General features: G+C 72.5%; 94 protein-coding genes, 1 other RNA gene, 14 pseudogenes and 1 riboswitch (1 of these 110 cut by a window edge). Of the genes and pseudogenes, 53 read left to right on the top strand and 56 right to left on the bottom strand.

The window, feature by feature from the left end:
• From ACIQAK_RS02635 to ACIQAK_RS02615, 5 genes and pseudogenes are all read left to right on the top strand, one after another.
• Positions 1-122 (top strand): annotated as a pseudogene (locus ACIQAK_RS02635) (GNAT family N-acetyltransferase) (its annotated part extends 28 nt beyond the left edge of the window); the annotation flags it as partial.
• 122 nt (positions 123-244) lie between these two features.
• Positions 245-463: a hypothetical protein gene (locus ACIQAK_RS02630; RefSeq protein ID WP_366388127.1), complete on the top strand. Its 219-nt coding sequence runs from the start codon at positions 245-247 to the stop codon at positions 461-463.
• Between the two features lie 265 nt (positions 464-728).
• Positions 729-1,166, top strand: a complete 438-nt coding sequence (locus ACIQAK_RS02625) for a hypothetical protein (protein ID WP_366388128.1) — start codon at positions 729-731, stop codon at positions 1,164-1,166.
• A 1-nt stretch (position 1,167) separates the two neighbouring features.
• Positions 1,168-2,541 (top strand): DUF1254 domain-containing protein, encoded by a 1,374-nt coding sequence (locus ACIQAK_RS02620; protein WP_366388129.1) that lies wholly within the window; start codon positions 1,168-1,170, stop codon positions 2,539-2,541.
• Positions 2,542-2,586: 45 nt separating this feature from the next.
• On the top strand, positions 2,587-2,823 hold the full coding sequence (locus ACIQAK_RS02615) for a DUF2277 domain-containing protein (RefSeq protein WP_366388130.1): 237 nt from the start codon (positions 2,587-2,589) through the stop codon (positions 2,821-2,823).
• Positions 2,824-2,884: 61 nt separating this feature from the next.
• Here the strand turns inward: ACIQAK_RS02615 and ACIQAK_RS02610 are convergent, their stop codons facing one another.
• The gene (locus ACIQAK_RS02610) at positions 2,885-3,709 is read right to left on the bottom strand and encodes a VTT domain-containing protein (protein ID WP_366388131.1); all 825 of its coding nucleotides are present in this window, start codon (positions 3,707-3,709) and stop codon (positions 2,885-2,887) included.
• 309 nt (positions 3,710-4,018) lie between these two features.
• Here ACIQAK_RS02610 and ACIQAK_RS02605 point away from each other — a divergent pair, with 309 nt between their 5' ends.
• A complete protein-coding gene (locus ACIQAK_RS02605) occupies positions 4,019-4,705 on the top strand; it encodes a superoxide dismutase family protein (protein WP_366388132.1) in 687 nt (228 codons plus the stop codon).
• Between the two features lie 193 nt (positions 4,706-4,898).
• On the opposite strand, the gene ACIQAK_RS02600 is transcribed toward ACIQAK_RS02605, so the two are convergent.
• The 3 genes from ACIQAK_RS02600 to ACIQAK_RS02590 form a co-directional block, all read right to left on the bottom strand.
• The gene (locus ACIQAK_RS02600; RefSeq protein ID WP_366388133.1) at positions 4,899-5,345 is read right to left on the bottom strand and encodes a DoxX family protein; all 447 of its coding nucleotides are present in this window, start codon (positions 5,343-5,345) and stop codon (positions 4,899-4,901) included.
• Between the two features lie 113 nt (positions 5,346-5,458).
• A complete protein-coding gene (locus tag ACIQAK_RS02595) occupies positions 5,459-7,147 on the bottom strand; it encodes an alkaline phosphatase D family protein (RefSeq protein ID WP_366388134.1) in 1,689 nt (562 codons plus the stop codon).
• Positions 7,148-7,247: 100 nt separating this feature from the next.
• Positions 7,248-7,892 carry an HNH endonuclease family protein gene (locus ACIQAK_RS02590; RefSeq protein WP_366388135.1) on the bottom strand — a complete coding sequence of 215 codons (645 nt, stop codon included), beginning with the start codon at positions 7,890-7,892 and terminating at the stop codon, positions 7,248-7,250.
• A gap of 391 nt (positions 7,893-8,283) precedes the next feature.
• Here ACIQAK_RS02590 and ACIQAK_RS02585 point away from each other — a divergent pair, with 391 nt between their 5' ends.
• A complete protein-coding gene (locus ACIQAK_RS02585) occupies positions 8,284-9,018 on the top strand; it encodes an ABC transporter permease (protein WP_366388136.1) in 735 nt (244 codons plus the stop codon).
• 24 nt (positions 9,019-9,042) lie between these two features.
• Here ACIQAK_RS02585 and ACIQAK_RS02580 read toward each other — a convergent pair whose 3' ends face one another.
• Entirely contained in the window at positions 9,043-9,705 is a 663-nt protein-coding gene (locus ACIQAK_RS02580) for an HAD-IA family hydrolase (RefSeq protein ID WP_366388137.1), read from the bottom strand.
• 163 nt (positions 9,706-9,868) lie between these two features.
• A complete protein-coding gene (locus ACIQAK_RS02575; RefSeq protein ID WP_366388138.1) occupies positions 9,869-10,810 on the bottom strand; it encodes a peptidoglycan-binding domain-containing protein in 942 nt (313 codons plus the stop codon).
• Positions 10,811-11,270: 460 nt separating this feature from the next.
• Between ACIQAK_RS02575 and ACIQAK_RS02570 the strand changes: the two genes are divergently transcribed.
• Together ACIQAK_RS02570 and ACIQAK_RS02565 are read left to right on the top strand one after the other, a co-directional pair.
• Entirely contained in the window at positions 11,271-13,403 is a 2,133-nt protein-coding gene (locus ACIQAK_RS02570) for an MDR family MFS transporter (RefSeq protein ID WP_366388139.1), read from the top strand.
• A 206-nt stretch (positions 13,404-13,609) separates the two neighbouring features.
• The gene (locus tag ACIQAK_RS02565) at positions 13,610-15,682 is read left to right on the top strand and encodes a bifunctional glycosyltransferase 87/phosphatase PAP2 family protein (RefSeq protein WP_366388140.1); all 2,073 of its coding nucleotides are present in this window, start codon (positions 13,610-13,612) and stop codon (positions 15,680-15,682) included.
• Here ACIQAK_RS02565 and ACIQAK_RS02560 read toward each other — a convergent pair.
• On the bottom strand, positions 15,655-16,908 hold the full coding sequence (locus ACIQAK_RS02560; protein ID WP_366388141.1) for a cytochrome P450: 1,254 nt from the start codon (positions 16,906-16,908) through the stop codon (positions 15,655-15,657). The two genes, ACIQAK_RS02565 and ACIQAK_RS02560, sit on opposite strands and share 28 nt — an antisense overlap.
• Before the next feature lie 317 nt (positions 16,909-17,225).
• On the opposite strand from ACIQAK_RS02560, the gene ACIQAK_RS02555 reads away from it, so the two are divergent.
• Positions 17,226-18,404 (top strand): steroid 3-ketoacyl-CoA thiolase, encoded by a 1,179-nt coding sequence (locus tag ACIQAK_RS02555; protein ID WP_366388142.1) that lies wholly within the window; start codon positions 17,226-17,228, stop codon positions 18,402-18,404.
• A gap of 34 nt (positions 18,405-18,438) precedes the next feature.
• Here ACIQAK_RS02555 and ACIQAK_RS02550 read toward each other — a convergent pair whose 3' ends face one another.
• The 6 genes and pseudogenes from ACIQAK_RS02550 to ACIQAK_RS02525 all read right to left on the bottom strand — a co-directional run bounded on the left by ACIQAK_RS02550 (position 18,439) and on the right by ACIQAK_RS02525 (position 25,828).
• Positions 18,439-19,323 carry an ECF transporter S component gene (locus tag ACIQAK_RS02550; RefSeq protein WP_366388603.1) on the bottom strand — a complete coding sequence of 295 codons (885 nt, stop codon included), beginning with the start codon at positions 19,321-19,323 and terminating at the stop codon, positions 18,439-18,441.
• A gap of 14 nt (positions 19,324-19,337) precedes the next feature.
• Entirely contained in the window at positions 19,338-21,050 is a 1,713-nt protein-coding gene (locus ACIQAK_RS02545; RefSeq protein ID WP_366388143.1) for an ATP-binding cassette domain-containing protein, read from the bottom strand.
• Positions 21,047-22,225 (bottom strand): energy-coupling factor transporter transmembrane protein EcfT, encoded by a 1,179-nt coding sequence (locus tag ACIQAK_RS02540; RefSeq protein ID WP_366388144.1) that lies wholly within the window; start codon positions 22,223-22,225, stop codon positions 21,047-21,049. The genes ACIQAK_RS02545 and ACIQAK_RS02540 overlap by 4 nt, the downstream gene beginning before the upstream one ends.
• Entirely contained in the window at positions 22,222-22,992 is a 771-nt protein-coding gene (locus ACIQAK_RS02535; RefSeq protein ID WP_366388145.1) for an SCO2322 family protein, read from the bottom strand. Before ACIQAK_RS02535 ends, ACIQAK_RS02540 begins: the two co-directional genes overlap by 4 nt.
• On the bottom strand, positions 22,989-24,254 hold the full coding sequence (locus ACIQAK_RS02530) for a prenyltransferase/squalene oxidase repeat-containing protein (RefSeq protein ID WP_366388146.1): 1,266 nt from the start codon (positions 24,252-24,254) through the stop codon (positions 22,989-22,991). The genes ACIQAK_RS02535 and ACIQAK_RS02530 overlap by 4 nt, the downstream gene beginning before the upstream one ends.
• A gap of 157 nt (positions 24,255-24,411) precedes the next feature.
• Positions 24,412-24,547: riboswitch (cobalamin riboswitch) on the bottom strand.
• A gap of 234 nt (positions 24,548-24,781) precedes the next feature.
• A pseudogene (locus ACIQAK_RS02525) lies at positions 24,782-25,828 on the bottom strand (MBL fold metallo-hydrolase).
• Between the two features lie 192 nt (positions 25,829-26,020).
• On the opposite strand from ACIQAK_RS02525, the gene ACIQAK_RS02520 reads away from it, so the two are divergent.
• Positions 26,021-27,481 carry an aldehyde dehydrogenase gene (locus ACIQAK_RS02520; RefSeq protein WP_366388147.1) on the top strand — a complete coding sequence of 487 codons (1,461 nt, stop codon included), beginning with the start codon at positions 26,021-26,023 and terminating at the stop codon, positions 27,479-27,481.
• Positions 27,481-27,714: a ferredoxin gene (locus tag ACIQAK_RS02515; protein WP_366388148.1), complete on the top strand. Its 234-nt coding sequence runs from the start codon at positions 27,481-27,483 to the stop codon at positions 27,712-27,714. The genes ACIQAK_RS02520 and ACIQAK_RS02515 overlap by 1 nt, the downstream gene beginning before the upstream one ends.
• Before the next feature lie 97 nt (positions 27,715-27,811).
• On the opposite strand, the gene ACIQAK_RS02510 is transcribed toward ACIQAK_RS02515, so the two are convergent.
• From ACIQAK_RS02510 to ACIQAK_RS02485, 6 genes are all read right to left on the bottom strand, one after another.
• On the bottom strand, positions 27,812-28,240 hold the full coding sequence (locus ACIQAK_RS02510) for a hypothetical protein (RefSeq protein WP_366388149.1): 429 nt from the start codon (positions 28,238-28,240) through the stop codon (positions 27,812-27,814).
• Between the two features lie 5 nt (positions 28,241-28,245).
• On the bottom strand, positions 28,246-33,000 hold the full coding sequence (locus ACIQAK_RS02505) for a putative T7SS-secreted protein (protein WP_366388150.1): 4,755 nt from the start codon (positions 32,998-33,000) through the stop codon (positions 28,246-28,248).
• On the bottom strand, positions 33,000-33,635 hold the full coding sequence (locus ACIQAK_RS02500; protein WP_366388151.1) for a hypothetical protein: 636 nt from the start codon (positions 33,633-33,635) through the stop codon (positions 33,000-33,002). The genes ACIQAK_RS02505 and ACIQAK_RS02500 overlap by 1 nt, the downstream gene beginning before the upstream one ends.
• Positions 33,632-34,135 carry an SseB family protein gene (locus tag ACIQAK_RS02495; protein WP_366388152.1) on the bottom strand — a complete coding sequence of 168 codons (504 nt, stop codon included), beginning with the start codon at positions 34,133-34,135 and terminating at the stop codon, positions 33,632-33,634. The genes ACIQAK_RS02500 and ACIQAK_RS02495 overlap by 4 nt, the downstream gene beginning before the upstream one ends.
• Positions 34,136-34,324: 189 nt before the next feature.
• Complete coding sequence (locus ACIQAK_RS02490) at positions 34,325-34,528, bottom strand: DUF397 domain-containing protein (RefSeq protein WP_366388153.1); 204 nt, start codon at positions 34,526-34,528, stop codon at positions 34,325-34,327.
• The gene (locus tag ACIQAK_RS02485) at positions 34,525-35,397 is read right to left on the bottom strand and encodes a helix-turn-helix transcriptional regulator (RefSeq protein ID WP_366388154.1); all 873 of its coding nucleotides are present in this window, start codon (positions 35,395-35,397) and stop codon (positions 34,525-34,527) included. Before ACIQAK_RS02485 ends, ACIQAK_RS02490 begins: the two co-directional genes overlap by 4 nt.
• A gap of 187 nt (positions 35,398-35,584) precedes the next feature.
• On the opposite strand from ACIQAK_RS02485, the gene ACIQAK_RS02480 reads away from it, so the two are divergent.
• Both ACIQAK_RS02480 and ACIQAK_RS02475 read left to right on the top strand, forming a co-directional pair.
• The gene (locus tag ACIQAK_RS02480) at positions 35,585-36,265 is read left to right on the top strand and encodes an ATP-binding protein (RefSeq protein ID WP_366388155.1); all 681 of its coding nucleotides are present in this window, start codon (positions 35,585-35,587) and stop codon (positions 36,263-36,265) included.
• A gap of 265 nt (positions 36,266-36,530) precedes the next feature.
• Positions 36,531-36,905: a type II toxin-antitoxin system VapC family toxin gene (locus ACIQAK_RS02475; protein ID WP_366388156.1), complete on the top strand. Its 375-nt coding sequence runs from the start codon at positions 36,531-36,533 to the stop codon at positions 36,903-36,905.
• A 32-nt stretch (positions 36,906-36,937) separates the two neighbouring features.
• Here the strand turns inward: ACIQAK_RS02475 and ACIQAK_RS02470 are convergent, their stop codons facing one another.
• Positions 36,938-37,573 (bottom strand): TetR family transcriptional regulator, encoded by a 636-nt coding sequence (locus tag ACIQAK_RS02470; RefSeq protein ID WP_366388157.1) that lies wholly within the window; start codon positions 37,571-37,573, stop codon positions 36,938-36,940.
• A 263-nt stretch (positions 37,574-37,836) separates the two neighbouring features.
• Between ACIQAK_RS02470 and ACIQAK_RS02465 the strand changes: the two genes are divergently transcribed.
• From ACIQAK_RS02465 to ACIQAK_RS02455, 3 genes are all read left to right on the top strand, one after another.
• Entirely contained in the window at positions 37,837-39,153 is a 1,317-nt protein-coding gene (locus tag ACIQAK_RS02465; RefSeq protein ID WP_366388158.1) for a glycosyltransferase family 4 protein, read from the top strand.
• 95 nt (positions 39,154-39,248) lie between these two features.
• On the top strand, positions 39,249-39,980 hold the full coding sequence (locus tag ACIQAK_RS02460) for a class I SAM-dependent methyltransferase (protein WP_366388159.1): 732 nt from the start codon (positions 39,249-39,251) through the stop codon (positions 39,978-39,980).
• Positions 39,977-41,050: a prenyltransferase gene (locus ACIQAK_RS02455; protein ID WP_366388160.1), complete on the top strand. Its 1,074-nt coding sequence runs from the start codon at positions 39,977-39,979 to the stop codon at positions 41,048-41,050. The genes ACIQAK_RS02460 and ACIQAK_RS02455 overlap by 4 nt, the downstream gene beginning before the upstream one ends.
• A gap of 43 nt (positions 41,051-41,093) precedes the next feature.
• On the opposite strand, the gene ACIQAK_RS02450 is transcribed toward ACIQAK_RS02455, so the two are convergent.
• Positions 41,094-41,384, bottom strand: a complete 291-nt coding sequence (locus ACIQAK_RS02450) for a hypothetical protein (RefSeq protein ID WP_366388161.1) — start codon at positions 41,382-41,384, stop codon at positions 41,094-41,096.
• A 237-nt stretch (positions 41,385-41,621) separates the two neighbouring features.
• Between ACIQAK_RS02450 and ACIQAK_RS02445 the strand changes: the two are divergent.
• Positions 41,622-42,274, top strand: a pseudogene (locus ACIQAK_RS02445) (maleylpyruvate isomerase family mycothiol-dependent enzyme).
• Positions 42,275-42,303: 29 nt separating this feature from the next.
• Here ACIQAK_RS02445 and ACIQAK_RS02440 read toward each other — a convergent pair.
• The 4 genes and pseudogenes from ACIQAK_RS02440 to ACIQAK_RS02425 form a co-directional block, all read right to left on the bottom strand.
• A pseudogene (locus ACIQAK_RS02440) lies at positions 42,304-43,146 on the bottom strand (LLM class flavin-dependent oxidoreductase); the annotation flags it as partial.
• Complete coding sequence (locus ACIQAK_RS02435; protein WP_366388162.1) at positions 43,131-43,994, bottom strand: hypothetical protein; 864 nt, start codon at positions 43,992-43,994, stop codon at positions 43,131-43,133. The gene ACIQAK_RS02435 and the pseudogene ACIQAK_RS02440, both read right to left, overlap by 16 nt.
• 176 nt (positions 43,995-44,170) lie before the next feature.
• Positions 44,171-45,040 (bottom strand): N-acetylmuramoyl-L-alanine amidase, encoded by an 870-nt coding sequence (locus tag ACIQAK_RS02430; protein ID WP_366388163.1) that lies wholly within the window; start codon positions 45,038-45,040, stop codon positions 44,171-44,173.
• A gap of 91 nt (positions 45,041-45,131) precedes the next feature.
• Complete coding sequence (locus tag ACIQAK_RS02425; RefSeq protein WP_401847768.1) at positions 45,132-45,719, bottom strand: class I SAM-dependent methyltransferase; 588 nt, start codon at positions 45,717-45,719, stop codon at positions 45,132-45,134.
• 319 nt (positions 45,720-46,038) lie between these two features.
• Here ACIQAK_RS02425 and ACIQAK_RS02420 point away from each other — a divergent pair, with 319 nt between their 5' ends.
• From ACIQAK_RS02420 to ACIQAK_RS02380, 9 genes and pseudogenes are all read left to right on the top strand, one after another.
• Positions 46,039-47,418, top strand: a complete 1,380-nt coding sequence (locus ACIQAK_RS02420; RefSeq protein WP_366388165.1) for a nitrate/nitrite transporter — start codon at positions 46,039-46,041, stop codon at positions 47,416-47,418.
• On the top strand, positions 47,408-49,513 hold the full coding sequence (locus ACIQAK_RS02415; protein ID WP_366388166.1) for a molybdopterin-dependent oxidoreductase: 2,106 nt from the start codon (positions 47,408-47,410) through the stop codon (positions 49,511-49,513). The genes ACIQAK_RS02420 and ACIQAK_RS02415 overlap by 11 nt, the downstream gene beginning before the upstream one ends.
• On the top strand, positions 49,510-50,958 hold the full coding sequence (locus tag ACIQAK_RS02410; RefSeq protein WP_366388167.1) for an FAD-dependent oxidoreductase: 1,449 nt from the start codon (positions 49,510-49,512) through the stop codon (positions 50,956-50,958). Before ACIQAK_RS02415 ends, ACIQAK_RS02410 begins: the two co-directional genes overlap by 4 nt.
• Positions 50,955-52,190 carry an FAD-dependent oxidoreductase gene (locus ACIQAK_RS02405; protein ID WP_366388168.1) on the top strand — a complete coding sequence of 412 codons (1,236 nt, stop codon included), beginning with the start codon at positions 50,955-50,957 and terminating at the stop codon, positions 52,188-52,190. The genes ACIQAK_RS02410 and ACIQAK_RS02405 overlap by 4 nt, the downstream gene beginning before the upstream one ends.
• A 163-nt stretch (positions 52,191-52,353) precedes the next feature.
• Positions 52,354-53,283 (top strand): annotated as a pseudogene (locus ACIQAK_RS02400) (thiolase C-terminal domain-containing protein).
• 88 nt (positions 53,284-53,371) lie between these two features.
• Entirely contained in the window at positions 53,372-54,853 is a 1,482-nt protein-coding gene (locus ACIQAK_RS02395; RefSeq protein WP_366388169.1) for a DHA2 family efflux MFS transporter permease subunit, read from the top strand.
• Positions 54,854-55,064: 211 nt separating this feature from the next.
• Positions 55,065-55,919, top strand: coding sequence for a MaoC/PaaZ C-terminal domain-containing protein (locus ACIQAK_RS02390; RefSeq protein ID WP_366388170.1), 855 nt, complete (start codon positions 55,065-55,067; stop codon positions 55,917-55,919).
• Between the two features lie 48 nt (positions 55,920-55,967).
• The gene (locus tag ACIQAK_RS02385) at positions 55,968-57,044 is read left to right on the top strand and encodes a Zn-dependent alcohol dehydrogenase (protein WP_366388171.1); all 1,077 of its coding nucleotides are present in this window, start codon (positions 55,968-55,970) and stop codon (positions 57,042-57,044) included.
• 34 nt (positions 57,045-57,078) lie between these two features.
• Entirely contained in the window at positions 57,079-57,612 is a 534-nt protein-coding gene (locus tag ACIQAK_RS02380) for an SDR family NAD(P)-dependent oxidoreductase (protein ID WP_366388172.1), read from the top strand.
• Between the two features lie 366 nt (positions 57,613-57,978).
• Here ACIQAK_RS02380 and ACIQAK_RS02375 read toward each other — a convergent pair whose 3' ends face one another.
• Positions 57,979-59,244 carry a hypothetical protein gene (locus ACIQAK_RS02375; protein ID WP_366388173.1) on the bottom strand — a complete coding sequence of 422 codons (1,266 nt, stop codon included), beginning with the start codon at positions 59,242-59,244 and terminating at the stop codon, positions 57,979-57,981.
• A gap of 188 nt (positions 59,245-59,432) precedes the next feature.
• Between ACIQAK_RS02375 and ACIQAK_RS02370 the strand changes: the two genes are divergently transcribed.
• The 4 genes from ACIQAK_RS02370 to ACIQAK_RS02355 are packed head-to-tail and all read left to right on the top strand — an operon-like array spanning position 59,433 to position 63,110.
• On the top strand, positions 59,433-60,269 hold the full coding sequence (locus ACIQAK_RS02370; RefSeq protein ID WP_366388174.1) for a Nif3-like dinuclear metal center hexameric protein: 837 nt from the start codon (positions 59,433-59,435) through the stop codon (positions 60,267-60,269).
• Positions 60,266-61,009, top strand: coding sequence for a C4-type zinc ribbon domain-containing protein (locus ACIQAK_RS02365; RefSeq protein ID WP_366388604.1), 744 nt, complete (start codon positions 60,266-60,268; stop codon positions 61,007-61,009). The genes ACIQAK_RS02370 and ACIQAK_RS02365 overlap by 4 nt, the downstream gene beginning before the upstream one ends.
• Complete coding sequence (locus tag ACIQAK_RS02360) at positions 61,009-62,313, top strand: bifunctional RNase H/acid phosphatase (RefSeq protein WP_366388175.1); 1,305 nt, start codon at positions 61,009-61,011, stop codon at positions 62,311-62,313. Before ACIQAK_RS02365 ends, ACIQAK_RS02360 begins: the two co-directional genes overlap by 1 nt.
• Before the next feature lie 17 nt (positions 62,314-62,330).
• Positions 62,331-63,110, top strand: coding sequence for a sulfite exporter TauE/SafE family protein (locus ACIQAK_RS02355; protein ID WP_366388176.1), 780 nt, complete (start codon positions 62,331-62,333; stop codon positions 63,108-63,110).
• A gap of 11 nt (positions 63,111-63,121) precedes the next feature.
• Here ACIQAK_RS02355 and eda read toward each other — a convergent pair whose 3' ends face one another.
• The 3 genes from eda to ACIQAK_RS02340 all read right to left on the bottom strand — a co-directional run bounded on the left by eda (position 63,122) and on the right by ACIQAK_RS02340 (position 65,197).
• Positions 63,122-63,772, bottom strand: coding sequence for a bifunctional 4-hydroxy-2-oxoglutarate aldolase/2-dehydro-3-deoxy-phosphogluconate aldolase (gene eda, locus ACIQAK_RS02350; RefSeq protein WP_366388177.1), 651 nt, complete (start codon positions 63,770-63,772; stop codon positions 63,122-63,124).
• Between the two features lie 93 nt (positions 63,773-63,865).
• Positions 63,866-64,666 carry a peroxide stress protein YaaA gene (gene yaaA / locus ACIQAK_RS02345; RefSeq protein ID WP_366388178.1) on the bottom strand — a complete coding sequence of 267 codons (801 nt, stop codon included), beginning with the start codon at positions 64,664-64,666 and terminating at the stop codon, positions 63,866-63,868.
• Between the two features lie 282 nt (positions 64,667-64,948).
• Positions 64,949-65,197 (bottom strand): hypothetical protein, encoded by a 249-nt coding sequence (locus ACIQAK_RS02340; RefSeq protein WP_366388622.1) that lies wholly within the window; start codon positions 65,195-65,197, stop codon positions 64,949-64,951.
• Between ACIQAK_RS02340 and ACIQAK_RS02335 the strand changes: the two are divergent.
• Both ACIQAK_RS02335 and rnpB read left to right on the top strand, forming a co-directional pair.
• Positions 65,177-65,275, top strand: a pseudogene (locus ACIQAK_RS02335) (Uma2 family endonuclease); the annotation flags it as partial. The gene ACIQAK_RS02340 and the pseudogene ACIQAK_RS02335 overlap by 21 nt on opposite strands.
• Positions 65,276-65,314: 39 nt before the next feature.
• Positions 65,315-65,722, top strand: an RNA gene (rnpB, locus tag ACIQAK_RS02330) — RNase P RNA component class A.
• Between the two features lie 59 nt (positions 65,723-65,781).
• Here the strand turns inward: rnpB and ACIQAK_RS02325 are convergent.
• The 4 genes and pseudogenes from ACIQAK_RS02325 to ACIQAK_RS02310 all read right to left on the bottom strand — a co-directional run.
• A pseudogene (locus ACIQAK_RS02325) lies at positions 65,782-65,919 on the bottom strand (LD-carboxypeptidase); the annotation flags it as partial.
• A 60-nt stretch (positions 65,920-65,979) separates the two neighbouring features.
• A complete protein-coding gene (locus tag ACIQAK_RS02320) occupies positions 65,980-66,882 on the bottom strand; it encodes a glycosyltransferase (RefSeq protein WP_366388179.1) in 903 nt (300 codons plus the stop codon).
• Positions 66,883-66,958: 76 nt separating this feature from the next.
• Positions 66,959-67,510, bottom strand: a complete 552-nt coding sequence (locus tag ACIQAK_RS02315; protein ID WP_401847767.1) for a GNAT family N-acetyltransferase — start codon at positions 67,508-67,510, stop codon at positions 66,959-66,961.
• A pseudogene (locus ACIQAK_RS02310) lies at positions 67,405-67,983 on the bottom strand (MFS transporter); the annotation flags it as partial. The pseudogene ACIQAK_RS02310 and the gene ACIQAK_RS02315, both read right to left, overlap by 106 nt.
• Between ACIQAK_RS02310 and ACIQAK_RS02305 the strand changes: the two are divergent.
• Positions 67,979-68,320 (top strand): annotated as a pseudogene (locus ACIQAK_RS02305) (TetR-like C-terminal domain-containing protein); the annotation flags it as partial. The pseudogenes ACIQAK_RS02310 and ACIQAK_RS02305 sit on opposite strands and share 5 nt — an antisense overlap.
• 66 nt (positions 68,321-68,386) lie before the next feature.
• Complete coding sequence (locus tag ACIQAK_RS02300; RefSeq protein WP_366388181.1) at positions 68,387-69,412, top strand: hypothetical protein; 1,026 nt, start codon at positions 68,387-68,389, stop codon at positions 69,410-69,412.
• A 39-nt stretch (positions 69,413-69,451) separates the two neighbouring features.
• Here the strand turns inward: ACIQAK_RS02300 and ACIQAK_RS02295 are convergent, their stop codons facing one another.
• Complete coding sequence (locus ACIQAK_RS02295) at positions 69,452-69,931, bottom strand: lamin tail domain-containing protein (RefSeq protein ID WP_366388182.1); 480 nt, start codon at positions 69,929-69,931, stop codon at positions 69,452-69,454.
• Positions 69,932-70,087: 156 nt separating this feature from the next.
• Positions 70,088-70,843 (bottom strand): SDR family oxidoreductase, encoded by a 756-nt coding sequence (locus ACIQAK_RS02290; RefSeq protein WP_366388183.1) that lies wholly within the window; start codon positions 70,841-70,843, stop codon positions 70,088-70,090.
• Positions 70,844-71,018: 175 nt separating this feature from the next.
• Here ACIQAK_RS02290 and ACIQAK_RS02285 point away from each other — a divergent pair, with 175 nt between their 5' ends.
• The gene (locus tag ACIQAK_RS02285; protein WP_401847766.1) at positions 71,019-72,722 is read left to right on the top strand and encodes an alkaline phosphatase D family protein; all 1,704 of its coding nucleotides are present in this window, start codon (positions 71,019-71,021) and stop codon (positions 72,720-72,722) included.
• A gap of 17 nt (positions 72,723-72,739) precedes the next feature.
• Here the strand turns inward: ACIQAK_RS02285 and ACIQAK_RS02280 are convergent, their stop codons facing one another.
• A complete protein-coding gene (locus ACIQAK_RS02280) occupies positions 72,740-73,735 on the bottom strand; it encodes a Gfo/Idh/MocA family oxidoreductase (RefSeq protein ID WP_366388605.1) in 996 nt (331 codons plus the stop codon).
• A 90-nt stretch (positions 73,736-73,825) separates the two neighbouring features.
• On the opposite strand from ACIQAK_RS02280, the gene ACIQAK_RS02275 reads away from it, so the two are divergent.
• Entirely contained in the window at positions 73,826-75,292 is a 1,467-nt protein-coding gene (locus ACIQAK_RS02275) for a multidrug effflux MFS transporter (RefSeq protein ID WP_366388185.1), read from the top strand.
• 13 nt (positions 75,293-75,305) lie between these two features.
• On the opposite strand, the gene ACIQAK_RS02270 is transcribed toward ACIQAK_RS02275, so the two are convergent.
• Entirely contained in the window at positions 75,306-76,631 is a 1,326-nt protein-coding gene (locus ACIQAK_RS02270; protein WP_366388186.1) for a hypothetical protein, read from the bottom strand.
• Between the two features lie 239 nt (positions 76,632-76,870).
• On the opposite strand from ACIQAK_RS02270, the gene ACIQAK_RS02265 reads away from it, so the two are divergent.
• A complete protein-coding gene (locus tag ACIQAK_RS02265) occupies positions 76,871-77,866 on the top strand; it encodes a small ribosomal subunit Rsm22 family protein (protein WP_366388187.1) in 996 nt (331 codons plus the stop codon).
• Positions 77,867-77,872: 6 nt separating this feature from the next.
• Here ACIQAK_RS02265 and ddaH read toward each other — a convergent pair whose 3' ends face one another.
• Positions 77,873-78,688, bottom strand: coding sequence for a dimethylargininase (gene ddaH / locus ACIQAK_RS02260; RefSeq protein WP_366388188.1), 816 nt, complete (start codon positions 78,686-78,688; stop codon positions 77,873-77,875).
• A gap of 231 nt (positions 78,689-78,919) precedes the next feature.
• Here ddaH and ACIQAK_RS02255 point away from each other — a divergent pair, with 231 nt between their 5' ends.
• Positions 78,920-79,549, top strand: coding sequence for a TetR/AcrR family transcriptional regulator (locus ACIQAK_RS02255; protein WP_366388189.1), 630 nt, complete (start codon positions 78,920-78,922; stop codon positions 79,547-79,549).
• 152 nt (positions 79,550-79,701) lie between these two features.
• A complete protein-coding gene (locus ACIQAK_RS02250) occupies positions 79,702-80,448 on the top strand; it encodes a bifunctional DNA primase/polymerase (RefSeq protein WP_366388190.1) in 747 nt (248 codons plus the stop codon).
• A 74-nt stretch (positions 80,449-80,522) separates the two neighbouring features.
• Here ACIQAK_RS02250 and ACIQAK_RS02245 read toward each other — a convergent pair whose 3' ends face one another.
• From ACIQAK_RS02245 to ACIQAK_RS02235, 3 genes and pseudogenes are all read right to left on the bottom strand, one after another.
• Positions 80,523-81,518, bottom strand: a complete 996-nt coding sequence (locus ACIQAK_RS02245) for a hypothetical protein (protein WP_366388191.1) — start codon at positions 81,516-81,518, stop codon at positions 80,523-80,525.
• A 135-nt stretch (positions 81,519-81,653) separates the two neighbouring features.
• Positions 81,654-82,265, bottom strand: a pseudogene (locus ACIQAK_RS02240) (ATP-binding cassette domain-containing protein); the annotation flags it as partial.
• A gap of 4 nt (positions 82,266-82,269) precedes the next feature.
• Positions 82,270-82,383: pseudogene (locus ACIQAK_RS02235) on the bottom strand (ABC transporter substrate-binding protein); the annotation flags it as partial.
• On the opposite strand from ACIQAK_RS02235, the pseudogene ACIQAK_RS02230 reads away from it, so the two are divergent.
• The 3 genes and pseudogenes from ACIQAK_RS02230 to ACIQAK_RS02220 all read left to right on the top strand — a co-directional run.
• Positions 82,372-83,029 (top strand): annotated as a pseudogene (locus ACIQAK_RS02230) (HtaA domain-containing protein); the annotation flags it as partial. The pseudogenes ACIQAK_RS02235 and ACIQAK_RS02230 overlap by 12 nt on opposite strands.
• Positions 83,030-83,098: 69 nt before the next feature.
• Positions 83,099-84,814, top strand: a complete 1,716-nt coding sequence (locus ACIQAK_RS02225; RefSeq protein ID WP_366388192.1) for an HtaA domain-containing protein — start codon at positions 83,099-83,101, stop codon at positions 84,812-84,814.
• A 79-nt stretch (positions 84,815-84,893) separates the two neighbouring features.
• On the top strand, positions 84,894-85,565 hold the full coding sequence (locus ACIQAK_RS02220) for a PhzF family phenazine biosynthesis protein (RefSeq protein ID WP_366388193.1): 672 nt from the start codon (positions 84,894-84,896) through the stop codon (positions 85,563-85,565).
• A 32-nt stretch (positions 85,566-85,597) separates the two neighbouring features.
• Here ACIQAK_RS02220 and ACIQAK_RS02215 read toward each other — a convergent pair whose 3' ends face one another.
• Both ACIQAK_RS02215 and map read right to left on the bottom strand, forming a co-directional pair.
• Positions 85,598-86,263: a biliverdin-producing heme oxygenase gene (locus ACIQAK_RS02215; protein ID WP_366388194.1), complete on the bottom strand. Its 666-nt coding sequence runs from the start codon at positions 86,261-86,263 to the stop codon at positions 85,598-85,600.
• Between the two features lie 228 nt (positions 86,264-86,491).
• Positions 86,492-87,349, bottom strand: coding sequence for a type I methionyl aminopeptidase (gene map, locus ACIQAK_RS02210; protein WP_366388195.1), 858 nt, complete (start codon positions 87,347-87,349; stop codon positions 86,492-86,494).
• A 59-nt stretch (positions 87,350-87,408) separates the two neighbouring features.
• Here map and ACIQAK_RS02205 point away from each other — a divergent pair, with 59 nt between their 5' ends.
• Complete coding sequence (locus ACIQAK_RS02205; RefSeq protein WP_366388196.1) at positions 87,409-87,648, top strand: hypothetical protein; 240 nt, start codon at positions 87,409-87,411, stop codon at positions 87,646-87,648.
• Between the two features lie 104 nt (positions 87,649-87,752).
• Here ACIQAK_RS02205 and ACIQAK_RS02200 read toward each other — a convergent pair whose 3' ends face one another.
• On the bottom strand, positions 87,753-89,060 hold the full coding sequence (locus ACIQAK_RS02200) for an MFS transporter (protein WP_366388197.1): 1,308 nt from the start codon (positions 89,058-89,060) through the stop codon (positions 87,753-87,755).
• A 140-nt stretch (positions 89,061-89,200) separates the two neighbouring features.
• On the bottom strand, positions 89,201-89,803 hold the full coding sequence (locus ACIQAK_RS02195; protein WP_366388198.1) for a hypothetical protein: 603 nt from the start codon (positions 89,801-89,803) through the stop codon (positions 89,201-89,203).
• Positions 89,804-89,954: 151 nt separating this feature from the next.
• Here ACIQAK_RS02195 and npdG point away from each other — a divergent pair, with 151 nt between their 5' ends.
• Entirely contained in the window at positions 89,955-90,665 is a 711-nt protein-coding gene (gene npdG / locus ACIQAK_RS02190) for an NADPH-dependent F420 reductase (RefSeq protein WP_366388199.1), read from the top strand.
• Positions 90,666-90,784: 119 nt separating this feature from the next.
• Positions 90,785-90,967 carry a hypothetical protein gene (locus ACIQAK_RS02185; protein WP_366388200.1) on the top strand — a complete coding sequence of 61 codons (183 nt, stop codon included), beginning with the start codon at positions 90,785-90,787 and terminating at the stop codon, positions 90,965-90,967.
• Positions 90,968-90,989: 22 nt separating this feature from the next.
• On the opposite strand, the gene ACIQAK_RS02180 is transcribed toward ACIQAK_RS02185, so the two are convergent.
• The gene (locus tag ACIQAK_RS02180; RefSeq protein ID WP_366388201.1) at positions 90,990-91,796 is read right to left on the bottom strand and encodes a site-2 protease family protein; all 807 of its coding nucleotides are present in this window, start codon (positions 91,794-91,796) and stop codon (positions 90,990-90,992) included.
• Positions 91,797-92,033: 237 nt separating this feature from the next.
• Here ACIQAK_RS02180 and ACIQAK_RS02175 point away from each other — a divergent pair, with 237 nt between their 5' ends.
• Positions 92,034-95,480 (top strand): BTAD domain-containing putative transcriptional regulator, encoded by a 3,447-nt coding sequence (locus ACIQAK_RS02175; protein WP_366388202.1) that lies wholly within the window; start codon positions 92,034-92,036, stop codon positions 95,478-95,480.
• 27 nt (positions 95,481-95,507) lie between these two features.
• On the opposite strand, the gene ACIQAK_RS02170 is transcribed toward ACIQAK_RS02175, so the two are convergent.
• From ACIQAK_RS02170 to panB, 3 genes are all read right to left on the bottom strand, one after another.
• Positions 95,508-96,371, bottom strand: coding sequence for an ABC transporter permease (locus ACIQAK_RS02170; protein WP_366388203.1), 864 nt, complete (start codon positions 96,369-96,371; stop codon positions 95,508-95,510).
• Positions 96,368-97,390: an ATP-binding cassette domain-containing protein gene (locus tag ACIQAK_RS02165; protein ID WP_366388204.1), complete on the bottom strand. Its 1,023-nt coding sequence runs from the start codon at positions 97,388-97,390 to the stop codon at positions 96,368-96,370. Before ACIQAK_RS02165 ends, ACIQAK_RS02170 begins: the two co-directional genes overlap by 4 nt.
• Positions 97,391-97,543: 153 nt before the next feature.
• Entirely contained in the window at positions 97,544-98,425 is an 882-nt protein-coding gene (gene panB, locus ACIQAK_RS02160; RefSeq protein WP_366388205.1) for a 3-methyl-2-oxobutanoate hydroxymethyltransferase, read from the bottom strand.
• A 262-nt stretch (positions 98,426-98,687) separates the two neighbouring features.
• Between panB and ACIQAK_RS02155 the strand changes: the two genes are divergently transcribed.
• The 4 genes and pseudogenes from ACIQAK_RS02155 to ACIQAK_RS02140 all read left to right on the top strand — a co-directional run.
• Positions 98,688-100,301 (top strand): MFS transporter, encoded by a 1,614-nt coding sequence (locus ACIQAK_RS02155; RefSeq protein WP_366388206.1) that lies wholly within the window; start codon positions 98,688-98,690, stop codon positions 100,299-100,301.
• Between the two features lie 230 nt (positions 100,302-100,531).
• The gene (locus tag ACIQAK_RS02150) at positions 100,532-101,206 is read left to right on the top strand and encodes a TetR/AcrR family transcriptional regulator (RefSeq protein ID WP_366388207.1); all 675 of its coding nucleotides are present in this window, start codon (positions 100,532-100,534) and stop codon (positions 101,204-101,206) included.
• Positions 101,207-101,399: 193 nt separating this feature from the next.
• On the top strand, positions 101,400-102,425 hold the full coding sequence (locus tag ACIQAK_RS02145) for an endonuclease/exonuclease/phosphatase family protein (RefSeq protein WP_366388208.1): 1,026 nt from the start codon (positions 101,400-101,402) through the stop codon (positions 102,423-102,425).
• Positions 102,426-102,592: 167 nt separating this feature from the next.
• Positions 102,593-103,190 (top strand): annotated as a pseudogene (locus tag ACIQAK_RS02140) (MFS transporter); the annotation flags it as partial.
• Here ACIQAK_RS02140 and ACIQAK_RS02135 read toward each other — a convergent pair.
• From ACIQAK_RS02135 to ACIQAK_RS02110, 6 genes and pseudogenes are all read right to left on the bottom strand, one after another.
• The gene (locus ACIQAK_RS02135) at positions 103,162-104,916 is read right to left on the bottom strand and encodes an NAD+ synthase (RefSeq protein WP_366388209.1); all 1,755 of its coding nucleotides are present in this window, start codon (positions 104,914-104,916) and stop codon (positions 103,162-103,164) included. The pseudogene ACIQAK_RS02140 and the gene ACIQAK_RS02135 sit on opposite strands and share 29 nt — an antisense overlap.
• Before the next feature lie 89 nt (positions 104,917-105,005).
• Complete coding sequence (locus ACIQAK_RS02130) at positions 105,006-106,622, bottom strand: multicopper oxidase family protein (protein ID WP_366388210.1); 1,617 nt, start codon at positions 106,620-106,622, stop codon at positions 105,006-105,008.
• Positions 106,623-106,688: 66 nt separating this feature from the next.
• Positions 106,689-107,161 (bottom strand): annotated as a pseudogene (locus tag ACIQAK_RS02125) (hypothetical protein).
• Positions 107,162-107,251: 90 nt separating this feature from the next.
• Positions 107,252-107,677, bottom strand: coding sequence for a CBS domain-containing protein (locus tag ACIQAK_RS02120; RefSeq protein ID WP_366388211.1), 426 nt, complete (start codon positions 107,675-107,677; stop codon positions 107,252-107,254).
• Positions 107,678-107,913: 236 nt separating this feature from the next.
• The gene (locus ACIQAK_RS02115; RefSeq protein ID WP_401362300.1) at positions 107,914-108,564 is read right to left on the bottom strand and encodes a DUF305 domain-containing protein; all 651 of its coding nucleotides are present in this window, start codon (positions 108,562-108,564) and stop codon (positions 107,914-107,916) included.
• 53 nt (positions 108,565-108,617) lie between these two features.
• Positions 108,618-109,310 carry a DUF3105 domain-containing protein gene (locus ACIQAK_RS02110; RefSeq protein ID WP_366388213.1) on the bottom strand — a complete coding sequence of 231 codons (693 nt, stop codon included), beginning with the start codon at positions 109,308-109,310 and terminating at the stop codon, positions 108,618-108,620.
• Between the two features lie 241 nt (positions 109,311-109,551).
• On the opposite strand from ACIQAK_RS02110, the gene glnA reads away from it, so the two are divergent.
• Entirely contained in the window at positions 109,552-110,913 is a 1,362-nt protein-coding gene (glnA, locus tag ACIQAK_RS02105; protein WP_003969536.1) for a type I glutamate--ammonia ligase, read from the top strand.
• Positions 110,914-111,067: 154 nt separating this feature from the next.
• On the top strand, positions 111,068-111,664 hold the full coding sequence (locus ACIQAK_RS02100) for an MBL fold metallo-hydrolase (RefSeq protein WP_366388214.1): 597 nt from the start codon (positions 111,068-111,070) through the stop codon (positions 111,662-111,664).
• A 108-nt stretch (positions 111,665-111,772) separates the two neighbouring features.
• On the opposite strand, the gene ACIQAK_RS02095 is transcribed toward ACIQAK_RS02100, so the two are convergent.
• On the bottom strand, positions 111,773-112,069 hold the full coding sequence (locus ACIQAK_RS02095; protein ID WP_366388215.1) for a hypothetical protein: 297 nt from the start codon (positions 112,067-112,069) through the stop codon (positions 111,773-111,775).
• Positions 112,070-112,248: the final 179 nt, after the last annotated feature.

The raw sequence follows: 112,248 nt of genomic DNA, 5'->3' as shown, positions 1-112,248 counted from the left end.
TCGAGCTCGACGAGGACGCCCGTCACCGGGGCCTCGGGCGGGCCCTGGCCACGGCCGCGCGCCACCTGGTGCCCGAGGGCGAACCGCTCTGGTCGCAGCAGGCCGCGGGCAACGCGCGCAGCAACACCTCCGACTCCGGTTCGGTCCCAAGGGCGAGTAGGTCCCGGCGCAGCGTGAAGCGCCGCGCGGTACCGGTGGCTCCTCCCGGGATGCGCTCCCTCGGCCTCCGGGGCACCGTGGAGACATGGCCGCACATCCCCCGGTGATCGTCTATCCGCCCTCCGCGACCGGAGGGCGGCGGGTCACCGTGCACGGGCAGATCGTGGGGCTGGCGCACGGGCGGGGTGAGGTGGCCGCGTTGTTGCGGGCGGCCGGGTTCGCGCCGGGACCGGACAAGGCCGTCGAGCTGGACCGGCCAGGACTGATCGAATGGCGCGGCGGCGACCTCGACACCTGGGAGTGAGCCCGCGCGTAGGAGTGAGCTCGCCGCGTGGGCGTGAGCTCGCGAGGAGTCGTCGTACGGACCCGGAGAGCCGTCCGTCGAGCCGCCGCCCGGTGGACGTACCTGCCACACCGTCACGGTCAGCACTCCGTGTGGCGTCACCCGAACGGGTGCGTCCAGGTGGCTGGCCGGACAGGTCGCAGGGAACGTCGGAGCTGATCTGCACGCACCATCAGCGCAGGTCAGCACGGCAGGCGCCCGCGCCTGTCCCGGTAAAGGAGTCCCCATGTCCCAGCCCACCGCCCCGACGCCCGGCCCCGCCCGCCCCGCCGCCTCCGACGCCGGCAACCCGTGGGCCGGCGGCGGAACGCTGTTCGCCGGTTTCCTGCTCCTCGTCGACGGTGTCCTCGGAGTGATCAAGGGCATCGCGGGGATCGTCAGCAACGACGTGTACGCGGCGGTCAACGATTACGTCTTCAAGTTCAACACCACCGCCTGGGGCTGGATCCACCTCGTCCTCGGCGTGCTCCTGATCTTCGTCGGCTGGGGCGTCCTCAAGGGCGCGACCTGGGCCCGCGCCGTGGGCATCGCCCTCGTCTCCCTGAACCTGATCGCCACCTTCATGTGGCTCCCGTACACGCCGATCTGGGCCGTCATCACCATCGCCATCGACGTCTTCATCATCTGGGCCCTGTGCACCGACCGCTCCGAGCCGGCGCTCTGACGTGGCCGACAGCACCGGGACGGACCTCGTGGACCTCGCCGCCGAGGCGTACGTCTACGGGTATCCGCTGGTCTACGACCTCGCCATGGTCGGGACCTCGCTACGCGAAGGGTTCGGTACGTCGGCTGCGGCACCCTTCAACCGGTTCGCCCACTCCGGGCACCTCGCCGACCACCGGACGGAGTTCGTCTCCGTCAACAACGACACCGTCTACTCGATCGCCCAGCTCGACCTGTCCGGTGGGCCGCTGCGCCTCCACGTCCCCGATTCCGGCGGCGCGTACTACGTCCTCCAGTTCGTCGACGCCTGGACGAACAACTTCGCGTACCTCGGCCGCCGCGCCACCGGCACCGGCGAGGGCGAGTGGCTGATCGTGCCGCCCGGCTGGTCGGGGAGCGTGCCCGACGGCGTACGCGGGGTCGTCGACGCGCCCACCTCCGTGGTGACCTTCGCCGGGCGCTACGCCTGCGACGGCTCCGATGATCTGCCGCGCGTCCGTGCGCTCCAGGAGCTGCTCACCCTCACCCCGCTGGACGGCAGGCCCCACCGCACCGGGCTGCCCGCGCCCGAGCCCGGTGTACCTGAGGAGCTGCGCTTCTTCGAGGAGTTGCGGGTGTGGATGGCCGACTTCCCGCCGTCCTCGGCCGACCAGGCGTACCAGGACCGGTTCCAGCCGTTGGGGCTGTTGGAGGAGGGGCCCTCGCCGTACGCCGACGCCGCCCCGGCTCTGGTCGACGCGCTGGCGAAGGGGTCGGAGCGAGGGCGGGCCCGGGTCGAGGGGGTCAGTCGCGCCGGGACGGGCGGCGGGGGCGGCAGGTCGGGGAGCTGGAACACGAACCCGCACCTCTTCGACTACAACCTGGACCATTTCGGCGTGGGCACGGTCGACTCGCCGGAATGGCGGATCGCCGACCGGGAGGCTTCCTACCTCTCCCGTGCGGTGGCGGCCCGGATCGGGCTCTGGGGGAACCACGGGTACGAGGCGGTGTACGCCCAGACCTTCCAGGACAGCGAGGGCCGGCAGCTGAACGGGGCGCACTCCTACGTCCTGCGCTTCCCGGAGCCGCCGCCCGTGGAGTCGTTCTGGTCGGTGACCATGTACAGCACCCCGGACTACTACCTGGTCGAGAACCCGGCCGGTCGGTACTCGGTCGGGGACCGTACCCCCGGCCTCGTGCCCGCGGACGACGGCTCGCTGACCCTGTACCTGTCCCATCACCGGCCCGCCGACCCGGTGCGGGCGGCGAACTGGCTTCCCGCGCCCGCCGGGGACTTCCGGCCGATGCTGCGGCTGTACACGCCGGGGGCCGCGGTGCTCGACGGGAGTTACGAGATCCCCGCCATCGAGCGGGAGTGCGGTGAGCGCCGGCCGTGAAGGCCGTGCCGGGCCGTTGTCAGTGGTGCGGTCCACACTGGAGTCATGTGCCGCAGCATCAAGACCCTTCGACCGCCCGCCCTCCCCGAAGAGGCCTCCGAGGAGGACATGCGGGCCGCAGCCCTTCAGTACGTACGCAAGGTGTCCGGCTTCCGGGCGCCCGCCGCGCACAACCGGGAGGTGTTCGACCGTGCCGTCGACGAGATCACCGAGGCCACGATGAAGCTGCTGGACGGCCTGGAGATACGCGGCAGTGCCACCCGGAGCGCCGTCGAGGCCTGAGGCCCGCAGCGAAGGACGTGGACGTGGACGGGGATGTGGACGGGAACGGGGACGTGGATGTTCAGGGGGAGACCGGCGCCGGTGACGTGACCGGGGCGGGGCCGTTCGCCTGGCCGGGCACGGTGCCGTAGAAGGGCTCCGGGACAGCCGGGGAGGCGCTGGCAGGGAAGGCGGATGCGTCTGCCGGTACGGGGGAGTCCTGGCGCGCCTGCGCCAATGCGCCCCGCGTTTCCGCCGACGTGTCCCGCGCCTCTGCCGACGCTCCCCGTTCGGCGGCAGGGCGCTTCACGACGAACGCGGCCAATGCGCCCGCGATGAATAGGGCCAGCACCGAGACGGCCGTCCCGAACCAGGTCGAGCCGAGCCACCGGCCGCCGAAGTAGCCGAGCCCCACGCTGTAGCCGGCCCAGGTCAGGCCCGCCAGGGCCGACCACGGCAGGAAGTCCCGCACCCTGCGGTGGGCGGCGCCCGCCCCGAGGGAGACCATCGAGCGGCCTGCGGGTGCGAACCGGGCGATGACGACGAGCGCCCCGCCGCCCCGGCTCAGCGCCGCGCCGAGACGTTCCTGCGCCGTGGTGAGACGCCGTGAGCGGGCGATCGCCCGGTCCAAGCGGTCGCCACCGCGCCAGGCGAGGCGGTACGCGACGAGGTCGCCCAGCACCGAGGCGGTGGCCGCGCAGAGGATGAGGACGACGAGGGAGGGCACCTGACCGGTCGCCTCACCGGCACCGCTGACCCCGGTGGAGCCCGCGGCGGCCGCGGTGGCGGCGGTGATCACGAGGACACCGCTGGGCAGCAGGGGGAGAAAGACGTCCAGGAGCACCGAGACGGCGACCACCACGTAGATCCATGGGCTGCTGGTCAGTGCGACCACGCTCTCGAGCACCCGTCTACTCCCCGATCATGTCAACGCCGCGACGTCGCAGGGGAGCGGCATGGGCGGCAGGTTCAGCTGCACAGCGTACGCGTGAGGGTTGCGCACATATCGCTCAGGGTCGGGTGATGTTGGGCCGCTCACGTACACCTCATGAACGGTACGCGCGTTAGGGAGGCGACAGCGACCCCCACGAGCGAGGAGCAGCAGCACATGACGGCACAGATGGATCGGACAGCGGCAGCGGCAGGGGCGTCAGGGGCGTCAGGGGCGTCAGGAGCGGAGCAGACGTCGAGGGTGCCGGGGACGGTACGGAGGCGGGTGCTGGTCGCGGCGGTTGCCCTGGTGGTGCTCGCCGGCGGCGTCTCCATCGCCCACGGCGCGGCGGACGGCACGCCCGCTCCGGACGACGGAGGACACACGGCGCACAGCACCGGAGAGGCGAGCGGCACCGGAGAGGCGAGCGGCACCGGAGAGGCGAGCAGCACCGGGAAGCCGGACGGCACCGGGAAGGCGAGCGGCACCGGGGAAGCGGGGCTGGTCGGTGGTGCCTCGCGGAGCGGCGGGTTCTGGATGCGGGTGGACGGGGTCTTCTCCCCGCCCGGCTCCTACGTCCCGTCCGATGCCCTGACCTACAACACCGGACTCGTGCCGGCCGCCGCGCGGATCGAGGTCACGCAGTACGCCGACCGGACCACCACCCGCGTCGGCACCCGGCTGCGGGGCCTCGTCCCGAACCGCGCGTACGGGATGCACGTGCACACCTCGCCCTGCGCCGCCGACCCAGCGTCGGCGGGGCCGCACTACCAGCACCGCACCTCAGCCACCGCGGACCCGGTCAACGAGGTGTGGCTGGACTTCCGCACCGACCGGAAGGGTGAGGGCGAGGCGGAGGCCCGGCACGACTGGGGCTTCCGGGACGGCGGCGCCCGGTCGGTGATCATTCACGACGCGCAGGGCGGCGCGGGGAAGCGCGTGGCCTGCTTCACGGTGCCGTTCTCGTCCTGAGGGGACCCGACTCCTCCCCCGGACAGCGGGGGGAGGAGTCGGGACGGTGCCCCGCCCCTGCGCGAACACCGCGCGGGGAGCGGGGCACCGTCCCGTCCGGAGTTCCGGAGTTCCGGAGTTCCGGAGTTCCGGAGTACGGGAAACCCGGAGCACCGGCGTACCGGGAAACCCGGAGCACCGGCGTACCGGTGGGTCAGACCGAGACGGCCGTGGCCTGCTCGCGCCGGGGGCCGTCGGCGGGCTCGCGCGTGGTGCGCGCCCCGAAGAGCCGGTCCAGGGCCCCGGCGCCGGGGCCGGTGAAGACCAGCAGCAGGAACGCCCAGCAGAACAGGGCCGACGCCTCGCCCCCGTTGCCCACCGGGGTGAGCGCCTCGGGCTGGTGGACCACGAAGTACGCGTAGGCCATCGAGCCGGAGGCGAGGAAGGCGGCGGCCCGGGTGCCGAGGCCGAGGGCGACCAGGGTGCCGCAGACCAGCTGGATCAGGGCGGCGTACCAGCCCGGCCAGGCTCCGGCCTCCGCCTCACGGCCGCCGAACAGGCCGAAGAGGGAGGAGGCGCCGTGGATGGCGAAGATCAGGCCGATGGCGAAGCGGTAGAGGCCGAGCGCATAGGGCTGGGCCCCGTTCAAGCGGAGGGACATGGGGGTGGGCTCCTTCGGTCTGGGTGGGGACGTGAACCGACTGAGCGCCTCAGGTTAGGGAAACCTCACTAGTACTTGCAAGTTCAACATTCCGGCGTGTGGCTGAAAATCGGTTACTGCTCCTCGGTAAGTGAACGCTCAAGGACGCTCACCAGCTGGTTCCCTTCAGGGGTCGACTTGGCCTGGACCAATGTCAGCGCGGAGTTCCGGCCACGCAGGGTCAGTGTCATCAGCTGGTTGCCGAACCAGGGGCCGCCCGCCCGGTTCCAGGTCACCGGGGAGGGTTCCGTACGGCCGTGCCGGGTCAGCAGCCGCCCGAGGCGCCGGCCCACCCCACTCCAGCCGAAGCGAAACCCCAGGCGGATCGACCGGGGGACGGAGTTGTGCACGGGCGAGCACGTCAGCTGGAGGACGCGGGCCTCCGGAGCGCCGCCGGGGGTGCCGGCGGGCCAGTGCGGCTCGGCGATGTAGGCGTGGTGCACGTCCCCGGACAGCACGCATACCGTCGCCGGAGCGTCCGGCCCGCTTCCCACCCGGCGGAGCAGTTCGGTGAACCGGCCGAAGGAATCGGGGAACGCGGCCCAGTGCTCCAGGTCGGCCGCCCGGCGCAGTTTCTCCCCGAGGCGGGCCCATCGACCGCCGCGGGAGCCCGCGCACAGGGCCGCGTTCCAGGTCTCGGCGTCGTGGACGAGCGGGGGCAGCAGCCACGGCAGCGAGCTGCCGATCAGAAGGTGGTCGTACGCGCCGGGGTCCTCCAGCGCCCTCTCCAGCAGCCAGCGGGCCTCGCCGTCGTCCAGCATCGCCCGCCGGTCCTCGTCCAGGACGCGGGCCGCGCGGGTGTCCACCATCAGCACGTGTACTCGTCCGAAAACGCGCTGGTAGCTCCAGCGGGTCAGGGCCGGATCCGCGTCGGTCTCCGCGGCGAAGCGGCGCAGCGTCTCGGTGCCGTCGCGGGAGGTCGTGACGGCGGCGTAGAGGGGGTCGGCGGCCAGTTCGGCGGGGGAGAGGTTGCCCAGGTGCTGGTAGACCCAGTACGACATCAGCCCGCTGACGATCCGCTCGTGCCACCAGGGCGTGCCGCGGATGTCCTTCTGCCAGGCGGCGCTGGTGTTCCAGTCGTCGATGACGTCGTGATCGTCGAAGATCATGCAGCTCGGCACGGTGGAGAGCAGCCAGCGCACCTCGGGGTCGCGCCACGATTCGTCGTACAGGCAGGTGTACTCCTCGTAGTCCGCGACCTCCGCGCCCGGCGGCTCGCGCAGATCGCGGCGGGCCGCCAGCCGGCGCCGCGTCGCCTCGGACGTCTCGTCCGCGTACACCTGGTCGCCGAGCAGGAGGAGGACGTCGGGGCGTTCGGCGGCCGGGTCGCCCGCGAGGTGGGCGGCCAGGGTGACCAGCGCGTCCGGGCCCACGGGGTCCTGCCCGTCGCCGGGGGACGCGGCCCAGCGGCACGAGCCGAACGAGATCCGGACGTCGTGCCCGTCCGTCACGGCCGACGCTCCGTCCGCCACCGGGGGCGTGGTGATGGTGCTGGGCGGAAGGCGGGAGCCCTCGGGCGGCCAGACGCGCAGGTCCCCGAGCAGCACCTCGTACGCGGTCGTGGTGCCGGGCGTCAGCCCCTCCACGACCACCAGGGCGTAGTGGTGCCCGGCCACCACGAAGGTCGGGGACGAACCCGAGGCGCCGTCCGCGCACCGCACCTCCACGGTGCACGGGCGGCTCGCCTCGACCCAGACGGTCGCGGTGGACCCGGACTCCCAGTCGACATACCGCAGCAGTGGTCCCAGACTCAGTTCGGCCATGTGTTGCCTCCTCGCACGGACGTCGCGGACCGGCTCCGTAACGTACAGAACGATCGAGGAGGGTGCACGCGTTCCGGGGGTCGGTGGCCGATCGGGCCTGTCAGCAGCCGTTCAGGGCCGTCTGCAGGGCGCTCTTCTCGGCCGCGTCCACGCTCAGGTCGTACTGGTGCTTCACGTGGACCCAGGCGCGGACGTAGGTGCACGTGTACGCCGTGCGCGACGGCATCCACTCGGCCGGGTCCTTGTCGCCCTTCGCCTGGTTCACGTTGTCGGTGACCGCGATGAGCTGGGGGCGGGCCAGGTCGTTGGCGAAGGACTGGCGCTGGGCGGTGGTCCAGCTGCTCGCGCCGGAGCGCCAGGCCTCGGCGAGCGGGACCATGTGGTCGATGTCGACGTCGGAGGCGGCGCTCCAGGTGGCGCCGTCGTACGGCGAGTACCAACTGCCGCTGACCGCGGCGCAGGAGGCGTCCTGCTGGACGTTCGTCCCGTCGCGCTTGAGGACCACCTCGCGGGTGTTGCAGGCGCCGGACTGGGTGGTCCAGTGCGGGAACTTGTCGCGGCTGTACCCGCTGGACGAGCCCTCGGCGCCGACGGCGAGCTGGCCGAGGTAGGCCCGGGCGGTCGCCGCGCTGACCGGGGTGGGGAGGGCGGCCTGCGCGGTGGGGGCGGTGAGCAGTACGGAGGTGGCGGCGAGGGTGGCGGTAGCAGCGGCGACGGCGGTGCGACGCGCGTAGACACCGAACATGCGAACTCCCTTGGAGTGGGGGGGCGTGGGCGGGGCATGGCGAACCCGGCCAGCGTGGCGGCGCCAGGTTTCCGTGGGGTGGGAACCAGGTAACAGGGTGACGACATGTGCACGTCACATCAAGGGGTGTGACGGGATGTGAGGGAGTGAATCAACCGCCGGGCGTGCGAAGGGAGTCGGCCCGAGGGCCGGGTGGGGCGCGGAGGGGAACCGTCGGCGTGCGGAGGTGGATGGGCCGGGGGGGAGCCGTCGGCGTGCGGAGGTGGATGGGCCGGGGGGAGCGTCGGCGTGGGGAGGTGGATGGGTCGGGGGGTCGTCGGCGTGCGGAGGTGGACGGGCCGGGGGGCTGTCGGTGTCCGGAGGGGGTGTCGGCCGGTTCTATCGTTGCCGCGTGCTGCTACCCGTGACCCCAACCCTGGGGGTCGTCCTCGCCGTCCTGCTGGTCTTCGCGGCCGCCGTCGCCGCCCGCGCCCGGCTGGGCCGCTCGCGCGAGATCCTGGTCGCGGGGGTGCGGGCCGCGGTCCAACTCGCCGCCGTCTCCCTGCTCATCGGCTGGGTGGCCCGCTACCTGGCCCCGCTGCTCGCCTTCGTGGCGCTGATGTTCGCCGTGGCCTCCTGGACCGCGGGGCGCCGCATCACCCGCAACCGCACCTGGTGGTGGGCGGCCGTGCCGATCGCCGCGGGGGCGCTCCCGGTGGTCGGGCTGCTGCTGCTCACGGGGCTCGTGCCGGTCCGGGGCCTGGCTCTCATCCCGGTGGCGGGCATCCTCATCGGAGGGGCGCTCACCGCGACCGTACTCGGCGGGCGGCGCGCGCTGGACGAACTCGCCACCCGGCACGGGGAGGTGGAGGCGGGGGTGGCCCTCGGGATGCTCGACCGGGATGCCCGGCTGGAGATCGTGCGGCCCGCCGCCTCGGACGCCCTGCTGCCGGTACTCGACCAGACGCGGACGGTGGGGCTCGTGACGTTGCCGGGGGCGTTCGTGGGCATGCTGCTGGGCGGCGCCTCACCGGTCGAGGCGGGTGCCGTGCAGCTCTTCGTCCTGGTCGCGTTGCTGGCGGTGCAGGTGGTGGCCGTCACGGCGGTGCTGGAGCTGGTCGCGCGGGGGCGGCTGCACCGGGGGTGATCCCGCCCTGAGGCGGGCGGGGTTTCAGGCCGCGCCGATGTGCAGGCGGATCGAGCCGTCCTCGACCGCCTCCACCCATATCCGCGTCAGGTCCTCGACGTGGACGTCCGGCGACAGGGCCGCGGCGCGCGGGCCGACGCCCACGACGCGCATCCCGGCCGCCCGCCCCGCAGCGATGCCCGCCTCGGAGTCCTCGAACACGATGCAGTCCGCCGCGTCGAAGCCCAGCTCCGCCGCTCCCTTGAGGAAGCCCTCCGGGTCCGGCTTGCTGGCGCCGACCTGCTCGGCGGTGACGCGGACGGCGGGCATCGGCAGTGCGGCCGCGGTCATCCGGGCCGCCGCGAGAGCGCTGTCGGCCGAGGTCACCAGTGCGTGCGGGAGGCCGGCGATCGCCGCCATGAACGCGGGAGCGCCGCCGATCGGCACCACGCCGTCGACATCGGCGGTCTCCTCGGCGAGCATCACGCGGTTGTCCGCGTAGTTCTCCTCGACGGGGCGGTCCGGGAGGAGGACGGCCATCGTGGCGTACCCCTGGCGGCCGTGGACCACCTTGAGGGCGGCCTCGGGGTCCAGTCCGTGCTCGAGGGCCCACCGGCGCCAGCAGCGCTCGACGACCGCGTCGGAGTTCACGAGGGTGCCGTCCATGTCCAGCAGGAGGGCGCGTGCGGTGAGGACGGTGGCCGACATCGGCTGGCTCCAGGGTGCGGGGGATGGTGATGCGGTACAAGAGCAGCCCCGCCCGCCGGTCAGGGAGGACGGGCGGAGCTACTTTGTTCCACGAATATACAAAGACCTGGGCCGGAAAGCCAATCCCGTAGGTCCGTCCTGCCCGGAGGTCCGGCGCGGCCGTTCAGCCGCGCCCCCTCCCGGTCGTCTCCGCCTCCAGCGCGCTTCGGGTGTTCGGCCCGTACACGCCGGCCGGGTCGCCCTGGATCGCCTTGTACGACTGGTAGATCCGCACGGCGTTCTCCACCCGGTCGTCGAAGTTCCCGTCCGCGTCGCCGTGGTAGAGCCACACCTCCCCGAGCCGGTTCTGCAACTCCGCCACCTGCGGCCCCTGGTCACCGCGCCGCAGCGAGGAGGGTGCCAGCTCCGCGGGCGGTGCGGGGGGAGGGGGAGCCGGGCTGCCGCTCGCCGACGCGGACGGGGTGCCGGGGGCCGGTGCCGCCGGGGCGGAGGTGGCCGGGCCCGGCTCGGCACTCTCCGAAGGTGAGGCGGACGTGGACGCGGATGGGGAGGCGGAGGCCGAGGGGGTGGGCGAGGCCGACGCCGTACGGGACGGAGGGGCCGAGGCGGAGGGGGACGGGGCGACGGAGGCCGCCGGTTCGTCCTCCGCGTCCGGGACACTCGTGGTCGCCTCCGGCAGCGCCTCGTCCTGGCTCCCGTCCCCGCCGAGGAGCCCCCCGGCGAAGGCGGCCGTGCCGATCACCGCCGCCACGGCCACCCCCACGGCCAGGGCCGCGAAGGGGCGCCTGCGGCGCGGCTGCACGAGGTCCGAGGCGCCGGGGCCCAGTCCGAAGGCCGGTCCCGCGCCGAAGCCGGGACCCGCGCCCATGGTCGCGGTACGCCGTCTGCTCTCGTCCGCCGCCGGGTGCGCGCCGGAGCCCGGGCCCGATCCCGTACGGGAGACCGGGCCCGATCCCGTACGGGAGTCCGCGCCGCCCGTACCCGCGCCCGTACGGGGGTCCGCGCCCGTAGGGGAGTCCGCGCCCGTACGGGAGCCCGGGCTCGATCCCGTACTGAGGTCCGCGCCCGACCCCGTGACCGCTCCGGCTCCCGATGTGCCGCCCACGGGCAGCGGCACCGCGCCGGCCCGCCGTCCCCGCTGCCCCGCGCCGGCCCGCCGTCCCCGCTGCCCCGCGCCGGCCCGCCGTCCCCCGAGCCGTCCCCCAACGTCACGTACGGCCTGATCCGCAGTGGGTCGAAGTCCTCCGCCGCCGCCATCTCCGCCGAACGGGCCGCCCGCAGCTCATCCCCCGTGAGCCGCGTCGCGCCCGTATCCGTACCGCACCGGCAGGGCACCCGGTGCTCCGTACCGGCCGCGCCTGCCATCCGTCTGCCGCACTCCGGGCATGCGTCCGCGGTCATCGTGGGTCCCCTCCCCTTGAACTGCCCGCGATTATGCAGCCCGCTCCGGTGAAGCCCGATGGCCCGCCGGTGCCCCGTCGGCCGGTAACGGGGCTCGGCAGGCCATAACAGGGCACAACGGCCAGGATGGGGGTGTACTGGATCAGCGGATCGAGGAGATGCCCATGGCCCAGCAGCTGAGCCCGCAGCCCACGGCCCCCGGCGAGGGACAGTCCCACCGGACCGTCCTGGTGGCGATCGGCGCGCTGCTCCTCGGCATGCTGCTCGCGGCACTCGATCAGACCATCGTCTCCACGGCGCTGCCGACGATCGTCAGCGAGCTCGGCGGCATGGACCACCTGTCCTGGGTGGTCACCGCGTACATGCTGGCGGCGACGGCGGCGACACCCCTGTGGGGCAAGCTCGGCGACCAGTACGGCCGCAAGAAGCTCTTCCAGACCGCGATCGTCATCTTCCTGATCGGCTCCGCCCTCTGCGGAGTCGCCCAGAACATGCCCCAGCTCATCGGCTTCCGCGCCCTCCAGGGACTCGGTGGCGGCGGGCTCATGGTGCTGTCCATGGCAATCGTCGGAGACCTCGTCACACCGCGTGAACGCGGCAAGTACCAGGGCCTGTTCGGTGCGGTCTTCGGTGTGACGAGCGTTCTCGGGCCGCTGTTGGGCGGGTTCTTCACCGAACACCTCAGCTGGCGCTGGGTGTTCTACATCAACCTGCCGATCGGCGTCGTCGCGCTGCTCGTCATCGCGGCCGTGCTGCACATCCCGGTCCACCGGGAGAAGCACACCATCGACTACCTCGGCACCTTCCTCATCGCCTCCGTCGCCACCTGCCTGGTCCTCGTCGCCTCCCTCGGCGGCACGACCTGGGCCTGGGGATCGGTGCGGATCATCGCGCTCGCGGTGCTCGCCGTCGTCCTCCTGGTCGCGTTCGTCGCCGCCGAGCGCCGGGCGGTGGAACCGGTGCTGCCGCTGAAACTCTTCCGGATCAGGACCTTCAGCCTCGTCGCCGTGATCAGCTTCATCGTCGGGTTCGCGATGTTCGGCGCGATGACCTACCTGCCCACCTTCCTCCAGGTGGTCCACGACATCACGCCGACCATGTCCGGTGTGCACATGCTGCCGATGGTCCTCGGCATGCTGCTCACCTCGACCGGCTCCGGCCAGATCGTCAGCCGCACCGGCCGCTGGAAGGTCTTCCCCCTCGCGGGCACCGCCCTCACCGCCGCCGGGCTCCTGCTCCTCCACCGGCTCGACGAGTCCAGCTCGACCTGGGCGATGAGCGCGTCCTTCTTCGTCTTCGGCGCCGGGCTCGGTCTCGTCATGCAGGTCCTCGTGCTCGTCGTGCAGAACGCGGTCTCCTACCAGGACCTGGGCGTCGCCACCTCCGGCGCCACGTTCTTCCGCTCGATCGGCGCCTCGTTCGGCGTGGCCATCTTCGGCACCGTCTTCACCGACCGGCTCACCGGCCAGCTCGACAGCGCGCTCGCGGGCCGGTCCCTGCCGCCGGGCGTCGACGCCGACCGGCTGGCCGCCGACCCGCGGGCCATCCAGATGCTCCCCGCCGACCTGCGCCCCTCGATCCTCGACGCTTACTCCACCTCCATCACGGACGTCTTCCTGTACGCGGCCCCGGTCGTCCTCATCGCCTTCGTACTGGCCTGGTTCCTCCGGGAGGACAAGCTCCGCGGTTCGGTGACCGCCCCCGACACCAGCCAGACGCTCGCGTCGAACCCGGTGGAGCGCTCCTCGTACGACGAGTGCGCCCGCGCCCTGTCGGTGCTCGCCACCCGCGAGGGGCGCCGCGAGATCTACGAGAAGATCACCGCGCGCGCCGGGTACGACCTGCTGCCCGCCGCCAGCTGGCTGCTGCTGCGGATCAAGCGGCACGGCACCGTCGAGCCCGCCCGGCTCGCCGAGGTGACCCCCGTACCGCTACGCGTGATCACCGAGGCGGCCCGCCAGGTGGAGGGGCGCGGACTGGCCCGCCGCGAGGGACTCCAGATGATCCTCACCGACGCGGGGGCCGAAGCCGTGGTGCGGCTCTCCCAGGCTCGGGAGGACTCCCTCGCGGAACTGCTGGGCGACTGGTGGGGGCCCGAGCGCCCCACCGACCTGGTCAAGCTCGTCGCCGAGCTGACCCACGAGGTCAGCGGGTCGAGCAGGGAACGCCCGCACATGCCGGCACCGCCCCGCGACCACGCGGCGGACCGGCACCACGACATCGACCACCCGGACCGGGACCACCCGGACCGGGACCACCCGGACCGGGACCGCCGGGACCGGGACCGCCGGGCCTGAGGGCCCCGCCGGTCTGACGGAGTCCTCCTCCCAGCTCCCCGGCCACTCACGGCTCCTCGGCCCTGCTGACCTGATCGTCTTTCCGGACAGACATTCTTCCGGACGAAAGCATGATGACAGTCAGGCAAAGAGGGGGTTGATTGTGTCTACCTCGTAGGGCAATGCGAGGCTTCATCCGGCACTGCCCCGAGTCGAAGGGGCAGGGCATGGAACGGTGGGAGGGGCGGCGCAGCGTGACAAACGCGGAGCACAGTGTGCGCGGTGACGCGGTGGCGGACGCGGAGACGAGGACCGGGATGGCCCGGGTCCTGCTCTGGCTGGTCGTGGCCGTGCTGGCGGTACGGCAGATGGCGGTGGTGCTGCGGCAGCCGCCCGGGGACCGGCTCACCGATCTGGAGACCTGGATCGGGGCGAACGGTGTCCTGCACGTGACGGGCTCGCTGTACGACACCGGCCGGTTCACCGGGACGCCCTTCGCCGGGCTGGTGCTGAAGCCCCTCACCGCGTCGGCCCAGGCGTCACTCGGCATCGCGTGGACCTTCGGGTCCCTGCTCCTGGTGGCCGCCCTCGGCGTGGTCGCCGCCCGCGCCCTGCCCGCACCGGTCGGCAGGCGTACGGCACTGCTCGCGGTCCCCGTGGCGATCACCCTGCTCATGCTGTCACTGCCGGTCCGCAACACCCTCCACCTCGGCCAGACCAGCATCCTGCCGGTCCTCCTGGTGCTGCTGGCCTGTTCCGTCGCCCGGGACCAGCGGCTGCAGGGTGGCCTCGTCGGCCTCGCGGCCGCCCTGCAGCCGACACTCCTGCTCTTCGCCGCACTGCTCTGGCTGACCGGGAAGCGACGGGCCTCGGTGACCACGGTGGCCGCCTTCGCCCTCTGCACGGCCGCCGCCTGGGCCGCGGTGCCCAAGGACTCATGGACGTACTGGGTGCACCACGCGGCGGGCGCCGGGCTCGGTGAGCGGCCGGACAGCCTGGCCAACCAGTCCCTGCACGGCGCGCTGCTCCGGCTCGGCTTCGAGGGGCCTGCGGAGATCGCCCTGTTCCTCGTCCTGGCCGCGGCGGTCGCCTTCGTCGGCGTGCGCCGCGCGGTCCGCTACGCCCAGGACGGGCAGCTGCTCCTCGCCGTGGCCGTGACCGGGTGCGTCGTCGTGGCCGTCTCGCCGACCGCCTGGCAGCACCAGCTGCTGTGGGTGCTCCTCACCGTCGTCGGCAGGGTCGGCAAGCGCGCCTCCGACCGACTGGTCTGGCCGGCCGTCGTGGTGCTGGTCCTCACGCTCCCCGGCAAGATGCTGCTCCCGAACGTCGGCCTGGTCATCCCCGTACGGGACAACGCGCTGCTCCTCGCGGCGCTCGGCGCGGCCTGCCTCGCCCCGTTCCTGCTGCGCACCTCGCCGTACTGGCAGCACCCGATCCCCACCGACTACGCCAAACCCGTCGCCGCCCGCTTCAGACGCGTGCCGCTCCTGCCGATCTGGCGCCGGGCGCTCCACCGCCCGAACCTCCTGCTGGAACTCCTGCTCATCCGCGTCGTCTACTCCGCGTACGCCCAGGTCCGCCTCGCCGCCACCGCGGGCCGCCCCGTCGCCGAGGAGCACGGCCGGCAGATCCACGCCATCGAGCAGTGGCTGCACATCGACATCGAGCTCTGGGTCAACCAGACGGTCGTGCGGATCACCTGGCTGCGGGAGTTCTTCGACTACTACTACCTGACCTTCCACTTCATCGTCCCGCTGACGATCCTCGGTGTGCTGTACGCGCGCCGTCCCGCCGACTACCGCTGGGTCCGCTCCGCCATCGGCTTCGCCACCCTGCTGGCGCTCGTCGGCTTCTGGCTCTATCCGCTGGCCCCGCCCCGGCTCATGCCCGGCCTCGGCTTCATCGACACCGTTCACGGGGTGCAGGACTTCGCCAAGCCCGACTACGGGACGCTGACCACCGTCACCAACCAGTACGCGGCGATGCCCTCGCTGCACTTCGGCTGGTCGCTGTGGTGCGGGGTGGTCATCGTGATGCTGGCCCCCAAGCTGTGGATGAAGGCGCTCGGCCTGCTCCACCCGCTCTTCACCATCGCGGCGATCGTGGCGACCGCCAACCACTGGGTGCTGGACGCGGCCGGCGGCGCGCTGGTCGTCTCGCTGGGCTTCGGGCTGACGTATCTGCTGTCGGGCCCGCGGAAGCTGGTGACCCAGGAGGAGCGGCCGGCGGGGTTCAGGCTGCCGGAGCAGGGAGCCGCCCGGGAGGCCCGGCGTCAGGAATCGGAGAACGCGCTCACCTGAAGCTGCTTGATCCCGTTCAGCCAGGCCGAGCGCAGCCGCCGCGGGTCTTCGAGGAGCCGCAGACCGGGCAGCACGTCGGCGATCGCGTCGAAGATCAGGTCGATCTCCATGACCGCCAGCGACTTGCCGAGGCAGAAGTGCGGGCCGCCGCCCCCGAAGCCGAGGTGCGGGTTGGGGTCGCGGGTGATGTCGAAGGCCTCCGGGGCGTCGAAGACCTCGGGGTCGTTGTTGGCGGAGGAGTAGAACAGGCCGACCCGCTCGCCCTTCCTGATCCGCTGACCGCCCAGCTCCACGTCCTGGGTGGCGGTCCGCTGGAAGGAGACCACCGGGGTCGCCCAGCGCACGATCTCCTCGGCGGTCGTCCTCGGGCGCTCCCGCTTGTAGAGCTCCCACTGCTCGGGGTGGGTGAGGAAGGCGTGCATGCCGTGGCTGATCGCGTTACGGGTGGTCTCGTTGCCGGCCACCGCGAGCAGGATCACGAAGAACCCGAACTCGTCGGAGGTCAGGTTCCCCTCGCCCTCCGCCGCCACGAGTCGGCTCACGATGTCCTGGGCCGGGCACTCCTCGCGGGCCGCCGCCAGGTTCATCGAGTACGCCACGATCTCCATCGCCGCCTCGGCGCCGACATCCTCGGTGATCGCGTACTCGGGGTCGTCGTACGCGGCCATCTTGTTGGACCAGTCGAAGATCTTCGACCGGTCCTCCTGCGGTACGCCGATGAGTTCGGCGATCGCCTGGAGCGGCAGCTCCACCGCGATGTCGGTGACGAAGTCGAAGGACCCGTCCGGGCCGGCCGCCGCGTGCGCGGTCTCCACGATGGAGCGGGCCCTCGCCCGCAGCGCCTGCTCCAGCGAGCGCACCGCGCGCGGGGTGAAGCCGCGCTGGACGATCTGGCGGACCCGGGTGTGTTCCGGCGGGTCCATGTTGAGCATGATGAGCTTCTGGACCTCGATCTGGTCGCGGCTGATCGTCTCGTTGAAGCGGATGACCGCGGTGTTGGTGTTCGAGGAGAACAACTCGGGATGCGTGGAAACGTCCTTGACGTCCGCGTGTCGGGTGACGGCCCAGTACCCCGCGTCGCCGAAGCCGGAGATGTTGGCGGGCTGGGCGCACCACCACACCGGCGCGGTCTGCCGCATCAGGGCGAACTCCGGGTGCGGGACGCGGGCCTGGAGGAGGTCGGGGTCGGTGAAGTCGAACCCGTCGGGCAGATGGGGGCAGCGCATGGGTACCTCTCCACTCCGGATCTTGCGGCGAACCGTCGGACAGCCGCGACTCTCTGACGCTCCATCAGAAGGTGCCCGCAAGGTAGTAACGAGTTCTACAAGTCGCAAGGGCCCTGGCCGGATCTGTTCCCCGCCGCCGTCCCGCCCAGTCGGCACCCCCGAAGCAGGGGCGCGCGCAAGGGGTGTACGCGGTCGGTGCGCGCCCCTTGCGCAGTCGGTGCCGCTTCCCGAGACTGCTTGCAGAACTAGAACGCGTACTAGTTCCTTCCGTGGGCGCCGGGACGCCCCCGACGGAAGCGCGAGGAGAGGACGAGCTCATGGCCGCGGAACCCGTCATCGTCGAAGCCGTACGCACCCCGATCGGCAAGCGTGGAGGCGCGCTCGCCAATCTGCACCCGGCCTACCTGCTGGGCGAGACCTACCGTGAACTACTCGGCCGCACCGGCATCCAGGCCGACTGCGTCGAACAGATCGTCGGCGGCACCGTCACGCACGCCGGTGAGCAGTCCATGAACCCGGCCCGCAACGCCTGGCTGGCCGTGGGCCTGCCCTACGAGACCGCCGCGACCACCGTGGACTGTCAGTGCGGTTCCTCGCAGCAGGCGTCGCACATGGTCGCCAACATGGTCGCCGCCGGAGTCATCGACGTGGGCATCAGCTGCGGCGTCGAGGCGATGTCGCGGGTGCCGCTGGGCAGCGGCTCCAAACACGGTCCTGGCAAACCCTGGCCCGACGAATGGAACATCGACCTGCCCAACCAGTTCGAGGCCGCCGAGCGCATCGCCCGTAAACGCGGCCTGACCCGCGCGAGGGTCGACGCGCTCGGCCTCCGCTCGCAGCAGCGCGCGGCCGAGGCCTGGGCCGAGGAACGCTTCAAGCGCGAGACGTACGCCGTCCAGGTCCCCACCACCGAGGAGGAGCAGGCGGCCGGCCAGGGCATGTGGCGCCTCGTCGACCGGGACGAGGGGCTGCGGGACACCTCGATGGAGGCGCTCGCCGGGCTGAAGGCGGTCATGCCGAGCGCGGTCCACACCGCCGGCAACTCCTCCCAGATATCCGACGGGGCCGCCGCCATCCTGTGGTCCTCGAAGCGGATGGCCCGCGCCCTCAAGCTCAGGCCCCGGGCCCGGATCGTGGCCCAGGCCCTGGTCGGCTCCGACCCGCACTTCCACCTGGACGGGCCCGTAGACGCCACCCGGGCGGTGCTCGGCAAGGCGGGCATGTCGCTGAAGGACATCGACCTGGTCGAGATCAACGAGGCGTTCGCTTCGGTCGTGCTCAGCTGGGCCCAGGAGTTCGAGGCGGACCTCGACGGCCTGGAGAAGGTCAACGTCAACGGTGGTGCGATCGCCCTCGGCCACCCGGTCGGTGCGACGGGCGCCCGCCTGATCACCACGGCCCTGCACGAACTGGAACGCCGCGACAAGGAGTTCGCGCTCATCACGATGTGCGCGGGCGGGGCGCTGGCCACGGGGACGATCATCCAGCGGCTGTAGCGGCCCCCCGGTCCTCAGGAGCCCAGGGCGCCGTTCACCCCTCGGGCTTCTCAGGCTTCTCGGGTCCCTTGAACTTCTCGGGTCCCTCGAGCTTCTCGGGCTTCTCGGGTCCCTCGGGCTCCCCGAACACGGCGCGCGCGTCGAACGCGGCCCGCCGGGTCGCCCGGCGCAGCGCCTTCAGCAGGGTCGGGCCGACCGTGAGGGTCAGCACGACGGTGAGCACCGCCCGGCCCAGGTCCCAGCCGAGCGAGGTCGCCGCGCAGTAGGCCAGGAAGCGCACCAGGTTCTCGTGCAGCGGGTCGCCCGCCACGAACGAGATGCCCGAGCCCAGGCCGGTGATGAGCGTCCAGCCGTACAGATTCATCACCGTGCCGTACGCGAACGCCGCCACGGCCCCGTAGACGGCGAGCATCGCCGGCTCCGCCCGGCCGCGCAGCCGGTCCGGGCCCGGCAGCAGACCCGCGCCCATCGTGAACCAGGCCATCGACAGCATCTGGAACGGCATCCACGGCCCCACCCCGCCCGTCAGCAGGGCGGAGGCGAACATCGTCACCGAGCCGAGCACGAAGCCGAAGCCGGGGCCCAGCACCCGCCCGCTCAGCACCATCAGGAAGAACATCGGCTCCAGGCCCGCCGTGCCCGCCCCCAGCGGGCGCAGCGCCGCCCCGACCGCCGCCAGCACACCGAGCATGGCGACGGCCTTGGCGTCCATGCCGGACTCCGAGATCGTCGCCACCGCCACCGCGACCAGCAGCGGCAGCAGCGCGGCGAACAGCCACGGCGCGTCCTGGGCGTGCGCGAGCCCGGACCCGGCACCGGCCAGCAGCGGCCACCCGAAGGCGACCACCCCGACCGCGCTGACCAGCACCAGCGCGGCGACCGACTTCGGCCCGAGCCGCACGGGCCGAGGAGCCCGCATCCTCTGCGTACCGCTCACGCGCCCGCCTCCAGCGCGCCGCGCACCTGGGAGACGGTCAGCCACTCCTGCGGGGCCAGGATCTTCGCCGTCTGCGGGGCGAAGGCGGGGGAGGAGACCACCACCCGGCCGGTCGGGCCGTCCGCGACGACCTCCCCGTCGGCGAGGATCACCACCCGGTGGGCCAGCTCCGCCGCCAGCTCCACATCGTGCGTCGCCAGGACGATCGCATGGCCCTGGGCCGCCAGCGACCGCAGTACGCCGACGAGCCGGCCCTTCGCCGCGTAGTCCAGGCCCCGGGTCGGCTCGTCCAGCAGCAACAGCGGCGGGCGGGCCGTGAGCACCAGGGCGAGGGCCAGCGCGAGCCGCTGCCCCTCGGAGAGGTCGCGGGGGTGCGTGCCGTCCCCGACGCCCGGGAGCAGTTCGGAGACCAGGGACCGGCAGTTGCCCTGCGCCGCGCCCGCGTCCCGGTCGGCGGCGGCGCACTCGGCGGCCACCGTGTCCGCGTACAGCAGATCGCGCGGCTCCTGCGGGACGAGGCCGACCCGGCGGATCATGGCGCGCGGACCGGTACGGGCCGGGGCCAGGCCGCCGACGCGTACGGAGCCCGAGGTGGGCTCGGCCATGCCGACGAGGGCGCCGAGCAGCGTGGACTTGCCGGCCCCGTTGCGGCCCATCAGCGCCACCGTCTCACCGGGGGCCACGGTGAGCGTGACCCGCCGCAGCGCCTCGATCCGGCCGCGCCGCACGCCCAGGTTCTCGACCCGGGTGACGGGGTCGGCGGCGGGGGCGGGCGCTTCGGCGGCCCGCGTACGGCCCAGCAGCCGGGCGATCCTCCCGGGACGGGGGCCGGGGGACACGGGCGGTGTGACACAAGGGCTCACAGCAGGCTCCGGCGGTGCGGGCTTCTCCACCGACGCCAGCCGGGCCCGCAGGTCGCCCGCCCCGCGCCGGGCGTCGCGTACCGAGAGCGGCAGCGGGTCCCAGCCCGCCAGCAGCCCCAGCTCGGCCACCGGCGGCCGGACCGGCGACACCTTCATGATCTCGGCGGGCGGCCCCATCACGGGGGCGGTGCCCGGTGCGGGCAGCAGGACGACCTGGTCCGCGTACTGCACCACCCGCTCCAGCCGGTGCTCGGCCATCAGCACGGTCGTCCCGAGGTCGTGCACCAGCCTTTGCAGCACGGCCAGGACCTCCTCGGCCGCCGCCGGGTCCAGCGCGGACGTCGGCTCGTCGAGGACCAGCACCTTGGGGTGCGGGGTGAGCACCGAGCCGATCGCCACCCGCTGCTGCTGGCCGCCCGACAGCGTGGCGATCGGCCGGTCACGCAGCTCGGCCAGGCCCAGCAGGTCGAGCGTCTCCTCCACCCGGCGGCGCATCACGTCCGGCGCCAGCCCCAACGACTCCATGCCGTAGGCGAGTTCGTCCTCGACCGTGTCCGTGACGAAGTGGGCCAGTGGGTCCTGCCCCACCGTGCCGACGAGATCCGCCAGTTCACGCGGTTTGTGGGTGCGGGTATCGCGCCCGTCCACCGTGACCCGCCCCGACAGCACCCCGCCGGTGAAGTGCGGCACCAGCCCCGAGACCGTACCGAGCAACGTCGACTTGCCGACCCCCGACGGCCCGACGAGCAGCACCAACTCCCCTTCCGGGACCACCAGATCGAGGCCGGACAGGGTGGGCCGGTCCGTCCCGTCGTAGCGCACGGAGACCTGCTCGAACCTGATCACGCCTGCTCCTTGGTGCGATGGGTCTGGTTGTCGGCGCCTCGGCCGTCCCGGGCTGTCGGTGGCACGGGGGCGACCAGCGCGGGAAGCAGCCCGACCAGCACGGCCGCCGTCGCCCACAGCGGCAGCACCGGCGCGGTCAGCGGTACGACACCGGGGTGCAGCGCCTCCGGATCGGCGGAACCCGCCCAGATCATCGCGGCGGCCACCACCGCACCCGACCCCGCCACCAGCCAGGCCCGTACCCCCCACCGGTCCGGGCGGTAGCGGGTACGTACCGAACGCCGGCCGCCGAGCCGCAGCCCCGCCATCGCCGCGACGAGTCCCGCCAGCAGAACCGGCAGCCCGTACCGGGCCCCCTGGGCGGCCAGCAGCCCGTACGTGCCCGCACACACCCCGAGCAGCCCGCCGAGCGTGAGGATGTTCGTGGTGTGGCGGACGGCGGGCGGCACCTGTGCGGTACGCCCGTACCCGCGCGCGTCCATCGAGGCGGCCACCGCCACCGACCGCTCCAACGCCCCCTCCAGCACCGGCAGTCCGATCTGCGCGACGGCCCTGACGCCACCGGTCGGGCGGCCCCGCAGCCGCCGCGCGGTACGCAGCCGCACCACGTCGGCCACCATGTTCGGGGCGAACGTCATCGCCACGACGACGGCGACCCCGGCCTCGTACAGCGCACCCGGCAGCGACTTCAGCAGCCGTGCCGGGTTGGCCAGCGAGTTCGCCGCGCCGACGCAGATCAGCAGGGCGGCCAGCTTCATCCCGTCGTACAGGGAGAAGACCAGCTGCTCCGCCGTGACCCGGCCACCGATCCGGACCCCCTGCGCCCAGTCGGGCAGGGGCACTTCGGGGAGCGTCAGCACGGTGTGCGAGCCCGGGATCTGCGAGCCGAGGAAGACGGAGAAGACCAGCCGCAGCGCCACGACGAAGAGCCCGAGCTTGATGAACGCCCCGTACGAACGGGCCCACGGCGCGTCCGTGCGCCGGGCCGCCACCACGTACCCGGCCACGCCGACCAGCAGGCCGAGCAGCAGCGGGTTGGTGGTCCGGGAGGCGGCGGTGGCCAGCCCCAGCGCCCACAGCCACCACGCCCCGGCGGGCAGCGCGTTGGAGCGGGCAGCCTCGGGCGCGCGCAGGGCACGCCGGAGCAGCCGGGCCGTCCCCGAGGCGGGCGTCATCGGCGCCGGCGGGCCTGGAACACGGCGGCGATGCCCAGCAGCAGGACGGCCCCGACGCCGACGAGGAGACCGGCGGAGGGACCGCTGCCGCTCCCGTCGTCCGGTGCGGGGGCCGAGGCGGACGGCTGCTCGCTGCCGCCCTTCCTGCCGCCGTCAGCGTCGCCGTCGCTGTTGCTGTCGGCGTCACCGTCGCCGTTACCATCAGCGTCGCGGTCACCATCAGCGTCGCCGTCGCCGGAGACCCGCTCGCCGCAGCCCGCCCGCGGATAGCCGGAGATCGCGCAGATCATCGCGCTGCTGTCGTACCGCAGCGGCTTGGCCACCGCGGCGAGCGCCTCGGCGCTGCTGGCGTCCGGCGCGACCTGCGCGCAGGCGGTGCGCGGGGCGGGCGGCTTCTCCCCGTCCGGGGCGTCCGCCGCCGTACCGGGGTCGATCACCAGGGCGACCCGCTTCGCCCCGTCCTTCGCCGGGGTACCCGCGCAGACCGCCCCGAAGTCGGGGGCGCGGCGCGGCTGGTCGGCGTCGGCGGAGTCCTCGCTGACGGAGAACCTGAAGCCCAGGACCGTACCGTCGTCGGGGCGCAGGAGGGAGGGGCCCTGGGTGGCGTACGTCCAGTTCTTGCCGCTGCCCTCCCAGAAGGACCAGTAGCGGTACCCGGCGGCCTCGGCGCCGCCCGCCCCGAGGAGGACCGCCGGGACGGCGAGCAGCGCGGCGAGCAGCGCGCCGACGGGCGACAGGAGTCGCTGCCGGGCTCCCGCACCCGTCACGGCTGCTGCTTCTTCCGGCGCATGCTGAGCAGGAAGCCGATGCCCGCGCCGAGCACGAGACCGATACCGATCAGCCACCCGAGGCCCAGCCCGCCGTCGTCGCTGCTGGTGCCGCTGGAGGGCTGCGGACCGGTCGGGGTCGGGGAGGGGAGCGCGGTCGCGGCGGGGGAGGGGCCGGTCGCGTTGAGCTGCTTGACGAGGTCGACCCCGCCGAAGCTGCGGGCATCCGCACCGGTCGCGTGCGCGGCGAGGATCAGCTGCGCGGTGGCGGCCGGGCCGCCCTGCTTCGCCCAGCCCGTGGCGTTCTTCCGCAGCCAGGCGACCGACGCCTCGGCCTTGTCCTTGTGCCCGGAGGCGGCGAGGGCGACGACCGCGTCCGCCGTGTTGCCGTAGTCGGGCTGCGGCTCGGTGTCCTCGGCGCCCGGCATCGGGGCCTGCTCCAGATACGGCGACTTCTTCAACGTGTCCGCGAGGAAGAAGGAGCCGTTCTGGGCGCTCTGCTCGGGGCTGAGGTCGTCACCCTTCGCGCAGGCGGGGTCCTTGACCGCGTTGGACGTACCGGACGCGATGCCCTTGCCCATCAGACCGAGCACCGAGGCCGCGGTGGCGTCCAGGTTGGCGGTCAGCTCACCCTTCTTGCCCGGCTGGTAGGCGAACGCGCCGCCGTCCTTGTCCCCGCAGGGGATGGCCAGCGCCTGGAGCGCGGTGTACGGGGTGCTGCCGTCGGCGGTGGTGACCTCGCTGACCGGGACGCCGGTCCGGGCCAGCGCGCCGATCACGATGGACGTGGAGTTCGCGTCGCTCGGGCCGCCGGGGTTGTAGCCCCAGCCGCCGTCCGCGTTCTGCACCGACTTCAGCCAGTCCGAGCCGTTGTTCGCGGCGTCGCGGTGCTGGTTGATCTCGACGAGGGCCTGCACGGCTACGGCGGTGGCGTTGGTGTCCATCACCGTCGACGCGTCACAGGGCTTGGCGGCGTCCCGGTACGAGGTGAACGCGCCGCTGCCGCACTGCTGCCCCACCAGCCAGTCCACGGCCTGCGTGGACGGCGTGACGTACTCGATCTTCTGCGCGAGGAAGGCCAGCGACTGCCGCCACACCCCGTCGTACGTGGGGTCCGTGGTCCCGTAGAGGCCGGGCGGCAGCTCGGCCGACGGGGACGGGCTCGGTGCGGCGACCGCGACGGGTGCGGCCGCGAAGGGTGCGGCCGCGCCCAGAAGAACGGCGGTGGTCGCAAGCGCGGCTGCGCTGCGGCGTACGGTCATGGCGGGCTGTGCCTCTCCTGCGGGGGCCGGCTTCCCCGGGCGCACGAGGGCACCGGGCTCCGGCCCCGTATACCTCGACGGTGCCGGCCACCGGGGTTCCGGTGACCCTGGCCACCGGGTTCCCGGTGGCCCTGGGGCCCGTGGTCACACTGCCCCTGGCCGCTCACGCTCCACGGACAGGACGTTCCGGCTGCCGTCGGGCGACGGTTCACGGCTGGGGTTCAGCGCCGGGTTCGCACCGGCTTCCCCCTGTACGGGCATGATGACGACCTGCCCACTCTACCGGGCCGTAAGGTCCCGCCCCGGGGCGGCGGACCGCTCGCGTCGTCGCCGGGTACCGGGCCGGGGAGGGCCTTCACACCGCGAGGCGGGGCGGGGCGGCCCAGGACGGCTCACCCCGTTCGCCATGCACGGCAGGGCCGGCCGGGCGGGAGGCTCACACCGCTGACGCCGTACGGGGCAGGGGGGCAGGACGCTCAGGGCGGCTCAGGGCGGCTTCACGGCGGCTCGGGGCGGCCCAGGGCGGCTCACACCGCGATGTACGTCACCGGGGCGCTGCCGGTCACCGCCTCCGCGCGCCCGAGCTTCACCAGCCGGCGCAGATGGGACTCGGCCTCCGACACGGCGATGGACCGCGAACCGTGCGGGATCTGCTCCCAGGGCCGGTTCCACGCCATCCGCTCGGCCAGCTGCCAGGGGGTCAGCGGCGTGGCGAGGAGGGCGAGCAGCCCGGTCAGCCGGTCCTCGTGGTGGTCCAACAGCTCCCGTACGTGCCCGCCCGCACCGGTGAAGGCGTGCTGGTGCGCGGGCAGCACCTCGGCCACCCCGAGCCGCCCGATCCGCTCCAGCGAGGCGAGGTAGTCCCCGAGGGGATCGGTGACGGCGGTGTCGTCGGGGTCCTCGTACAACCCGATGTGCGGGCTGATCCCGGGCAGCAGGTGGTCCCCGGGGAACAGCCGCCCGTGCCCGGGCAGGTTCGCCGGATGCCGCTCCTCCAGATGGAGGCAGACATGGCCCGGCGTGTGGCCCGGGGTCCAGACGGCACGCAGCCGTCGCCCGGCGAGGTCGAGCAGCTCGCCGGGCACGATCTCGCGGTCCGGCAGAGCGGCGCGCAGCCCGGGCAGGGTCCGCGGACGGCCGCTGCCGCGGGCGGCGAGCAGCGGGGCGAGGTGCTCGTCGGGCGCGCCGACGGCGGCGAGCTTGCGGGCGAGACAGTCGATTCAGGTGCCGGGTTCGGCGTCCCGGGTGCGCCGGACGATCGCGGTGTCCGCCTCGTGCATGGCGATCCAGGCCCCGGACGCCTCGCGGACCTGGCCGGAAAGCCCGTGGTGGTCGGGGTGGTGGTGGGTGATGACGACGCCGTGGACGTCGGTGACGGCGGTGCCGAGGGCGGTGAGCCCGGCCACGAGCGTGTCCCAGGAGGCCGGGTCGTCCCAGCCGGTGTCGATGAGGACCGGACCCCGGCCGGTGTCGAGAAGGTGCACCAGGGTGTGGCCGAGCGGGTTGTCCGGGATGGGGACCTTGATGCTGTGGACGCCTCCGCCGTGGTCGGTCACCTGCGTCACCTGCGTCATGGGCTTCCCCTCTCTGCTCGGCGGCGTGCGCTGAGCCCACTGTAACGAGAACCCGTTCCAGTGGTAGCCCCGGGTCTACCACTTTCTAGTCCCCCAGGTACGGTCCGCGCCGTGGACTCCTGGAACAGGAACTGGTATCAGTTCTGACGAGCAGTCAGCCAGATGTGGGCGGGTCAGCGGGAGGCGACAGCCATGACGGAGCTTGTGGAACACGGCCAGCTGTTCATCGGCGGGGAGTTCACCGATCCGCTCGGCACCGATGTCATCGAGGTGATCTCCCCGCACACCGAACAGGTCATCGGCCGCGTGCCGCACGCGTCCGAGGGTGATGTGGACCGGGCCGTCACCGCCGCCCGCCGCGCCTTCGACGAGGGCCCGTGGCCCCGGATGACGCTGGACGAGCGGATCGCGGTGGTGACCCGCATCAAGGACGCCTTCGCGGTACGCCACGAGGAGTTCGCGCGCCTGATCAGCGCCCAGAACGGCACTCCGTACAGCGCGAGCGTGATGGTGCAGGCGCTCGCCGCGATGATGGTCTGGGACTCGGCGATCACGGTGGCGCGCACGTTCCCGTACGAGGAGCGACGCGACGGGGTGCTGGGTCCCCTCCTGGTCCGCCGCGAACCGGTCGGGGTGGTGGCAGCGGTCGTCCCGTGGAACGTCCCCCAGTTCACGGCTGCGGCCAAACTGGCCCCCGCACTCCTGGCAGGCTGCACGGCGGTCCTGAAGGTTTCCCCGGAAACCCCCCTGGACGCCTACCTCCTGGCGGAGGTGGCGGCGGAGGCGGGCCTGCCGCCCGGGGTCCTCTCCATCCTCCCGGCCGACCGGGAGGTGAGCGAGTACCTGGTGGGCCACAAGGACGTCGACAAGGTCTCCTTCACCGGCTCGGTCGCGGCGGGCCGTCGCGTGATGGAGGTGGCCTCCCGCAACCTCACCCGCGTCACCCTCGAACTGGGCGGCAAGTCGGCGGCGGTGATCCTGCCGGACGCGGACCTGGAGGCGGCGGTCGCGGGCATCGTCCCGTTCGCCTGGATGATCAACGGCCAGGCGTGCGTGGCCCAGACGCGCATCCTGGCCCCGCGCTCCCGGTACGACGAGGTGGCGGAGGCGTTCGCGGCAGCGGCAGGCGCCTTGCGGGTGGGCGACCCCTTGGACCCGACCACCGAACTAGGCCCCCTGGTGGCGCAACGCCAACAGCAACGCTCCCTCGACTACATCAAGTTGGGCCAGGAGGAAGGCGCCAAGATCCTCACGGGCGGCAACATACCGCCCTCCCAGGAACGCGGCTGGTACGTCGAACCGACCCTCTTCGGCTCGGTCGACAACTCCATGCGCATCGCCCGCGAGGAGATCTTCGGCCCGGTGATCTGCCTGATCCCGTACGGCGACGAGGCCGAGGCCGTCCGCACCGCCGACGACTCCCCGTACGGCCTCAGCGGCAGCGTCTGGACGGCCGACACCGAACGCGGCATCGACATCGCCCGCCGCGTCCGCACCGGCACGTACAGCGTGAACACCTTCAGCCTGGACATGCTCGGCCCGTTCGGCGGCTACAAGAACTCCGGCCTGGGCCGCGAGTTCGGCCCCGAGGGCTACGGCGAGTTCTTCGAGCACAAGATGATCCACCTCCCCGCCGGCTACCGGGAGGCCTGATGGGCGACCGCTGGCACGTGGAGGTCGACCGCTCCGTCTGCATCGGCTCCGGCATGTGCGTGCACCACGCCCCGGACGCCTTCCACCTGGACACCGCCCGCCAGTCCCACCCGCGCACCGAGGACCACGACGCCGGGGAACAGGTCCTCGCAGCGGCGGAGGGCTGCCCGGTCGAGGCGATCATGCTGACGCTGGTGGGGTCGGGGGAGGTGGTGTTCCCGCCGGAGGAGTGACGGAGGAACGGACTTCTCAAGGTGTTCCGAATCGGCTGCCGTGCGCGGGCAGCCCCTCGCCTCGACGCCATCTGTGCTTACTCCATGAACCGGCCCGTCACGTACTGACGCTTGGCCCGGCACCTCCATCCACCCGGAACCCCAAAGCCTTTTCTGCGGCAGCGGAAACCGAGAGAAGGGTTTGGTGACTTGCAGGGGGCACAGAGAATCCGTTCTCAACGATAAAAGAAATGAAGTGAGGAGGCAGATCAATATTGTACGTTTCAACGTATGCCGACAGATCCGCGCGCCATACAAACCGCCCATCGGATACCAGTGACGAGCCGCCAGGCACCCTAAATGATCCTTCCATGACGTCCAGTGTTGTTTCCATGATGTCAAAAATCGGGTGACCGGACTCAAGGTACCCCTGCACCTCTGTCTTAGGGTATGCCGCCTGGTCCCTCGCTTTGCCCTGGATGGATTCGCGAAATATTTCCAAACTGCTTCCGGGTGCCATCTCCCGGAAAAATCCGATCATTTCCATTCGGTTCACCCTCTTGAAATGGGGAGGAATATCCTCCAGTATCCATCATTGTCGATCCGCGGCACTTGCCCCGTACCTAGGATAGGGCTAGTGCCAACCCTCTCGGTCGGCGCTCGCACAGTGGTCCCGAGCTCGTTGGCGATCTGTTGAGCAATCCCGGAACTATCTGCACCCGAATGGCACACCATGAGTCTCAGGGGGCCGCCACCATAGTTCGGATTATTTGTCACCGCATCGACAATCTGCCCTCCGTTTACGTTACCTCCCGGCATCTCCAAAAATCCGTCCCGACTGCCGTGTGCCACGACATCATGCTCGCCCTCGTTCAGTACGTTCTCAAAATTGCGCAGGCTTGACCCGTCGGAGCCGATCAGTGTCCCAGTTGGGCCGTGGGTCACCGGCTGGCCGGCCGGTATAGCATTGTCCCCCATGTAATCGATGGGGTCCGGGCAAGGCGATAGCCCCGTCGGGTCAGTCATCCTGTGAGGATTGCTGACGTATGTGGCGGGGTTTGGTGCCGGATTAATTCCCAGCGGGTCAGGGGATGCGTAGCGCCCTGATGCCGGGTCGTAGTAGCGATAATGGTTGTAGTGAAATCCCGTCTCGGGGTCGAAGTATTGCCCTGAGAAACGGATCGGCGTGTAGGCAACGCTATTTTTCGCCCAGGTCGTTGTTCCCCACAAGACGCTCCGCGAGCGCCAGGCAATATTCCCCGATTCGTCGACGAGCTCGCTCGGAGTGCCGACATGATCGGTGACGATGGAAAAGAAGCGCTGATCAATTACTTGCTGAGGTGTGTCCGCTGTGAATCGGCGTTCAACCTGCGTGAGAGGGTGGAGCCCCTGGTGGTCCCAAGATAGGACAATGCAGTCGGCGGCGGTGCGCTCCCGAGTGGTCTGCTCGGAGAGGGTAGCGCCGTCCCAGGAGAACGTGACGTCTTCTAGGATGGTGTGACCATCGTCGGCCATACGCTGCTTCGAGGTGCGGCGGCCGAGCGGATCGTAGTGGTAACGCCAATGTGTGCCGTCCGGAGTCGTGACAGCGGTGAGGCGGTTGTCGGTTCCCCACGTGTAGTGCCAGGTGGCGGGCCTGCGTGAAAGCCGACTTTTCTGACGCAGTGTTATGCGTCCCAGTGCGTCATGCTCGTAGCGGACCCTGCCTGCGCGCGTCATGTTCGTCCCGCAGTAGTCACGGGTGCCAGTGGCTTCTTGATCTGGATGAGAGGCTGCCCAGACGGCTTCCGCCTGGTTGCCCGCCGCGTCATACGCATATCGCTCCGACCAGTCCGCTGCGCGGACGGCGGTGACACGGCCCGCTGTGTCCACATCGAACGTCTTCTTGCCGGAGAGTTGGTCGGTAAGGCCGATGAGGTGGCCGTCTGCCTGATACGCGTAGTCACGGCGCTGGATACTGCGGTCCGCATCCGTGACCTGTTGTGTGGTGAGGCGCCCCACGATGTCGAACTGTGAGGCGATGGTGAGGTGGTCCCCCAGGTGACGGGCCACTTCTCTTCCCGCCGCGTCCCTCTCGAAGGTGAGCGTCCGGCCGGACGTGGTGAGGGAGGAGCGGCGGCCTGCGGCGTCGTAGGTCCATGTGCTCGTCGCCCCGCTGGGCGTGGTGCGGCCGGTGCGCCGGCCGAGCGCGTCATAGGTGTACGACACGGTCCGACCGTTGACGGTCTCCGACTTGAGGCGGCCGTACCGGTCACGGAGCCACGTGATGGTCGCGTCAGCGTTGACCGCTTCGGCGAGTTGGTCGGTCAGGTCGTACGCGAAGGCGGTGACGGAGCCTGCCGCGTCCTTGCGGACGATGGGGTCGAGGTCGTCCCGTTCGTAACGGGTGGTCTGGCCCAAGGCATCCGTGCGGGCGGTGAGCCTGCCGGCCGGGTCGCGTTCGTAGGTGAGCGTTCGATCGTCGAAGTCCGTCTCGGATATGAGGTGACCGGCGGGATCGTAGGCATAGTTCCAGCTCAGGCCCTGGGGGTTGAGGACCTGGGTGAGGCGGAGTTCATGGTCGTGGGCGAACTCGTAGCGCACGCCGTCAGGACCGGTACGGGCCGTCATGACGTCGAAGTGGGTGTACTCGAAACGGGATACCGATCCCATGGCATCGGTGTGAGTGAGGCAGTTGCCTTCGCCGTCGTACGTCCAGGACTGGGTGGAACCATGGGCGTCCGTGCGCTGGGCGAGCTTGCCCTCCGGAGTCCACACGAGCCGGGTGACCGCACCGAGCGCGTCGGTCTGGGTGATAGGGCGGCCGAAGGGGTCCAGCTCGATGCGCGTGGTCGCACCGAGGGGGTCGGTGATCTCGATGGGCAGCCCGGCCGCATTGCACCGTATGCGGGTTGTATTGCCCAACGCGTCCGTGACGGAAGTCGGATGCCCGGACGTGTTGTATGTCGTGCGAGTGACCGCGCCTGACGGGTCGATGGCCGAGATCCGGTTGCCGCGCTTGTCGTACTCCTGGCGGATCACCGTCCGGTCAGGGTTGGTGAAGCGGACCGGGAGGCGGAGATCGTTGTACTCGGCTGTCATCTCACGGCCGTCCGCGCGGACCGCGGTGGTCAGCTGCCCGGAGGTGTCGTAGGTCCAGCAGGTGGTTCGGCCGAGAGGGTCGGTGCGGGACAGGAGCCGGTTGTAGCGGTCACGTTCGAAGCGGGTGGTCGCTCCGAGCGGGTCGGTCTCCGCGATGATCTGGTGCGCTTCGTTGATCAGGTAGCGGTGGACGGCTCCGGCGGGCGTCGTCGCGGTCGTGACGCGATGGCCCGTGGCCGGGTCGGCTTCGCCGTATTCCAGGTTCAGCGCCATGTGGCCTGCTGAGCCGCCTTCGGCGACGCACCGGTTCTGGTCGTCGTAGGCGTACTCGTAGCTGCTTTTGTTGGTGTCGGTCCAGGAAGTGATCCTGCCGTGCTCGTCGTAGGTGAACCGCAGGGGAAGGCCGGACGAGTTGATGATGCCGGTCAGGTGGCCGTCGGTGTAGCCGTAGCGGAGAACCTGTTGATCGGTTCCGCCCTCGGCTCCGCCCACCAGGTGCAAAGCGGTGATCCTCCCGCCGTTCGCAGTCAGCTTGAGGTGGTAACCGCCGTGGTGCACGATCGATGTCGGAGCCCCGGAAGCGTCGTATTCGAAGGTGATCCAGTTGCCGTTGCGGTCGTCCAGCTGGGCGAGCAACGCCTCGGTGCCGTCGTCGTGCGTCGTGAAGTGTCGGACGTGGCCCGAGTCGGGATCGGTGATCGTGTAATCGCCGCTGGTGTCCATGTCGAGTGGCCAGCGGGGACCGTGGCTGGGCAGGACCGGAACGCCGGGCGCCGGGTGGGGATAGGACAGCAGCAAGCCGTCCTCGGAGAGGAAGACGATCCCCTCGGAGTCGATCTCCAGGCGCTGGTCCGCAGTGGACGACCAGGACGGGCCGAACCAGCGCCCTGCCCGGTAGTCGGAGGCGACACGGCGGCGGAACACGAGCGGGAGCGTGCCGGGCAGCACGATGTCCGTCTGCGGCAGATACATGGCGCCGGTTGCCATGTCCACCGGGTCGGACGGGTCGTCCTCCGGCGCCCGTTCCGTACGGGAAGGATTGGCCGGGTCGTTGACCCCTTCCCGCGCAGGCCCCGGGGGCTTCGGCGGCCCCTCATGCACCGCCCCCTTCCGCAGCCCCGCCCGCAGGCCGCCCCTCAGCGTTCCGGCGCCCTTCGTGCCGGCCGCCTCCGGGAGCAGGCGGCCGATGAATTCCCCCGGGTCGCTCTTCGCCGCGTCCCACGCGTTCTCAAGGGCCCGGTCAGGGTTGGCCACGGTTCTGGTCAGGCCGGAGAGCGTCATGTTGACGCCCTTGTACATCTCCGCCGGGTGGGTCAGGTTGTACGGGTCGATCGGATTCGTCTGGCGGAGGAAGCCCACCAGGCCGCCCGTGCCCTTCAGGATGCCCCCGCCGAGATGGGCGATCTCGACCCCCTGGGAAAGGCCGTGGTCGTAGAGCTCGTCCTTGAACCGGTCCCGGCCCGTCGGCTCCCTCGGCGCGTGCGCCATCGCCGCCGTGACCGCGCCCTTCGCCCGCTCGCCGGCCTCGTTCCGTGACCGCCTGGCGTCCTCCAGGTCCTCCTGGGCGCGCTTCCGTTTGGACACACCCGGGTCCGAGAACGTGCCGGGGTGGGGGAGGGGCTCGTCGCTGGTGCGGGCCGCGTTGTAGGCGTCGACCTTCTTGTTGAACGCCGAGACCGCCTTCTCGGAGTCCTGGGTGCCCTCCTTGTACAGTGCGATCGCCGCACGCGCCTTGCCCTGGGCGCTCGCCACGGCCGACGCGTACGTCTCCAGCGCCTTCGCCGCGTCCTCGAACGCGTCCGCAGCGCGCAGCCAGTCGGTGGGCAGGGCCTGGAACTTCGACCGGAAGGTGTCGGCCGCTTCCCCTCGCCAGTTGCCGGAGTCCAGCTTCTTCAGCCCGCCGCCGACGAGGTCGAAGGCCTTCTGGAAGTCCCGCAGGTTCTTCACCGCAGCCGTGATCTTCTCCGGCTTCCCATGGATCAGCTCGTCGGCCTCCTCGCTCTGCCCGAGTTGCTTCTCCCCGACCTCCGCCCCGAGCGACGACGCGGTCGCGTCGCCCCAGTCCTCGACCTTGTCGGCCCAGCCGTGCGCCCCGACCTTGTCGAGTTCCGCCCCCACCTTGTCCGTCGCCGCGTCGACGCCCCTGCCCAGGAGCTCCTTGCCCTTGTCGAGGCCCCGTACGGTCCCGTCGACGACCTTGTCGAACGCCCCACCCAGATCCACCATCAGCGGCTCTCCCCCAAGCGAGGCTCCTCGGCCTGTGCCAAGGTCTCCGATGAGGGATCGAGGTGCTCCTTGCCCCACGCGTCGATCTCTTCACGCTGCGCCGGGTCCACCCCCGAGGCGTCCAGCAGCGCGTCCCCCACGTCGTACCCGGTGTCCTTCCACTGCTGCTTCACCTCGCCGTGCGCGTCCTTGAAGGAGTCCACGCTCCAGTCCGGGTCGTCGAAGGCGCGCTGGGTGCTGATCGTGTCCCAGCTCATGCCCTTGACCTCGTCCTCGGACAGGTAAGGGTTCCCGTTGGCGGAGTTCACCACGATCTTGAGCGAGTCCTTGACGTACCGCTCCTGCTCGGCGAACGAGCCCGCCGACAACCCCAGCCCCGCAGCGAGGTTGTTGCCCCGCTGGGACAGGGTCCGTACGCCCCACTCCCACCGCTTGCAGAACGTCTCGAACTCCGACGTCAGCCCGCCGTGCCCCAGCTCCAGCCCTGACAGGGCGAGATCCGAGAACCCTCGGCCCGCCGACGCCCTGCCGATCGAGCCGAGTCCCTTCAACTCGCTGTGCGCCAGGTCGATACCCTGCGCGATCTGCGCCAGAGCCGCCGCCGACACGTTCAGATTCGCGCTGTCCCCGCTCATCCCGTCTCCCCCAGATCGACCGCCACATGGTCGGGCACAATGCCCGCGACCGGCGGAAACAGCACACCGTCCGTACTTCCCGCGTCCAGTGCGACTCCCGCCGGGCCCGGCAGCATCGGCACCATCACGTCCAGCAAGCGCGCACCGAGGATCGTGCGGTACGTCCACTCCCGTGCGCCGTCCCCCTGTGCGAGCGCGAACCTGGCCAGCGCCTCCTCGTCCGAGAACGCGCAGATCCACCGGACGCCGTTCTGGTCCGCCGTCCACAGACTCCCGTACGCGTCGAACGGCACCAGCACCGCCGTACGCCGGAACTCGCCCAGCAGTCTCGCGAACTCGCGCCGCGCGACCGACAGCTGATCCGCCGGGTTCTCGGCAGGCGTCGGTTCGGATACCGGTGGTGTCTCTTCTTCCCCCGCTCCGGCTACGGTCCAGTCGGCCAGCTCGGCGAGCCTGGACCGGCGGCCGGGCTCAGGTATGTCGTCCCCGTGGTCAGTCACGTACGGGATGGTGTCATGGCGTTCTTCACGGCAGCAATGTGGAAAGCGGCCAGGTCGCCACCGGTGCGTAAACGGCTGCTCCCCTCCGGCCGAGTGGTCGGTCCGCCGGAGGGGAGGTGGGTGTTCGGGAGGCGGTGCGGCCGGAGGGAGGGGCGGATGGCCCCTGAGGGTCTCAGGCCGGCCCGAGGCCTACGCCAGGTCGTTCACGAAGGCCTGCCAGGCGGTGTGGCCGAAGGTGAGGACGGGGCCGGTGGGGCGCTTGCTGTCGCGGACCGGGATCAGGTGGGGGAGGTTCGGGGCCACCTCCACGCACTCGCCCTGCCCGCCGCTGTAGCTGCTGGTGCGCCAGGCTGCCTCAGCGAGATCGGGCGGGGTGGGGCGGTCCTGTGTCATGGTCTGTGCTCCTCGGCGATACGTCGGATCATGCTGAGCGATTCCGTCGGCGGCAACGCGGACGTGCGGGCGTCGTCGAAGAGCCCACGGTACCGAGCCACGTCGGATTCCCGCTCGATCCAGATGTTGCCGGTCGGAGTTTCCGTCAGGACGAGGTCGAGTGCGGAGACCCGGGGAAAGCTGAGCATCAAGTACGGGCCGAACATACCCGGGTGCGCCCCGCGTGAGAACGGCAGTACCTGGACCGTGATGTTCGGGCGCTCGGCAAGGTCCGCCAGGTGCTGCAACTGGTCGTGCATCACAGTCGGCCCGCCCACCTGTTGGCGAAGTACCCCTTCCGCGAGGACGGCCCAGAATTCCATGGGGTCATCCCCGGTCAGACGTTCCTGCCGTGCCATGCGTACCTGCACGAACTGGTCGACCTCCTCAGCGGTCTGCCATGCACGGGAGGCGACGGTCACTGCCCTTCCGTAGGCGGGCGTCTGGAGCAGCCCCGGAACCAGTTGCACTTGGAACGTCTTGATGCTGTCGCAGATGGTCTCCATCTCGATGTAGTCGCGGTACGTGTCACCCAATACGTCTCCGAACTGGTGCCACCAACCCTCACGGCGGCGCCTGTTGGCACTGCGAGCGAGCGACGCCAGGCGGTCACGGGCTTCCGGGTCCGTCACGCCGTACGCGTGTATGAGCGCGGCCAGGTCAGGCGAACGGACCGGCACGTGACCGTTCTCGATGCGGCTGATCTTGCCCTTGGTGCAGTCAAGGACCTCGGCCGCGTCCGCTGTGGAGAAGCCTGCGGCCTCACGGAAGCGGCGCAGCTCGTCGCCGAGTTGGCGTCCGAGAACGGTGGATGGCTTTACGGGTGGCATACCCCACTGCTTATCAGTCCGGCGACGGCGGCGGCCACGGTATGCCCGAAAGAGTGAATTGAGCACGAAAAATCCATTCAACGTTGCGCGGTTGCGAGTTGTGCGGGCACGCTCTGTCGTGAGACATCTCAACGCCGCTCCGTCAAGCGGCACTTGCCGTCCCGTCGTCCATCCACTGGGGAGCATCATGGTCGAGCAGTCCGAAACTCGTGAGGCCTGCCTTCGGCTGGCCCGTCGCCGCAGCAGCGTCCCCGAGGCCCGCGCCCTTCTGCGCGCCAAGCTCGGTGAGTGGCGGGCGGGGGAGGCGCCCGCCGATGTCGGGGAGTTGGTGCTCTCGGAGCTGGTCACCAACGCCCTGCGGGTCGCCGTCCCCGGGGACCGGATGATCGGCGTACGCATCGTGTGCCGGGAGCGGGGCGCCTCGCTCCGGCTTGAGGTGAGCGACGCCGGGGGAGGCCGTCCCGTGGTGCGGGCGCCCGGTGAGCTGGAGACGGGCGGGCGGGGGCTGATGCTCGTGGAGGCGCTCGCGTACCGCTGGGGCGTCGACGAGCGGTCGGCGGGGATCGGCAAGACGGTCTGGGCGGAGGTGGTGGCACCCGGCGCCGCGCCTGCATCCGTGGGCGCCGAATCCCTGGCCGCCGAGGCCGAGATCGCCGCCGCTACCGTCCGCCCCGGTCAGTCCGTACGGGTCTGGGGCGCCTGGTGCACCGTCCGGAGCGTGCGCAGTGAGCGGTACGCCTCGGGCGGGCTCGCGGTCGTGATCGGCCTGGATGACGGGCCTGGCCTGCGGATGGATGCCGCGGAACCGCTCCTGGTGCGGGAGGGTGCGCGGCCGACCGCGGCCGGCGACCCCGTGGTGGCGTCGTGAGGAGTCTGTGGCGCAGGGTTCGGAGGCGTTCGGCACGCTGTACGGGGCCCCGATTCCGCGGCACTTTGGTCCAGCTCGTCGGCGGGTGGCCGACCGTGGTCAGCCGGGGCGGTGTGCCGGTGGTGCCGGTGCCGCTGCTCGTTGCCGCCTCGGTGCGGCCCACCGTCCGGCGGGCCGGGCGGGGTGCGCTGCGGGAACAGGTGCGTGTGCCTGCCCGTTTCGATGATCCGCATCCCAGGGTCGCCGCTGTCTTCGGGATGGCGTGATGCGACTCCTCCTCGATACCCGCGTGATCGTGTGGTGGCTCGACGATGCGCCGGAGCTGCCCGAACCCGTCAAGCACCTGCTCGACACCGCGAACGCCGTGCACATCAGTGCCGTGTCGCCGTGGGAGATCACCCTCAAGCAGCACCTCGGCCTGATCGAAGGTCCGGGTGATCTGGCCGAACGGGTGCGCGACCTCGCGTTTCCGAGTCTGCCCGTCACCGCCGCGCACGGCGTGCGGGCCGGGCGGCTGCCGATGGTCCACGACGACCCCTTCGACCGGATTCTCGTCGCCCAGGCACAGGCCCATGGGCTGGTCCTCGTGACCCGTAACCCGTGGATTCCGTCGTACGACGTCGAGGTCATGCCCGTCTGAACCGCGTGGGGGCCGGACTCCGTACGCGGGCCTCAGCCCCGCCCCGGCTCCGCCGTCAGGTCGATCAGGCGGCAGACCGTCTCGATGTCGATCTTGACCTGGGCGATCGACGCCCGGCCCGACAGCCAGGTGATCAGCGCGGAGTGCCAGGTGTGTTCGATCACGCGGACCGCCGAGAGTTGCTCGGGCGTCGGGTTTTCCAGGCCCATCGCGCCCAGGATGATCGCCGTCGTGAGGCGGGAGACCGTGTCCACCTCCGGGCTCACGCTGCGGTCCGCGAAGGTGAGGGCGCGGACCATGGCGTCCGCCAGGTGGGGTTCGCGCTGGAGGGCGCGGAAGGCGCGCATCAGGGTCTCGGCGACCCGCTGGGCCGCGTCGTTCCCGGCCGGGGGGCGTTTGCGGAGGGTGGAGTGCATGTGCTGGAGCTGGTCCTGCATGGTGGCGACCAGCAGGTGGATCTTGGAGGGGAAGTAGCGGTAGAGGGTGCCGAGCGCGACCCCGGCCGCCTCCGCCACCTCGCGCATCTGCACCGCCTCGAAACCGCCGCGGCTGGCGAGCTGGGCGCTGGCGTGCAGGATGCGGCGGCGGCGGGCCTCCTGCCGCTCGGTCAGGGGAGGCGCCGCGCGTTCCGTCGGCGGATGCGCTGCCGGTCCGGCGTCCGCGGTCATGCTGCCCCCATCCACGATCCGTGCGTGGTCATGCCTTCCCCGTTCACGATCGCCGTGATCCCCGGTTCGTTCCCTGCGTTCCGCACCGGGCGCGCACAGCATGCCAGGGCGTCCGTCGTGGCGCGAATCACCTGTTCCGGGCCTCACACCGTCGCTACCTCCCGGTAGATTCGATGCACGTCGAACGATCAAGTCTGAAACTTGTTCTAGATTAGCGCTACCGGTTACGCTCCGGCGAACACGCAGTCAGAAGGGGGCCGAGTGTGACCGCTGAGGCCATAGAGACGGGCCCCCGCACGGGCGACAGCAGCTCCGCCGCCGGGGCCGGCGACCGGCCGCTGCGCATCGCGCTCCTCACGTACAAGGGCAACCCGTTCTGCGGCGGCCAGGGTGTCTACGTCCGCCACCTCGGGCGTGAGCTGGCCCGGCTGGGACACAGCGTCGAGGTCATCGGCGCGCAGCCCTACCCCGTGCTCGACGAGGGCGTGCCGCTCACCGAGCTGCCCAGCCTGGACCTCTACCGGCAGCCCGACCCGTTCCGTACGCCGACGTGGGGCGAGTACCGGGACTGGGTCGACCTCGCCGAGGTCGCCACCATGTGGACCGGCGGCTTCCCCGAACCGCTCACCTTCAGCCTGCGCGCCCGCCGCCATCTGCTGGCCCGGCGCGGCGAGTTCGACGTCGTCCACGACAACCAGACCCTCGGTTACGGGCTCCTCGGCGACCTCGGGGCCCCGCTCGTGACGACGATCCACCACCCCATCACCGTGGACCGCAGGCTCGACCTGGCGGCCGTCACCAGCCGCCGCCGGCGCGCCTCGATACGCCGCTGGTACGCCTTCACCCGGATGCAGAAGCGGGTCGCCCGCAAGCTGGACACCGTCCTCACCGTCTCCGGCTCCTCCCGCGACGAGATCGTCGAGGACCTCGGCGTGCGCGCGGACCGGATCAGCGTCGTCCACATCGGCGCCGACACCGACCTGTGGTCGCCCGACCCCTCCGTCGCCGAGGTGCCCGGCCGCATCGTCACCACCTCCAGCGCCGACGTCCCGCTCAAGGGCCTGGTCCACCTCGTCGACGCGCTCGCCAAGCTCCGTACCGAGAACCCCGCCGCCCACCTCGTGGTCGTCGGCAAGCGCGCCGAGGACGGGCCCGTCGCCCGGGCGATAGAGCGGCACGGGCTCTCGGGCGCCGTCGAGTTCGTCAAGGGCATCAGCGACGCCGAGCTGGTCGACCTCGTGCGCAGCGCCCAGGTCTCCTGCGTGCCGTCGCTGTACGAGGGGTTCTCGCTGCCCGCCGCCGAGGCGATGGCCACCGGCACCCCGCTCGTCGCCACCACCGGCGGTGCGATCCCCGAGGTCTCCGGGCGGGACGGGGAGACCTGCCTCGCCGTGGCCCCCGGCGACGCGGACGCGCTGGCCGGGGCGCTCGCCCGGCTGCTGGCCGACCCGGAGCTGCGCGCCCGGCTCGGCGCGGCGGGCCGGGAGCGGGTGCTCGCCAACTTCACCTGGGCCAGGGCGGCCGCCGGAACGGCCGAGCTGTACCGTCGAGCGATCGCCGCCCGCGGAGCCCGCAGGTGACAGCGCCGTCCCCGCACGTGACCGCGCTGTACCCGCAGGTGACTGCGGACCCGCTTACCTGATACCCGTACCTCCGACCTCGAAGGCAGGCCCCCGTGCTGACCGTCGACTTCACCCGCTTCCCGCTCGCCGCAGGCGACCGAGTGCTCGACCTGGGCTGCGGTGCCGGCCGGCACGCCTTCGAGTGTTACCGGCGCGGCGCGCAGGTGGTGGCCCTCGACCAGAACGGCGAGGAGATCCGCGAGGTCGCCAAGTGGTTCGCCGCGATGAAGGAGGCCGGGGAGGCCCCCGCGGGCGCCACCGCCACCGCGATGGAGGGCGACGCCCTCAACCTGCCCTTCCCCGACGACTCCTTCGACGTCGTGATCATCTCCGAGGTCATGGAGCACATCCCGGACGACAAGGGCGTCCTCGCCGAGATGGTCCGGGTCCTCAGGCCGGGCGGCCGGATCGCCGTCACCGTCCCGCGCTACGGCCCCGAGAAGGTCTGCTGGACCCTCTCCGACGCCTACCACGAGGTCGAGGGCGGGCACATCCGCATCTACAAGGCCGACCAGCTCCTCGCCCGTATCCGCGAGGCCGGACTCAAGCCGTACGGCACCCACCACGCGCACGCCCTGCACTCGCCGTACTGGTGGCTGAAGTGCGCGTTCGGCGTGGACAACGACCGTGCGCTGCCGGTGCGGGCGTACCACAAGCTGCTGGTCTGGGACATCATGAAGAAGCCGCTCGCCACCCGCGTCGCCGAGCAGCTCCTCAACCCGGTCGTGGGCAAAAGCTTCGTCGCCTACGCCACCAAGCCGCATCTTCCGAAGGCCGAGGCGTGAGCACTCCCGAACAGACCGAACACCTTGTCCTGCCCGGCGTTCTGACGGCGGCTCAGGCCGCCCAGACGGTAGCCGCGCTCGTCGCCGTACAGCGCGAGGACGGGGCGCTGCCCTGGTTCCGGGGCCACCACCTCGACCCGTGGGACCACACCGAGGCCGCGATGGCGCTGGACGCGGCCGGCGAGCACGAGGCGGCCGAGCGCGCCTACGACTGGCTGGCCCGCCATCAGAACGCGGACGGCTCCTGGTACGCCGCCTACCACGACGGCGACCCGCGGCAGCCCACCGACCTCAGCCGCGAGACCAACTTCTGCGCCTACGTGGCCGTCGGCGTCTGGCACCACTACCTCGCCACCGGGGACGACGCGTTCGTCGACCGGATGTGGCCCACGGTCTTCGCGGCGATCGAGTTCGTGCTCCGGCTCCAGCAGCCCGGCGGGCAGATCGGGTGGAAGCGGGAGGCGGACGGTACGCCGGTGAACGACGCGCTGCTGACCGGCTCCTCCTCCGTCCATCAGGCGCTGCGCTGCGCGCTGGCCATCGCGGAGCGGCGCGAGGAGCCGCAGCCCGACTGGGAGTTGGCGACCGGGGCACTGGCCCACGCGATCCGCAGCCACCCCGAGCGCTTCCTCGACAAGAACCGCTACTCCATGGACTGGTACTACCCGGTCCTCGGTGGAGCCGTCACGGGGGCCGAGGCCACCGCCCGCATCCAGGAGAGCTGGGACCGCTTCGTCGTCCCCGGCCTCGGGGTGCGCTGTGTGCTGCCCAATCCCTGGGTGACCGGCGCCGAGAGCAGCGAACTCGCCCTCGCCCTGTGGATGACGGGGGAGTCGGACCGGTCCCTGGAGATCCTCCAGTCCATCCAGCACCTGCGTGCCGAGGGCGGGTTGTACTGGACGGGGTACGTCTTCGAGGGCAACCGGGCCTTCTGGCCGCAGGAGCTCACCACCTGGACGGCGGGCTCCCTGCTGCTGGCGGTGGCCGCACTCGGGGGGGACGAGGCGACCACCGCGGTCTTCGGGGGAGAGCGGCTGCCGGTCGGACTCGGGCCGGACTGCTGCCGCTGAACCCGCACCGACAGCGGGCGGGTCCAGCGGCTCAGCACCGGGATCAGCGGCGGAGCCGGCCCGCCACCGCGTGTCCGATGAACAGGTAGACCACGGCCGCGAGACCGTAACCGGCCACGACCCGTGCCCATGCCGCGTCGAACGTGAACAGGTCGTAGGACCAGCCGGCCAGCCAGGTGGCGGCGTCGTGCACCCACTGCACGAAGTCGTTGCCCCGGTTGGCGTCCAGCAGGTACATCAGGATCCAGAGAATGATGATGAAAGCCAGGATGTCGGCCACCACGGCGATGATCCTCGCCGCTGAACTGCTGCCTGAACGGGTTCTGGGAGACATGGACTGCTGGTTACCGCTTTACCCAGCGTGAAACCCGTGGGGTGGTATCCGGTGGCGGCCCCTTGCGGTGCGGGGTGAGTCTGGCCGGAAGTGCCCAGGTTCGTCACTCACCGTGATGTGCCCTGCCGGGAGGGCACAGCCACCGCGCAGCTGGCCGGAAACGAGCGCCGGGTGCCTGTTCCCGCGCGGTCGGTCAATCGTGTGATCCACTCGCGGACCGCGGATAGGGTCCCCGGCATGACGCTTCTTTCTCACGACCGTTACTGCGACGAGATCCTGGCCCAGACCGACGCCCTGCGTTCGACGCTGACCGGCGCGGATCTCTGCCGGGGTTCCAGGGGCCCGGGAGCGACGACCCCGCCGCGCTGGACACCTGGCTCGCCGAGGGCGCGGAAGCCACCGTCGCCGCGCTGCGGGAGGCGGGGCCGGACGCCGAGGTGTGGACCTGGGCGTGGGAGCGGCGTACGGCGTTCTGGGCGCGGCGCATGACGCACGAGACGGCCGTGCACCGGGCGGACGCGGCGCTCGCCGCGCGCGTCCCGTACACGGTCGCCCCCGAGGTGGCCGCCGACACCATCGACGAGTGGCTGCGGATCGTCTCCTTCGCCCAGGAGGGCGGCGACCCCGAGGCGGACGAACTGCGCGGCGGCGGGCGCTCGTTGCACCTGCACGCCACCGACGTACCCGGGGCCGAGTGGCTCATCGAGTTCGGCGAGGACCGCTTCACCTGGCGGCACGACCACGGGAAGGCGACGGTCGCCCTGCGCGGCTCGCTGACCGATCTGATGCTCGTCTTCAATCGCCGCCTGGAGCCGACCAGCGAGCGGGTCGAGGTGCTCGGCGACGCGAAGCTGCTGGACTTCTGGCTGGACCGGTCCTCGTTCGGGTGAGCACGACCGTCGGTCGGTGAACACGGCGCCTAGTTGTTGAGCTCCGCCAGGACCCGCAGCGTGTGCGGGTCCGGCGCGGTGACCAGCAGGTCGGTCACCGGGCCCTGGCGCCACTGGGCCAGCTTCTCCGCGATCCGGGCGCGCGGGCCGACGAGGGAGATCTCGTCGGCGAAGACGTCCGGCACCGCCCGCACCGCGTCCTGCCTGCGGCCCTGGAGGAACAGCTCCTGGATCCGCCGGGCCTCCTCCTCGAACCCCATCCGCGCCATCAGGTCCGCGTGGAAGTTGCGGGCCGCGTGCCCCATCCCGCCGATGTAGAAGCCGAGCATCGCCTTCACCGGCAGCAGCCCCTCCGCCACGTCGTCACAGACCTGGGCCCGGGCCATCGGCGCGATCATGAACCCGTCCCGGAGCCCGGCGAGCGAGGCCTCGTACACCTCCGTACGCAGCGGTGACCAGTACAGCGGCAGCCAGCCGTCCGCGATCCGCGTCGTCTGGGCGATGTTCTTCGGCCCCTCCGCGCCCAGCAGCACCGGCAGCGAGGACCGCAGCGGGTGCGTGATCGGCTTCAGCGGTCTGCCGAGGCCGGTGGCGTCCGGGCCGGCGTACGGGTGGGAGTGGAAGCGGCCCGCCACCTCCACCGGGGCCCGCCGGGCCAGTACCTGGCGGATCACCTCCACGTACTCGCGGGTGGGCGTACGGGCCGCGGCCCCAGTATCCGAGTGCCAGTCCGAGCCGCATTCCGTTGCCTCCGGCCGTAGGTGACGTCCCGTCAGGTGGTGGCGGTGCGGGAGGGACTGTACGACAACGGCCCCCCGCCGGGAAGGGCGAGGGGCCGCGGTGCGGTGCGTACGGGTCAGCCGCGCTGGATGCCCGTGGTGTCCTGGAGCACACCGCGACGGCCGTCCTGGGTCTGGGCGATGAGGCCCTGACCGCGCTGCTCTACCGCGAGGTACCAGGTGCCCGGCGCCAGCTCGGCGATCGGGTTCGGCGCGCCGTCCTCGCCGTACAGCGGGCGGGCCACCGGAACGGCGAACCAGAACGGGGTGAAGTCGCCCGCCGGGGCGGCGCCGCCCTGCGGAGCCGCCTGCTGGGCCTGGGCGGCCTGCACCTGTGCCTGCGCCGGGTCGGCCTGGGCGGGCTGACCGTGCTGGCCACCGGCCTGGGCCCCGGGGTAGCCGTACCCCTGGCTCGGCTGGGCGCCGTAGGGCTGCTGCTGGGCGCCCGGGTAGCCGTAGCCCTGGCCGGGCTGGCCACCGTACGGCGGCTGCACGGCCTGCGCCGGGCGCGGGGCACCGACGATCGGCGCCTTGAGCGCGGGGACCAGGGGGCCGGCGATCGCGCCCGCGGCGAGCACGATGGTCGCCAGCAGGCCGAGGATCAGGCCCGCGCCGGCGTCACTGACGTCGATGGTGGTCCAGAAGGCGGTCCACAGGGCGAAGACGGTGAACGCCGCCCCGAACTGGCCGAGGTCGAACCCCACGACCTTGCGGCCGGGCGTCAGACGGCCGACGATCACCAGCGCCGCGCCGATGATGCCGGCGATGAAGACGCTCATCAGGAGCCCGAGCGAGTCCCAGGCGTTCGGGCTGCTGAAACGCGAGCAGTCCACGCCGGAGGGGCAGTCGTAGCCGGAGAGGTCGAGGAAAGAGGCGATGAACAGCACGACCGCTGCTCCGATCACCACGCCGTCGCCTCGAGTGAGGGAGCGGATATTCACGTGAAGTGTCCTTAGTCGGTCGTCTCGTCGGGGCGGTCGTCGCTGCCGCCGGTGCGGCGGGTACGGCACGAAGCTCGGGGTGGCACCCCATCGTACGGATGAATCTATCGTCTGCCCGGGCGGGTCGCCCCCGTGCCCGGTCCGCGAACCGTTATCCCCCCAATATCCCCGCAGACCTACCCCTTCAAGTGGTCGGCGATGCCGTCCGCCATCGCGCGGGCCGCTTTCTGGCGCCACGTCGCGCTGGTGAGCAGGGCCGCGTCCTTCGGGTCACGCATATTGCCGCATTCAACGAAGACTTTGGGCACGGTCGACAGATTCAGTCCGCCGAGATCAGCACGGGTGTCCAGCCCGGTACCGCCGCCGATGTAATTGGAGGGCGCACTTCCGGTCGTACGGACGAAGTGCCCCGCGATCCGGGCCCCGAGGTCGGCCGAACTCTGCACGATCGCCGAGGTGTCGGCCCCGCCGCCCTTCACCGCCGCGGGCAGGATCACATGGAAGCCCCGGTTGCCCACCGCCGATCCGTCCGCGTGCACCGAGACCACCGCGTCGGCCTTCGCCTCGTTGCCGATCCGGGCCCGCTCGTCGATGCAGGGCCCGAACGGCCGGTCGTCGTCGTGCGTCAGCACGACCCGCGCGCCCCGCGCCTGAAGCAACGTCCGCAGCCGATGCGACACATCGAGGGTGAAGCGGGCCTCGGTATAACCGGCGTTCGTGGACGTACCGGTCGTATCGCACTCCTTGCGTCCGGTGCCGATGTCGACCTGCTCGTCGATCTTCTCGCTGTGTTCGCCGTTGCGGGGGTTGTGACCCGGATCGATCACCACGGTCCTGCCGGTCAGGGCGCCCTGCGGCAACGGCTCGGTGGCCGGTGCGGAGGGGGTCACCGTGGGCGAGGCGGAGGCGCCCGCGCCTGCCTCGTCCGTCGTGTCCGGGGAGCCGCCGCATCCGGCGACGCCGGTCAGGCAGAGCGCGGCCAGCGCGGCGGCGACCAGGAGCGGTCGGGCGCGGCGGATGGGGGGAACGCTGTCGTCGTACGGCACGCGGCGATGCTATCCGTCCGGGTACCGGGCGCCGGGACGCTGTCCGTACGGGTAGGAAGACGCCGGGACGCGTACGAGTCCGGCGTACGCCTCAGACCCCCGGGCCCGTGCGCCGCAGCACCCGCAGCGAGTCCGTCACCGACACCTCGGTGAACGCCCCCGACGCCAGCGCCCGCCGGTACACCCGGTACGGGGCCTGCCCGCCGTCGGCCGGGTCGGGGAAGACGTCATGGATCACCAGGAACCCGCCCTCGGCGACGTGCGGGGCCCAGCCCTCGTAGTCGCCGTTCGCGTGCTCGTCGGTGTGCCCGCCGTCGATGAAGACCAGGCCGAGCGGCCCGGCCCAGACGGCGGCGACCTGCGGGGAACGGCCCACGAGGGCCACGACGTGCTCCTCCAGGCCGGCCCGGTGCAGAGTGCGGCGGAACGTCGGGAGGGTGTCCATCAGCCCGACCTCGGGGTCCACCACGCTCGGGTCGTGGTACTCCCAGCCCGGCTGCTGCTCCTCGCTGCCCCGGTGGTGGTCCACGGTCAGGGCGCCCACCCCGGCCGTCCGGGCCGCGTCGGCCAGCAGGATCGTGGAGCGCCCGCAGTACGTGCCCACCTCCAGCAGCGGCAGCCCCAGCGCACCGGCCTCGGTGGCGGCCGCGTACAGGGCGAGCCCCTCGTGGACCGGCATGAAGCCCTTGGCGGCCTCGAACGCGGCGAGGATCTCCGGCTCGGGCGCGGCGGCGAACGCGGCGGCGGTCACGGGTTCCTCCAGGTGGGGTGGGTCTGCTCACGGCGACGGATCTGCCTACGACGGCGCTCCATCGTGCCGCACGTTGCCCCCGGTGCTCCCGGCGGGGGCGCCACAGCCCCCACGGTGACGGGACGGGCCGCCTGTGATTCCGCGACGTGACGAACAAGCAGGGGCGTGATTGACCCCCGTGCGCCGTGATCGCCAGGATCTCCAGGACGCTGAGCCACACCCCTCCGACACAGGAGACCCCACGGACATGAAGACCCGACGGTCCGCCTCCGGACGGTGGATCCAGGACTGGGAGCCGGAGAACGAGGAGTTCTGGGAACGCGCGGGCCGGCGGACCGCCCGCCGCAACCTGGTGATATCCGTCCTGTCCGAACACATCGGCTTCTCCGTATGGAGCATGTGGTCGGTGCTCGTGCTGTTCATGTCGCCCGAGATCGGCCTGGACTTCGCCCCCGACGAGAAGTTCCTGCTGGTGATCGTCCCCACCCTGGTCGGGGCCGTGCTGCGGCTGCCGTACAGCTACGCGGTGACCCGCTTCGGCGGACGCAACTGGACGGTGTTCGCCTCCGGCGTGCTCCTCGTGCCGACGGTCCTCGCCTTCGTCTTCGTCCAGCGGCCCGGAACCCCTCTGTGGGTGTTCCTGCTGATCGGCGCCACGGCGGGCGTGGGAGGCGCCAACTTCGCCTCCTCCATGACCAACATCACGATCTTCTACCCGCAGCGGCACCAGGGCTGGGCGCTCGGCGTGAACGCGGGCGGCGGCAATCTCGGCGTCGCCGTGGTCCAGATACTGGGCCTGCTGGTCATCGCCACGGCCGGGAACACCCACCCCTCGTACGTGATCGCTTTCTACCTGCCGCTCATCGTGATCGTGTCCGTGCTGTCGGCCCTGCGGATGGACAACGTCGATGCCGTGCGCGCGGAACCGAGCGCTCTGCGCGAGGCCACCGGCAGCCGTCACACCTGGTGGATATCCGTCCTCTACATCGGCACCTTCGGCTCGTTCATCGGTTACGGCTTCGCCTTCGGCCTCGTCCTGCAGAGCCAGTTCGGGTCCACCCCGCTGGAAGCCGCCTCCGTCACCTTCCTCGGCCCCCTGCTCGGGTCCCTCGCCCGGCCGTTCGGCGGCAGGATGGCCGACCGGTGGGGCGGAGCCCGCGTCACGGTAGGGACCTTCGCCGGACTCGCCGGGGGCACCGGCGTGCTGCTGATCGCGTCCCGGGCCGGTTCCTTCGCCCTGTTCGTCGCCGGCTTCACCCTCCTGTTCGTCCTCAGCGGCCTCGGCAACGGCTCGACGTACAAGATGATCCCCGCCGTGTTCGCCCGGGAAGCGGAGGAGGCCATCACCTCCGGCGCCGGCGCTCCACAGGCCTTCGCCCGGGCACGGAGGGTCTCGGGCGCGGTCATCGGCATCGCCGGGGCCGTCGGCGCACTCGGCGGCGTCGCCGTCAACCTGGTCTTCCGGGCCTCGTACCAGGACGGGGGTGGCGGCGACACCGCCTTCCTCTGCTTCCTCGCCTTCTACGCCCTGTGCGTGCTGATCCTCCTGCGGGTCTACCTGCACCGCGAGCGCACCGCGCCCCCGGCCCCCCGCCCGGCCCGCCCCCGGACCTCCCATGTCCGCTGACCGGGCGCGGGGCCCCGGGGCCGGGGTCAGTACCCACTGTGCCTACTGCGCCCTGCAGTGCGGCACCCTGCTGCGCCCCAACGGGCCGAGCGCCGAGGTGGAGCCGTCCCCCGGCTTCCCGGTGAACCGAGGCGCACTGTGCCAGAAGGGCTGGACGGCCCCCGCCCTGCTCACCGCCCCCGACCGGCTGCGACGCCCCCTGGTGAGGGAGCCCGGCGGCGATCTCGTCCCGGCCGGCTGGGACGAGGCCCTGGACCTGGTCGTCACGCGCCTGGACCGGGTGCGCGAGAGGTACGGCCCCGATGGCGTGGGAGTGTTCGGCGGTGGCGGCCTGACCAACGAGAAGGCCTACGCCCTGGGCAAGTTCGCCCGGGTCGCGCTCGGCACCAGCCAGATCGACTACAACGGCCGCTTCTGCATGTCCTCCGCCGCGGCCGCCGGCAACGCCGCCTTCGGCCTCGACCGGGGCCTGCCGTTCCCCGTCGTCGACCTCGGCGACGCCGACGTCGTCCTGCTGGCCGGAGCCAACCCGGCCGAGACCATGCCCCCGCTGATGCGGCATCTGGTCCGCCCCCGGCTGATCGTCATCGATCCCCGCCGCACCCGCACCGCCGAGCAGGCGGCGCTGCACCTCCAGCCGGCCCCCGGTACCGACCTTGCCCTCGCCTTGGGCCTGTTGCACCTCGCGGTGACCGAGAACCACCTGGACAAGGAGTACCTCGACACCCGCACCACCGGAATCGACGCCGCGTGGCGGTACGCCCTGCCCTGGTGGCCCGAACGCGTCGAGCAGGTCACCGGCGTCCCCGTCGAGGACCAGCGGACCGCCGTACGCATGCTCGCCGAAGCCGGCCGGCGCTACCTCCTCACCGGGCGCGGAGTGGAGCAGCACAGCAAGGGGACCGACACCACCGCGGCCTTCATCAACCTGGCCCTCGCCCTGGGCCTGCCCGGCCGGACCGGCAGCGGATACGGCTGCCTCACCGGCCAGGGCAACGGCCAGGGCGGCCGTGAACACGGCCAGAAGGCCGACCAGCTGCCCGGCTACCGCATGATCACCGACCCGGCGGCGCGGGCCCACGTCGCCGGGGTCTGGGGGGTCGATCCGGCGTCCCTGCCCGGCCCCGGCCGCAGCGCCTACGAGCTCCTGGACGCCCTGGGCACGCCCGGCGGACCGCGAGCCCTGCTGGTCTTCGGTTCGAACCCGGTGGTCTCGGCCCCCTACGCCGCCCACGTCGCGCGGCGCCTGGCGGCGCTCGACCTGCTGGTGGTGGCCGATCTGGTGCCGTCCGAGACCACCGAACTCGCGGACGTGGTCCTGCCCGTGGCCCAATGGGCCGAGGAGGACGGCACGACGACCAGCCTCGAAGGACGCGTCCTGCGCCGCCGGGCCGCCCTCACCCCGCCCGCCGGCGTCCGCACCGATCTGGAGATCCTGCACGGCCTCGCGGTGCGGCTGGGACAGCCCGCCCATCGCTTTCCCGTCTCGCCGCGTACCGTCTTCGACGAACTGCGCCAGGCCTCCAGCGGCGGCCGGGCCGACTACGCGGGCATCAGCTACGAACGGCTCGACGCCGGAGAGGCGCTGTACTGGCCCTGCCCGGACGCCCCCGGCGGGAACCACCCGGGCACGCCCCGGCTCTTCCTCGACCGGTTCGCCCACGCCGACGGCCTGGCCCGCCTGGCCGCGGTGGAGCACCGCGACGCCGCCGAGACACCCGACGCCCACTACCCGCTCCACGCCACCACCGGCCGGGTGCTCGCCCAGTACCAGTCCGGAGCCCAGACCCGCCGCGTCCCCGAGCTCCTGGCCGCCGCACCCGGGACGCACGTCGAGATCCACCCCGGCACCGCGGCCCACTACGGGCTGACCGAGGGCGCCCTGGCCAAGGTCACTTCGGCGCGCGGCTCCACGATCGCCCGGGTCCGCCTGGTACACACCCTGCGCACCGACACCGTCTTCCTGCCGTTCCACTTCCCGGGGGCAGGCCGGGCCAACCTGCTGACCGGGCCGGCCCTCGACCCGGTCAGCCGCATGCCCGAGTTCAAGGTGTGCGCGGTACGCGTCGAGCCCTGGCAGGAGCGGCAGGCATGAGCGCGACCGCCGCCGACGGCACGAGCGCCGTCACCGTCATCGGCTACGGGCCCGCCGCCCACCGCCTGGTCCAACGGCTGCGCCACCACGGCCACCGCGGACCCGTCACCGTGTTCGGTGCCGAACCGCGACCCGCCTACCAGCGGGCCCAGTTGCTCTCCGTCCTCGACGGCACCCTGCCCGCCGAGGCGCTCGCGCTCGCCCCGCTCCCGGAAGACGTGCAGGTCCGCACGGGTATCCGGATCACCGCGGTGGACCCGCACCGCCGCCTCGTCCGCAGCGAGGACGGCGCCGAACACCCTTACGGCATCCTGGTGCTGGCCACCGGCTCCCGGCCGGTCCTGCCGCGGCTGGCCGGTGCCGGCGACCGGCGCGCCCCCGGCCTCCGGGTCCCGTACACGCTCCCGGGCGCCCGGCCGGTCGCCAAAGGGCCCGTCGTCGTGGTCGGCGGCGGGCTGCGCGGCACCGAGACCGCGTACGCGCTCGGCCGCGCCGGACATGACGTCACCCTCGTCCATCCCGGCGGCCACCCGATGCACCGGCTGCTCGACGGACGGGCCGGGGCCCTCGTGACGGCCACACTCCGGGAGGCCGGTGTGGTGCCGGAGACCGGGCGCCGCGTCGTCGCCGTGGAACCCGGCAAGGTCGTCCTGGACGACGGACGGCTGCTGGCCGCCGGGACCTCGCTGCTGTGCACCGGCACCGCGCCCGACACCGCGCTCGCCCGCACCGCCCGCCTGGCCGTCCGCCACGGCGTCGTCGTGGACGACCGGCTGCGCACCCGCGACCCGCACATCTACGCCCTGGGCGACTGCGCCCAGGCCGCCGGCCGCGACCACGGCACCCTGGAGTCCGCCTGGGACGAGGCGGACGCGCTGGCCCGGACGCTCTGCGGCGCCGACGGCAGCCGCCGGGCCGCCCGGCACGTCGTCCGGCCCCGGCTGCCCGCACTCGCCGTCCTCGGCCCGCCGGACGCGCTGCACGCACCGGGCGGCCAGGACGAGCACGTCGTGCTGTCCGACCCGGCCCGCGGGCGCTACGGGCGCCTCGTGCTGCGCGAGGGCCGGGTGCGGGCCGGCGTCCTGGTGGGCCTGGACCGGGCCGTCGCCACCGTCGGCCGCCTGTACACCGAGGACCGTCCGGTGCCCCCGGACCGGCTCGCCCTGCTGCTGGGCACCGACACGGAGTACGCGAACTCCTCGGTACTCCCGGACACGGCGGTGGTGTGCCAGTGCAACCACGTCACCAAGAAGGACCTCCGCCAGGCGTGGCGGCAGGGCGCGCGCGACCTGCCCGCCATCGCCGCGGCCACCCGCGCCACCACCGGCTGCGGCACCTGCACGGAGGTCGTCCGCCGCATCTGCGAGACGGCCGCCGCGTCGTGCAGGGGCCCGGCTATGAACGCGGCCGTCGCCCCGCCCGTCGTGAAGGGATTGCGGACATGACCCGCGTCCTGGTCGTCGTCGGCCACGGGATGGCCGGTCACCGGCTGGTGGAGGAGATCCGGTCCGGCGACCGGTCGGGCCGGTGGCGGATCGTGGTGGTGGCTGAGGAACCGCGGCCCGCCTACGACCGCGTCTCCCTCTCCTCCTACCTCGACGGAAGGACCGCCGCCGACCTCGACCTCACCACGCCCCGGCTGCGTGCCGACCCGCTGGTGGACCTGCGACTGAGCACGAGAGCGGTCCACCTGGACCGCGCCACCCGCACCATGACCTGCGCCGACTCCACAGTCCTGGAGTACGACGCACTGGTCCTGGCCACCGGCTCCCGCCCGTTCGTCCCGCCCGTGCCCGGCCGGGACCTCGCGGGCTGCTTCACCTACCGCACGATCGAGGACCTCGACGCGCTCCGTGCCGCCGTGAGACCCGGGGAGCCCGGCGTCGTCATCGGCGGCGGCCTGCTGGGGCTGGAGGCCGCGCGGGCGCTGCGCCTGCTCGGAGCACGGCCGTACGTGGTGGAGATGGCCCCGCACCTGATGCCCCTCCAGGTCGACGAGGGCGGCGGCCGGGTCCTCGCCCGGCTCGTGGGCGAGCTGGAGGTGGGCGTGCACTGCGGTCGCGGCCTCGCCTCGCTCCACGCGGGCCCCGACGGCCGGGTGCGGGCGGTGACGCTGTCGGACGGCACCGAACTGCCCGCCTCCACGGTCGTGTTCGCCGCCGGGGTACGACCGCGCGACGAACTGGCCCGGTCCGCCGGGCTCGAACGTGCCGGGCGCGGCGGGTTCCTGGTGGACGAGCGGTGCCGTACGGCGGACGAGCACGTGTGGGCCGTGGGGGAGTGCGCGGCGGTACTCGGCCGCTGCTACGGCCTGGCCGCACCCGGCCACCGCATGGCGGAGGCGGTCGCGCGTCAGCTGCTGGGCTCCCCGGCCGCCGCCTTTCCCGGCGCGGACATGTCGGCGAAACTCAAGGTCCTGGGCGTGGAGGTGGCCGGCTTCGGTGACGTGCACGCCCGGTCCGAGGGGGCCGTGGAGTTCGTCCGGGAGGACCGGGCCGCCGGGACGTACGGAAAGCTGGTCCTCGCCCCGGACGGCCGGACCCTGCTCGGCGGAGTCCTCGCCGGCGACACGGCCGGCTACGCGGTGCTCCGCTCCCTGCTCGGCCGCGAACTCACCGCCCCCGCCGAACTCCTGTTGGCCGCAGGGGCGGCCGGCGTCGACGCCCGTCGCCCCTGACCTTCCATCGGATTGAAACGTGTTCTACTCTTGCGCAGTTCCAGCGGCTGCGGCCGGCGAGGATCCGCACCGGGGGTGGCCGGCGCGGAGGGCCCGACCGGTATCCGGCGGATTCTCGGCCTGCCCCGGGACCGACCACGGGAACGTGGAGAGGAGTCGGAAGATGAAGGCCTACATCGTCGGCGTCGGCATGACGAAGTTCGAGAAGCCCGAGACCTGTGACTGGCAGTACTGGGACATGGTCCGCGAGGCGGGCACCGCCGCACTGGAGGACGCGGGGGTCCGCTACGACCAGGTCGAGCAGGTCCCCGTCGGCTACTGCTTCCAGGCGTCCACCGCCGGACAGCGGGCCGTCTACGAACTGGGTCTGACCGGCATCCCCGTCTACAACGTCAACAACAACTGCGCCACCGGCTCGACCGCCCTGATGCTGGCCCGGCAGTTCGTCGAGGGCGGCGGCGGCGACTGCGTCCTCGCGGTCGGCTTCGAGAAGATGGCGCGCGGGTCGCTCGGCGGCGGCGCGGACGCCGGCGGCGACTTCGCGGCCTCGCCCGTCGCCCGGCACTACGGGATCATGGCCGCCGCCCACGGCTTCGCGTCGTCGAGCTCCACGGCCTCGGGGAGCGGGCCGTGGAGATCGCCGCCCAGGCCATGACCACCGACACCGGGGCCTCCTTCGCCTCCGGCACCTGCGTCGACGCGGTCGGCGCCCCGATGTCCCGGGCCGCCGCTCGGCAGGTCTACGAGAGCTCCGGCCTCGGCCCCGGGGATCTCGACGTGATCGAGCTGCACGACTGCTTCTCCGGCAACGAACTCCTCACCTACGAGGCGCTCGGCCTCTGCGGCGAGGGCGAGTCCGGCGAGCTGGTGGTCCGGGGCGACCACCTACGGCGGGCGGTGGGTGGTGAACCCGTCGGGCGGGCTGATCTCCAAGGGGCACCCGCTGGGCGCGACCGGGATCGCCCAGGCCGCCGAGCTGACCCGGCAGCTGCGCGGCGAGGCGGGCCCGCGCCAGGTCCCGGGCGCCCGCACCGGTCTCGCTCACAACATCGGGCTCGGCGGGGCGGCGATGGTCACGCTGCTGCGGCGGTGAGGCGGCCGGGGCGGGACTTCGGACGTAGGCCCCGGGTCCGGGATCTCCGCCCGATACCCGATGTACGGGGCGGGCGGCACCTGCGACCATGACCGGCATGGCAGATGTCCCCGCACCCGCGTCCCCCCGTACCGCCCGCTCCCGCATACCCACCGGCGCCTGGGCCGTCGTGCTCGCCGCCTGCACGGGGCAGTTCCTCGTCGTCCTCGATGTGTCCGTGGTCAACGTCGCCCTGCCCTCCATGCGGGCCGACCTGGGGCTGAGCGCAGCCGCGCTCCAGTGGGTCGTCAACGCCTACTCGATCGCGTTCGCCGGCTTCATGCTGCTGGGCGGGCGGGCCGCCGACATCTACGGGCGCAAGCGGATGTTCCTCGTCGGGCTCGGCGTCTTCACGGCCGCCTCCCTCGGCGGCGGTCTCGCCCAGGAGGACTGGCAGCTCCTCGCGGCCCGTGGAGCGCAAGGGCTCGGGGCCGCCGTCCTGGCCCCCGCCACCTTGACCATCCTGACCGCCGCCGTGCCCGAGGGCCCCGCCCGGACGAAGGCGATAGCGACCTGGATGGCGGTCGGAGCGGGCGGCGGCGCGGCCGGCGGGCTCATCGGCGGGGTGCTCACCGACGCCCTCTCCTGGCGCTGGGTCCTCCTCATCAACGTGCCCATCGGCGCCCTCGTCCTCATCGCCGCCGCCCTGTGGATCACCGAGGGCCGGGCGGGCGACCGCCGCCGCATCGACCTGCTGGGCGCCGTCCTGGTCACGGCGGGCCTCGCCACCGTCGCGTACGGCATCGTCCAGACCGAGGCCCAGGGCTGGACGGCCACCGCCACCCTCGTGCCGCTGCTCTCCGGAGCGGTGCTGCTCGCCGCGTTCGTCCTGGTCGAGGCGCGGACGGCGGTTCCGCTGATCCCGCTGCGGGTGTTCGGCGTACGGGCGGTCTCCTCGGCCAACGTGTCGATGTTCCTCATGGGGTCGGCGACCTTCTCCATGTGGTACTTCATGACCGTCTACGCGCAGAACGTGCTCGGCTACACGCCGTTGCAGGCCGGCCTCGCCCTGATGCCGACCTCGGCCGCTGTCATCCTCGGCTCCAAGATCGCGCCTCGGCTCATGGTCCGTACGGGAGCCAAGAGCCTGGCCGTCGCCGGGGTGCTGATCACCGCCGCGGGCTTCGGCTGGCAGTCCACCATGGGCGTCGACGGCTCCTACCTCACCGCGATCTGCCTGCCCGGCGTCCTGATGATGGCCGGCGCCGGACTCGCCTCAACCCCGCTGGCCACCCTCGCCACCTCCGGCGCGGCCTCCGGCGACGCCGGACTCGTCTCCGGCCTGGTCAACACCTCCCGCACCATGGGCGGCGCGCTCGGCCTCGCGGTCCTGTCCACCGTCGCCGCCGCCCGGACGGCGGGCTCGGTCGAGGCGGCCGAGGTCACCGCCGGGTACGCGGCAGCGTTCCGTACGGCGTGCGGGGTGCTGCTGGTCGGCGTGCTGGTGATGCTGGTGTGGCTGCCGAACCACCGGACGCCCCGCGTACGGGCGGAGCGGGCGGCGAAGGTGGAGGCGCAGGAGCGGGTCTGAGCACCGTACGGGGAGCCACCCCGCGTTGCCCATCCCGCATCTGACATGGCGTCAGTAGTCTTCCCAACTCCCGGGCGCTGCGTTATACATGGGCCATCGGCTAGAACGCGTTCTAGCGGGACGCGCCCGGCCGGTCCCCGCACGGCCTCGGTGCGGTCGGCGGTGCGGACAGCCGCACCGAGGTCTCCCACCGTCTAGGAGCGGCTTCGCCATGCCCATCGATGCCCGAGCGGCCCTCGCCGCCGACCCCCGCCGAGCCGAGATCGCCTGGAACCACAAGGACGTCCAGCTCTACCACCTGGGCCTCGGCGCGGGCACCCCCGCCACCGACCCCGACGAGCTGCGCTACACCCTGGAGTCCCGGCTCCAGGTGCTGCCCAGCTTCGCCACCGTGGCGGGCGCGGGCACGGCCGCGTTCGGCGGGATGGGCGCGCCCGGCATCGACGTGGACCTCGCCGCCGTCCTGCACGGCGGGCAGTCCGTACGCGTCCACCGGCCGATCCCCGTGACCGGCCGGGCGGTGCAGACCTCGAAGGTCGCGGCGGTGTACGACAAGGGCAAGGCCGCCGTCATCGTGCTGCGTACCGAGGCGGGCGACGACGACGGGCCGCTGTGGACCAACGACGCCCAGATCTTCGTACGGGGGGAAGGCGGGTTCGGCGGTGAGCGCGGGCCGTCCGACCGCCTCGCCCCGCCGAACCGCGACCCCGACCGCACGGTGGAGCGCCCGGTCCGCGAGGACCAGGCGCTGCTCTACCGCCTCTCCGGGGACTGGAACCCGCTCCACGCGGACCCCGCCTTCGCCAGGTCGGCCGGCTTCGACCGGCCCATCCTGCACGGGCTGTGCACCTACGGCATGACCCTGAAAGCCGTCACCGACACCCTGCTGGACGGCGATGTGTCCCGTATCGCCGCCTACCGCACCCGCTTCGCCGGAGTGGTCCTCCCCGGCGAGCGGCTCCGCATCCGGATGTGGGCCGGGGACGGCCGCGTCCAGGTGACGGTCACCGCCGCCGACCGGGACGACGCACCGGTCCTCGCCGACACGCTCGTCGAACACTCCTGAGCACACCGGAACCCTGATCCACCTGACGATGTGAGGGGAGACCCACCCATGCGCGCAGCCGTACTGCACGAGACAGGCCAGGAGAAGCTCGAAGTCCTCGACGACGTCGAGGCGGTGGGGTTCGGCCCGGGAAAGGTCAGACTCCGCATCCGGGCCACCGGGCTCTGCCACTCCGACGTCTCCGCGATGAGCGGCGTCCTCCCGCAGCCCGCCCCCTTCATCCCCGGCCACGAGGGCGCGGGCGAGGTCCTCGACGTCGGTGACGGGGTGAGCGGCCTGAGCGCGGGCGACCGGGTCCTCGTCTGCTGGCTGCCCGCCTGCGGGGCCTGTCCGTCCTGTAAGCGCGGCCAGACCCAGCTGTGCCTGGCGGGCTTCATGAACGCGGGCACCCCCAACTTCAAACGCCCCGGCGGCGACGTCTTCGGCTTCGCGGGCACCGGCACCTTCACCGAGGAGGTCGTCGTCGGCGCGGGCTGCGCGGTGCCGATCCCCGACGACGTACCGTTCGAGATCGCCGCCCTGATCGGCTGCGGGGTCACCACCGGCCTCGGCGCGGCCATCAACACGGCGAAGGTGGAGGCGGGTTCGTCGGTCGCCGTGATCGGCTGCGGTGGCGTCGGCATCTCCACCATCCAGGGCGCCCGCGTCCAGGGCGCCGCCCAGATCGTCGCCGTCGACCCGGTAGCCTCCCGCCGCGAGGCCGCCCTGCGCTTCGGCGCCAGCGAGGCGCTCGCCCCGGACGAACTGGCCGACGCCAAGCAGCGCGTCACCGGCGGCGAGGGCTTCGACTACGTCTTCGAGGTCGTCGGCAAGTCCGCCACCGCCCGCACCGCCTACGACAACACCCGCCGCGGCGGCACCCTCTGCGTGGTCGGCGCCGGGGCGATGGACGACCACTTCCAGGTCAACATGTTCGAGCTGTTCTTCGACGAGAAGCGCATCCTGCCCTCGATGTACGGCGGCGGGGACGTGCTGCGCTCCTACGAACGGGCCATCGCGCTCTGGCGGGCGGGCCGGATCGACCTGGAATCGATGATCACCCACCGGGTCCGGCTGGAGGAGGTCAACGACGCCTTGGACCAGATGCGGACCGGGGAGTCGCTGCGTACCTGCGTCGAGCTCTGACCGACGCCCGCACCCGAGGAAGCCGAGGACCGTGATGTCACTTCCCCTCCCGCTGGCCGGGCTGTCCGCGATCGTCACCGGCGCCGGCCGCGGCCTCGGCCGCGCCGAGGCCCTCGAACTGGCCCGGCTCGGCGCCGCGGTCGTCGTCAACGACTACGGGCAACCGGGCCGCGACGGCTCGGGCGAGGCGTCGGCCGCGCCCGCCGAGGAGGTCGCCGCCGAGATCCGCGCGGCGGGCGGCCGGGCCACCGCCCACAACGGAGACGTATCCGACCACGAACAGGCCCGCGCACTGGTCGACCTGGCGCTCTCCACGTACGGCAAGCTCGACATCCTGGTCAACAACGCGGGCATCCTCAACGGGCAGCTGCTCGTCGTGCACGGGGGCATGGTCGCGGTCGTCGAACGGCCCAGGGTGGCGGCCACGTTCGACGCGGCGAAGGAGACGTTCACCTTCGGCGAGCTGGACGAGCTGCTCACCCCCTACTACGCGGACCGGCCGCGGGGTGAGACCTTCGCCGCCGCCGAGGTGCTGGGTCTCAGGAGAGACCGGGGAAGCGGGACGTGAACGGACGGGACGGGCCCGGTACGGCTGTCCGCCGTACCGGGCCCGTCCCGTTCGCTCGCGGGTCAGGCCGCCCCGGATTCCTCCTCGGCGGGCCTGCGGTGGCGCCCATGCGGCTGCACCGACGTGTTCTCCATCGACACACCCCCTCGGTGCCTTCCGGAACCGCCGGTTCCGGTCCCCTCCGCGTCGCCCCCCGGCGTACGCGGCGTGGTGGTGTCGGTTCGGGCTTCAGACATGTGGGAAGTCACCCCGTTGTGATCGCTTACCTGTGTCGCACATACGTGTTCGCGAGCCCCGCCTCCGCCGTCCGACGCGGTCACCGTCGGCCCCCGCCCGGTACGGCTGCGCAGCTCAAGGGCCCCGAGTCTAGTCAGATGCCGCCGTTTGGCGCAGAGGCGCCTGCCCCAGCGGAACGGGCTTGCACCCGGCCGGACGGGTGACAGCGGCGGACGGTTCCCTTCCGCTCGCGTCGGCGTCCGTGCCACCCGCCTCCGGGGGCGGTTCCGCCTCGCCCGGCGCCTCGATCAGTGCCACGCCGCACGGCGTCGACGCGGTCGCGTACGGGAGGCGCAGCACCCCGTCCCGGCTCCAGTATCCGGCCCCCGCCGACCAGCCCCCGGGTGCCGCGAACTGGTGCAGCCGCCGCCCCCGCGGACGCCAGACCCCCACCCAGCTCCCGGCCGCCCCGTCGACGCGCAGCGCGACGGCGCAGCTCTCCGGCATCAGCATCTGCCCCGGCTGCACCGCGAACGGCGTCACCGCCACATCCGCCGGGCGCAGGCACTCCGGGAAGCGCACCGGCAGGCAGCTGCCGAGCACGCCCCAGCCGAGCCGGTCGTGGCCCGGCGCGTCGGAGCGGAGCAGCAGCAGCCCGCTGTCCGCGTCGGCCAGCAGCAGCCGGTCATCGCTCTCCGGCGCGATCTGGAGCAGCGGGGTCACCTCGCCGTTCCGTCCCAGGTCCACCGCGACCGCCTTGACCGGCCCGCCGCCCGGAAGCCGCCGGTCCAGGGCCAGCATCCGGCCCGCCCGGTCCAGCCAGACCCCGCCGGAGCAGTGCCCGGGGATCTCCGCGACCAGCTCCGGCCCGAAGGCGCCGCCGGCCACCAGCCACAGCAGTGAGGAGTGGTCGCCCGCCGACAGGGCGTACACGCACGCCCCGTCCGGTGAGGGCGGCAGCAGCGTCATCCCGGCGCATTCGACCGCGCCGAGGGCCAGTTCGCCGGTGGCGGGCCCGGAGGGGTAGAGCAGCGAGAACATCTGGCGGTCCGCCACCCGCCGCCGGATCAGCACCCGCCCGTCGGCGAGCGGCACCACCTGCGCGTCCGGCTCCTCGGGCTGGTTGAGCGGCAGCGGTACGGCGTAGGGCTCGGGCCCGTCCAGCGTCCAGCGCTCCGGGTACCAGGCGCGCTGCTCGCCCGGGGCGCCGGGCGCCGCCGTCAGCCGGGCCCCGTAGGCGCCGTCCGCGGTGAGCGTGAAGGTCGCGGGGTCGCGGGGCGCACGGGGGGCGCCGGGCGGGCCGGGCGCGGTCGCCCCCGTCCCGGCGGGTTGCCCGGGATCGCCGGACCCCTCCGGACCGGGGTCCGCCGTCGTGGCGGCCCCGGCGGTTCCGCCCTCGATGGCACAGGCAGTCATGGACTCGTCACCTCCGGTTACGCAAGCTAGTTTTCGCACGTCCAGCCGGACAACACGTGCCACCTCACTTCACACATAAGGGTGGTGATGCCCGGATTCTCCTGAGGCGGAGGGGGCGGGTGTGCTGGTGAGGATGGACCCGGGCGGCCAGGGGCGGCGGACCACGCCAGGCAGGTAGCCTTTCCCCCGTGCCCCGTCTGTCTGAAGTCATCGCCGCCCTCGACGCCCTCTGGCCCCCCGAGCGGGCCGAGGGATGGGACGCGGTCGGGACCGTCTGCGGCGACCCGGACGCCGAGGTCGACCGGGTGCTGTTCGCCGTCGACCCCGTCCACGACATCGCCGCCGAGGCCCTGGAGCTCGGCGCCCAGCTGATCGTCACCCACCACCCGCTCTATCTGCGCGGGACGACGACGGTCGCCGCCGACACCTTCAAGGGCAAGGTCGTCCACACCCTCATCCGGCACGGCATCGCACTCCACGTCGCGCACACCAACGCCGACACCGCCGACCCCGGTGTCTCCGACGCCCTGGCCGGCGCCCTGGACCTGCGCGTCACCGGACCCCTCGTACCGGATGCCACCGACCCCCACGGCCGGCGCGGACTGGGCCGGATCTGCGAGCTGGACCACCCCGAGACCCTGGCCGACTTCGCCGCCCGCGCCGCCGCCCGGCTCCCCGCCACCGCGCAGGGCATCCGGCTGGCCGGCGACCCGGAGGCGCTCGTGCGCACCGTCGCCGTCAGCGGCGGCTCCGGCGACAGCCTCTTCGACGCCGTGCGCGCCGCGGGCGTCGACGCCTTCCTCACCGCCGACCTGCGCCACCACCCGGCCTCCGAGGCCGTGCAGCACTCGCCGCTCGGCCTGGTCGACGCCGCGCACTGGGCCACCGAGTGGCCCTGGTGCGAGCAGGCGGCCGCGCAGCTCGACGCGCACTCCGACCGCCACGGATGGGACCTGCGGGTCCATGTCTCGAAGCAGGTCACCGACCCCTGGACCACCCACCATTCCTCTGGAGCCCCCAACTGAACGCCGCGCCCGCCGACCAGATCCGACTCCTCGACGTCCAGGCCCTCGACGTACGTCTCGCCCAGCTCTCCCACAAGCGCACCTCGCTGCCGGAGCACGCCGAGATCGAGCAGCTCAGCAGCGACCTCGCCCAGCTGCGTGACCTGCTGGTCGCCTCCACCACCGAGGAGAGCGACACCACCCGCGAGCAGACCAAGGCCGAGCAGGACGTCGACCAGGTGCGCCAGCGCGCCGTCCGCGACCAGCAGCGCCTGGACTCCGGCGCGGTCTCCTCGCCCAAGGACCTGGAGAGCCTCCAGCGCGAGATCACCTCGCTCGCCAAGCGCCAGGGAGACCTGGAGGACGTCGTCCTGGAGATCATGGAGCGCCGCGAGGCCGCCCAGGAGCGGGTCGCCGAGCTGACCCAGCGGGTCGCCGCCGTCCAGGCCAAGGTCGACGACGCCACCGCCCGCCGCGACGCCGCCACCGCCGAGCTGGACGCCGAGGCCGCCACGGTGACCAAGGACCGCCAGGTCGTCGCCGAGGTCATCCCCGCCGACCTCCTCAAGCTGTACGACAAGCTCCGCGCCCAGCAGGGCGGGGTCGGCGCCGCCCGGCTCTACCAGCGCCGCTGCGAGGGCTGCCGCCTGGAGCTGAACATCACCGAGGTCAACGACGTGAAGGCCGCGTCCCCCGACACGGTGCTGCGCTGCGAGAACTGCCACCGCATCCTGGTGCGCACCTCGGAGTCGGGCCTGTAATGAGCGTCGCCCGCCCCCTGGTGGTGGAGGCCGACGGCGGCTCCCGGGGCAACCCGGGGCCCGCCGGCTACGGCGCGGTCGTCCTGGACGCGGCCACCGGCGAGACCCTCGCCGAGGCCGCCGAGTTCATCGGCGTCGCCACCAACAACGTCGCCGAGTACCGGGGCCTGATCGCCGGACTGACGGCCGCGAAGGCGCTGTTCCCGGACGCCGGGGACGCCTTGCGGGTCCACGTCCGGATGGACTCCAAGCTGGTGGTCGAGCAGATGTCGGGGCGCTGGAAGATCAAGCACCCCGACATGAAGCCGCTGGCGGCCCGGGCCGCCGCGCTGCTGCCGCCGTCCTGCGTCACCTACGAGTGGATCCCGCGCGCGCGGAACCAGCACGCGGACCGGCTCGCCAACGAGGCGATGGACGCGGGGCGCGACGGCCGGCCGTGGCAGGCGTTCGCCTCCACGGCCGCGCTGGACGCCCCGGCGCGCACCCCGCTGCCCGTCCAGGGTCCGCCCGGCGACGCGGCGGCGGGCGCGGCGAAGGCCCGGGCGGCGCTGGCGGCCGCCCGTGGTGCGGCGCCGCAGGACCAGACGCTGTTCCCGGCCGGCGCCGTGGGGGAGCCCGAGCCCACCGACGTCACCGCCGCCCCCACCCCGCAGGTCGGCTGGGCCGCCGCCCCCGACCTCGGGGCACCCGCCACCTTCGTCCTGCTCCGGCACGGCGAGACGCTGCTCACCCCCGACAAGCGGTTCTCCGGCAGCGGCGGCACCGACCCCGAACTCTCCGCCACCGGCCGCGACCAGGCCGCCCGGGCCGCCGCGCACTTCGCCGCCCTCGGCACCGTCCAGGAGATCGTCAGCTCGCCGCTGCGCCGCTGCCGGGAGACCGCCGGGGCCGTCGCCGACCGCCTCGGCCTGGACGTCCGCATCGAGGACGGCCTGCGCGAGAGCGACTTCGGCGCGTGGGAGGGGCTGACCTTCGGCGAGGTGCGCGAGCGGTACGGGGACGACCTGACCGCCTGGCTCGCCTCCCCGGACACCGCGCCGACGGGCGGCGGCGAGAGCTTCACGCAGGTCGCCGACCGGGTCGCGGCCGCCCGGGACCGCCTCACCGCCCGGTACGCGGGCCGCACGGTCCTGGTCGTCACCCATGTGACCCCGATCAAGACCCTGGTCCGGCTGGCGCTCGGGGCCCCGGCGCAGTCGATGTTCCGGATGGAGCTGTCGGCGGCCTCGATCTCGACCGTCGCGTACTACGGGGACGGCAACGCCTCCGTACGCCTGCTCAACGACACCTCGCACCTGCGCTAGCGGGAACCAGGGCCACGATGACCTGGTCGACCGGGCTGCTCGGGTTCGCCGCCGGGCTGCTGATCTCGATGGCGACCGCCCCGGTCGGGGTGTCGGGGGCGGTGTTCCTGCTGCCGGTCCAGGTCAGCGTGCTCGGGGTGCCCAGCCCCGCGGTCACCCCGACCAACCTGCTCTACAACGTGGTCGCGGGCCCCGGTGCCCTGCTGCGGCACCACAGGAGCGGCGGGCTGCGCGGCCCGCTGACCCGGCTGCTTGTCCTCGGCACCGTCCCCGGGGTCGTCGTCGGCGCGGTGATCCGGGTCTTCGCGGTGCCGGGCCCCTCGGTCTTCCGGCTGCTGATCGCGGTGCTGCTGCTCCCGCTGGGCGGCTGGCTCTGCCTGCGTACGCTGCACCGCGCATCGCCCACCGCGCGCGAGCCCTCACCCCGGGCCATCACCCGCCTCGCCATGGCCGTCGGCGTCGCCGGAGGGATCTACGGGATCGGCGGCGGCTCGCTCCTCGGCCCGATCCTGGTCGGGCGCGGGATGCCGGTCGCGCGGGTGGCCCCGGCCGCGCTCGCCGCCACCTTCGTGACCTCGGTCGTGGGTGCGGGGACGTACGCGCTGCTCTCCCTGACCACGACCGGCGACATCGCCCCGTACTGGTCGCTCGGCCTGGCCTGCGGCCTCGGCGGCCTGTGCGGGGGATACCTGGGCGCCCGCCTACAGCCCCGCCTCCCGGAGACGGCGCTGCGGCTGCTGCTGGGGGTGCTGGCGCTGGGTGTCGGCGGGCTCTACGCGGTGCAGACCGTGCGCTGACGTCCTGTGGGTCAGGCGCCGAGCGCTGCCGCCTCCGCCGCCAGCCGGGCCACCCGGTCCCAGTCCTTCGCCGCGATCGCATCACCCGGCACCATCCAACTGCCGCCCACGCACGCCACGTTCGGCAGGGCGAGGTAGGAGGGGGCGGAGGTGAGGGATATGCCGCCGGTCGGGCAGAAGCGGGCCTGGGGGAGCGGGGCGGACAGCGCCTGGAGATAGCCGGTGCCGCCTGCCGCCTCGGCCGGGAAGAACTTCATGTCGCTCACCCCGCGCTCCAGCAGGGCCACCACCTCGGAGGTGGTCGAGACGCCCGGCAGGAACGGCACCCCGGACTCCCGCATCGCCTCCAGCAGCGCGTCCGTCCACCCCGGGCTGACCAGGAACCGGGCCCCCGCCTCGACCGTGCCCCGCACGTGCTGCGGCGAGATGACCGTCCCCGCACCGACGACCGCGCCCGGCACCTCGGCGGCGATGGCCCGGATCGCCTCCGGCGCGGCGGGCGTCCGCAGGGTCACCTCGATCGCCGGAAGTCCGCCCGCCACCAGTGCCCGCGCCAGCGGGACGGCGTCGGCCACGTCGTGCAGGACGACGACGGGGACGACGGGGGCGAGGTCCAGGACGGAGGTGTCGGAAGGGGCGGAGGGCGGCAAGGAGGAGGTCATAAGGACCATCCTGCCGCGCCGACAGCATCCACTGCAACGCCTGTTGCGCAGCGCGCAACGACATCCTCCGGGTATCGACGAGATCCCCCGGCCTCAGTGAATCTCCGTCACCACCACGTCGAGCGACCACGGCCGCCCGGCCCGCGCGGGTGCCTCGGCCTCCACCACGTACCCGAGATCCCGCAGCGCAGCCACCAACCCCGCCGGGTCCTTCGGCCGCACCCCCGCCAGCAGCAGATCGCGCACCATCCGGCCCTTGGTCGCCTTGTTGAAATGGCTTACCACGGACCGCTTCTCCACCCCGTCCACCAGCCGCGACTGGAGCACCCGCACGCTCGCCGTACGCGCGGCCACCTCACCCCTCGGCTTCCACGCCGCCGCGTACGCGGAGGACCGCAGATCCAGGACGAGCCCACCCCCGGCGGCCTCGGGCATGACCGACTCCATGGCCGCACGCCAGTACGCGCCGAGCGCGCCCAGGCCGGGCAGCTTCACCCCCATCGAGCAGCGGTAGGGCGGAATCCGGTCGCCGGTCCGGACCGCACCCCACAGCCCGGAGAAGATCAGCAGCGACTTCGCCGCGCGCCGCCGGGCGTCCGCGTCCAGGGAGGCCAGGCCGAGGGCGTCGTACAGCACGCCGGTGTACAGCTCCCCGGCCGGACGGGTTCCCGCGGTCCGCAGCCCGGCGTTCTTCCCGACCTCGCTCCGCAGCCCCGTACTGAGGCCGAGCACCTCGCCGGCCTTCTCCTCGTCCGCCTGGCACAGCTCGACCAGCTCGTCCAGGACCGCCGCCCTGGCCCCGGCGAGCCCCGGCAGCGACAGCGACTCCAGCTTCAGCGGAGCCCCGCGCCCCGAGGCGGCCTTTCCTTCGGAGGGCGGCAACAGCACGAGCACGGCGGTTCTCCTTCGTACGTACGGCGCAAGCGCGGACCCGGTGGGCGTGCGGGCTGCCGGGGTCCTCGGCAAGGGTACGGGGGCGGGGCAGGCCCTTCGTACCGTGTCAGGCCCCTCGGGCCCCGCCCCGGATGCCGCCCGCCCCACCCCTCCCGGCCTGCGCTCGGTCCAGGCCCCGCCGTCATCTGCGCATGACCGGAGACGGCCGGGCACCGCCCGCAGACCCGTCGCCCTCCCCGTGCTCACGACGTCCTCCCCGTGCTCACGATGTCCTCCCCGTGCTCACGACGTCCTTCCCCGCGTCCGCTCGCCGAGGGCGTCCATCACCCGGCGCACCACCTCGCGCTGCGCGGGCGGGCAGTCGTCCAGCAGCGCCCGCCCGAACCCCGTCGCCACTGGCCCGCCCTCCGGGACCACCGCCAGGGCCGCCTGCGGTACGGCGCCGGCGGGATCGGCGGCCGGCGGCGCGATCCGCGGGTCGTCCGCCCGGGCCCGCGCCGACTGTCCCGCGGCGCCGACCGCCGCCGGCACCCAACGATCCCGTACGGCAAGCCGCTCCCGCTCCCCGAGCCCTTCGCCTTCGGCCTGGAGACCGCGGACCTCGGCTGAGCTGCCCGTACGGGCCGGTAGGATGGCGGGTACGGCAGACGAGTCGGCCGGACGGCCGCGTGGGGATCCTCGGATCCCCCCGAGGAACGTCCGGGCTCCACAGGGCAGGGTGGTGGCTAACGGCCACCCGGGGTGACCCGCGGGACAGTGCCACAGAAAACAGACCGCCCGGGACCTCGGTCCCGGGTAAGGGTGAAACGGTGGTGTAAGAGACCACCAGCGCCTGAGGTGACTCAGGCGGCTAGGTAAACCCCACCCGGAGCAAGGTCAAGAGGGGTCGTTCCAGGAACGGGACGGCCCTGCGTGAACGTTCGAGGGCTGCTCGCCCGAGTTCACGGGTAGACCGCACGAGGCCGGCAGCAATGCCGGTCCTAGATGGATGGCCGTCTCCCCGGCCGCCGCGAGGCGACCGGGCGACAGAACCCGGCGTAGAGGCCGGCTCGTCCTGCCACAGGGGTCTCCGACCAGCGAACGCGCTGGTCGGAGACCTCTTTTCAACAACCGGCTCAGTAGGTGACGGTGATGCGGCGCGCGGGGCCGTCCACCCGTACGCGCCCTCCGACGGGGATGACGAACTGCGGATCGGTGTGGCCGAGATCGACGTCGAACACCACCATGGTGTCGGTCGCCGAGGTGCGCGGGGCGGTGAAGGGGCACCTGGACCTGTATGTGTTCCGGCGCGACGCCGCCGCCCGCGCGGCGGGTCAGATGACCGGCGGGCGGCCCAGCCTCGTCATCCGCCACACCGTCGACCAGCGCATCGGGCGCCGCTCGCCGCACGGGGTGCGCACGCCCTCCGCGAAGCCGCCCGCCCACGCCCGCAGGCCCTTCGGGTCGCGGGTACGGGCCAGGGTGAGCAGGGTCCAGGTCCCGAGATAGGCCGGGACCAGGGGGAGGGGCAGGTTGCGGCGGGCGAGCCAGACGCGGTTGCGGGCCGTCATCCGGTAGTACACCGCGTGCCGGGCCGGGGACGTCTTCGGGTGCTGGAGCAGCAGCTCGGGGTCGTAGAGGACCTTCCAGCCGGCGTCCAGCGCCCGCCAGGCCAGGTCCGTCTCCTCGTGGGTGAAGAAGAACTCCGCGGGCCACAGGCCCGTCTCCGCCAGCATCTTCATCGAGAAGGCGTGGCCGCCACCGAGGAAGGCCGTCACCGGGCCGCCCCGCATCGGGTCGCCCGCCCGCAGCCGGGGCACATGGCGGCGCTGGGTCTCGCCGTGCTCGTCGGCGATCCGGAAGCCGACGATGCCGAGCCGGTCGTCGGTGGCGAAGTGGTCCCGCACCCGGCGGAAGACGTCCTTGTCGACCAGGAGCCCGTCGTCGTCGAGCTCGATCACCACGTCCACGTCGCCGATCTCGGCGAGCCTGCGCAGTCCCTCGTTCCGGCCGCCCGGGCACCCCAGGTTCTCCGGCAGCTCGATGGTGGTCACCCCGCCGTCGAGATCCGCCAGGCCGGGGGTGGAGGTGTAGTCCGGGAGTTCCGTCCCGTTGCCGATGATCACGAGCCGGGTGGGCCGGACGTCCTGCATGGCGACCGACGCCAGCAGCGCCTCGACCGCCTGCGGGCGGTCCCCCATGGTCACGATGGATACGCCGATGCGTGGTGCGGACAAGTTCGGTACTCCTGGTGCTCGGCTGCCGTGCGGCTGCTGGTCGGCCGCGGTGCCCGCGATCGTAACGCCTCGGTGTTCAGTCCGCGGTTACCGCCCGGCCAACCACCGGCTCGCCACTGTTCAGCAGCCCGTACACGGCCATGTCACGGCGTCGGCCGCCCACCTGCTGCCAGCCGCGCAGGAGTCCCTCGCGCCGGTAGCCGACGTCCTCGGCGATCCGGGCGGAGGCGGTGTTCCAGGGCTCGATGAAGAGCTGGAGCCGGGGGGCGCCGAGGTCGCGCGGCGCCCAGCCCGTCACCGTGCGCGGGGCGGCGCGGGTGACCCCCTGGCCGCGACCGGAGGCGACCACCCAGTAGCCGATCGAGGCCCGGCCCTCCGGCAGGTCCCGGAGCCGGAGCCCGATGGCGCCCACCGGGCGCCGGTCCCGGGAGCGGACGATGGCGAACGGGTACCCGGCGCCGGTGGCCGCCCGGTCCCTATCCTCCCGCGATCGGCCCGGCTCCGCCCGTCGGCCGCGCCGGTTCACCCCTGGTCCGGAGCCCGGTCCCGGTCCGGTGCCGCCAGGAAGCGTCCCGCGAGCAGGGCGCCCGCCAGGACCAGCGCCGCGTTGACGAGGACGGCCACGCAGACCCCGGACAGCACCGCGTCCGGTCCGGTCAGGCCCCCCATCCGGGCCGTGACCACCGCGAAGGTGGCCGCCAGCAGCAGCCAGATCCAGGCTCCGGAGGTGCCGAGCGCCACCAGCGAGAGGGTGGCGGCGGCCTGCACGGTCCCGCCGGCCACGATGGCGCGCCGGCTGCCGAACCGGCCCACCGCCCGTCCGCCGAGCACACCACCGACGACCGTGCCGATGCCGAGGACGCCGAAGGTGAGGCCGGTGGCGAGCGGGGAGTAGCCGAGGACCTCCTGGAGGTAGAGGGTGAGCAGGAACACCAGCGAGGTCTCGGTGACGAAGGCGATCAGCCCGGCCGCGTTGCCCCAGACGACGCTGCGCCGCTTCAGGATGTGCGTCGGGACGAGCGGGGCCGCCGCCCGCCGCTCGATGCGGACGAAGGCGACCAGGAGCAGGACCCCGGCCGCGAGCGAGGCCGGCGTGGCGGGGGCCAACGCCCGCCTCGTCGTCCGTACGCTGACCGATCCCCGGCAGGGCCCCCTCTTCGCGGCCGTCATCGCGGCCGCCACCTGCGATCCCCGGGCCGCCGATGCCCTCCACCGCTTCTACGCGGTACGCATCGGGGAGTGGTCGGGCGGTGTCGAGGCGGCCGTCGCCCGGGGTGAACTGCCCCGGGGTACGGATGCGGGCGAGGTGGTCGCGGCCGTCTCGGCGCCGCTGTACTACCGGCTGCTGGCCAGCGGTGCCGCGCTGGACGAGGCCGCCGCCGACCGCGCGGCCGACGCGGCGGTCGCCGCCGCCCGGGCCGGGGTGTTCGTACGGTGAGGTGGCGGCGGCCCTTGTCGGCGACCGGCTTCGCGGCGCCCGAAGGCTCGTCGATAAAGTGAGGGAATGATATTCGGTAAGGCCGGTTTCGGGGGAGCGGTCGCGGACTTCGAGGCCGCTGTGGTGGCTCAGGACGCGAAACGTTCCGGCAAGGCATTCGTCCGGTTGCAGGAGACCTTCGGGCAGGCGAAGGAGGCTGAGCTGCTGGACGGCGGACCGCGCCTCGCCGCCGTACTGGAGCAGGTTCCGCCCGGCCCCCGTGCCGTCGTCGCCGTACTCGTCGGGGCCTGCGTCGAGCGGGGCGCCGACGCCGAGCGGTGCGCCCCGGGCGTACTGGCCGGGCTGCGGGCGGCAGTCGAGGGGGCGGCTGCCTTCGCCGAGGCGTGGGCGGCGACCGGCGGCGGGGCGTTCCCCGTGCCGGACGGCGAGGAACCGGGCGAGGAGATCGTCGGGCGGACGGGGTCCGAGGCGGCGGTCGGCTGGTGGACGCTGCCCCAGTGGGAGACGGCGGCCGTCGCCCTCCTCAACCACCGGGTGGTACGCGGCTTGGCCGGCACCGGCCGGAGCGAGCTGCTGCGGCTCCTGGCCGCCGTGGAACAGGCGTCCGGCCGGCAGTTCACGTCCCTCGGCTACGCCCTCCAGGTGCTGGACCAGGAACCGCTCGTCGCGCTCCACCGCCCGAGCGGCACCGGTTACGCCCTGCGGTTCTTCGGCATCGGCGACAACTTCCAGCTGCACACCCTGCTCGCCGACGCGCTCGTGGGCGGCGGCCATGTTCAGGGGTACGCCCCCTCGTCGCAGGAGGCCGCCGTCTGCCGGGAGACCCCCGGACAGGTGGACACCGAGGGCTCCTTCGACCTGACCGCCCCGGACGGCGGCCGGCTCTGGAACGAGGGAACCCCGGTGGACATCCCCGTCGTCGACGGCGTACGCCTGCTGGTGCTGGACGAGCCGTCCTACCGGCGGTCCTGGTTCGCGGGCCGCTTCTTCCCGGGCATGCGCGGTGACGTCATCCTGGAACGCACCCTGGAACCGGAGGAGACGGCGCGGTGGTTCGCCCAGGTCTCCCCGGCGAAGGACCTCACGGGCTGACCCCCCGCCCGCCCCGTCCCCTTCGGTCACGGTGACCGGTCAGTGGCAGTTCTTGACGCCCTTGTTCGCCGCGGTCGACTTCTTCCAGGAGCAGGAGTCCTGGAGCTTGCCGCTCGGCTTGATCAGCCGGGCCTTGTCACCGGTGTTGTTCCAGACGTACGAACCCCGGTTCCAGTGCACGGTGCCCGCGACGTTCTCGCCCTTGCCGGTGCGGAGCTTGACGGTCTTGCCCGCGCCGATGGTGTAGCTGCCGAAGGTGTAGGTGTAGCCGGTGTCGTCCTGCACCGAGAAGCCCTTGAGCTGGACCTTCTTCTTGCCGTTGTTGTGGATGTTCACCCACTCGGCGTTCAGGGACTTCTTCGACCGGTCGTCCTTGCCGGGACCGTCGTACTGGACGGTGCCGAAGTGCAGCCCGCCCTGATGGGCGGCCGCCGAGGCCGGAGCTGCCGTGGCGAGGAGTGAGCCGGCCAGGGCGGTGGCGGCGGCCAGGGCGATCGGCGCAGCGGTGCGTATGCGCATGCGGTGTTCCTTCTGTGTCGTTCTGGTGAAGGTGTTACGAGATGCGATCATACGGTCAGTACGCGCTTGCTCACCCGAGAGTGAAGAAATCCGCAAAGTCGGTCACCTGATGGCAAGTTCGGGCGTGAACGGTCACCTTCTGACGCCGACGCCCCCTCAGCCCCGTCCCAGGTACGGCATGTTCGTCGCCATCACCGTCAGGAACGGGATGTTCGCCTCCAGCGGCAGCTCCGCCATGTGCAGGACCGTCCGCCCCACATCGGCCGCCGCCATCACCGGCTCCACCGCCGACTCGCCGTCGGCCTGGAGGATGCCGGTCTGCATCCGCTCGGTCATCTCGGTCGCCGCGTTGCCGATGTCGATCTGACCGCAGGCGATCCGGTACGGCCGCCCGTCCAGCGCCAGCGACTTCGTCAGTCCGGTGACGGCGTGCTTGGTCGCGGTGTACGCGACCGAGTGCGGGCGCGGCGCGTGGGCGGAGATCGAGCCGTTGTTGATGATCCGGCCGCCCTGCGGGTCCTGCTCCTTCATCAGCCGGTACGCCGCCTGCGCGCAGAGGAACGCCCCCGTCAGGTTCACGTCCACCACCGCCCGCCAGTCCGCCGCCGCGAGCCCCTCCACCGGCACACCCCCGGGCCCGAACGTGCCCGCGTTGTTGAACAGCAGGTCCAGCCGGCCGTACCGCTCCCGGACGGCGGTGAACAGCGCGCCCACCTCGTCCTCGTCGGTCACGTCCGTGGTGACGCACAGCGCTTCCGGGGCGCCGGCCGCGGCTGCCGTCGCCGCCAGCGGCTCCGCCCGCCGGCCCGCGAGCGCGAGCGACCAACCCGCGCTCGCCAGGGCGAGCGTGACGGCCCGCCCGATCCCCGAACCCGCACCCGTGACGACGGCGACTTTCCGATCAGTGTTCATGGCCCGGGAGCGTACGGGAGGGGCCGGCGCACGGCGCACACGGTGCTCATCGACCCGCCATGCGGATGTTGTGCACGCGACAACGGCGCGTCGCGCGCCGGCGGTGCCCTGGATTCCGACAGCATCCGGCAAGCATCCGGCAAGCGAGGGGCATATGACAGCCGTACGGAACTTCATGGCGCCCGGCCAGGGTGTCCCATCCGCTCAGAACGCTCGACCCGCCCAGCGGGACCCGTCCGCCCAGCAGGGCCGTACCGCCGAACGCACCACCCGCGCGGCCCGGTTGTCCCGGCCGGGCCTGGACCGCCGCCGTCTGCTCACCGGGGCGGGAGCCGTCGCCACGCTCGCCTTCACGATGAACCTGCCCGCCACCGGCACGGCGAGCGCCGCCGAGCTCGACGCCCGGCGGATCACCGAGAACCCGTTCACCCTCGGCGTCGCCTCCGGCGACCCGCTTCCCGGCTCCGTCCTCATCTGGACCCGGCTGGCTCCCCGCCCCTACGAGCCCGGTGGCGGCCTGCCCGCCGCCCGCGTCCAGGTGAGCTGGGAGCTGGCCCACGACGAGGCGTTCCGCCGCATCGCCCGGCGCGGCTCGGTCACCGCCCACGCGGAGTACGCCCACAGCGTCCGCGCCGACGTCCAGGGACTCGACCCCGGTCGCGTCTACCACTACCGCTTCCGCACCGGCAGCTGGACCAGCCCGGTCGGCCGCACCCGCACCGCCCCGGCCACCGGCACCCGTAACAGCTCCCTCACCCTGGCCGCCGTCTCCTGCCAGGCGTACCACGACGGGTACTTCACCGCCCACCGCCATCTGGCCACCGAGGACGTCGACGTGGTCTTCCACCTCGGGGACTACCTCTACGAGTACGCCGTCACCGCCACCGGCGGCGCCCGCAACTACACCGACCGCCGCCTCCCCGCCCACTACAACCGCGAGACCGTCACCCTGGAGGACTACCGGCAGCGCTACGCCCTCTACAAGTCCGACCCCGACCTGCGCGCCGCCCACGCCGCCCATCCCTTCGTCGTCACCTGGGACGACCACGAGACCGAGAACAACTACGCGGGCGACACCCCCGAGAACGACGTACCGCCGGAGGAGTTCCTGCTGCGCCGGGCCGCCGCGTACCGCGCGTACTGGGAGAACCAGCCGCTGCGCACCCCGCAGCGCCCCACCGGCCCCGACATGCGGCTCTACCGCCGCCTCACCTTCGGGCGGCTCGCCCAGTTCGACATCCTCGACACCCGCCAGTACCGCAGCGACCAGGCCTACGGGGACGGCTGGCGCACCCCGGGCCCGGAGTCCGAGGACCCCACGCGCACGATGACCGGGGCCGCCCAGGAGCGCTGGCTGATCGACGGCTGGCGCGCCTCCGAAGCCACCTGGAACGTCGTCCCGCAGCAGGTCACCTTCGCGCGGCGACGCGATGTGCCCGCCGACGCCTACAAGCTCTCCATGGACGCCTGGGACGGCTACCCGGCCTCCCGGCAGCGGGTACTGGCCGGGGCCGAGTCCGCCGGGGTGGAGAACCTGATGGTCCTCACCGGCGACGTCCACGTCTCCTACGCCTTCGACCTGAAGAAGGACTTCGACGACCCCGCCTCGCGGACCGTCGGGACGGAGATCGTCACCACCTCCGTCGCCAGCGGCAAGGACGGCGCCGAGCGGCCCGCCAACTGGGAGAACCAGACCCGCGCCAACCCGCACATGAAGCACTACAACGGGCGGCGCGGCTACGCGCTGGTCACCCTGACGGAGAAGCAGGCCCGCGCGGACTTCCGTACGGTGTCGGCGGTCACCACCCCCGGAGCGCCGGTCTCCACAGCCGCCTCCTTCGTCACCGAGGCGGGGAACCCGGGGCTCACCCCGGCGTAGCAGGCCGTGCGGACAGGTCAGCGGTCCGCCGGGTAGCGGACGCCGACGCGGTCCCGTACCGCGTCGAGCGTCCGCATCACCGCGAGCGAACCCTCCAGCGGCACGAGGGGGGACTCGGTCTCACCCGCCCGGATCGCGCGCATCACCTCGGCGGCCTCGTACTGCATGCCCGCCAGACCCTGCGGCCCGGGCCCCGAGGTGACCGTCTCCGGTTCCCTGCCCGGGCGGTGCAGCACGAAGTGGTCCGGGCGGAAGAAGTCGCGCGGCAGGTCGATCCGTCCGGCGGTGCCGATGACGGTGGCCGCCGTCGGGTGGTGGCCGACGATCGAGCAGGAGAGCAGCGCGGTGGCGCCCGACTCCCAGCCCAGCAGCATCCCCGTGTTCAGGTCGACGCCCTCGGGGGAGAGCAGCGCGTCCGCCTGGACCCGGTCCGGCTCGCCCAGGAGCAGGTGGGCGAAGGAGACCGGGTAGACACCGAGGTCGAGCAGCGCCCCGCCGCCGAGGTCCGGGTCGCGCAGCCGGTGGCCGGGGGCGAAGTCGCCCGCGAAGCCGAAGTCCGCCTGTACGGTACGGATCTCGCCGATCGCCCCGTCCCGGACCAAGTCGGTCAGCCGGCGGACCACCGGGTTGAGGTAGGTCCACATGGCTTCCATCAGGAAGAGGTCGTGGTCCCGGGCGAGCGCCACCAGCTCCCGCGCCTCCCGGCTGTTGAGCGTGAACGCCTTCTCGCACAGCACGTGCTTCCCGGCGTTCAGCGCGAGCGCGGTCGCCGTGTGGTGCGCCGAGTGCGGGGTGGCCACGTACACCACGTCCACCGCCTTGTCGGCGACCAGGTCGGCCCAGTTCCCGTAGGCCCGGGCGATGCCGTGCCGCTCGGCGAAGGCCCGCGCGGAGGCCTCCGTACGCGAGGCGACCGCCACCACCTCGGCGTCCGGCAGAGCCTGGACGTCCGCCGTGAAGGTCGCCGCTATGTCGCCCGTCGCCAGAACACCCCAGCGCACCGTCCCGCCCATGCCCGCCACCACCGCCGTAACGAAAAGAGGTATCGACCACTGCGGCCGAGCTGAGAGCATAGATGCGGATTCAACGATGTGGAGACGAGAATGCCGGACAGCGGCGGCAGCCGGGCCCAGCAAGAGCACATACCCACCTCCGGGACCGCTCCCGGAGCCGGAGCCGGAGCCGTTCCCCGAACCGGAGCCGAGGGCGAGGGCGCCACGCTCACCCCGCACGGGGACGCGGGCGCCCTCTCCGTCGACCCGGGTGCCCCGCAGGTCACCGCCCCCGCCGGGCTTCCGGGAGCCGCAGGCACCCCCGGGGCCGCACACCTCACCGCCCCCGCGGCGAAGGCGGCCCGCCGCACCGGTTTCCTGGTCACCCTGGTCCTCGGCGGGCTCACCGCCCTGCCGCCGCTCTCGATGGACATGTACCTCCCGGCGCTCCCCGCGGTCACCGACGCCCTCGGCGCCCCCGCCGCCACCATCCAGCTCACGCTGACCGCGTGCCTGGCCGGGATGGCGCTGGGCCAGCTCGTCGTCGGACCGATGAGCGACCGCTGGGGCCGCCGCGGGCCGCTGCTCCTCGGCATGGTCGTCTACGTCATCGCCACCGCCATGTGCGCCCTGGCCCCCAGCGCCGGACTGCTGATCGGCTTCCGCCTCCTCCAGGGGCTCGCGGGCGCGGCGGGCATCGTGATCGCCCGGGCGGTGGTGCGCGACCTCTACGACGGCGTGGAGATGGCCCGGTTCTTCTCCACCCTGATGCTGATCTCCGGCGTCGCCCCGATCATCGCGCCGCTGATCGGGGGGCAGGTGATGCGCTTCACCGACTGGCGCGGCATCTTCGTCGTGCTGACCGGCGTCGGCTTCGTGCTCACCCTCGTCGTCTGGAAGTGGCTCCACGAGACCCTGGAGCCCGGCAGCCGCCACACCGGCGGGGTCGGCGAGGCCCTGCGCACGATGCGCGGGCTGCTCGCGGACCGGGTCTTCACCGGCTACATGGTCACCGGCGGGCTCGCCTTCGCCGTCCTGTTCGCGTACATCTCCGCGTCGCCCTTCGTCGTTCAGGAGATCTACGGGGCCTCCCCGCAGACCTTCAGCCTGCTGTTCGGCCTCAACTCCGTCGGCCTGATCGCCGTCGGGCAGATCAACGGCAAGCTGCTGGTGGGCCGGATCAGCCTGGACAAGGTGCTCGGCTGCGGCCTCGCCGTCATCGTCCTCTCGGCCCTGGCACTGCTGCTCATGACCACCGGTGTGTTCGGTGAGGTGGGGCTCGTACCGGTCGCGGCCGGCCTCTTCGTCCTGATGTCGGCGATGGGCGTCGCCATGCCCAACACCAACGCCCAGGCCCTGATGCGCACCAAGCACGCGGCGGGCTCCGCCTCCGCACTGCTCGGCACGTCCTCGTTCCTGATCGGCGCGATCGCCTCGCCGCTGGTCGGCATCGCGGGGGAGGACACGGCCGTCCCGATGGCCCTCGTGCAGGTGGTGTGCGCACTAGCGGCGGTCGGCTGCTTCCTCGGGCTGTGCCGCCCGTGGCAGCGCGCGGGGCGCGAGGCCGGGGGGCTGTAGAGCTCCTCGGGGCTCAGTCGGTACGCGGGTAGCCGATCAGGTGCGTCCGGTCCTGCCGGTCCGTCCAGCGGAACACCCCGACCCCGGTCGTCTCCACCGCCGGCAACCGCGCGTTGCGCGACAGCTGGGCGGTGGTCCAGGCGGCGAAGTCCACCGCGACCGGCAGCCCGCCCCCGGCGAGCGCCTCCGCCGCGTCGCGCGCGTTCTCGGCCCCGTACGCGATGCCGTCGTCCGTCACCGTGGCCAGCGACAGATGGCTGGAGCCGTCCTCCTCCTCGAAGCAGTGGCCCTGCCCCGCCTCCAGGTCGAACGCCAGGTTCCCGGCGATCAGGTGGTCGCCCGAGGGGGAGAGGACCGCCTGCGGGTAGCGCCCGGGCCTTATCGCGGGCCGGTGGCACTCCACCGACGCCAGCGGCCGGCCGGTCGCCGCGTCGTGCACCGTCCACAGCTCGTGGGTCGCCGCCCGCTTCGCCCTCTTCGCCAGGGACCACCGCGCCAGCACCCGGTCCAAGGCCACCGACGTCACCACGCCGCTGCCCCTGTCGGCGCCCTTGGGCGCCACGTTCCGGCTGAACCAGCCGCCGCGCACCCAGAACTCCCGCGCCCCGCCGACCAGCAGGCCGGCGGCGGTCTGCCCGTAAACTTCGGTGAGCTGCTTGCAGGCCGGGCAGCCCTTCGGATACCTCAGCTCGTCCGCGCTCAGCTCCGAGAGCGCCCCGGTGACCGGGTCGACCAGCGTGCTGTTGGCCTTCCCGTCGCTGATCACGATCTCCGGACCACTGGTGCTGACGCTCGGAGCGCCCGACCACGGCACCTCGACCCGCTGCCGGGACCCGTCCGTCACGTCGTACACGTCGAGCGACACGAAGGTGGACGCCGGTGACATCCCGTCGCCGATCTTCCCGTACGACCAGGTCACGAAGTACTGCCGGGCCCCGGCGGTGACCGTGGCGAGCTTGGGGTAGTGCGGCGGGTCCGGCGGCCGCCAGGCCTGGCCGCGCCAGCCGAGCCTTCCGGTGGCCGTGTCGACGGTGCGCAGCCGGTAGCGGTCGCCGTCGAGGCGCTCCAGGTAGGCGAGCCTGCCCGTGGCGTGCGAGACGGCGACCTCGGGGGAGGAGCCGATGATCTCCCAGCCCCGGTCGGCCGTGTACTGCGGCGGGACGGTGAGCCGGGTCACCGGACCGGCGCTCGGCATCACCCGCTTCGCCGGACCCGGCGTGGCGCCGCCGCCCCGGCCGCCCCCGCCGTCCGGGTCGCCGCCGCAGGTCGCCAGGGCGAGGAGCAGGGCGAGGAGGACCACCCCGCCGACCAGGGCCAGCCGCACGGCCTTCTGTCTCATGGCTCCCCCGGTGGACCGAACCTGATCTCGCGCCTGGTGCTCCGCGCCCGTGCCTCGTGCCCCGTGCCTCGTGCCGATCTCGCGCGGGCCAGCGTAGCAACCGCCTCCTGACGGCGTGGAGTTCGCGGAAATCCCGTTCCGCACCCGTGACGCGGACCCTGCCGCGCGAAGCCCGTACCCCCTCCGGCCCGGGCCGGGCGGAATGCGCCCGAGGGTTCCCCTCCGCCTACAATTCGGCGGTGAACGTCACCCTCCCCACCGCCCAGTCCCTGCGTGCGGCACTGGCCGGGCTGCTCGACGGGCTGCCGCCCAAGCAGGCCGCGCAGGCCGTCGACCGGCTGATCGCCAGCTACCGCGGGGAGACCCCGACGAACGCCCCGATCCTGCGGGACCGCTCCGACGTCGTCGCGTACGCCGCCTACCGGATGCCCGCCACCTTCGAAGCCGTACGGTCCGCCCTCGACGCCCTCGTGGCGGCCGCGCCGGACTGGGCGCCCGCCACCCACACCGACGTCGGCGGCGGCACGGGCGCGGCGAGCTGGGCGGTGGCCGGGGCCTGGGAGGGGGCGGCGACGACCGTCCTGGACTGGGCCGAGCCCGCCCTCGCGCTCGGCCGCGAACTGGCCGAGGCATCCGGGGTGGAGTCACTGCGGCAGGCCCGCTGGGAGCGGGCCCGGATCGGGGCGGCGCTGGAGCTGGCCCCGGTGGACCTGGTCACCGTCAGCTACGTACTCAAGGAACTGACCGCGCAGGCCAGGACCGAGCTGATCGACGCGACCGCCACGGCCGGGCAGACCGTGGTCGTCGTGGAGCCCGGCACGCCCGACGGGTACGCGCGGATCATCGAGGCCCGGGACCGGCTGATCGCCGCCGGGCTGCGGATCGCCGCCCCCTGCCCGCACAGCGGCGCCTGCCCGATCGAACCGGGCACCGACTGGTGCCACTTCTCGGCCCGGGTCAGCCGCTCCTCGCTGCACCGGCAGGTCAAGGGCGGCTCGCTCAGCCACGAGGACGAGAAGTTCAGTTACGTCGTCGCCACCCGCTTCCCCACCGCCCCGGCGTCCGCCCGGGTCACCCGCAGGCCGCAGATCCGCAAGGGCCAGGTACTGCTGGAGCTCTGCACCCGCGACGAGGGCCTGGACCGCTCCACGGTCACCAAGCGCCACGGCGAGCTGTACCGGGCGGCCAGGAACATCGCCTGGGGCGATCCCTGGCCGCCGGAGACCACCGACTGAACGGAGTCAGGCCCGCAGCTCCTGTGTGCAGCACTTCACGCTGCCGCCCCCCTTGAGCAGCTCGCCCAGGTCCATCGGGACCGGCTCGAAGCCCCGGTCCCGCAACGGGTCCAGCAGCCCCGTCGCCGCCTGGGGCAGCAGCACATGCCGGCCGTCGCTGACCGAGTTGAGGCCGAACGCCGCCGCGTCCGCCTCCCGGGCGAGCAGCGCGTCCGGGAAGAGCCGGCGCAGCACGGCCCGGCTGCCGGGGGAGAACGCGTCCGGGTAGTACATGATCTCGTCGGCCGCCGCGTCCAGCACACACAGCGCGGTGTCCAGGTGGTAGTAGCGCGGGTCCACCAGGTCGAGCCCGATGACCGGCAGCCCGAAGAACTCCTGCGCCTCGTCGTGCGAGAGCGGGCTGGAACGGAAGCCGCGCCCGGCCAGGAGGTAGGAGGCGGTGACCGCGAAGTCCCCCTCGCCCTCGTTGACGTGGTCCGGCTCGCGGATCTCGGTGAAACCGTGTTCGCGGAACCAGTCGCGGTGGGCCTCGGCCTCCTCGAACCGCTCCCGGTAGGCGAACAGGGCGCCGAGCACCCGCCCGCCGATCACCGTGGCGCCGTTGGCCGAGAAGACCATGTCCGGCAGGTCCGGGCGGGGCGTGAGCAGCTCGACGGTGTGGCCGAGGCCGCGGTAGCGGTCGCGCAGGTCCTCCCACTGGGTCTGGGCCAACGGCAGGTCGACGGGTTTGGACGGGTCCATCCACGGGTTGATGGAGTAGGTGACCCGGAAGTGCGTCGGGGCGCACATCAGGTAGCGACGAGGGGTGGCGTCACGGTTCAACTCGGGCTCCTCACGAACGGCGGCCGGGCCGCGGCACGGTGGGATGCGCACGGTCTGTGCGTCAGCCCATGGTGCGCCGCGCGGCCCGGATCCGCAGTGGACCGATCGGGTGGTTCGCCGGATCGTCCTACCGCGGCCACCCGGCGGACCGGTCCCGGACGACCTGGGCACGGTGACGTCTCCCGGCCGGCAAGACGATACGTATCGGCTCGACCGCGTTAGATTGGCGGCATGGCACCCCAGAAGGAACCCGACTCCAGCCGCCGCAGCGACCGCTCCCGCCGGGCCATCTACGACGCGGCCCTCGCCCTCGTCGGCGAGAACGGCTACCGGCGCACGACGATCGAGGGTATCGCCGGCCGCGCCGGGGTGGGCAAGCAGACGATCTACCGCTGGTGGCCCTCGAAGGCGGCCGTCCTGATGGAGGCCTTCCTCGACCTGGCCGCCCGGGCCGCCGAGGAGGCGGGCCCGCAGGCGGAAGGCGCCGAGTACGGCATCCCCGACACCGGGGACCTGGCCGCCGACCTCAAACTCGTCCTGCGCGCCACGGTCGACGAGCTGAACGACCCGCTGATGGAGGCCCCCACCCGGGCGCTGACCGCCGAGGGCATCGTGGACGCGCGACTGGGCGCAGAGTTCGTCGGAAAACTGCTCGACCCGCAGCTCGCGTTGTATGTCACACGGCTGCGGGCCGCGCAGGAGGCCGGGCAGCTCCGGGCCGACGCCGATCCGCGCATCGCGCTGGAGCTCCTCATCGCGCCACTGACCCACCGCTGGCTGCTCAGAACCCTCCCGCTCACCCATGCGTACGCCGACACGATCGTCGACTACGCCCTCGGCGGGCTCGCCCCGCGCCCTTGATCCATATCCGGTATGTGGTGACATCGGACGTGATGGTGCTCACTCGGTGCGGTGGTGCACGGCCCCGCTGGTGAACTCTGGCCACCCGGGCCGCCGGATGGTGCGACGATGGACAGGCAACGCTGAGGTGAAATGCTGAGGTGAGGGGATAGATGGGCGCCGATTCCGGCCGTTTCCGCGGCACAGAGGGCAGGATCTCCCAGTGGCTGCGGCGACGTCCCACATCACCGGGGGCCGAAGCCGAAGGGACGGCCAGAGTGGAGCTGCTCCTGGCGGTCGCTGACGCGGGCATGCCCATCGCTCCCGCCGCCCACCCCCTCGGCTACCGATGTTCGTGCGAGCGCATCGGCTGTCCCACCCCCGCCCGGCACCCCATCTCCTTCGCCTGGCAGACGCAGTCGACCACCGACCGCGCCCAGATCGAGCGCTGGGCCCGCAGCCAGCCGCTGGCCAACTTCATCACCGCGACCGGCATGGTCCACGACGTGCTGGACGTCCCGCTCACCGCAGGCCGCAGCGCCCTGGAGCGCCTTCTCGCGGCGGGCATCGACGTCGGCCCGGTCGCCCAGTCCGGCGAGGACCGGATGCTCTTCTTCACGGCCACCCGCGGCACCCCCGAGGACGAGGACGAGTGGTGGCCCTGCGAGCTGGACTGCCACCCCGAGACCATGGACGCCCATCCGGGCCTGCGCTGGCACTGCCGCGGCAGCTACGTCCTCCTGCCGCCCGCCCGGCTCCCCGGTGAACTCGACGTCCACTGGGTGCGCGGCCCCGAGCACGAGCTGCCCGATCCGCTGACCCTGCTGGAGACGCTCACCGATGCCTGCGCCCGGTACGCGGGCAGCGCCGAGCAGAGCGAGCTGGACCACGACTCGATCGCCTGGCCGCTGAGCCGCTGAGCCGCTGAGGGTGCGGGAGGAGCGGGTGGGGCGCGGGTCCCGGACCCCGCGGTCACGCCCGAGCGACTTATCGCCTACTCGCCCTTCGCCGCGACCAGGCCCGGCAGCCGGTTCAGCAGCCGCACCCGGCCGCCGGAGTCGGAGCCCTCGCCGCGCGCGGGCACATGGACCAGCTGACTGGAGATCCGCTCCTTGGTGAGGCTGCTGGTGACCTCACCGGTCATCAGCGCCTTGACGTCCGCGTTGACCTCCGGCTTCAGCCCCTTCGCCGCGACCTGCCGCTCGAAGTGCTTGCTGCTGAAGAAGACCAGCGCCCCGCCGTCCTCGGTGCGCAGCCCGAGCGGCCCGAAGGAACCGTCGGCCAGCGGCTGGTCGACGTACTGGTAGGAGAACCCGGCCCGCCGCGTGGTGCGGCGCGTCTCGCGCCATCCCGAGGTCGCCGTGCCCGGGGTGAACACGTCCGGGGTGCCCTTCTCCAGATACTGGGTGTACGCCGTACTCAAGTCAGCCGGAGAGACGGTCAGTTCATCGTCCCGCGGCTCCACCGGGGTGGCGAGCCCGTCCTTGTCGAGGGTGAACTCCGGTACCTGGGAGGTCGGCAGGACCGCGAGGTAGGACGCCTTCCACAGCGCGTCGGGGCCGGACCGTACGAACGCCACCAGCCAGCGGCTGTCCAGCTTCCCGCCGTCCTCGTCCCGGTTGGAGTCGGTGTCGGCCAGGAACCAGCGCGGCCAGCCCGCCTTCTTGGGGATGAGGTAGGTGGCGTCCGTCAACTCCAGCGGCTTGTGCGCCTTGTTGCCCTCGCGGCTGTACGTCTGCCGCGCCTTCAGGCCGGCCTGGTTGATCGCCCCGAGCGACCCCGTCACCCGGTCCGCGTCCAGCGCCGGATCGTACGCCTTGTCCGCCGCGTTGTAGGCGACGGTGAAGTCCTTCAGGGCCTGGGCGGCCTCGGACCCGCTCGCCCCCGGCAGCACTTCCAGCTCACCGTGCACCGTCACACAGCCACTCGCCGTCAGGCACAGCGCGGTCGCCGTCGCGAGCCCCGCCGTCAGTCGACCCAGCCTAGTCATCCGTTGCTTCTGCGCCTTCTGATCCGTCGCCCGCACTGACCGTCGAACCCTACCGGGGCGCCGAACGGCGTGCGGGCGCGGACCGGATACAGCGTCCACACCGTGACCTGAGGGCCGGGCGCCCGGGATGCGGGCTCAGGGGCGTACGGGGACGACCAGCGGGGTCCCCGTACGCGGGTGCGGGAACACCTCGACCGGCTGCCGGTACACCTCGCCGAGCAGTTCCCCGCTGAAGACCTCCCGCGGCGGGCCCACCACCGCGATCCGCCCCTCGTGCAGCACGGCGACCCGGTCCGCGTACGCCGCGGCGAGCCCCAGATCGTGCAGGACAACCACCACGGCGTCCCCGGCGGCGGCCCGCTCCCGGCAGATCCGCAGCACCAGCTCCTGGTGGCGCAGGTCCAGGGCGGCCGTCGGCTCGTCCAGCAGCATCAGCGGGGCCCGCTGCGCCAGCACCCGGGCCAGCGCCACCCGGGCCCGCTCACCGCCGGAGAGTTCGGAGAAGGGGCGGGCGGCGAACCCGGCCACCTCGGTGGCCGCCATCGCCGCGGCCACCGCCGTATCGTCCTCGTCCGCCATCTCCGTACCGGCCCAGGGCGCCCGCCCCATCCGTACGACGTCCTCCACCGGGAACGGGAAGGACAGCACGGCGGACTGCGGCAGCACCGAGCGGCGCAGGGCCAGTTCGGGCGCGGTCCAGGCGGTGGCCGGGCGACCGCCGATCAGCACCTCACCACCGCTGCCGGGGGCCACCGGTCGTGGTGTCGGCGAGGACGACGGTCGGCTTCAGCGAGAGCACGCTCTCCGCCGAGACGTCATGGGCACGGGTCACCACCGGCAGCTTTCCGGCCTGTTCGAACAGGGCAGGTGGACCCTCGCCGACGGCGCCCAGGACGGCGGGGCGCTCTTCCGCTTCCCGCAGGGCAAGGGCACGTACGACGCGAGGAAGCAGACGCTGGACGCCGGTTTCCGTGGCAGCGTCCACTTCACCGGTGCCCATGACCTCGACCTGAAGTTCGCCTCGATCACGGTCGCCGTGGCCAAGGGCACCCTGTCGGCGGACGTCACGAGCGCGGGCACCACTCGCAAGGACGTCCCCCTGATCACCTTCACCGCCAAGGACCTCACGCCGAAGGAGGGGATCGCCGTCCTGACCGAGGCGCCCGCCACCCTCACCGAGGACGGGGCCAGGGCGTTCGGCTCCATGTACCAGGCAGGGCACCGCGATGGACCCGGTCTCGCTGGCCGTAGCCGTCGACGAGAAGGCCCAGCTGCCCGCGCTGCCCGACCTCGGCAGTGAGCCGACGGCCGCCGCCGAGCCCACGGCGGAAGCCGCTGCCGAGCCCTCCGCCGAACCGGTCGCCGCCGCCTCGGACTCGGGCCCGAACGCCGGCACGTACGCCGCGATCGGTGGCGGTGTGCTGCTGCTCGCCGCCGCCGGGGTGTTTTTCGCCCTCCGCCGCCGCGTGGCCGGGCAGGGGCCCGACGCCGACGCCTCTCGGACCTCCTGACGCCGCCCTTCCCGCGCGCGCCCCATGGCTCCTCGACCCCTCCCCCGTCCCGATAGGAGACCCACCGACATGGCAGCAACTCGCCGTCCCCCAGCCCTTGCCGCAGCCGTCGCCACGGCCGCCGCCCTGGGCGCGACCTTCGCCCTCCCGGCCATCGCGGCCGACGGCTCCGCCGCCAAGGTGCCCGCGGCGGTGGGCGCCCCCGCGCCGGTCTTCGCGCTGGAGTCGGGCAGCCTGGACTGGGGCTTCAAGGCGTCCTTCCGCGAGATGATCGAGGGCGCCGAGGGCACCACCACCCTGGCCGGCGGTGTCACCCGGAACGCGGACGGCACCTACGAGTTCCCCCTGGACAAGGGCGGGTACGACGGCGGCAACCACGGCGTGACCTCCTCGTTCAAGGGCAGCGTGCACTACGTGGCGCGGGACGGCGCCCTGGACATCGAGCTGTCCGACGTCAAGGTCCGCACGGCCGGCAAGAGCGGCACGATCACCGTGGACATCACCGCCAAGTCCCCCGGCAAGGACGCGGTGGTCACCGAGGACGTGGCGCTGTCCACGCTCGATCTCGACGGCGTCACCCCCTCCGAAGGAGCCGACGGCCGGAAGTACGCGGACATCCCGGGCGCCCTGACCGAGGAGGGTGCGGCGGTCTTCGCCGGCTACTACTCGAAGGGTGACCCGGTCGACCCGGCCACGCTGACGGTGAAGCAGGCCGAGCGGCCCGTCGACCAGCCGGTGGACCCGCCGGTGAAGCCCCCCGTCGAGCCGCCGGTGAAGCCCTCGGTCGAGCGGCCGGTGAAGCCCGCCAAGGACCCGGCCGTCACCGAGACCGCCAAGCCGGTCAGCGGCCCGCTCGTCGACGGCACCCTGGACTGGGGCCTCAAGAAGTCCTTCCGCGCGTACGTCGTCGGCCCGATCGCCCATGGCAAGGTCGAGACGAGCGAGGGTGCCACCGCCAACGCCGACGGCTACCGCTTCACCAAGGCCACCGGTGACCTCGACGCCGACAAGAACACGCTCAACGCCCAGTTCAAGGGCAAGGTGCGCTTCCTCGGCCACGAGACGGGCGGCGCGTACGAGCTCGACCTGTCCCTCAGCAACCTGAAGGTCGACATCGCGGGCACCACCGGCAAGCTCGTCGCCGACGTCACCACCAAGGCACGCCCGACCGCCGAGAACCCCAAGCCCGAGGCCAGCACCCTCACCGGCCTGGCCTTCGCCGACCTGAAGGTGCCCGCCGGCGCGCTCACCGCCAAGGACGGCGTCGTCAACCTCAAGGGCATCCCGGCGACGCTCACCGAGGACGGCTCCAAGGCGTTCAGCGGCATGTACGAGAAGGGCGAGGAGCTCGACGCCCTGACCGCCGCGGTCTCGCTCGACAAGGACGCCACGCTGCCCCCGGGCGGTTCGACGGAGTACGAGAACTGCGCCGCGGCCGAGGCGGCCGGCGTGACGCCCATCAAGAAGGGCGAGCCGGGCTACGCGGTCCACCTCGACGGTGACGGCGACGGTGTCGCCTGCGAGTCAGGCGAGTCCGGCGGCTCCACCGGCGGTTCCACCACGGGCGGCTCCACCATCGGCGGCGGCACGGTCGGCGGTTCGACCACCGGCGGTTCGACCACCGGCGGCTCCACCACCGGCGGTTCGGTCGGCGGCTCCGGCGCCCTGGCCTCCACCGGCTCCGACGTCCCGACCGGCGCCCTCACCGGCGCCTCCGGGCTCGTCGTGGGGGCCGGGGCCGGCATCGTGATCGCGGCACGCCGCCGCCGTGACGCCGGCGCCTGACGCACCCCCGCACCACCCGCAGGACCGTACCGGCCGGTACGGCCCTCCGGCCGTTCCCCCATGATGCTTCAATGCGCACGTGAACCACTACGACCTACCCCGAGGCATCGACGTCCTGAGGGTCTTCTGCGGCCCCGACGGACGCCACGGCAACGCCCTCGGCGTCGTACGCGACGGGAGCGGCCACCCCGACGAGGCCTCCCGGCAGCGGCTGGCCAGGCAACTGGGCTTCGGCGAGACCGTGTTCGTCGACGACCCGGAGCGCGGCCGGGTGGACATCCACGCCCCCGGGGCGCGGCTGCCGTTCGCCGGGCACCCGCTGGTCGGCGCCGCCTGGCTGCTGGACCTGGAGATCCTGGAACTGGCCGTCGGGGACGTGTTCGCCCGCCAGGACGGGGAGTTCACCTGGATCACCGCACGTCCCGAATGGGCCCCGCCGGGCACCCTCCAGCAGTACGCGAGGGCCGACGAGGTGGAGGCGCTGCCGGGACCACCGCCCGGAGAGGGCGGGCTCTACGCCTGGGCCTGGGAGGACGAGGCCGCCGGCCGGGTACGCGCGCGGGCCTTCCCGCGGCGGGGTGAGGGCATCGTGGAGGACGAGGCGACGGGCGCGGCGGCGATGGCGCTGAGCGCGCGGCTCGGCCGGGCCCTGAACATCACACAAGGACGCGGCTCCCAGATCCTCACCGCACCCGCGCCGGACGGCACGGTGGAGGTGGGGGGCCGCGTCCTGATGGCCGCCCGGGGCTGAACTCCGGACGGCCGCACGTCGTACGGCATCGGCTACGCGCTGAGCGGGAAGACCCCGCCCAGCTCCCGGAAAACCGCGGTGTTCAGTGCGAAGGCCCGCTTGCACTCCTCGATGATCCGCTGCTTCTCCAGGTCGTCCACGTTCACCGCGTCCAGCAGTTCGCGGTAACCCCGCTTGAAGGCGGCGGGGTTGCCGATCTCCTCGAAGACGTAGAACCGCACGCCGTCGCCCTTGCGCTCGAAGCCCCAGGTCTTCTCCGCCTTGTCGCGGATGATCTGGCCGCCCGAGAGGTCGCCGAGGTAGCGGGTGTAGTGGTGCGCGATGTATCCGGCGGGCCAGGTGCGCGCGCACTCGGTGACCCGGGCGGCGTATGCGGCGGTGGCGGGCAGCGGCTCAAGACCCTCGCGCCAGTTCTCCCCGCGCAGGTGCGCCAGGTCACGCTCGAGCTCGGCGGAGCGCATCAGCTCGGGCTGTATGAAGGGGCCCGCCACCGGGTCGTTCCGCAGGGCTTCCGCGCCCCCCTCCAGCGCCCGGTAGACGAACCACAGCTGCTCGGTGTAGCGCGTGTACGCGTCGACGCCCAGCCGCCCGCCGAGCAGGTCACCCATGAAGGTCGAGGTCTCGGCCTCGGTGTGCTGTTCGTGCGACGCGGTGCGGATCAGCGTCGAGAAGGGAGTGACGGTGGCGGTTGCGTCCAAGGCGGGCCTCCGGGGACCGAGGGGGACGGGAAGTCCAGAACAGACGGAGCTGTCGGCAGGCGGTCGCCGCAGGGGTGCGGCGGCGCGGGCCGGTACGCCGCATACTCCTACTTAGGCTTACCTAAGTCAACTGGTTCCCGACTGCTTGTCGGTAAAAAAATACGCCCTGAGCGCCCGGGGTGGGAGGAAACGGACACTTCGGGGTGATGACGGAAAGGATTTCAGGGCTCACGGAAGGGTGAGGATCTCCGCCCCGGTCTCCGTGACGACCAGGGTGTGCTCGAACTGCGCGGTCCGCCTGCGGTCCTTCGTCACCACGGTCCAGCCGTCCTCCCACATGTCGTACGCGTGGGTGCCCAGGGTCAGCATCGGCTCGATGGTGAACGTCATGCCCGGCTGCATGACGGTGGTCGCGTGCGGGCTGTCGTAGTGCGGGATGATCAGGCCGGAGTGGAACGAGGAGTTGATCCCGTGCCCGGTGAAGTCACGCACGACCCCGTACCCGAACCGCTTCGCGTACGACTCGATGACCCGGCCGATGACGTTGATCTGCCGCCCCGGCCTGACCGCCTTGATGGCCCGGTTCAGCGACTCCCGGGTGCGTTCGACGAGCAGCCGGGACTCCTCGTCCACGTCACCGCAGAGGTAGGTGGCGTTGTTGTCGCCGTGCACCCCGTTGATGTACGCGGTGACGTCGAGGTTCACGATGTCCCCGTCGCGCAGCACGGTGGAGTCGGGGATGCCGTGGCAGATGACCTCGTTGAGCGAGCTGCACAGCGACTTCGGAAAGCCCCGGTAGCCGAGCGTGGAGGGGTACGCGCCGTGGTCGACCATGAACTCGTGCGCGACCCGGTCGAGCTCGTCCGTGGTGACGCCCGGGGCGATGTGCTTGGCGGCCTCCTCCATCGCCTGGGCGGCGATGCGGCCCGCGATCCGCATCCGCTCCACGGTGTCGGCGTCCTGGATCTCCGGGCCGGTGTACGGCTTCGGAGCCGGCTTCCCCACGTACTCGGGGCGCCGGATGTTTCCGGGTACGGAACGGACGGGAGTGATCTCCCCTGGTACGAGAAGCGACTGGCCAGACATGCCAGCGAGTCTAACCAGGGACGTCGGGGGCACCATGGCGATGAGGAAAGGAGCAGTCGATGGCCCTGTTCAAGAAGCGCACGGTCGGCAAGCCGGGTGAGTGGTACTACTGCCTGGAGCACAGACAGGTCGAGGAGGGCCCGGCGTGCCCCGCCCAGAACCGGTTCGGCCCCTACACCTCCCGTGAGGCGGCCCAGCACGCGATGGACACGGCCCGCGACCGGAACCTGGAGTGGGAGACGGACCCGAAGTGGCACGACGAGGACCAGGGCGACCGCTCCCGCCCGTCCGGAGACTGACCTGAGCCCGTCCGGGGGCCTGTCCGGCCCGTTCGCCGGCGATCGAGGACGGCCTTTCAGCCCCTCCGGCGCTTGAGGAGCGGAGTACGGGGCGGAGCCCCGGGTCACCCCTCGACCCGGGCCTCCCGCCTGCGCACCGCGTCCTCATCCGTCTCCGAGTCGTACCGCACCAGCTTCGGCAGCGCGGCCGTCAGCAGCACCACCGACGCCACGCACGCCACCCCGCCCGTCCAGATCGCCGACCGGGTCCCCGTCCAGCCCGCCATCGCACCGGCCCGGACCTGCCCCAGCTGCGGTCCCACGCTGTACGAGAGCACCTCGATGCCCGCCAGCCGCCCCCGCAGCTCCTCCGGGATCGTCTGGTTCCAGATGGTCGAGCGCCCCAGCCCGCTCAGCATGTCGCCCGCCCCGGCCACACCCAGGCAGACCAGCACCACCCACACGCTGGAGAACCAGCCCGCAGCCGCGATCGCCAGCCCCCAGAGCGCCGCCCCGAACACCACGAACAGCCCGTGCCCCCGCACCCGGGACGTCCAGCCGCTGGTCAGCCCCAGCACCAGCGAGCCCACCGAGCCCGCCGCGTACATCAGCCCCAGCGACCACTCCGCGTCCAGCTCGTCCGCCAGGAACGGGAAGATGGTGTTCGGGAAGGCGAAGAACATCGCCGCCAGGTCGATCGCGTACGTCCCCAGCAGCACCGGCCGGCTCCAGGCGTACCGGGCCCCCTCCACGATCCCGCGCAGCGACGGCTTCCGCGCGTCGCGGGCGGGCGGCGCCGGGGCCAGGCGCAGACAGAGCACCACGGAGAGCGCGAACGTGCACACCGTCACCGCGTAGGCCGTGCCATGACCGGCGTACGCCACCACCAGACCGGCCAGCGCCGGGCCCGCGATCGCCCCGATCTGCCAGCGCAGCGAGTTCAGCGCGGCCGCCGCCGTCTGGTGCTCGTGCGGCACGATCCGGGCCATCAGGGAGTCCAGCGCGGGCCGCTGGAGCCCGGCCAGGGCGGCGACCCCGCCGGCCACCACGTACAGCGGCCACAGCAGCGGCTGCGGGAGCAGCGCGTTCACCAGCAGGATCGCGGCGAGCACACCGAGCCCCGCCTCGGTGAACAGGATGACCCGGCGCCGGTCCACGGCGTCGGCGAGCGCCCCGCCGTACAGCCCGAAGACCACCAGCGGCACCAGCTCCACCGCCCCCATCGCCCCGACCGCGAGCGGCGAGCCGGTGAGGTGCTTGATCTGGAGGGGCAGCGCGATGAGCGCCATGAAGCTGCCGAAGTACGTGATCAGCCCTTGGATCCACAGCAGCCGGAAGTCGGGCGAGGAGTGCCACGGCGCGAGGTCCGGCAGCAGGGCGCGGAGCCGGGACGGGGGAGGCGGGGGCGGGGAGGCAGGGGGAGCTTCGGTCACGAAGGGCCATGCTCGGTACTACGCGGCCCATCGGGCAACCCGATTTCTCCCGTGCGCCCGCCCCTCTGCCCCTGCCATTCCCTCACCACCGCCTCTGCCCCCGCCATTCCCTCACCACCGCCTCTGCCCCCGCCATTCCCTCACCACCGCCCCGGCGGTGGCTCCGTCAGCCGGTCGGCGAGGCGGGAGAGCCGGTCCCGGAAGGCGGGGCCGCCGCGCGCCACCGGCCTGCTGTTCTCCCCGGCCGCCGCGCTCACCAGGTGCTGCACGATGTCCAGGTCCACCTTGTCGTCCCCCGCCACCACCAGCGACTCGTGGGCGAGCCCCGCGACCTCCCGGTCACCGCCGTCCAGGGCCAGCACCCGCGCCCCGGCCCGCCGGGCGTCGTACACCCGCTCCAGCAGCCCGCGGTCCGGTCGCTCCGGCGCGACCAGCAGCACGGTCTCGCCCCGCCCCGCCGCCTCGATCCGGCCGAGCCCGACCGCCAGGTGCGCCGGATCGCCGGGCGCCACCCGGTGCCGTACCAGCGTGGGCGTCAGCTCCGGCAGCCCGGACCAGGTCGACTCGTCGGCCAGGTGGGCCGCCAGATGCCACGGCTCGAACGCCTCGGTCCCCACCAGCAGGAGCCGGCCGCCCCGCGGTACGAGGGACGAGCGCAGCGCCAGCGCGAACCGGCGGGCGGAGGCCGGCCACGGGGTCCCGGCCAGGACGTCACGGAGCAGGGCGACACGTACGGCATCCATGGCCCGGCATCCTGCCCCCGTACCCCGCCCGGCGTCGCTCCTCGGGCTCCCGCTCACCCGAACGGGCGACCGTACGGTGGCGTCACGGCGGCAGCGGATCGCGGGACCTCCAGGCGGGATCGCGGGTCCTACCTGGCAGTAGGGTCGGCCCATGACTACACAGGACAGCGGCAGCGCGCCCAAGCCCCCCGCCAAGGACCCCTGGGACCTCCCCGACGTCTCCGGCCTGAGCGTCGGCGTACTGGGCGGGACCGGCCCGCAGGGGCGCGGCCTCGCCTACCGGCTCGCCCGCGCCGGGCAGCGGGTCACCCTCGGCTCCCGCGACGCCGGACGGGCCGCCGACGCGGCGGCCGAGCTCGGTCACGGTGTCGAGGGCACGGACAACGCGGAGTGCGCCCGACGCAGCGACATCGTGATCGTCGCCGTGCCGTGGGACGGGCACGCCAAGACCCTGGAGTCCCTGCGCGAGGAGCTCGCGGGCAAGCTCGTCATCGACTGCGTCAACCCGCTCGGCTTCGACAAGAAGGGCGCCTACGCCCTCAAGCCCGAGGAGGGCAGCGCCGCCGAGCAGGCCGCCGCCCTGCTGCCGGACTCCCGGGTCACCGCCGCCTTCCACCACCTCTCGGCGGTGCTGCTCCAGGACGAGTCCATCGAGGAGATCGACACCGATGTCCTGGTCCTGGGCGAGGCGCGGGCCGACACGGACATCGTGCAGGCGCTGGCCGGCCGTATCCCGGGGATGCGCGGCATCTTCGCGGGCCGGCTGCGGGGCGCCCACCAGGTCGAGTCGCTGGTGGCGAACCTGATCTCGGTCAACCGCCGCTACAAGGCCCACGCCGGACTGCGCACCACCGACGTCTGACCGGTCCCGCCTGCCCGCCTCGGGCCCGGACCCGCCGACCGGGCCCGAGGCGGGGCACAACGGGGCATGGGGGACACTGGAGGGGACCGCGACCGTTCTCCGACAGGAGCCGCCCCCCCATGCCCCGCCTCGCTCTCTACGCCCTCGTCGTCTGCGTCCTCGCCGTGGTGGCGGCCGTGGTCTCCTTCGTCCAGGGCAGCCTGCTCGGGATCATCTGGGTGCTGATCGCGGGGCTGTCGTCGAACATGGTGTGGTTCTCCGTGCGCAAGCACCGCATGGAGGCGTCCGCCGACGCCGGCTGAGACCCGGTCGGCCTCCGGGGGTTCACCCCACCGCGCACGCCGGGTTCCGCTCGTCGAAGAGCGCCCGCCAGAAGCGGTAGAGGTCGTAGCCGCAGTACCGCTGGGTGTCGTCGACGCCCAGCACCCCCAGCAGCGCGTCGATCCCGTCGAAGAACGCGATGTTCACCCCGGGGATCCACAGGACGCCGAACACCGCGATGAGCCCGAACGGGGCGATCGGCTCCACCTGACGGCGGATCCGGTACGAGAGCCAGGGCTCGATCACCCCGTAGCCGTCCAGCCCCGGGATGGGCAGGGAGTTCAGGATCGCCGCCGTCACCTGGAGCATCGCCAGGAACGCCAGCGCGTACCGGAAGGCGAGCGGCACCCCGTCGAGCGCGCCCAGCCAGAACGGGGCCGTGCACACGAGCGCGAACGCCACGTTCGTCAGCGGGCCCGCCGCCGAGATCAGGCTGTGCTTCCACCGGCCGTGGATCCGGGCCCGCTCGATGTAGACCGCGCCCCCGGGCAGACCGATCCCGCCCATCACCACGAAGAGGACCGGCAGCACGACGCTGAGCAGTGCGTGCGTGTACTTCAGCGGGTTGAGCGTCAGATAGCCCTTCGCCCCCACCGAGAGGTCCCCGCTGTGCAGCGCGGTGCGGGCGTGGGCGTACTCGTGCAGACAGAGCGAGACGATCCAGGCCCCGGTGACGAAGAGGAAGACCGCGAAGCCGGTGGTGTCGGCGAAGCCGGTCCACACGGCCCAGCCCGCCACTGCGGTGACGGCGGCGATCCCGAGGAAGACCGGGCTGACTCTCCGGTCCCCGCGGGTGACTGCGGTGGTCATCGGCACACAACTCCTGGCGCTGGGGAACGGCGACGGTAGCGGGTACGCCCCCACAGCGGCAACGACGACGACCCGGGCGGGAGTTCCACGAGCGGCAACGACGGCGACCGGGCGGGAGTTCCACGAGCGGCAACGACAACGACCGGGCGGGAGTTCCACGAGCGGCAACGACGGCGACCCGGGCCGGAGTTCCACCCTGTCGACGCCGTGGGGCCTCCCGTCACGGACAATGGGCCCGTGCGCTACTGCATCCTCGGTACCACCCGGGCACTCCGCGACGACGGTACGGCCGTCCCCCTCGGCGGGGCGCGGCTGCGCGCCCTGCTCACCGTCCTCGCCCTGCACCCCGGCCGGACCGTCCCGGCCGGGGTCCTCGTGGACGAGGTGTGGGGCGGCGACCCGCCCGCCGACGCGGCCGGTGCGCTCCAGGCGCTGGTCGGGCGGTTGCGGCGGGCACTGGGCCGCGGCGCCGTCGAGTCGGTGGAGGGCGGCTACCGGCTCGCCGCCGAGCCGGACGCCGTGGACCTGCACCGCTTCGAGCGCCTGGCGGGGGAGGGGAGCCGGGCCCTGGAGCAGGGCGACGCGGAGAAGGCCGTCATCGCCCTCGACGAGGCCCTCGCGCTGTGGGGCGGCCCCCCGCTCGACGACCTCCCCGACCGCACGGCGCACGCCTCCCGTCCGGAGTCCCGCAGGCTCGGCGCCCGGCGGACCCGGCTGGACGCGCTGCGTGTCCTGGGGCGGGCGGACGAGGCCCTGTGGGAGCTGGCCGCGCTCTGCGCCGCCCACCCGCTCGACGAGCCGCTCCAGGCCCTGCGCATCAGGGCCCTGCGGGACGCCGGACGCACCGCCGAGGCCCTGGCGGCGTACGACGAGGTCCGCACCGTACTCACCGAACGCCTCGGCACCGACCCCGGACCGGAGCTGCGCGGCCTGTACGGCGAGCTCCTCCACCAGGAACCGGCCACGCCGGAGGCCCTGAAGCCGCCCGCCCCCGAGGAGACCTCCGTAGCGGCCCGTGAACCCGAGGAGACCTCCGTAGCGGCCCCCGCCCCCGGCGAGCCGCCCGCCGCCCGGAAGCCGCACCCGCCCGCGCCCGGCAACCTCCGCGCCCGGCTCACCAGCTTCGTCGGCCGTGACGGCGACATCGCCGCCCTGCGTGAGGACCTCACCCGCACCCGGCTCGTCACCCTCCTCGGCCCCGGCGGCGCGGGCAAGACGCGGCTGTCGCAGGAGACCGCGGAGGCCGTCGCCGGAGACTGGCCCGACGGGGTCTGGCTGGCGGAGCTGGCCCCCCTGGACGACCCGGACGCCGTGCCCGAGGCCGTCCTGAGCGCGCTCGGCGCCCGGGACACCGTGCTGCGCGGGGCAGGCGCCGAGGAGCTGCGGGCCCTGTCCGAACACGGCACGGGTGACCCCCTCGTACGGCTCACCGAGTACTGCTCCCGGCGCCGCATGCTCCTCCTGCTGGACAACTGCGAGCATGTCGTCGAGGCGGCGGCGGCCCTGACCGACCACCTCCTCACCCACTGCCCGCAGCTCACCGTCCTGGCGACCAGCCGCGAACCCCTCGGCGTACCGGGCGAGTTCGTCCGCCCCGTCGAACCGCTGCCCGACCCGATGGCGCTGCGGCTGCTCGCCGAGCGCGGGTCCGCCGCCCGGCCCGGGTTCCGCACCGACACCGACGAGGAGACCGCGGCCGCCTGCGCCGAGATCTGCCGCCGGCTCGACGGGCTGCCGCTCGCCATCGAACTGGCCGCCGCCCGGTTGCGGATGCTCACCCCACGGCAGATCGCCGACCGGCTGGACGACCGTTTCCGCCTGCTCACCAACGGCAGCCGGACCGTGCTGCCCCGCCAGCAGACGCTGCGCGCGGTCGTCGACTGGTCCTGGGAGCTGCTGGACGGGGCCGAACGGGCCGTCCTGCGCCGCCTGGCGGTCTTCGCGGGCGGCTGCTCACTCGCCGCCGCCGAGGAGGTCTGCGCCCTGCCCGCCCCGGGCGACGGTGTCGCCGTCGACTCCCTCGACGTCGCGCACCTGCTCGGCTCGCTGGTCGACAAGTCCCTCGTCGTCGCCGCACCCGGTGAGGACGCGGAGATGCGGTACCGGCTGCTGGAGACCGTCGGCGAGTACGCGGCCGAGCGGCTGGCGGAGGCGGGCGAGCGGGACGCCGTCGAGCGGCGCCACCTGGTCCACTACCGGGAGTTCGCCCGCACCACCGGACCGAAGCTGCGCGGCGCCGGACAGCGGGAGGCCATCGAGAGCTTCCGCCGCGAGTACGACAACCTGCGCACCGCGCTCCGCCACGCCGTGGCCGCCGGGGAGGAGCAGGAGGGGCTCTGCATCGTCCTGTCGATGGCCTGGTACTGGATGATGCGCGATCTGAACGCGGACGCCCGTCAGTGGGCCGGGGCGGTGGCCGCACTCGGCCCCGACCCGTTCGCCCCGCCTGGCGTCCGGGCCCCCTCGCTGCTGGAGCGGACCACCGACCGGCCGCCGCCCTGGGAGCCGGAGCAGGTGGCGGAGGCGCGGCGTGGGGTGGGGCTGGTCCAGATGGTCAGCATGGACCACGCGATGGACGAGTGGCTGAGCCCGGAGGGCCAGGAGCGGATGGGCATCATCGCCCGTACCTACCGGGCCGGGCAGCCGCAGACCTGCCGGACTCCCGGCTCGCTCTGGATGTTCGCGGTGGTGCTCGGCGGCGAGGCCGACGAGCTGCGTGAGCTGATGGACGAGACGGTCCGGGGCGCCCGGGAGTTCGGCTACGAGTGGGAGCTGGGCTCCGCCCTGGAGGTCCGCGCCAAGATCCTGGCCAACCGCCCCGACTGGGCGGGGGAGGCGCTGGCCGACGCCGACGAGAGCCTGGAGATCTTCGCCCGGATCGGTGACGACTGGGGTGCCGCCGAGTCACTGTCCTCCCGGGGCGAGGCGAACGAGCGGCACGGCCGGTTCACCGACGCCGCCGAGGACTATCTGGCCGCGATCGACTACGCGCAGGCGCTCGGCGCCCGTGCCCAGGTGGCGGTGTTGCGCGCCCGGTACGCCGGGGTCCTCACCGAACTCGACCGTTTCGACGAGGCCGAGGCCATCCTGCGCGATGTCGTCGACGGCGGGCGGTTCGCGGGCCATGACGCGATGCCGACCGCCCGGCTGCACCTGGGCTTCCTTTACGGGCGCCAGGGCCGTGTCGCCGAGGCGCGGCGGGAACTGGAGCTGCTGCGCGAGGAGTTCAGCTCCCGCACGATCGGCGTCTTCAACGGGTTCGTCCTCGGGGTGCTGGCCTGGCTGGACAACCTCGTCGGCGATCACGCCGACGCGCTCGCCACCGGGCTGAGGGCGCTGGGCCACGCCCAGGACCGGCTCTCCCGGATGATGGCCCCGCAGATGGCGTCCATGCAGCTGATGACCATCGCCCGCGCGCTCGCCGCCCTCGACGGCACCGCGCCCGACGGTACCGGCGCTCCGGAAGCCGCCGCCCGGCTGCTCGGCCTCCAGGCGGCGCTCCTGCCCGCCGGGCACGTACCGACCGCCATGGAGCGCCGGTCCCTCGCCGAGGCCGAGGAGGCCGTACGGGTCCGGATCGGCGACGAGGCGTACGCGACGGCGTACGACGAGGGCGGCGGCCTCACCCTGGAGGAGGCCATCGCCCTGGCGGAGACGTACCGGCGGAACCCGCCGACGGCATGACGCCCGGAGTGAGGGCCCGGCTCGGGCTCAGGCCTTCCTGCGGAACTTGGCGACCGCCAGCGGCGCCATCACCACCGTGATCCCCGCGGCCCAGGCGAGCGTCCACCAGACCGAGTCGCCGACCGGCTCGCCCTGCATCAGCGCGCGCGCCGCGTCCGCGAGATTGGAGAGCGGGTTGTAGTCGGTGAACGCCTGGAGCCAGCCCGGCATGGTCTGGGTCGGTGCGAAGATCGAGGAACCGAACTGCAACGGCATGAGCACGAGCATCGCCGTCCCCTGAACGGCCTGGGCCGTCTTCATGGTCAGTCCGAGCAGGATGAAGATCCACATGATGGCGGCGCCGAACGTGGCGGCCAGCGCGACCGCCCCGAGGAGCCCGAGCACCGAGCCGTTCAGCTCCATGCCCAGGGCGAACCCCATGGTGAGCAGGATGAGCGTGGCGATCATCAGCCGGCCCAGCTCGACCACGATCTTGGCGATGAGCACCGAGGACCGGGCGATCGGCATCGTCCGGAACCGGTCCATGACCCCCTTGCGGAAGTCGTCGTTGACCCCGGTGCCGACGGCCATGGCGATGTTCATGCCCATCATCGCCATCAGCCCGGGCACCAGGTAGTTCACATAGTCGTGCCGACTCCCGCCGAGGCTGGCGCCGACCGAGCCGCCGAAGACGTACACGAAGAGCACGATGAAGACGACCGGCATCAGAAGGACGTCGAACATCGACTCCGGGTCCTTCTTGATCTGGAGCAGGTTGCGCCGGGCCAGGGCCCCGATGTGGCGCAGGTTGGCCCGCAGCCCGATCCGGCCCTCCTCGGCCACCGCCGCCTGCGACGGCGCGGGGCCCGTGGATCCGGAGGGTGCGGGGGACAGGGTGGTGGTGCTGCTCATGCGGCGACCTCCTGGGGAGCCGGGTCGGTGAGGGGGGTGGCCTTGTCGCCGGTGATCGCCAGGAACACCTCGTCCAGGCTGGGCAGGGCGGTTGCGACATGGGCGAGGGAGAAGCCCCGCACGCCCAGCAGCCCGATGACGGCGGTCAGTTGCTGGTCGCTGAGGATGGGCACGTACAGCAGCCCCTCGTCCGGGACGGCCTGCGCCCCGGCGACCCCGTCGAGCCCGGCCTCCCGGATCGCCTGGGCCATCGCGGCCAGCTCCGCCCGGTCCGAGGGCCGGATGTGCAGGGTGCGGCCGCCGACCTTGGCCTTCAGCTCCTCGACCCCGCCACGGGCGATGATCTTCCCCTGGTCGATGACCGTCAGCTCCTTGGCCAGCTGCTCGGCCTCCTCCATGTACTGGGTGGTCAGCAGGACGGTCGCGCCCTCCGCGACCATCCGCTGCACCTCGTCCCAGACCTCGTTGCGGGTCCGGGGGTCGAGACCGGTCGTCGGCTCGTCCAGGTAGAGCACGGACGGACTGCCGATCATCGAGGCGGCCAGGTCGAGCCGGCGCCGCATCCCGCCGGAGTACTCCATGCAGGCCCGCTTGGCGGCCTCGGTGAGCGAGAACCGCTCCAGCAGTTCGTCCGCCCGGGCCCGCGCCTGCTTGCGGGGCAGATCGAGCAGCCGCCCGATCATGTAGAGGTTCTCCCAGCCGGAGAGCTTCTCGTCGACCGAGGCGTACTGCCCGGTCAGGCCGATCCTGCGGCGCAGCTGGCGCGGCTGCTTCACCACGTCGTAGCCCGCCACGACCGCGTGTCCGGCGTCGGGGGTGATCAGCGTGGAGAGGCAGCGTACGAGAGTGGTCTTGCCGGCGCCGTTGGGGCCGAGCACGCCGAGGACGGTGCCTTGGCGGACGTCGAGGTCCACGCCGTCCAGTGCCTTCGTCTCGCCGTAGTGCTTGACCAGCCCCCGTACCTCGACGGCGTTTCCGCCGCTCCTGGGGTTCATGTCGATGCGTTCCATGTCCACCATGGGACCAGCGCCCACCGACAGCTCACCGACAGCCGGCCGATACGGGCCGGCACCGGCCGACAGACGCGCGACAGCCCGCCGATGGGGGATGTCGGCGGGCTGTCGGTGGTGCGGGAAATGGTCCGTACGAGACTCCGTGGATGGACCGGCGGGTCAGTGGAAGGTGTGCTCCGGCGCGGGGAACGTACCGCCCACGACCTCCTCGGCGAACTCCTTCGCCGCGTCACCGAGCACCTTGCGCAGGTTCGCGTACTGCTTGGTGAAGCGCGGCACCTTGCCGCCGGTCAGCCCGACCATGTCGGTGTAGACCAGCACCTGCGCGTCGGTCGCCGCTCCGGCGCCGATACCGACGGTCGGGATGTGCAGCGTACGGGTGACCTCGGCGGCCAGCTCCTCCGGTACGAGCTCCAGCACCACGGCGAACGCGCCCGCGTCCTGGACCGCCTTGGCGTCGCGCAGCAGCCGGTGGGCGGCCTCGTCGCCGCGGCCCTGCACCCGGTAGCCCATGGCGTTGACGGACTGCGGGGTCAGGCCGATGTGGGCCATGACCGGGATGCCGGCCTCGACCAGCAGCCGGATCTGTTCGTGGGACCGCTCGCCGCCCTCCAGCTTGACCGCGCCGATGCCCGACTCCTTGATCAGCCGGGTCGCGTTGCGCAGCGCCTGGACGGGACCCTCCTGGTACGAGCCGAAGGGCAGGTCGGCCACGATGAGGGCACGCTTGGTGCCCCGGACGACGGCGGCGGAGAGCATGGCGATCTCGTCCATCGTGACCGGCACGGTGGTCTCGTAGCCCAGGTGGACGTTGCCCATCGAGTCGCCGACGAGCATGACCGGGATGCCGGCCTCGTCGAAGACGGACGCCGTCATCGCGTCGTAGGCGGTGAGCATGGGCCACTTCTCGCCGCGCTCGGTGGCGGCGGTGATGTCGTGGATCGTGATGCGGCGGGTGGACTTCCCTCCGTACAGCGCCTTGCTGCTGTCGGGGGACGCACCTGCGGGGGAGGACGGATTCTGTGCAGCCGGAAGAGACATGGCTGGTGAACTCCTTCGTCATCTCGAGGCGCCCTGACGGCGTCCCCGGATCTCTTCCATGGTGGCATCCCGCCCCGGCAAACGGGAAGTGGGCCCGCACCCGCCGTCCGGACGGAGGAGCCCGCACCCGCCGTCCGGACGGAGGGGCCCGCACCCGCCGTCCGGACGGAGCGGGCGGCATCCGCCGTCCGGACGGCGACCGTTGGGCAAAGCTTTAACAATACGAGACGGTCTCGTATCGAAACGGGGCTAGGCTCGACCCATGTCCCCACCGTCACCCACCGCCTCCGCGCCCGCCGTCGAGCCCCGCGTACCCGAGGCGATCCACCGCCGCCGCTGGTGGATCCTCACCGTCCTCATGTTCAGCCTGCTCATCGTGGTGCTGGACAACTCGATCCTGAACGTCGCGGTCAAGACGATCGCCAGTCCCGCACCCACCGGCATCGGCGCCACCCAGAGCGAGCTGGAGTGGGCGATCAACTCCTACACGCTCGTCTTCGCCGGACTCCTGTTCACCGCCGGGCTGCTCGGCGACCGTATCGGCCGCAAGAAGGTCCTCCTCTTCGGCATCCTGGTCTTCGGCATCGGCTCCGCCCTGGCCGCGCTCTCCGCCTCGCCCGGCGAACTCATCACCTGGCGCGCGCTGATGGGCTTCGGCGCCGCTTTCGTGATGCCCGCCACGCTCGCGGTCCTGATGAACGTCTTCGAACGCGACGAGCAGCCCAAGGCCATCGGCATCTGGGCCGGCAGCGTCGGTCTCGGCATCGCCATCGGCCCGATCACCGGCGGGCTGCTGCTGGAACACTTCTGGTGGGGCTCGATCTTCCTGGTGAACGTCCCCGTGGTCGTGCTCGCCCTGATCGCCATGGCGGTCCTGGTCCCCGACTCCCGCGATCCCGAGCCCGGCAAGGTCGATCCCGTGGGCGTCGCGCTCTCCATCGTCGGCCTGGTCCTGCTGGTGTACGGGATCATCCGGGGCGGCGAACTCGCCGACTTCACCGACGCCACCGTGCTGCTCGCCATCGCCGGCGGACTGCTGGTGCTGGCCGGATTCGTCTGGCACGAGAAGCGCAGCAGCCACCCGGCGATCGACATCACGTACTTCCGGAAGCCCGCGTTCTCCGCCGCCGTCGCCGCCATAGCGCTGGTCTTCTTCGCGCTCATGGGCGTGACCTTCTTCGCCGCCTTCTACCTCCAGAGCGTGCGCGGCTACAGCGCCCTGGAATCGGGCCTGCTGATCGTTCCGCTCGCCGCCGCCCAGATGATCTTCGCGCCCCGGGCCCGGCTGGTCGTGGACCGCTTCGGGGCCCGCGCGGTCTGCACGGTCGGCATGCTGCTGGTCGCCGCCGGACTCGCGTCGTTCGCCCTGTTCGACACCGGTACGCCGGTGTGGGTGATGTGTCTCGTCTTCTTCGTCCAGGGCACCGGGATGGCCCACATCATGCCGCCCGTCACCGTGGCCGTGATGCAGGCGCTGCCCCGGGAGAAGGCCGGTTCCGGTTCCGCCATCAACAACACCTTCCGCCAGGTCGGCGGCGCACTCGGGATCGCGGTCCTCGGCTCGGTGCTCTCCACCGTCTACCGGGGTGACATCGAGGGCCACCTCGGAGCGGTCCCGGCCGGGGCCAGGGACATGGCCGGCGAGTCCATCGAGGCCACGCTCGGCGTCGCCGGGAAGCTCGGCCCGGTGGCCGGAAAGCCCCTGGTCGCCGCCGCCCACGACGCCTTCATCAGCGCGATGCACGTGACCGCGCTCGGCTCGGCGGCCGTCGCGCTGATCGGCGCGGTGGTCGTCGGCCGTTACCTGCCGGGGCGCACCCCGGCGGCCACGGAGGAGGCCGCCACCCGACCCGCGAAGGAGCCGGCGGGCCGCTGAGGACCGGGGCCGCTAAGGACCGGGCCCTCGTCCTCGCGCCTGGTTCGTCGCGCCTGGTTCGTCATCCTCACCCCCTCGGTGCCCGAACCGTCGTCCCCGCTCCGGCACCGGGGTCGTCGTCCCCGCTCCGGCACCTCCGGCACCGGGGTCGTCGTCCGCGGTCTCCCCGGTCGGCGAGAATCGGGCCGAAGGGCGTAGACGTACGACGGCACGGCGAAAGGCGGCTCCAGGTGCGGGACCAGGACGGCGAGCAGGACCGGTACGGCGCGGCGGACGGCCGAGCCGCGCGGGGCGACGGGGCGCGGGAGCCGGAGCCCCGCCGCGGCCGCCCCCGTTCCGCCGCGGCGGAACGGGCCATCCTGGACGCCGTCATCGCCCTCCTGGAGGCGGGCGAACCCCTGGCCGGGCTCTCCATCGAACGCATCGCGCGCACGGCGGGCGTGGGCAAGGCCACGATCTACCGCCGGTGGACGGGCAAGGAGGAGCTCTTCGTCGACGTCGTACGGGACATGGAACCCGACGACCCGCCCGTCTCCGGCACCGCCGGCCTCGCCGACCTGCGCGTCATGCTGGAGTCCCTGCGCACCCGGGGTCTCGCCCAGCGCTCATCGGTGCTGCTGCACAACATCTTCGCCCAGATGAAGAGCCACCCGAGGCTGTGGGACGAGTACTCCGACACGGTGATCGCCCCCCGCCGCCTGGCGATGCTGGCGGCGGTACGCCGGGCCGTCGCGGCCGGCGAGCTCCGGGACGACCTCGACGTGGAACTGATCGGCGACCTCTTCGTCGGCCCGATGCTCGTCCGTACCGTCCACCGCCCCGACGCCCCCCTCCCCGACGACCTGGCCGACCGCATCATCGCGGCGCTGGTCCAGGGGCTGGCCCCGGCGGCGGGTCGCGCCTGACGCACCGGGAGCGGGGCGAGTGTGATCGTTCTGTCACAAGCCCCCACCAGTGGGGCCAGGACCGGAACCTCCGGCCCCGCTCCGCCCGTCCTGCTGACGAAAGAGCCGTCGTCGGCGGCAGGAAAGACGCCGGCCATCGCCTAGGGTCGAGGGGCGCGGCGATGTGTACGGCAAGGCAGTGAGGACGAGCGCGATGGTGCAGGCGTACGGGGCGGACACGGGCAGCGGCAGCGCGGAGCAGCCGAGGACCGGCGGATCGCGCTTCCGGAGCCTCCTGGACAGAGCCGCCCGGGACCGGGGGATCTGGCGGCGCGGGATCGTGCTGGCCCTGTGCTCGGTGGTGCTGACCCTGGTGATGGTCGTCCACGCGCAGATCCCGAACCGGGTCGGCAACCTCGGCAGCCTCGTCGAGACGTTCCTGCCGTGGATAGCGCTGTTCATCCCCCTCCTGCTGGTCCTGGCCCTGCTGCGGCGCTCCGCCACCGCGCTGATCGCCCTGCTGCTCCCCGCCGTGGTCTGGCTCAACATCTTCGGCGGGCTGATCACCGACAAGTCCGGGACGGGCGGCGACCTCACCGTCGCCACCCACAACGTCAACGCCGGCAACCCCGACCCCGTGGGCACCGCCCAGCAGGTCGCCGGCTCCGGGGCCGACGTGGTGGCCCTGCAGGAGCTGCCGGGCGGGCAGGTGTCCACGTACGAGAAGTCGCTGGCGGCCCGCTACCCGTACCACTCGGTCCAGGGCACCGTCGGCCTGTGGAGCAAGTACCCGCTCAGCGACACCGAGCCGGTCGACATCAAGATGGGCTGGACCCGGGCCATGCGCTCCACGGTCGAGGCGCCGCAGGGCGAGGTCGCGGTGTACGTGGCCCACCTGCCGTCGGTCCGGGTCAAGCTGCACGCCGGGTTCACCGCCAACCAGCGCGACAACAGCGCCGACGCCCTCGGCGAGGCCATCGCCGACGAGCGGGTCGAGCGCGTCGTCCTGCTCGGCGACCTCAACGGCACGATGAACGACCGCTCCCTGAACGCCGTCACCTCCCAGATGCGCTCCACCCAGGGCGCGGCGGGCGATGGCTTCGGCTTCAGCTGGCCCGCCTCGTTCCCGATGGCCCGGATCGACCAGATCATGGTCAAGGGCGTCGAGCCGAAGTCCTCGTGGACCCTGGCGGCGACCGACAGCGACCACCTGCCGATCGCGGCCCGCGTGAAGCTGTGACCACGGCCACGCGACGAACCGTTCACCGCGCGGCATAAAACGTCCGCGCGTATTTGTTCCAGTCGCATACATAAGCAGTCCCAGCCGTCGCTTCGGTGGTGTTTCCGAGGCGACGGTTCGCTGTTCTGCCCCCCCGGCAGCTCCGCACCACCGTTCCCCACCACACGGGCCGCTTCCTCGCCGGACTCCCGCACGGCGCGTTCTTCGGTGTCGGGGCGGTCGTCGCCGCCCGGCTGGTCTCCCAGGGCCGTCAGGCGCGGGCCGTCGCAACGACGTTCCTCGGCCTGACGGTCGCCAACATCGTCGGCGTACCCGCCGCCACCCCGCTCGGCCAGCACCTCGGCTGGCGGGCGACCTTCCTCGTCGTCGCCGTGATCGGCCTGACCGCGATGGCGGCCCCGGCCCGCCCGGTGCCCCGCATCCCGGTCGAGGCCCACCAGGACGTACGCCGCGAGCCGCGCGCCCTCGGCAACCGCCAGGTGATCCTCGGCCTTCGACCTGGCCAACGCGGGCGGTGCCTGGCTGGACGGCGTGGCGATAGCGGCCGGCTGGGGCTGGACGTCCCCGGCGTTCGTGGGCGCGGTACCGGCGGTGATCGGCGTGGCGACGGCGGCAACGGCGGGCTTCCTGGACCGCGGCCCGGGGCCGGCGTCCCGGGTGGTGGCAGCCGATCAAGCCCGTCCGGCGATCGAGGACGAAGGCGGCCACCGGACGCCCCCGGTGACCGCCGACCCGGCTAGGACGACTCGCGCCACCGGTTCGTGATCGGCAGCCGCCGGTCCTTGCCGAACCCCTTCGGCGAGATCTTCGTCCCCGGCGGATACTGCCGCCGCTTGTACTCGGCGGTATCCACCATCCGCAGCGTCTTCGCCACCAGCTCCGCGTCGAACCCGGCCGCCACGATCGCGTCCATCCCCTGGTCCCGGTCCACGTACAGCTCCAGGATCGCGTCGAGCACGTCGTAGTCCGGCAGCGAGTCCGTGTCGACCTGCCCCGGCCGCAGCTCCGCGCTCGGCGGCTTGGTGATCGAGGCCTCCGGGATCGGCGGGGTCTGCCCGCGCTCCTCGGCGGCCCGGTTGCGCCACTTCGCCAGCCGGAACACCGACGACTTGTAGACGTCCTTGATGGGCCCGTACGCGCCGACCGCGTCCCCGTACAGCGTGGAGTAACCGACCGCCAGCTCCGACTTGTTGCCCGGCGCCAGCACGATCTGCCCCTCCTGGTTGGAGATGGCCATCAGCGTCGTACCGCGCAGCCGCGCCTGGAGGTTCTCCTCCGCGAGACCGGTGAGCTCCAGCGACCCCATGTACGCGTCGAACATCGGCGCGATCGAGACCGTACGGAAGTTGAGTCCGGTCCGCCGGGCCAGCTCGGCCGCGTCCCCCTTGGAGTGGTCCGAGGAGTACTTGGACGGCATGGACACGCCGTACACGTTCTCCGCGCCGAGCGCGTCGCACGCGATCGCCGCGCAGAGCGCCGAGTCGATTCCGCCGGAGAGCCCGATCAGCACACTGCTGAAACCGTTCTTCGCGGCGTACGCGCGGAGCCCGACGACCAGCGCCGAGTACATCTCCTCGTCGTCGTCCAGCCGCTCCGCGTACCCGCCCGCGAGCTCCGGCTCGTACGCGGCCACGGGCCGGTCGGACAGCACCACATGGTCGATGCGCAGCCCGTCGTCCACCACACCCGAGGGCGCCACGGCCTCGGCTGCCGGCAGCTCCAGATCGAGGATCACGCTGCCCTCGGAGAACTGCGGGGCACGGGCGATGACCTCGCCCTCCCGGTCGACGACGATCGAGTCGCCGTCGAAGACCAGCTCGTCCTGCCCGCCGATCATCGCCAGGTACGCGGTCGTGCAGCCGGCCTCCCGGGCCCGCTTGCGGACCAGGTCGAGCCGGGTGTCGTCCTTGTCCCGCTCGTACGGCGAGGCGTTGATCGACAGCAGCAGCCCGGCCCCGGCGGCCCGGGCGGCCGGGACGCGCCCGCCGTCCTGCCAGAGGTCCTCGCAGATGGCGAGAGCCACGTCGATGCCGTGGACCCGCACGACGGGCATCGAGTCGCCCGGCACGAAGTACCGGAACTCGTCGAACACCCCGTAGTTCGGCAGATGGTGCTTGGCGAAGTTGAGCGCGATCCCGCCGCGGTGCAGCACGGCCGCGGCGTTGCGCGGCGAACCGGCCGGCTGCCCGTAGCGCGCGGCGGCGTGCTCGGAGCGGTCCAGGTAGCCGACGACGACCGGGAGCTCGCCGAAGCCCTCCGCGTCGAGCCGGGCGGCCAGCGCGCGCAGCGCCTGCCGCGAGGCCTCGACGAAGGACGACCGCAGGGCCAGGTCCTCGACGGGGTATCCGGTCAGCGCCATCTCGGGGAACGCCACCAGGTGGGCGCCCTGCTCGGCGGCGTGCCGGGTCCAGTGGACGATCGCCTCGGAGTTGCCGGCGAGGTCGCCGACGGTCGAGTCGATCTGATTCAGTGCGAGGCGTAGTTGAGGCACGCCGCCCAGTGTAATCGTCTTTCTGACGCGATGTCTCGGTGGGCCGGGCACAATCTGCCTCGGCCCACCGAAACCGCAGGTCGGAAGGGTCAGCCGCGCCGACCCCCGGCCGGGCGGGGCGCGGGCCGGCTCCGGTAACCGAGGACCGCCATCATCCCCGCCTCCGCGTGGTACACGTTGTGGCAGTGGACCATCCACAGCCCCGGGTTGTCGGCGTCGAACTCCACGGTCAGCGACCGGTGCGGCAGCACGATCGCGGTGTCCTTACGGGCCCCGGCGGCGTTCCCCGCCAGCGCGAACGTGTGCCCGTGCAGATGGAGGGGATGCCACATGGCCGTCCCGTTGTCGAAGACGACCCGCACCCGCTCCCCGGCCTCCACCGGCCGCCGCCGCCCCGCGCGGTACGGCTGCCCGTCGAAGGCCCAGTCGTACCGCGCCATCCCGCCGGTGAGCCGCATCCGGAGGGTCCGGTCCGGCGCACGGCCGGGCAGCGCCACCGACGGGTCCGGCACCAACCGCCCCGCCTCGACCAGCTTCCCGTCCAGCTCCTGGGGCCGTACGGAGGCGCTGGGTGCGGCCCCGCCCCCGGTCCGCAGCACGGCGAGCGCGGACGCCTTCTTCCCCTCCGCCAGGGCGACCAGCGGGAAGACCCCGTCCCCGGCGGTCACGAGGACGTCGTACCGCTCGCCCATCCCCAGCAGCAGCGCGTCCCCCGTGGTGTGCCGGACGGGGAAGCCGTCGGTGTGGGTGACGGTCAGCCGGTGCCCGCCGAGCGCGACCCGGAAGGCGGTGTCGCCACCGGCGTTGATGATCCGCAGCCGAACACGGTCACCGGGCCGCGCCCGGAACGTCTCCGGGTCCTGCGGCACCCGCCCGTTGACGAGGTGGTGGGGATGGGCGACATCACCCGCGTCCCCGCCCAACAGCGCACTGCGGGCGCCCATCGTCATCCGCGAGGGCCCATCGCCGTCCGGATCGTCCTCACCGGAGCCGGACATGGTGTGCGCGCCATGATCCATCCCCGCGCCGCCGTCAGCCATCCCCCCGGACAGCTCCTTCAGTACGGCGTCCGGCGTCGACCCCGCCACCCCGTCCACCCAGTCGTCGAGGACGACGACCCACTCCCTGTCGTACGCCAACGGCTCCTTCGGGTCCTCGACGATAAGCGGCGCGTACAACCCCCGGTCCTGCTGGACGCCGGAGTGCGGATGGAACCAGTACGTCCCCGGATGCGGCACCGTGAACCGGTAGCGGAAGTCGGCCCCCGGCGCGATGTCCCGCTGGGTGAGCCCGGGGACCCCGTCCATGTCGTTGCGCAGGGCGAGGCCGTGCCAGTGCATCGAGGTGGGTCGCGGTAGGTGGTTGGCCAGGGTGAGGTCGAGCGTGTCACCGGCGTTCACCCGCACCTCACGCCCGGGCAGCCGGTCCCCGTACGCCCAGGAGGCGACGGTGATGCCGCCGCCCAGATCGAGCCGGGTCCGGGTGGCGGTGAGGGAGACCTCGCGTACGGGGCCGGAGCCGCGCGCCGCCTCGGCGGCCGCGACCTCCTTGCCGCCGGGGGAGACGTACGTACCGGAGTCCTGGGCACCGCCGGGGGCGTGGGAGCCGGAGTGGCCGCCGCCGTCGGAACAGGCGGCGAGGGCTCCGGTACCGGCGACGGCGAGAGCGGCGCCGAGCACGGCGCGTCGGGTGGGCTGCGTGGGCATGCTGAATACACCTCTGAGGAACGGTCGGTCCAGGAAAGGGAGAAGGGCGGAGGTGAACGCCCATTCCTAAATACGCAGCACCGAGACGGCTGCGAGCACCGACAGGGGGGAGGCGGATTCGGCCGCAGCGCACGCGCAAGCCCCGCACCCACCGGCGTACCGAGGGGCCGCCCGTCCGCGCGCAGCCCGAGCAGCCGGCCACCGACGAGGGCGAGCCCCCAGGCACCGAGGACGGCGAGGCAGACGGAGAGCGGGTCCATGCCGCTCATGGGGGCGTCGTCGGGGGAGCCGTGCGAGGGGTGACCGGCGTCGGGGGCCGTGGACCGGGCGGCGGCCGGGGGGTGTGCGTCGGCGACCGGGGCGATCGTGGGACGTGCGTCGGTTGCCGGGACGGCTGCGGGGTGGGCGTCGGCGGCCTCATGCTCTGCCGGATGCCCGACCGTGTGCATGGTGACGATGCCGAACAGCACCGCGGCGAGCAGCAGGAACTGTCGGCACAGCACGCTCCCGCCCCGGGCCCCGCCGACCGTGCTCGCCATGGCGGCCACCCTACCCCCGGTGGGTATACGGACGTACAGCGGCCCGGCACGCTCAGGGCGCCGGGCCGCTGCTGGAAGGGGCAGGGGTGCTCAGCTGCGGGAGTAGACCTTCTCCGCCCAGGCGGCGATCTGCTCCTCGGTCAGGTGCTGCGCGAGGTCGGCTTCGCTGATCATGCCGACGAGCTTCTTGTTCTCGACGACGGGGAGCCGGCGGATGCGGTGGTTCTGCATCTCCTCCAGCACCGCGTTCACATCCGCCCCCGCGTCGATCCAGCGCGGCGTGCCCTGGGCGAGGTCGCCCGCGGTCACCGTCGACGGGTCGTGGCCCACCGCCACACAGCCGACGACGATGTCGCGGTCGGTGATGATGCCGACCATGCGGTCCGAGTCACCGTTGGCGGAGACGGGGAGCGCGCCCACGTTGTGCTCACGCATCAGCTGCGCCGCACGGTCGAGCGTCTCGTGGGCGGGGATCCAGTGGGCCCCGCTGTGCATGATGTCTTTGGCGGTCGTCATGGGGGATTTCCTCCTGCGTGCCGATGGCACTGCCGTACGGCCCCGAGCGCAACCCATCGTCATAGGCCGGCCCGGGCCGCGCGACCGCAATCACCCGTTCGGGTGCGCTGGTACGAGGACGGGGGCTGACGCGGGCTCCCGCTCGGTCTCGCTGATCAGGTACGGGACTTCTCAGCTTCGGCGCCGCCCGGCTTCGGCGCTTCTCAGCTACGGGGGCGTCTCAGCTACGGGGCTTTTCAGCCACGGGGCTTCGCCCCCCGGTCGGCGAGCATGTCGCGCATGAGCCCCAGCTCGGACTGCTGCCCTTCGACCATCCCCTCGGCGAGCCGCTTCTCCACCGGAACGTCGCACCGCGAGACACACGCCTCGGCCATGGAGACGCCGCCGTTGTGGTGGTCGGTCATCAACTGGAGGTAGAACACCTCGGCCCGCTCTCCATTCAGCCTCCCGAGCCGCCTGAGCTCGTCCTTGGTGGCCATCCCCGGCATGGCGGCGGCACCGCCCGACGCCTGGCCGGCGTGGTCGCCGTGCCCCTCCCCATCACCCATCCACGCCATGGGCCCGGCCCCGCCCGGGGCGACCTTCGGCAGTTCCCACAGGTCGAGCCAGCCCAGCAGCATGCCGCGCTGGTTGGCCTGGGTGTTGGCGATGTCGTAGGCGAGGCGGCGGACGTCCTCGTCGTCCGTGCGGTCGCGGACGACGAAGGACATCTCCACGGCCTGCTGGTGGTGGACGGCCATGTCCCGGGCGAACCCGGCGTCGGCGGATGCGGCGGCCGGAACACCGCCATCCGCACCCGCCTCCCCGTCCCCGCGCGCGGACGCGACGGCGGCGGCCCCGGCGAAGAGCAGGGCGAGGACGACGGCGCCGCCGGCCACCCACCGCACGCGACGCGTCCTGCCCGGCTCCTCGCGCCCGGTCCTTAGTACCGCTGTACCGGTCACTGCTGCCCCGTCGCCCGCCCGCCGGTGCAGGGGGCGCCGGGCTCGGGGGTCTGCGGCCCCTGGACGTACTGGGCGAGGAACTGGTCCACGCGCCGGTCATCCGCCCTGTCCACGGTGACCTGCTTGCCCCAGGCGGTGAGCACGATGGCGCCCTCCTGGTCCGCGTACGGGCTCATGAGGGTGAAGGGGGTGCTCCGGACCCGTTCGGCGAGCTCGGTGACGTCGGCGTCGGCGGCCTCGGTGTTGTAGGTGACCCAGACGGCGCCGTGTTCCAGGGAGTGGACGGCGTTGACGTCCGGGACGGCCTTTTCGTATACGTCGCCGTCGCAGTTGAGCCAGGTCGGGTTGTGGTCGCCGCCGACAGGAGGCGTCATCGGATAGTCCACGTCCCCGGCGGTGTGATTGCGCCCGAGTGCGGCGGAGTCCCAGGACTTGAGCCCCGCGATGGCCCCGCCGGTATCACCGCTCTCCCCGCCGGGCTGCTTGCCGTCCTGGGCGGCGGAGGCCTCGTCCCGGTTCTCCTTGGCCTCGGACGTCTCCAGCACCATGTACGTACCGAAGACGGCCAGAGCTGCCACGACGGCGGCGCTCAGCCCTATGGCGAGCGCTCGGTTACGGGTGGAGCGCGCGCCGTCGGCGGGCTGCTGGGGAGGGGTGGCGTACTGGGGTTCGCTGGGGCCGAAACTCATGGCGTCGAGTCCTTCTGCGAAGAGACGGGAGGGGCGGGGCCGGTCCGACGACCGACGCCCGCAGGCGGGCGGGAGAAGCGCCGCGGCCCCCGCGCGCCACGGTCGCCGATCGTAGGGGGTGGCCGAGTGCTCTCTCTCACACCGTGTGCGTAATCTGGGGGAAATCCCGGGTCGTGATACTGAAGTGTCCCCCTACCCCGGGCGGTGGTGCACGGACCGTCTGAACTGCAAGGATGTGGCAATGGACAAGCAGCAGGAATTCGTCCTCAGGACCCTTGAGGAGCGCGACATCCGCTTCGTGCGGCTGTGGTTCACCGACGTCCTCGGGTTCCTCAAGTCCGTCGCCGTGGCCCCGGCCGAGCTGGAGCAGGCCTTCGACGAGGGCATCGGCTTCGACGGCTCGGCGATCGAGGGCTTCGCCCGGGTGTACGAATCGGACATGATCGCCAAGCCGGACCCGGGCACCTTCCAGATCCTGCCGTGGCGCGCGGAGGCCCCCGGCACCGCGCGGATGTTCTGCGACATCCTGATGCCCGACGGCTCCCCGTCCTTCGCGGACCCGCGCTATGTCCTGAAGCGCATCCTCGCCAAGACGTCCGACCTCGGGTTCACCTTCTACACCCACCCCGAGATCGAGTTCTTCCTCCTGAAGAACAAGCCGGTCGACGGCACGCGCCCGACCCCCGCGGACAGCTCCGGCTACTTCGACCACACGCCGCAGAACGTCGGCATGGACTTCCGCCGCCAGGCGATCACGATGCTCGAATCGATGGGTATCTCGGTCGAGTTCAGCCACCACGAGGGTGCTCCCGGCCAGCAGGAGATCGACCTGCGGTACGCGGACGCGCTCTCCACGGCGGACAACATCATGACGTTCCGCCTGGTGATGAAGCAGGTCGCGCTGGAACAGGGCGTGCAGGCCACGTTCATGCCGAAGCCCTTCTCGGAGTACCCGGGTTCGGGCATGCACACCCACCTCTCCCTCTTCGAGGGCGACCGCAACGCGTTCTACGAGTCGGGCGCGGAGTACCAGCTCTCCAAGGTCGGCCGCTCGTTCATCGCGGGTCTGCTGACCCACGCGGCGGAGATCTCGGCCGTCACCAACCAGTGGGTCAACTCCTACAAGCGCATCTGGGGCGGCTCGTCCCGCGCGGCCGGCGCGGGCGGTGAGGCCCCCTCGTACATCTGCTGGGGCCACAACAACCGCTCCGCCCTCATCCGCGTCCCGATGTACAAGCCCGGCAAGACCGGCTCGGCCCGCGTGGAGGTCCGCTCCATCGACTCCGGCGCCAACCCGTACCTGACCTACGCGGTCCTGCTCGCCGCCGGCCTCAAGGGCATCGAGGAGGGCTACGAACTCCCGGCCGGCGCCGACGACGACGTCTGGGCCCTCTCCGACGCGGAACGCCGCGCGATGGGCATCGAACCGCTTCCGCAGAACCTGGGCGAGGCGATCTCCCTGATGGAGAAGAGCGAGTTGGTCGCGGAGACCCTGGGCGAGCACGTCTTCGACTTCTTCCTGCGCAACAAGAAGCAGGAGTGGGAGGAGTACCGCAGCGAGGTCACGGCCTTCGAGCTGAAGAACCTGCTGCCGGTGCTGTAACCGCAGGCCGGCGGTTCGGAGAACGCGATGCGGGCGGGTCGCCTCTGCGTGAACCAGGCCACCCGCCCGAGCGAGCCATGCTGCGCGTCGCCCGCCTGCACAACCTCGCTTTCGCCGGTAGGGGGCGATGCGCAGGCGTGTACGTTTGGGCGCCATGCGGATCACGAAGTACACCCACGCTTGTGTACGGCTTGAGCATGATGGCCGCGTGCTGGTCATCGACCCCGGAACGTGGAGCGAGCCGGCTGCCCTGACCGGTGCGGACGCTGTGCTCGTGACTCACGAACACGCCGATCACATCGATGTCCTGCGCCTGGCCGGGCTCGGCGTGCCGGTCTACGCCCCCGTCGAGGCGAACATCCCGCGGGTGGAGGTGATCGGGGTGTCGTCCGGCGGGGAGTTCACCGCCGGCGGCTTCCGCGTACGGGCGGTCGGCGGTCGTCATGCGTCCATCTACGCGGGCCAACCGGACTGCGCGAACCTCGGCTACATCGTCGAAGAGGGGATCTACCACCCCGGAGATTCGCTGTACGTGCCCGATCAGCCGGTCGAGACGCTCCTGGTCCCGGTGCATGGGCCGTGGATGAAAGCGGCGGAGGCGATCGACTTCGTCAAGGCGATCACACCTCAGCGGGCGTTCGCCATACATGACGCCCAGCTCAACGATCGCGGCCTCGGCAGCGTCAACGGATGGCTCACCGAGGAGACCGACAGCGGCTACCGGTATCTGAGTCCTGGCGAGTCGCTCTGACGAGCGCGCCATTCACGAGCCGGGCCGCCACGTCACCGCGCTTGCCATCCGTCGGCACCGTTACCCTGTGCCCGCCCCCGTCCTGCCAGGGGGCGGGCCCTGAGCGCTCTACACCGGCGGTGTCCCGGGTGGTGAGGGTGCCGGCGGGGGGCTCGGCAGCGGGGGGCCCGGGTCGGGCGGGGGTTTCGGGGGACCGCTGCCGTGTCTGCCGTCGTTCGTCAGCTTGCGGGCCGACAGGCCGTAGACGCCGAACGGGGGGAAGAGGTCGACGCGGCGCGGGTAGTCACCCGCCGCGCACTCCTCGCAGAGCAGGTCACGGCCGTCGGCTGTGTGCCGGGCCGCGGTGACCGGGGCGTTCCAGCACGCCTCGCAGGTGCGGACGTCCGTCGCGGACAGGGCGATCATCGGTGCCTCCCGGGCGGGGCCGGAAGTAAGGCGTGACGGGTGGTACGCATGAGGTGCCTCCGTCTCTCAGGGGTGGGTGGCGGTCCGTCCCGGCCGCTGTCCGGGGAGGAAGCGAGCGGCCGGGGCGGGGTGTAGGGGGCGCGCTCGGCCGTGGGGATCCGGTGGGCTCCTCCGGCGTC

The organism is Streptomyces sp. NPDC088706 (assembly GCF_044752765.1).
In the GTDB taxonomy this organism is placed as follows: Bacteria; Actinomycetota; Actinomycetes; order Streptomycetales; family Streptomycetaceae; genus Streptomyces.
Note: the sequence above shows the minus strand (reverse complement) of the source record. Positions and strands in the feature narration are given on the sequence as shown.

What these genes read in the sequence shown, in the direction of transcription:
- ACIQAK_RS02285 (WP_401847766.1), top strand. Translation starts at nt 71,019, where the DNA reads ATGGCGCCCGGCCAGGGTGTCCCATCCGCTCAGAACGCTCGACCCGCC.
- ACIQAK_RS02255 (WP_366388189.1), top strand. Translation starts at nt 78,920, where the DNA reads ATGGCACCCCAGAAGGAACCCGACTCCAGCCGCCGCAGCGACCGCTCC.
- ACIQAK_RS02425 (WP_401847768.1), bottom strand. Translation starts at nt 45,719, where the DNA reads ATGCCGGTCCACGAGGGGCTCGCCCTGTACGCGGCCGCCACCGAGGCC.
- ACIQAK_RS02110 (WP_366388213.1), bottom strand. Translation starts at nt 109,310, where the DNA reads ATGAGTTTCGGCCCCAGCGAACCCCAGTACGCCACCCCTCCCCAGCAG.
- ACIQAK_RS02185 (WP_366388200.1), top strand. Translation starts at nt 90,785, where the DNA reads ATGCCCCGCCTCGCTCTCTACGCCCTCGTCGTCTGCGTCCTCGCCGTG.
- ACIQAK_RS02295 (WP_366388182.1), bottom strand. Translation starts at nt 69,931, where the DNA reads ATGCGCATACGCACCGCTGCGCCGATCGCCCTGGCCGCCGCCACCGCC.
- ACIQAK_RS02470 (WP_366388157.1), bottom strand. Translation starts at nt 37,573, where the DNA reads ATGACCGCGGACGCCGGACCGGCAGCGCATCCGCCGACGGAACGCGCG.
- ACIQAK_RS02245 (WP_366388191.1), bottom strand. Translation starts at nt 81,518, where the DNA reads ATGACTAGGCTGGGTCGACTGACGGCGGGGCTCGCGACGGCGACCGCG.
- ACIQAK_RS02405 (WP_366388168.1), top strand. Translation starts at nt 50,955, where the DNA reads ATGACCCGCGTCCTGGTCGTCGTCGGCCACGGGATGGCCGGTCACCGG.
- ACIQAK_RS02270 (WP_366388186.1), bottom strand. Translation starts at nt 76,631, where the DNA reads ATGAGACAGAAGGCCGTGCGGCTGGCCCTGGTCGGCGGGGTGGTCCTC.
- ACIQAK_RS02225 (WP_366388192.1), top strand. Translation starts at nt 83,099, where the DNA reads ATGGCAGCAACTCGCCGTCCCCCAGCCCTTGCCGCAGCCGTCGCCACG.
- ACIQAK_RS02300 (WP_366388181.1), top strand. Translation starts at nt 68,387, where the DNA reads ATGATATTCGGTAAGGCCGGTTTCGGGGGAGCGGTCGCGGACTTCGAG.
- ACIQAK_RS02450 (WP_366388161.1), bottom strand. Translation starts at nt 41,384, where the DNA reads ATGTCTCCCAGAACCCGTTCAGGCAGCAGTTCAGCGGCGAGGATCATC.
- ACIQAK_RS02360 (WP_366388175.1), top strand. Translation starts at nt 61,009, where the DNA reads ATGAGCGTCGCCCGCCCCCTGGTGGTGGAGGCCGACGGCGGCTCCCGG.
- map (WP_366388195.1), bottom strand. Translation starts at nt 87,349, where the DNA reads ATGTCTGGCCAGTCGCTTCTCGTACCAGGGGAGATCACTCCCGTCCGT.
- ACIQAK_RS02630 (WP_366388127.1), top strand. Translation starts at nt 245, where the DNA reads ATGGCCGCACATCCCCCGGTGATCGTCTATCCGCCCTCCGCGACCGGA.
- npdG (WP_366388199.1), top strand. Translation starts at nt 89,955, where the DNA reads ATGACTACACAGGACAGCGGCAGCGCGCCCAAGCCCCCCGCCAAGGAC.
- ACIQAK_RS02290 (WP_366388183.1), bottom strand. Translation starts at nt 70,843, where the DNA reads ATGAACACTGATCGGAAAGTCGCCGTCGTCACGGGTGCGGGTTCGGGG.
- ACIQAK_RS02615 (WP_366388130.1), top strand. Translation starts at nt 2,587, where the DNA reads ATGTGCCGCAGCATCAAGACCCTTCGACCGCCCGCCCTCCCCGAAGAG.
- ACIQAK_RS02520 (WP_366388147.1), top strand. Translation starts at nt 26,021, where the DNA reads ATGACGGAGCTTGTGGAACACGGCCAGCTGTTCATCGGCGGGGAGTTC.
- ACIQAK_RS02480 (WP_366388155.1), top strand. Translation starts at nt 35,585, where the DNA reads ATGGTCGAGCAGTCCGAAACTCGTGAGGCCTGCCTTCGGCTGGCCCGT.
- ACIQAK_RS02395 (WP_366388169.1), top strand. Translation starts at nt 53,372, where the DNA reads ATGACCGGCATGGCAGATGTCCCCGCACCCGCGTCCCCCCGTACCGCC.
- eda (WP_366388177.1), bottom strand. Translation starts at nt 63,772, where the DNA reads ATGACCTCCTCCTTGCCGCCCTCCGCCCCTTCCGACACCTCCGTCCTG.
- ACIQAK_RS02165 (WP_366388204.1), bottom strand. Translation starts at nt 97,390, where the DNA reads ATGGTGGACATGGAACGCATCGACATGAACCCCAGGAGCGGCGGAAAC.
- ACIQAK_RS02280 (WP_366388605.1), bottom strand. Translation starts at nt 73,735, where the DNA reads ATGGGCGGGACGGTGCGCTGGGGTGTTCTGGCGACGGGCGACATAGCG.
- ACIQAK_RS02375 (WP_366388173.1), bottom strand. Translation starts at nt 59,244, where the DNA reads ATGACTGCCTGTGCCATCGAGGGCGGAACCGCCGGGGCCGCCACGACG.
- ACIQAK_RS02515 (WP_366388148.1), top strand. Translation starts at nt 27,481, where the DNA reads ATGGGCGACCGCTGGCACGTGGAGGTCGACCGCTCCGTCTGCATCGGC.
- ACIQAK_RS02590 (WP_366388135.1), bottom strand. Translation starts at nt 7,892, where the DNA reads ATGTTCGGTGTCTACGCGCGTCGCACCGCCGTCGCCGCTGCTACCGCC.
- ACIQAK_RS02275 (WP_366388185.1), top strand. Translation starts at nt 73,826, where the DNA reads ATGCCGGACAGCGGCGGCAGCCGGGCCCAGCAAGAGCACATACCCACC.
- ACIQAK_RS02420 (WP_366388165.1), top strand. Translation starts at nt 46,039, where the DNA reads ATGAAGACCCGACGGTCCGCCTCCGGACGGTGGATCCAGGACTGGGAG.
- ACIQAK_RS02510 (WP_366388149.1), bottom strand. Translation starts at nt 28,240, where the DNA reads ATGGAAATGATCGGATTTTTCCGGGAGATGGCACCCGGAAGCAGTTTG.
- panB (WP_366388205.1), bottom strand. Translation starts at nt 98,425, where the DNA reads ATGTCTCTTCCGGCTGCACAGAATCCGTCCTCCCCCGCAGGTGCGTCC.
- glnA (WP_003969536.1), top strand. Translation starts at nt 109,552, where the DNA reads ATGGACAAGCAGCAGGAATTCGTCCTCAGGACCCTTGAGGAGCGCGAC.
- ACIQAK_RS02390 (WP_366388170.1), top strand. Translation starts at nt 55,065, where the DNA reads ATGCCCATCGATGCCCGAGCGGCCCTCGCCGCCGACCCCCGCCGAGCC.
- ACIQAK_RS02505 (WP_366388150.1), bottom strand. Translation starts at nt 33,000, where the DNA reads ATGGTGGATCTGGGTGGGGCGTTCGACAAGGTCGTCGACGGGACCGTA.
- ACIQAK_RS02100 (WP_366388214.1), top strand. Translation starts at nt 111,068, where the DNA reads ATGCGGATCACGAAGTACACCCACGCTTGTGTACGGCTTGAGCATGAT.
- ACIQAK_RS02170 (WP_366388203.1), bottom strand. Translation starts at nt 96,371, where the DNA reads ATGAGCAGCACCACCACCCTGTCCCCCGCACCCTCCGGATCCACGGGC.
- ACIQAK_RS02130 (WP_366388210.1), bottom strand. Translation starts at nt 106,622, where the DNA reads ATGCCCACGCAGCCCACCCGACGCGCCGTGCTCGGCGCCGCTCTCGCC.
- ACIQAK_RS02530 (WP_366388146.1), bottom strand. Translation starts at nt 24,254, where the DNA reads ATGACCGTACGCCGCAGCGCAGCCGCGCTTGCGACCACCGCCGTTCTT.
- ACIQAK_RS02250 (WP_366388190.1), top strand. Translation starts at nt 79,702, where the DNA reads ATGGGCGCCGATTCCGGCCGTTTCCGCGGCACAGAGGGCAGGATCTCC.
- ACIQAK_RS02415 (WP_366388166.1), top strand. Translation starts at nt 47,408, where the DNA reads ATGTCCGCTGACCGGGCGCGGGGCCCCGGGGCCGGGGTCAGTACCCAC.
- ACIQAK_RS02560 (WP_366388141.1), bottom strand. Translation starts at nt 16,908, where the DNA reads ATGCGCTGCCCCCATCTGCCCGACGGGTTCGACTTCACCGACCCCGAC.
- ACIQAK_RS02490 (WP_366388153.1), bottom strand. Translation starts at nt 34,528, where the DNA reads ATGACACAGGACCGCCCCACCCCGCCCGATCTCGCTGAGGCAGCCTGG.
- ACIQAK_RS02580 (WP_366388137.1), bottom strand. Translation starts at nt 9,705, where the DNA reads ATGTCGGCCACCGTCCTCACCGCACGCGCCCTCCTGCTGGACATGGAC.
- ACIQAK_RS02180 (WP_366388201.1), bottom strand. Translation starts at nt 91,796, where the DNA reads ATGACCACCGCAGTCACCCGCGGGGACCGGAGAGTCAGCCCGGTCTTC.
- ACIQAK_RS02145 (WP_366388208.1), top strand. Translation starts at nt 101,400, where the DNA reads ATGGTGCAGGCGTACGGGGCGGACACGGGCAGCGGCAGCGCGGAGCAG.
- ACIQAK_RS02485 (WP_366388154.1), bottom strand. Translation starts at nt 35,397, where the DNA reads ATGCCACCCGTAAAGCCATCCACCGTTCTCGGACGCCAACTCGGCGAC.
- ACIQAK_RS02625 (WP_366388128.1), top strand. Translation starts at nt 729, where the DNA reads ATGTCCCAGCCCACCGCCCCGACGCCCGGCCCCGCCCGCCCCGCCGCC.
- ACIQAK_RS02540 (WP_366388144.1), bottom strand. Translation starts at nt 22,225, where the DNA reads ATGACGCCCGCCTCGGGGACGGCCCGGCTGCTCCGGCGTGCCCTGCGC.
- ACIQAK_RS02380 (WP_366388172.1), top strand. Translation starts at nt 57,079, where the DNA reads ATGTCACTTCCCCTCCCGCTGGCCGGGCTGTCCGCGATCGTCACCGGC.
- ACIQAK_RS02355 (WP_366388176.1), top strand. Translation starts at nt 62,331, where the DNA reads ATGACCTGGTCGACCGGGCTGCTCGGGTTCGCCGCCGGGCTGCTGATC.
- ACIQAK_RS02155 (WP_366388206.1), top strand. Translation starts at nt 98,688, where the DNA reads ATGTCCCCACCGTCACCCACCGCCTCCGCGCCCGCCGTCGAGCCCCGC.
- ACIQAK_RS02095 (WP_366388215.1), bottom strand. Translation starts at nt 112,069, where the DNA reads ATGATCGCCCTGTCCGCGACGGACGTCCGCACCTGCGAGGCGTGCTGG.
- ACIQAK_RS02565 (WP_366388140.1), top strand. Translation starts at nt 13,610, where the DNA reads ATGGAACGGTGGGAGGGGCGGCGCAGCGTGACAAACGCGGAGCACAGT.
- ACIQAK_RS02205 (WP_366388196.1), top strand. Translation starts at nt 87,409, where the DNA reads ATGGCCCTGTTCAAGAAGCGCACGGTCGGCAAGCCGGGTGAGTGGTAC.
- ACIQAK_RS02550 (WP_366388603.1), bottom strand. Translation starts at nt 19,323, where the DNA reads ATGCGGGCTCCTCGGCCCGTGCGGCTCGGGCCGAAGTCGGTCGCCGCG.
- ACIQAK_RS02385 (WP_366388171.1), top strand. Translation starts at nt 55,968, where the DNA reads ATGCGCGCAGCCGTACTGCACGAGACAGGCCAGGAGAAGCTCGAAGTC.
- ACIQAK_RS02195 (WP_366388198.1), bottom strand. Translation starts at nt 89,803, where the DNA reads ATGGATGCCGTACGTGTCGCCCTGCTCCGTGACGTCCTGGCCGGGACC.
- ACIQAK_RS02475 (WP_366388156.1), top strand. Translation starts at nt 36,531, where the DNA reads ATGCGACTCCTCCTCGATACCCGCGTGATCGTGTGGTGGCTCGACGAT.
- ACIQAK_RS02120 (WP_366388211.1), bottom strand. Translation starts at nt 107,677, where the DNA reads ATGACGACCGCCAAAGACATCATGCACAGCGGGGCCCACTGGATCCCC.
- ACIQAK_RS02500 (WP_366388151.1), bottom strand. Translation starts at nt 33,635, where the DNA reads ATGAGCGGGGACAGCGCGAATCTGAACGTGTCGGCGGCGGCTCTGGCG.
- ACIQAK_RS02410 (WP_366388167.1), top strand. Translation starts at nt 49,510, where the DNA reads ATGAGCGCGACCGCCGCCGACGGCACGAGCGCCGTCACCGTCATCGGC.
- ACIQAK_RS02600 (WP_366388133.1), bottom strand. Translation starts at nt 5,345, where the DNA reads ATGTCCCTCCGCTTGAACGGGGCCCAGCCCTATGCGCTCGGCCTCTAC.
- ACIQAK_RS02555 (WP_366388142.1), top strand. Translation starts at nt 17,226, where the DNA reads ATGGCCGCGGAACCCGTCATCGTCGAAGCCGTACGCACCCCGATCGGC.
- ACIQAK_RS02570 (WP_366388139.1), top strand. Translation starts at nt 11,271, where the DNA reads ATGGCCCAGCAGCTGAGCCCGCAGCCCACGGCCCCCGGCGAGGGACAG.
- ACIQAK_RS02595 (WP_366388134.1), bottom strand. Translation starts at nt 7,147, where the DNA reads ATGGCCGAACTGAGTCTGGGACCACTGCTGCGGTATGTCGACTGGGAG.